This window comes from Kribbella sp. NPDC006257 (genome assembly GCF_040613535.1).
Taxonomy (GTDB): Bacteria; Actinomycetota; Actinomycetes; order Propionibacteriales; family Kribbellaceae; genus Kribbella.
The window spans coordinates 1-115,343 of record NZ_JBEXSJ010000024.1 but is presented as its reverse complement, the minus strand read 5'-3'; the positions used below and the strand labels follow the sequence as shown (position 1 = coordinate 115,343).

96 protein-coding genes (1 of these 96 running past the window's edge) are annotated in these 115,343 nt (G+C 67.7%); 61 read left to right on the top strand and 35 right to left on the bottom strand.

The features are described 5' to 3' along the window. Positions 1-971 carry the 3' portion of an APC family permease gene (locus ABZ004_RS26715; RefSeq protein WP_355683796.1) on the top strand. The gene continues 295 nt to the left of window position 1, outside the view, so only the last 971 of its 1,266 coding nucleotides appear in the window; its start codon lies beyond the left edge, outside the window; its stop codon occupies positions 969-971. Here the strand turns inward: ABZ004_RS26715 and ABZ004_RS26710 are convergent. Genes ABZ004_RS26710 through ABZ004_RS26700 form a run of 3 tightly spaced genes read right to left on the bottom strand, consistent with a single transcriptional unit; the run spans position 937 to position 3,268 of the window. Continuing rightward, positions 937-1,989, bottom strand: coding sequence for an ABC transporter permease subunit (locus ABZ004_RS26710; RefSeq protein ID WP_355683795.1), 1,053 nt, complete (start codon positions 1,987-1,989; stop codon positions 937-939). The two genes, ABZ004_RS26715 and ABZ004_RS26710, sit on opposite strands and share 35 nt — an antisense overlap. Then, positions 1,986-2,879: an ABC transporter ATP-binding protein gene (locus ABZ004_RS26705; RefSeq protein ID WP_355683794.1), complete on the bottom strand. Its 894-nt coding sequence runs from the start codon at positions 2,877-2,879 to the stop codon at positions 1,986-1,988. Before ABZ004_RS26705 ends, ABZ004_RS26710 begins: the two co-directional genes overlap by 4 nt. Next, positions 2,876-3,268 carry a GntR family transcriptional regulator gene (locus ABZ004_RS26700; RefSeq protein ID WP_355683793.1) on the bottom strand — a complete coding sequence of 131 codons (393 nt, stop codon included), beginning with the start codon at positions 3,266-3,268 and terminating at the stop codon, positions 2,876-2,878. The genes ABZ004_RS26705 and ABZ004_RS26700 overlap by 4 nt, the downstream gene beginning before the upstream one ends. A gap of 93 nt (positions 3,269-3,361) precedes the next feature. Between ABZ004_RS26700 and ABZ004_RS26695 the strand changes: the two genes are divergently transcribed. Further along, on the top strand, positions 3,362-3,856 hold the full coding sequence (locus tag ABZ004_RS26695) for a GNAT family N-acetyltransferase (RefSeq protein WP_355683792.1): 495 nt from the start codon (positions 3,362-3,364) through the stop codon (positions 3,854-3,856). Here ABZ004_RS26695 and ABZ004_RS26690 read toward each other — a convergent pair. After that, on the bottom strand, positions 3,822-5,153 hold the full coding sequence (locus tag ABZ004_RS26690; protein WP_355683791.1) for a deoxyribodipyrimidine photo-lyase: 1,332 nt from the start codon (positions 5,151-5,153) through the stop codon (positions 3,822-3,824). The genes ABZ004_RS26695 and ABZ004_RS26690 overlap by 35 nt on opposite strands. A 105-nt stretch (positions 5,154-5,258) precedes the next feature. Between ABZ004_RS26690 and ABZ004_RS26685 the strand changes: the two genes are divergently transcribed. From ABZ004_RS26685 to ABZ004_RS26635, 11 genes are all read left to right on the top strand, one after another. After that, entirely contained in the window at positions 5,259-5,963 is a 705-nt protein-coding gene (locus ABZ004_RS26685) for a metal-dependent transcriptional regulator (protein ID WP_355683790.1), read from the top strand. Between the two features lie 118 nt (positions 5,964-6,081). Continuing rightward, the gene (locus tag ABZ004_RS26680; protein WP_355683789.1) at positions 6,082-6,858 is read left to right on the top strand and encodes a methyltransferase domain-containing protein; all 777 of its coding nucleotides are present in this window, start codon (positions 6,082-6,084) and stop codon (positions 6,856-6,858) included. 68 nt (positions 6,859-6,926) lie between these two features. Then, the gene (gene pabB / locus ABZ004_RS26675) at positions 6,927-8,279 is read left to right on the top strand and encodes an aminodeoxychorismate synthase component I (RefSeq protein WP_355683788.1); all 1,353 of its coding nucleotides are present in this window, start codon (positions 6,927-6,929) and stop codon (positions 8,277-8,279) included. An 11-nt stretch (positions 8,280-8,290) separates the two neighbouring features. Further along, entirely contained in the window at positions 8,291-8,974 is a 684-nt protein-coding gene (locus tag ABZ004_RS26670; protein WP_355683787.1) for an aminotransferase class IV, read from the top strand. 94 nt (positions 8,975-9,068) lie between these two features. After that, positions 9,069-9,983, top strand: a complete 915-nt coding sequence (locus tag ABZ004_RS26665) for an SPFH domain-containing protein (protein WP_355683786.1) — start codon at positions 9,069-9,071, stop codon at positions 9,981-9,983. An 8-nt stretch (positions 9,984-9,991) separates the two neighbouring features. Continuing rightward, entirely contained in the window at positions 9,992-10,195 is a 204-nt protein-coding gene (locus tag ABZ004_RS26660; RefSeq protein ID WP_355683785.1) for a hypothetical protein, read from the top strand. 102 nt (positions 10,196-10,297) lie between these two features. Continuing rightward, positions 10,298-10,666, top strand: coding sequence for a GntR family transcriptional regulator (locus ABZ004_RS26655; protein ID WP_355683784.1), 369 nt, complete (start codon positions 10,298-10,300; stop codon positions 10,664-10,666). Next, the gene (locus ABZ004_RS26650) at positions 10,663-11,574 is read left to right on the top strand and encodes an ABC transporter ATP-binding protein (RefSeq protein WP_355683783.1); all 912 of its coding nucleotides are present in this window, start codon (positions 10,663-10,665) and stop codon (positions 11,572-11,574) included. The genes ABZ004_RS26655 and ABZ004_RS26650 overlap by 4 nt, the downstream gene beginning before the upstream one ends. Beyond that, a complete protein-coding gene (locus ABZ004_RS26645; protein ID WP_355683782.1) occupies positions 11,571-12,344 on the top strand; it encodes a hypothetical protein in 774 nt (257 codons plus the stop codon). The genes ABZ004_RS26650 and ABZ004_RS26645 overlap by 4 nt, the downstream gene beginning before the upstream one ends. Positions 12,345-12,383: 39 nt before the next feature. Next, positions 12,384-13,313 carry an ABC transporter ATP-binding protein gene (locus tag ABZ004_RS26640; protein WP_355683781.1) on the top strand — a complete coding sequence of 310 codons (930 nt, stop codon included), beginning with the start codon at positions 12,384-12,386 and terminating at the stop codon, positions 13,311-13,313. Next, positions 13,310-14,038 carry an ABC transporter permease gene (locus ABZ004_RS26635; protein WP_355683780.1) on the top strand — a complete coding sequence of 243 codons (729 nt, stop codon included), beginning with the start codon at positions 13,310-13,312 and terminating at the stop codon, positions 14,036-14,038. Before ABZ004_RS26640 ends, ABZ004_RS26635 begins: the two co-directional genes overlap by 4 nt. A 472-nt stretch (positions 14,039-14,510) precedes the next feature. On the opposite strand, the gene ABZ004_RS26630 is transcribed toward ABZ004_RS26635, so the two are convergent. The 4 genes from ABZ004_RS26630 to ABZ004_RS26615 all read right to left on the bottom strand — a co-directional run bounded on the left by ABZ004_RS26630 (position 14,511) and on the right by ABZ004_RS26615 (position 21,184). Continuing rightward, positions 14,511-17,276: a glycogen debranching protein gene (locus ABZ004_RS26630; protein ID WP_355683779.1), complete on the bottom strand. Its 2,766-nt coding sequence runs from the start codon at positions 17,274-17,276 to the stop codon at positions 14,511-14,513. 38 nt (positions 17,277-17,314) lie between these two features. Next, the gene (locus ABZ004_RS26625) at positions 17,315-18,352 is read right to left on the bottom strand and encodes a LacI family DNA-binding transcriptional regulator (protein ID WP_355683778.1); all 1,038 of its coding nucleotides are present in this window, start codon (positions 18,350-18,352) and stop codon (positions 17,315-17,317) included. Positions 18,353-18,702: 350 nt separating this feature from the next. Further along, on the bottom strand, positions 18,703-19,482 hold the full coding sequence (locus tag ABZ004_RS26620; RefSeq protein WP_355683777.1) for an LLM class flavin-dependent oxidoreductase: 780 nt from the start codon (positions 19,480-19,482) through the stop codon (positions 18,703-18,705). Positions 19,483-20,437: 955 nt separating this feature from the next. Next, on the bottom strand, positions 20,438-21,184 hold the full coding sequence (locus ABZ004_RS26615; protein WP_355683776.1) for an SDR family oxidoreductase: 747 nt from the start codon (positions 21,182-21,184) through the stop codon (positions 20,438-20,440). A gap of 147 nt (positions 21,185-21,331) precedes the next feature. On the opposite strand from ABZ004_RS26615, the gene ABZ004_RS26610 reads away from it, so the two are divergent. The 5 genes from ABZ004_RS26610 (at position 21,332) to ABZ004_RS26590 (ending at position 25,614) form a co-directional block, all read left to right on the top strand. Then, positions 21,332-22,801: an AlkA N-terminal domain-containing protein gene (locus ABZ004_RS26610; protein WP_355683775.1), complete on the top strand. Its 1,470-nt coding sequence runs from the start codon at positions 21,332-21,334 to the stop codon at positions 22,799-22,801. Position 22,802: 1 nt separating this feature from the next. Further along, positions 22,803-23,357, top strand: coding sequence for a GNAT family N-acetyltransferase (locus tag ABZ004_RS26605; protein WP_355683774.1), 555 nt, complete (start codon positions 22,803-22,805; stop codon positions 23,355-23,357). 58 nt (positions 23,358-23,415) lie between these two features. Continuing rightward, entirely contained in the window at positions 23,416-23,898 is a 483-nt protein-coding gene (locus ABZ004_RS26600) for a methylated-DNA--[protein]-cysteine S-methyltransferase (RefSeq protein ID WP_355683773.1), read from the top strand. Between the two features lie 41 nt (positions 23,899-23,939). Further along, a complete protein-coding gene (locus tag ABZ004_RS26595) occupies positions 23,940-24,545 on the top strand; it encodes a YdeI/OmpD-associated family protein (protein ID WP_355683772.1) in 606 nt (201 codons plus the stop codon). A 91-nt stretch (positions 24,546-24,636) separates the two neighbouring features. After that, positions 24,637-25,614: a serine hydrolase domain-containing protein gene (locus tag ABZ004_RS26590; protein WP_355683771.1), complete on the top strand. Its 978-nt coding sequence runs from the start codon at positions 24,637-24,639 to the stop codon at positions 25,612-25,614. 188 nt (positions 25,615-25,802) lie between these two features. Here ABZ004_RS26590 and ABZ004_RS26585 read toward each other — a convergent pair whose 3' ends face one another. Together ABZ004_RS26585 and ABZ004_RS26580 are read right to left on the bottom strand one after the other, a co-directional pair. Next, entirely contained in the window at positions 25,803-27,092 is a 1,290-nt protein-coding gene (locus ABZ004_RS26585; protein WP_355683770.1) for a cation:proton antiporter, read from the bottom strand. Positions 27,093-27,333: 241 nt separating this feature from the next. Further along, positions 27,334-27,819, bottom strand: a complete 486-nt coding sequence (locus ABZ004_RS26580) for a TrkA C-terminal domain-containing protein (protein WP_355683769.1) — start codon at positions 27,817-27,819, stop codon at positions 27,334-27,336. A gap of 128 nt (positions 27,820-27,947) precedes the next feature. Between ABZ004_RS26580 and ABZ004_RS26575 the strand changes: the two genes are divergently transcribed. Both ABZ004_RS26575 and ABZ004_RS26570 read left to right on the top strand, forming a co-directional pair. Further along, the gene (locus tag ABZ004_RS26575; RefSeq protein ID WP_355683768.1) at positions 27,948-28,490 is read left to right on the top strand and encodes a PadR family transcriptional regulator; all 543 of its coding nucleotides are present in this window, start codon (positions 27,948-27,950) and stop codon (positions 28,488-28,490) included. Further along, positions 28,487-30,499: an NADPH-dependent 2,4-dienoyl-CoA reductase gene (locus ABZ004_RS26570; RefSeq protein ID WP_355683767.1), complete on the top strand. Its 2,013-nt coding sequence runs from the start codon at positions 28,487-28,489 to the stop codon at positions 30,497-30,499. Before ABZ004_RS26575 ends, ABZ004_RS26570 begins: the two co-directional genes overlap by 4 nt. Before the next feature lie 109 nt (positions 30,500-30,608). Here ABZ004_RS26570 and ABZ004_RS26565 read toward each other — a convergent pair whose 3' ends face one another. After that, positions 30,609-31,175, bottom strand: coding sequence for an HhH-GPD-type base excision DNA repair protein (locus tag ABZ004_RS26565; protein WP_355683766.1), 567 nt, complete (start codon positions 31,173-31,175; stop codon positions 30,609-30,611). Positions 31,176-31,323: 148 nt separating this feature from the next. Here ABZ004_RS26565 and ABZ004_RS26560 point away from each other — a divergent pair, with 148 nt between their 5' ends. After that, positions 31,324-32,718: a TIGR03086 family metal-binding protein gene (locus ABZ004_RS26560; RefSeq protein WP_355683765.1), complete on the top strand. Its 1,395-nt coding sequence runs from the start codon at positions 31,324-31,326 to the stop codon at positions 32,716-32,718. Here the strand turns inward: ABZ004_RS26560 and ABZ004_RS26555 are convergent. Beyond that, positions 32,696-33,940 carry an FAD-dependent monooxygenase gene (locus ABZ004_RS26555; protein WP_355683764.1) on the bottom strand — a complete coding sequence of 415 codons (1,245 nt, stop codon included), beginning with the start codon at positions 33,938-33,940 and terminating at the stop codon, positions 32,696-32,698. The two genes, ABZ004_RS26560 and ABZ004_RS26555, sit on opposite strands and share 23 nt — an antisense overlap. A gap of 169 nt (positions 33,941-34,109) precedes the next feature. Between ABZ004_RS26555 and ABZ004_RS26550 the strand changes: the two genes are divergently transcribed. The 3 genes from ABZ004_RS26550 to ABZ004_RS26540 all read left to right on the top strand — a co-directional run bounded on the left by ABZ004_RS26550 (position 34,110) and on the right by ABZ004_RS26540 (position 36,735). Then, entirely contained in the window at positions 34,110-35,024 is a 915-nt protein-coding gene (locus ABZ004_RS26550) for a TetR/AcrR family transcriptional regulator C-terminal domain-containing protein (RefSeq protein ID WP_355683763.1), read from the top strand. 49 nt (positions 35,025-35,073) lie between these two features. After that, the gene (locus ABZ004_RS26545; RefSeq protein ID WP_355683762.1) at positions 35,074-35,955 is read left to right on the top strand and encodes a hypothetical protein; all 882 of its coding nucleotides are present in this window, start codon (positions 35,074-35,076) and stop codon (positions 35,953-35,955) included. Positions 35,956-36,063: 108 nt separating this feature from the next. Then, positions 36,064-36,735, top strand: a complete 672-nt coding sequence (locus ABZ004_RS26540; protein WP_355683761.1) for an SDR family NAD(P)-dependent oxidoreductase — start codon at positions 36,064-36,066, stop codon at positions 36,733-36,735. Between the two features lie 92 nt (positions 36,736-36,827). On the opposite strand, the gene ABZ004_RS26535 is transcribed toward ABZ004_RS26540, so the two are convergent. Further along, on the bottom strand, positions 36,828-37,598 hold the full coding sequence (locus ABZ004_RS26535) for a TetR/AcrR family transcriptional regulator (protein ID WP_355683760.1): 771 nt from the start codon (positions 37,596-37,598) through the stop codon (positions 36,828-36,830). A gap of 98 nt (positions 37,599-37,696) precedes the next feature. Between ABZ004_RS26535 and ABZ004_RS26530 the strand changes: the two genes are divergently transcribed. From ABZ004_RS26530 to ABZ004_RS26515, 4 genes are all read left to right on the top strand, one after another. Then, positions 37,697-38,647 (top strand): ATP-binding cassette domain-containing protein, encoded by a 951-nt coding sequence (locus ABZ004_RS26530; RefSeq protein ID WP_355683759.1) that lies wholly within the window; start codon positions 37,697-37,699, stop codon positions 38,645-38,647. Next, a complete protein-coding gene (locus ABZ004_RS26525; RefSeq protein ID WP_355683758.1) occupies positions 38,644-39,438 on the top strand; it encodes an ABC transporter permease in 795 nt (264 codons plus the stop codon). Before ABZ004_RS26530 ends, ABZ004_RS26525 begins: the two co-directional genes overlap by 4 nt. A gap of 71 nt (positions 39,439-39,509) precedes the next feature. Then, entirely contained in the window at positions 39,510-39,785 is a 276-nt protein-coding gene (locus ABZ004_RS26520; protein WP_355683757.1) for a hypothetical protein, read from the top strand. A 113-nt stretch (positions 39,786-39,898) separates the two neighbouring features. Next, the gene (locus ABZ004_RS26515) at positions 39,899-41,431 is read left to right on the top strand and encodes an LCP family protein (protein WP_355683756.1); all 1,533 of its coding nucleotides are present in this window, start codon (positions 39,899-39,901) and stop codon (positions 41,429-41,431) included. A 101-nt stretch (positions 41,432-41,532) separates the two neighbouring features. Here the strand turns inward: ABZ004_RS26515 and ABZ004_RS26510 are convergent, their stop codons facing one another. Continuing rightward, on the bottom strand, positions 41,533-42,132 hold the full coding sequence (locus ABZ004_RS26510; RefSeq protein ID WP_355683755.1) for a nuclear transport factor 2 family protein: 600 nt from the start codon (positions 42,130-42,132) through the stop codon (positions 41,533-41,535). A gap of 270 nt (positions 42,133-42,402) precedes the next feature. Here ABZ004_RS26510 and ABZ004_RS26505 point away from each other — a divergent pair, with 270 nt between their 5' ends. The 5 genes from ABZ004_RS26505 (at position 42,403) to ABZ004_RS26485 (ending at position 46,042) form a co-directional block, all read left to right on the top strand. Continuing rightward, positions 42,403-42,780: a YciI family protein gene (locus ABZ004_RS26505; protein ID WP_355683754.1), complete on the top strand. Its 378-nt coding sequence runs from the start codon at positions 42,403-42,405 to the stop codon at positions 42,778-42,780. Between the two features lie 159 nt (positions 42,781-42,939). Then, positions 42,940-44,196, top strand: coding sequence for an RNA polymerase sigma factor (locus ABZ004_RS26500; RefSeq protein WP_355683753.1), 1,257 nt, complete (start codon positions 42,940-42,942; stop codon positions 44,194-44,196). 132 nt (positions 44,197-44,328) lie between these two features. Next, positions 44,329-44,796 (top strand): alpha/beta fold hydrolase, encoded by a 468-nt coding sequence (locus tag ABZ004_RS26495; RefSeq protein ID WP_355683752.1) that lies wholly within the window; start codon positions 44,329-44,331, stop codon positions 44,794-44,796. Next, positions 44,793-45,599, top strand: a complete 807-nt coding sequence (locus ABZ004_RS26490) for an alpha/beta hydrolase (protein WP_355683751.1) — start codon at positions 44,793-44,795, stop codon at positions 45,597-45,599. The genes ABZ004_RS26495 and ABZ004_RS26490 overlap by 4 nt, the downstream gene beginning before the upstream one ends. Beyond that, positions 45,596-46,042, top strand: coding sequence for a YdeI/OmpD-associated family protein (locus tag ABZ004_RS26485; RefSeq protein WP_355683750.1), 447 nt, complete (start codon positions 45,596-45,598; stop codon positions 46,040-46,042). Before ABZ004_RS26490 ends, ABZ004_RS26485 begins: the two co-directional genes overlap by 4 nt. A gap of 178 nt (positions 46,043-46,220) precedes the next feature. On the opposite strand, the gene ABZ004_RS26480 is transcribed toward ABZ004_RS26485, so the two are convergent. Together ABZ004_RS26480 and ABZ004_RS26475 are read right to left on the bottom strand one after the other, a co-directional pair. Continuing rightward, entirely contained in the window at positions 46,221-46,850 is a 630-nt protein-coding gene (locus tag ABZ004_RS26480) for a superoxide dismutase (RefSeq protein ID WP_355683749.1), read from the bottom strand. A 225-nt stretch (positions 46,851-47,075) separates the two neighbouring features. After that, positions 47,076-48,023: an NADP-dependent oxidoreductase gene (locus ABZ004_RS26475; RefSeq protein WP_355683748.1), complete on the bottom strand. Its 948-nt coding sequence runs from the start codon at positions 48,021-48,023 to the stop codon at positions 47,076-47,078. A 115-nt stretch (positions 48,024-48,138) separates the two neighbouring features. Between ABZ004_RS26475 and ABZ004_RS26470 the strand changes: the two genes are divergently transcribed. Beyond that, positions 48,139-48,495: a helix-turn-helix domain-containing protein gene (locus ABZ004_RS26470; protein ID WP_355683747.1), complete on the top strand. Its 357-nt coding sequence runs from the start codon at positions 48,139-48,141 to the stop codon at positions 48,493-48,495. Positions 48,496-48,498: 3 nt separating this feature from the next. Here the strand turns inward: ABZ004_RS26470 and ABZ004_RS26465 are convergent, their stop codons facing one another. After that, a complete protein-coding gene (locus tag ABZ004_RS26465) occupies positions 48,499-50,475 on the bottom strand; it encodes a prolyl oligopeptidase family serine peptidase (RefSeq protein ID WP_355683746.1) in 1,977 nt (658 codons plus the stop codon). A 132-nt stretch (positions 50,476-50,607) separates the two neighbouring features. Here ABZ004_RS26465 and ABZ004_RS26460 point away from each other — a divergent pair, with 132 nt between their 5' ends. Beyond that, positions 50,608-53,598 carry a glycine--tRNA ligase gene (locus ABZ004_RS26460; RefSeq protein WP_355683819.1) on the top strand — a complete coding sequence of 997 codons (2,991 nt, stop codon included), beginning with the start codon at positions 50,608-50,610 and terminating at the stop codon, positions 53,596-53,598. A 567-nt stretch (positions 53,599-54,165) separates the two neighbouring features. On the opposite strand, the gene ABZ004_RS26455 is transcribed toward ABZ004_RS26460, so the two are convergent. Further along, on the bottom strand, positions 54,166-55,167 hold the full coding sequence (locus ABZ004_RS26455; protein WP_355683745.1) for a GDSL-type esterase/lipase family protein: 1,002 nt from the start codon (positions 55,165-55,167) through the stop codon (positions 54,166-54,168). Between the two features lie 45 nt (positions 55,168-55,212). Between ABZ004_RS26455 and ABZ004_RS26450 the strand changes: the two genes are divergently transcribed. The 3 genes from ABZ004_RS26450 to ABZ004_RS26440 all read left to right on the top strand — a co-directional run bounded on the left by ABZ004_RS26450 (position 55,213) and on the right by ABZ004_RS26440 (position 57,612). Continuing rightward, the gene (locus ABZ004_RS26450; RefSeq protein WP_355683744.1) at positions 55,213-56,181 is read left to right on the top strand and encodes a threonine/serine dehydratase; all 969 of its coding nucleotides are present in this window, start codon (positions 55,213-55,215) and stop codon (positions 56,179-56,181) included. Positions 56,182-56,198: 17 nt separating this feature from the next. Beyond that, positions 56,199-57,107: a ribonuclease Z gene (locus tag ABZ004_RS26445; RefSeq protein WP_355683743.1), complete on the top strand. Its 909-nt coding sequence runs from the start codon at positions 56,199-56,201 to the stop codon at positions 57,105-57,107. 133 nt (positions 57,108-57,240) lie between these two features. Further along, complete coding sequence (locus ABZ004_RS26440) at positions 57,241-57,612, top strand: hypothetical protein (protein WP_355683742.1); 372 nt, start codon at positions 57,241-57,243, stop codon at positions 57,610-57,612. Positions 57,613-57,616: 4 nt separating this feature from the next. On the opposite strand, the gene ABZ004_RS26435 is transcribed toward ABZ004_RS26440, so the two are convergent. Next, on the bottom strand, positions 57,617-58,768 hold the full coding sequence (locus tag ABZ004_RS26435) for an epoxide hydrolase family protein (protein ID WP_355683741.1): 1,152 nt from the start codon (positions 58,766-58,768) through the stop codon (positions 57,617-57,619). A 63-nt stretch (positions 58,769-58,831) separates the two neighbouring features. On the opposite strand from ABZ004_RS26435, the gene ABZ004_RS26430 reads away from it, so the two are divergent. Beyond that, positions 58,832-59,773, top strand: a complete 942-nt coding sequence (locus ABZ004_RS26430; protein WP_355683740.1) for a YafY family protein — start codon at positions 58,832-58,834, stop codon at positions 59,771-59,773. On the opposite strand, the gene ABZ004_RS26425 is transcribed toward ABZ004_RS26430, so the two are convergent. Then, a complete protein-coding gene (locus ABZ004_RS26425; protein WP_355683739.1) occupies positions 59,770-61,059 on the bottom strand; it encodes an FAD-binding oxidoreductase in 1,290 nt (429 codons plus the stop codon). The two genes, ABZ004_RS26430 and ABZ004_RS26425, sit on opposite strands and share 4 nt — an antisense overlap. A 75-nt stretch (positions 61,060-61,134) precedes the next feature. Between ABZ004_RS26425 and ABZ004_RS26420 the strand changes: the two genes are divergently transcribed. Continuing rightward, positions 61,135-62,541, top strand: a complete 1,407-nt coding sequence (locus tag ABZ004_RS26420) for a PLP-dependent aminotransferase family protein (protein ID WP_355683738.1) — start codon at positions 61,135-61,137, stop codon at positions 62,539-62,541. Here ABZ004_RS26420 and ABZ004_RS26415 read toward each other — a convergent pair. Next, positions 62,522-63,376, bottom strand: coding sequence for an oxidoreductase (locus ABZ004_RS26415; protein ID WP_355683737.1), 855 nt, complete (start codon positions 63,374-63,376; stop codon positions 62,522-62,524). The two genes, ABZ004_RS26420 and ABZ004_RS26415, sit on opposite strands and share 20 nt — an antisense overlap. Before the next feature lie 121 nt (positions 63,377-63,497). On the opposite strand from ABZ004_RS26415, the gene ABZ004_RS26410 reads away from it, so the two are divergent. From ABZ004_RS26410 to ABZ004_RS26370, 9 genes are all read left to right on the top strand, one after another. After that, entirely contained in the window at positions 63,498-64,055 is a 558-nt protein-coding gene (locus ABZ004_RS26410) for a TetR family transcriptional regulator (RefSeq protein ID WP_355683736.1), read from the top strand. Positions 64,056-64,166: 111 nt separating this feature from the next. Continuing rightward, on the top strand, positions 64,167-65,714 hold the full coding sequence (locus ABZ004_RS26405; RefSeq protein ID WP_355683735.1) for a trypsin-like peptidase domain-containing protein: 1,548 nt from the start codon (positions 64,167-64,169) through the stop codon (positions 65,712-65,714). A 268-nt stretch (positions 65,715-65,982) separates the two neighbouring features. Further along, positions 65,983-67,413 carry an MFS transporter gene (locus tag ABZ004_RS26400; RefSeq protein WP_355683818.1) on the top strand — a complete coding sequence of 477 codons (1,431 nt, stop codon included), beginning with the start codon at positions 65,983-65,985 and terminating at the stop codon, positions 67,411-67,413. Next, complete coding sequence (locus ABZ004_RS26395; protein WP_355683734.1) at positions 67,410-67,943, top strand: TetR family transcriptional regulator; 534 nt, start codon at positions 67,410-67,412, stop codon at positions 67,941-67,943. Before ABZ004_RS26400 ends, ABZ004_RS26395 begins: the two co-directional genes overlap by 4 nt. Positions 67,944-68,149: 206 nt before the next feature. Then, a complete protein-coding gene (gene metH / locus ABZ004_RS26390) occupies positions 68,150-71,758 on the top strand; it encodes a methionine synthase (RefSeq protein ID WP_355683733.1) in 3,609 nt (1,202 codons plus the stop codon). A gap of 17 nt (positions 71,759-71,775) precedes the next feature. Next, the gene (locus tag ABZ004_RS26385) at positions 71,776-72,288 is read left to right on the top strand and encodes a GNAT family N-acetyltransferase (protein ID WP_355683732.1); all 513 of its coding nucleotides are present in this window, start codon (positions 71,776-71,778) and stop codon (positions 72,286-72,288) included. Next, positions 72,288-74,789 carry a LuxR C-terminal-related transcriptional regulator gene (locus tag ABZ004_RS26380; RefSeq protein ID WP_355683731.1) on the top strand — a complete coding sequence of 834 codons (2,502 nt, stop codon included), beginning with the start codon at positions 72,288-72,290 and terminating at the stop codon, positions 74,787-74,789. Before ABZ004_RS26385 ends, ABZ004_RS26380 begins: the two co-directional genes overlap by 1 nt. 95 nt (positions 74,790-74,884) lie before the next feature. Beyond that, positions 74,885-75,157, top strand: coding sequence for a DUF4242 domain-containing protein (locus ABZ004_RS26375; protein WP_355683730.1), 273 nt, complete (start codon positions 74,885-74,887; stop codon positions 75,155-75,157). Positions 75,158-75,372: 215 nt separating this feature from the next. Next, a complete protein-coding gene (locus tag ABZ004_RS26370; RefSeq protein WP_355683729.1) occupies positions 75,373-76,212 on the top strand; it encodes an HAD family acid phosphatase in 840 nt (279 codons plus the stop codon). A gap of 1 nt (position 76,213) precedes the next feature. Here ABZ004_RS26370 and ABZ004_RS26365 read toward each other — a convergent pair whose 3' ends face one another. Then, positions 76,214-77,272 carry a helix-turn-helix transcriptional regulator gene (locus tag ABZ004_RS26365; RefSeq protein WP_355683728.1) on the bottom strand — a complete coding sequence of 353 codons (1,059 nt, stop codon included), beginning with the start codon at positions 77,270-77,272 and terminating at the stop codon, positions 76,214-76,216. 114 nt (positions 77,273-77,386) lie between these two features. On the opposite strand from ABZ004_RS26365, the gene ABZ004_RS26360 reads away from it, so the two are divergent. Beyond that, positions 77,387-77,743, top strand: coding sequence for a nuclear transport factor 2 family protein (locus ABZ004_RS26360; RefSeq protein WP_355683727.1), 357 nt, complete (start codon positions 77,387-77,389; stop codon positions 77,741-77,743). Positions 77,744-77,746: 3 nt separating this feature from the next. Here ABZ004_RS26360 and ABZ004_RS26355 read toward each other — a convergent pair whose 3' ends face one another. Next, on the bottom strand, positions 77,747-78,409 hold the full coding sequence (locus ABZ004_RS26355) for a TetR family transcriptional regulator (RefSeq protein ID WP_355683726.1): 663 nt from the start codon (positions 78,407-78,409) through the stop codon (positions 77,747-77,749). A gap of 98 nt (positions 78,410-78,507) precedes the next feature. Here ABZ004_RS26355 and ABZ004_RS26350 point away from each other — a divergent pair, with 98 nt between their 5' ends. Next, a complete protein-coding gene (locus ABZ004_RS26350) occupies positions 78,508-79,467 on the top strand; it encodes an SDR family oxidoreductase (protein ID WP_355683725.1) in 960 nt (319 codons plus the stop codon). A 55-nt stretch (positions 79,468-79,522) separates the two neighbouring features. After that, entirely contained in the window at positions 79,523-80,287 is a 765-nt protein-coding gene (locus ABZ004_RS26345; protein ID WP_355683724.1) for a methyltransferase domain-containing protein, read from the top strand. Here the strand turns inward: ABZ004_RS26345 and ABZ004_RS26340 are convergent. After that, complete coding sequence (locus ABZ004_RS26340; protein WP_355683723.1) at positions 80,284-80,808, bottom strand: GNAT family protein; 525 nt, start codon at positions 80,806-80,808, stop codon at positions 80,284-80,286. The two genes, ABZ004_RS26345 and ABZ004_RS26340, sit on opposite strands and share 4 nt — an antisense overlap. A gap of 85 nt (positions 80,809-80,893) precedes the next feature. Between ABZ004_RS26340 and ABZ004_RS26335 the strand changes: the two genes are divergently transcribed. Next, positions 80,894-81,244, top strand: coding sequence for a YciI family protein (locus ABZ004_RS26335; protein ID WP_355683722.1), 351 nt, complete (start codon positions 80,894-80,896; stop codon positions 81,242-81,244). On the opposite strand, the gene ABZ004_RS26330 is transcribed toward ABZ004_RS26335, so the two are convergent. Next, complete coding sequence (locus ABZ004_RS26330) at positions 81,241-83,571, bottom strand: polysaccharide lyase 8 family protein (protein WP_355683721.1); 2,331 nt, start codon at positions 83,569-83,571, stop codon at positions 81,241-81,243. The genes ABZ004_RS26335 and ABZ004_RS26330 overlap by 4 nt on opposite strands. Before the next feature lie 116 nt (positions 83,572-83,687). On the opposite strand from ABZ004_RS26330, the gene ABZ004_RS26325 reads away from it, so the two are divergent. Next, a complete protein-coding gene (locus ABZ004_RS26325) occupies positions 83,688-84,710 on the top strand; it encodes a GntR family transcriptional regulator (protein ID WP_355683720.1) in 1,023 nt (340 codons plus the stop codon). 7 nt (positions 84,711-84,717) lie between these two features. On the opposite strand, the gene ABZ004_RS26320 is transcribed toward ABZ004_RS26325, so the two are convergent. After that, positions 84,718-86,649, bottom strand: coding sequence for an alpha/beta fold hydrolase (locus ABZ004_RS26320; RefSeq protein WP_355683719.1), 1,932 nt, complete (start codon positions 86,647-86,649; stop codon positions 84,718-84,720). A gap of 130 nt (positions 86,650-86,779) precedes the next feature. On the opposite strand from ABZ004_RS26320, the gene ABZ004_RS26315 reads away from it, so the two are divergent. The 3 genes from ABZ004_RS26315 to ABZ004_RS26305 are packed head-to-tail and all read left to right on the top strand — an operon-like array spanning position 86,780 to position 89,513. Further along, a complete protein-coding gene (locus tag ABZ004_RS26315; protein WP_355683718.1) occupies positions 86,780-87,142 on the top strand; it encodes a response regulator transcription factor in 363 nt (120 codons plus the stop codon). Further along, positions 87,139-88,863 (top strand): histidine kinase, encoded by a 1,725-nt coding sequence (locus ABZ004_RS26310; RefSeq protein WP_355683717.1) that lies wholly within the window; start codon positions 87,139-87,141, stop codon positions 88,861-88,863. Before ABZ004_RS26315 ends, ABZ004_RS26310 begins: the two co-directional genes overlap by 4 nt. Then, a complete protein-coding gene (locus ABZ004_RS26305; protein ID WP_355683716.1) occupies positions 88,851-89,513 on the top strand; it encodes a response regulator transcription factor in 663 nt (220 codons plus the stop codon). Before ABZ004_RS26310 ends, ABZ004_RS26305 begins: the two co-directional genes overlap by 13 nt. Here ABZ004_RS26305 and ABZ004_RS26300 read toward each other — a convergent pair. The 3 genes from ABZ004_RS26300 to ABZ004_RS26290 form a co-directional block, all read right to left on the bottom strand. Continuing rightward, positions 89,500-90,033 carry a dihydrofolate reductase family protein gene (locus ABZ004_RS26300; RefSeq protein ID WP_355683715.1) on the bottom strand — a complete coding sequence of 178 codons (534 nt, stop codon included), beginning with the start codon at positions 90,031-90,033 and terminating at the stop codon, positions 89,500-89,502. The two genes, ABZ004_RS26305 and ABZ004_RS26300, sit on opposite strands and share 14 nt — an antisense overlap. Positions 90,034-90,095: 62 nt before the next feature. Continuing rightward, positions 90,096-91,019: a hypothetical protein gene (locus ABZ004_RS26295; RefSeq protein ID WP_355683714.1), complete on the bottom strand. Its 924-nt coding sequence runs from the start codon at positions 91,017-91,019 to the stop codon at positions 90,096-90,098. Next, positions 91,016-91,597: an RNA polymerase sigma factor gene (locus tag ABZ004_RS26290; protein ID WP_355683713.1), complete on the bottom strand. Its 582-nt coding sequence runs from the start codon at positions 91,595-91,597 to the stop codon at positions 91,016-91,018. The genes ABZ004_RS26295 and ABZ004_RS26290 overlap by 4 nt, the downstream gene beginning before the upstream one ends. Before the next feature lie 432 nt (positions 91,598-92,029). Between ABZ004_RS26290 and ABZ004_RS26285 the strand changes: the two genes are divergently transcribed. Both ABZ004_RS26285 and ABZ004_RS26280 read left to right on the top strand, forming a co-directional pair. Next, positions 92,030-92,998, top strand: a complete 969-nt coding sequence (locus ABZ004_RS26285; RefSeq protein WP_355683712.1) for a DUF3800 domain-containing protein — start codon at positions 92,030-92,032, stop codon at positions 92,996-92,998. 143 nt (positions 92,999-93,141) lie between these two features. Then, positions 93,142-96,795, top strand: coding sequence for a CARDB domain-containing protein (locus ABZ004_RS26280; protein WP_355683711.1), 3,654 nt, complete (start codon positions 93,142-93,144; stop codon positions 96,793-96,795). Between the two features lie 44 nt (positions 96,796-96,839). Here ABZ004_RS26280 and ABZ004_RS26275 read toward each other — a convergent pair whose 3' ends face one another. From ABZ004_RS26275 to ABZ004_RS26260, 4 genes are read right to left on the bottom strand one after another with little or no spacing between them, the layout of a single operon-like run. Further along, on the bottom strand, positions 96,840-97,430 hold the full coding sequence (locus ABZ004_RS26275) for a DUF6875 domain-containing protein (protein WP_355683710.1): 591 nt from the start codon (positions 97,428-97,430) through the stop codon (positions 96,840-96,842). Positions 97,431-97,433: 3 nt separating this feature from the next. After that, complete coding sequence (locus ABZ004_RS26270; RefSeq protein ID WP_355683709.1) at positions 97,434-104,120, bottom strand: amino acid adenylation domain-containing protein; 6,687 nt, start codon at positions 104,118-104,120, stop codon at positions 97,434-97,436. Next, on the bottom strand, positions 104,117-105,508 hold the full coding sequence (locus tag ABZ004_RS26265) for a condensation domain-containing protein (protein ID WP_355683708.1): 1,392 nt from the start codon (positions 105,506-105,508) through the stop codon (positions 104,117-104,119). Before ABZ004_RS26265 ends, ABZ004_RS26270 begins: the two co-directional genes overlap by 4 nt. After that, positions 105,505-110,091, bottom strand: a complete 4,587-nt coding sequence (locus tag ABZ004_RS26260) for an amino acid adenylation domain-containing protein (protein WP_355683707.1) — start codon at positions 110,089-110,091, stop codon at positions 105,505-105,507. The genes ABZ004_RS26265 and ABZ004_RS26260 overlap by 4 nt, the downstream gene beginning before the upstream one ends. 300 nt (positions 110,092-110,391) lie before the next feature. Between ABZ004_RS26260 and ABZ004_RS26255 the strand changes: the two genes are divergently transcribed. Then, complete coding sequence (locus ABZ004_RS26255) at positions 110,392-110,973, top strand: adenylate kinase (RefSeq protein ID WP_355683706.1); 582 nt, start codon at positions 110,392-110,394, stop codon at positions 110,971-110,973. A 78-nt stretch (positions 110,974-111,051) separates the two neighbouring features. Here the strand turns inward: ABZ004_RS26255 and ABZ004_RS26250 are convergent, their stop codons facing one another. Further along, on the bottom strand, positions 111,052-111,342 hold the full coding sequence (locus tag ABZ004_RS26250) for a hypothetical protein (protein ID WP_355683705.1): 291 nt from the start codon (positions 111,340-111,342) through the stop codon (positions 111,052-111,054). Between the two features lie 101 nt (positions 111,343-111,443). Beyond that, complete coding sequence (locus ABZ004_RS26245) at positions 111,444-114,197, bottom strand: AAA family ATPase (protein WP_355683704.1); 2,754 nt, start codon at positions 114,195-114,197, stop codon at positions 111,444-111,446. Between the two features lie 261 nt (positions 114,198-114,458). Between ABZ004_RS26245 and ABZ004_RS26240 the strand changes: the two genes are divergently transcribed. Further along, a partial coding sequence (locus ABZ004_RS26240) for an alpha/beta hydrolase (protein ID WP_355683703.1) occupies positions 114,459-115,343 on the top strand: 885 nt, incomplete at its 3' end.

The window sequence follows — 115,343 nt, the reverse complement described above, 5'->3', positions numbered from 1 at the left end:
TGATCGGCAAGACCGCCTCATGCGCCGCGATGGCGCTCACCTTCGCGACGTACGTAGTACCGGACCCCGGTTGGCTCCGCCGAGGAGTCGCGTTGGCAGCGGTGCTCCTGCTGGCCGCCGTCAACTACCGAGGAGTGACCCGGACGGCTCGCCTCACCCGGATCATCGTCGCCTGTTCGCTGGCCGTCCTCGCACTCGTCCTGATCCTCGTCCAAACCTCGACCGGTCCGCATCGGTTCCCATCGGTCTGGCCAGGTGGGACAAGCGTCTACGGAGTTCTCCAAGCGGCCGGCCTACTCTTCTTCGCCTTCGCCGGCTACGCAAGAATCGCGACGATGGGCGAGGAGGTCCGCGACCCGGCACGGATCATCCCCCGAGCCGTCTTCATCGCACTACTCGTTGCCGTAGGCATCTATGCACTCATCGGCCTGACCCTGCTCAGCACAGTCGGCGCCGACGGCCTCGCATCCTCCGCCGCACCGCTCGCAACAGCAGTCAGTACTGCGGACGCCGCCTGGGCGGTTTCCATCGTCCGGATCGGCGCCGCACTAGCCAGCCTAGGAGCGTTGCTCGCCCTGATCGCCGGCATCGGCCGCACCACCTTGGCGATGGCCCGCAACGGCGACCTCCCCAGCTGGCTCGCCGCCGTTCATCCGCGCTACCGGGTCCCACATCATGCCGAGGTAGCGCTCGCCGTGGTCGTCGGAGTCCTGGTGCTGACCACCGACCTGCGCGGCGTGATCGGCTTCTCGTCGTTCGGTGTCCTGTTGTACTACGCGGTCGCCAACGCGGCCGCTTTCACGCAGCCCCGGGACCAGCGTCGCTGGTCCCGGGTGGTCAACATCGTCGGCTTGCTCGGTTGTGTCGTCCTGGCTTTCACCCTGCCGATCGCCTCGGCGGCGACCGCGGCCGGCGTACTGGTTGTCGCGTTGCTGGTCAGGTCAGGTCGCGGCGGATCCGCCAGAAGCTGAAGCCGGCCAGGGCAAACGCCAAGACCAGGAAGACGCCGGTCTCGCGCCACTGCAGATCCCAGAACCGGCTGGCAGGAATGTAGGTGATCTTCTGCCGGTAACCCTCGTCCGCCAACCGGGTGAAACAGGACGCCAGCGACTCGTTCGTTGACTCCCGCTCCGTTCCGCCCGGGCCCGGAGGTCGCGGAACACAGGCTCCGAACCAAGCGGGCAGCAGCTTCTGGACCTTCCCGGCGGAGTTCACCGTCTGGTCGGCCAGTTTCCAGTCGCCTGGTCCGTCCATCTTGACCTCGAGGCCTTTCACCTGAGGATTTGCCGCCGACCCATCGATCTGGAGCCCCCGCATGTTGTCGTCGGTCACGATCGTGGTGGCCGTCGACGGGCTGACCAGATGCGGCCTCAGCAGGATCGGCGAGAAGATCTGCACTGCGATGACCACGGCCAGGGTCAGCGCGACCGCGACCAGGCTCCGGCGGACGATCAGGCCGATCGCGATGCCGAGGGTGAACGCGAAGGCCGTGTAGCCGATCGGAACGATGCCGCGGCCGGCGAACACCGACGGCCAGAGTCGCGGCACGAACGAGTTGGTGTCGGCGCCACTGCCGACCGCGTCGTCGATCGGGTCGGACCACCGGGTCACTGCCAGGCTGAGCAGACCGGTGAGGGCCACCGCGGACACGCCACTGACCACCAGCTTGGTGAGCAGCCAGCGGGCCCGGCTGATGCTCTGGGTCCAGACCAGGCGGTGCGTCCCGGCCTCCAGTTCGCGGGCGATCAACGGCGCGCCCCAGAAGGCGCCGATCACCGGCGGAGCGGCGTACACCGCGATCATGCCGATGGCATACAGGCGGAGGTTCCAGTGCTGGAACGAGAGTTGCTCGAGGAAGGCGGACTTGTTCAACTGATAGTCGTGCAACATGCCGGGCCCGGTCAGCAGCAACACGAAGCCGATCACGATGACCGCGGCGGCGATCACCGATGCCTGCAGGCGGAACTGACGCCAGGTCAGCCAGATCATCTTTGGACCTCCAGGACCGGACGGTGGTTGTTCTCTTCAGGTGCGACGTTGCGGCCCATGTAGGCCAGCACGAGGTCTTCGAGGGAGAGCCTGCTGACGGCCCAGGCGGGATCGAGGATCGGCTCGTCGGTCCGGATCAGCAGCGTGGACTGGCGATCCGTGTGGCTGGCCGTGATCACGTGCTGGGCCGCGGGCAGCGTCTTCTCGTCGCGCCGCGGGCCGGTGAGCCGGTAGTGGGTCGCCAGCAGCGTCTCGATGTCGCCGCTGACCTGGACCCTGGAATCGACCAGTACGACGAGGTAGTCGCAGGACCGCTCGACGTCGGAGACCAGGTGGGACGACAGCACGACGCTTATCTCCTGCTCGGCGACGGCCTCCATCAGGTCCTGCAGGAACTCCCGCCGGGCCAGTGGATCGAGCGACGCGACCGGCTCATCGAGGATCAGCAGCTCGGGGCGTTTCGCGATGCCCAGGGTGAGCGCGAGTTGCGCGCGCTGGCCGCCGGACAGCCGGCCGGCCCGCTGTTTCAGGTCATAGCCGAGCCGCTTGATCCGGGCCTGCGCGAGCGAGTCGTCCCAGCCCGGGTTGAGCCGGGCGCCGAGGCGCAGGTGGTCGGCCACACTCAGCCGGTTGTACGTCGGGGTGTCCTGGGCGACGAAGCCGACCTGTGCGCGTTGCGACGTACCGGCCGGGGCGCCCAGTACTTCGACGCTGCCGCTGGTCGGCGTGAGCAGGCCGACCGCGAGGTTGAGCAGCGTGCTCTTACCGGCGCCGTTGGGGCCGACCAGGCCGACGACGCGGCCGGCCGGGACGTCGAGGGTGCAATCGGACAACGCCCAGCGCCGCCCGTACTTCTTGCCCAGCCCGTGGGCCTGCAGAACCGTGTTCACGCTATCTCCTCCTGGGCGGCGGTGCGAAAGGTGGCCGAGAAAAGTGCCTCGATGCTCTCGTCGTCGAGGCCGGCCCGGCGGGCCTTGGTGAGCCAGCGCTGCAGGTCCTGCCGCAGCGGTCCGTGGGCGGCCAACGACGTGTCCGCCAGGGTCTGGGTGACGAACGTCCCGACCCCCTGCTTGGCCTGGACCAGCCCTTCGTGTTCGAGCTCGCGATAGGCCTTCAGCACGGTGTTGGGGTTGATCGCGAGCTGACCGACCACCTCTTTGACCGTCGGCAGCCGGTCGCCGACGCGCAACAGCCCCAGCCGGAGCGCGTTGCGGACCTGCTGGACGATCTGCTGGTACGGCGAGACGCCCGACCGCTCGTCGAGATGGAACTCGATCATCGCGTTACTCCATTCATCTAGTTAACTAGCACAATACGCTGCGCTCCGGGCCAGTCGTCAAGTGGTGATCCCCAACTGAGGGAGGATTCCGCTGTGACTGAGTCAGAGGTGACCGTCCGGAAGGCTGTCGAGGCAGACAGCGACACGTTGATCGCGCTGGAGCGGACCGCGTTCGACTCGCGGTCGGGCTTCCCCTCGTTCCGGGTCGCCGAGAAGGAATCGTTCTTCACCGAGCGGTGCCGGCCGGAGAACGTGCTCGTTGCCACGGACAGCGAGGAGATCGTCGGTTTCGCCCGGTTGACGAACAAATACCCGTTCCCCGAAGGAGCCGGCGTACTGACCGTCGGCGGCCTCGCCGTCGCGCAGACCGCGCGCCGCCGTGGCGTCGGCTCAGCCCTGCTGAACGCGATCAAGGCCGAGGGCGAGCGCCAAGGCGCTCGCAAGATCAGCCTCAACGTCTTCGCCGTCAACGACGAGGCGCAACGGCTCTACGCCAAGCACGGCTACGTCGTGGAGTCCCGCCGGACAGCCGAGTTCACCATCGACGGCGAACTCATGAACGATCTCGGTCTGGCGCTGTTCCTTTGATCGCTGCATAACGGCGCAGCGATTCCTCCCGCGCCGCACCGTGGTCGACGATCCGCGCCGGGTACCCCGGTACGTCGTACTTCCACGGCTCGTGTGCCGCCTTGCCGGCCAGGTCGCGCAACTCGGGAACCCACCTGCGGACGTAGGCAGCCTCGGGATCGAACTTGAGCCCCTGCGTGGTCGGATTGAAGATTCGGAAGTACGGCGACGCGTCGGCACCACACCCCGCAACCCACTGCCAGTTCAGCGAATTCGATGCGAGATCCCCGTCCCGCAACTGCTTCATGAACCAACGCGCGCCGTACTTCCAGTGCACCTGCAGGTCCTTGACCAGGAACGACGCGACCACCATCCGGACCCGGTTGTGCATGAACCCGGTGGCGGCCAGCTCCCGCATCCCCGCGTCGACGATCGGGTACCCGGTCAACCCGTTGCACCAGGCATCGAAACCGTCGCCCGGTTCGTCGTACGCCATCCGCTCGAACTCCGGCCGCAACGGCTTCCACGCAGCCTCCGGATACCGGGCGAGCAGATCGGCGCAGAACTCCCGCCAGGCGAGTTCCCGCTGGTACGCCGTGGCGCCGGCACTCCGCTTCGCTGCGAGATCGGCCAGCATCGTGCGCGGATGGATCTCCCCGTACTTCAACGGGATCGACATCCGCGAGGTGGAATCCAGATCCGGCCGATCCCGCTCGTCGTCGTACGCCGCGATGTCGCCGAGATACTCCTGCCAACGCTTCCGCGCGACCTCTTCTCCTGCTTCCGCGGTGCTCTCCGGCAGAGCCTCGCTTTTCAACCCGATCCACTCGACGCCGGTCGGTGCAGCGACCGGTTGCCGCCAGCCGTGGTCGCGCCACGCCCCGTAGTACGGGGTGAAGACCTGGTACGACGTGCCCTGCCTCGTCAGCACCCGGCCGGGCGCAACGGCGTACGGGGATCCGGTGCTGACGAGCGGGCAATCGAGCGCCTCGGCGACGGCGGAGTCGCGGCGTCCGCCGTACGGGCCGTAGTCGGCCGCGATGTGGACGCTTGCGGCGCCGATCTCGCGGGCGAGCGCCGGCAGCACCGTCGCCGGATCACCATGCCGTACGACGAGGTTGCCACCGATCGAGTCGGAGAGGCTGCGCAAGGAAGCGGCCAACTGCTCCTGCCGCGGCGATCCGGCTTTGTCCCACAGGGCGGAATCGAGGACGAACAAGGCCAGCACCCGGCCGTCGCCGGCCGCCACCGCGTCGAGCAGCGCCGGATTGTCGGCCAGCCGCAGATCACGCCGGAACCACATCACCGCAGACCCCATCGGCTCATCCTGGCCGATGCACAACTTTCGAGGGCACTTGAACGGCGGTGGCCGCTGGCGTGGGCGATTGGGTAAGGCTTGCCTACGTGAGTGAGAATGGTTGTCGTGAGCGAGCTGATCGATACCACCGAGATGTACCTGCGGACCGTCTACGAGCTGGAAGAAGAAGGCATCCTGCCGCTGCGCGCGCGGATCGCCGAACGGCTCCACCAATCCGGCCCGACGGTCAGCCAGACGGTGGCCCGGATGGAGCGCGACGGCCTGGTCACGGTCGAGGGCGACCGGCACCTGGAGCTCACCGCGGTCGGCCGGATGCAGGCGACCCGGGTGATGCGCAAGCACCGGCTGGCCGAGCGGCTGCTGGTCGACGTCATCGGGCTGGAGTGGGAGGACGTGCACGCGGAGGCCTGCCGCTGGGAACACGTGATGAGCGACGCGGTCGAGCTGCGGCTGCTGAAGATCCTGGACAACCCGACCGAGTCGCCGTACGGCAACCCGATCCCGGGTCTGGAGGAGCTGATCAAGGACACCGCGGCGACCGAGATCGGCGAGTTCCGGTTCGGCGTGGAGCCGTTGGACAAGGTGCTCGACCAGGCGACCGGCGAGAGCGTCCGGGTGCTGGTCCGGCGGATCGCCGAGCCGGTGCAGACCGACGACGGTGCGATGGCCGTACTGCGGCGCGCGGGCGCGCTGCCCGGCCGCGAGGTCGACTCGATGCTCGACGCCGAAGGTGTCCTGGTCGGCAGCCGCGAAGCCGGCGGCGTGATCAGCGACGAGACCGCGGGACACATCTTCGTAAGCGTCGTATAACGCCCCCCACCCTTTCCTTCGTTCCCTTGTCTTTGCACTTCGTTTTAGTTCAGAGCTGCATTAAGGGGTTGCGCTCGATGGTGTACTGCGTGTGATCAGGCAGTAACGTCTGACGGCGATGCCTGAGAACGAGATCGACTGGCCCGGATACCTGCGGCAGTTCCACACCGCGACCCCGGGCAGTACCGAAGCCCTGCTGTCCCGCGCTGTGTCGGGCGACCACACGCCGTACCGATGGCTGGTTCGCGCTGTCTCCGCGGAGTCCCGCCGGATCCTCGATCTGGCCTGTGGCAACGGTCCGGTCGCCCGCGAGCTGTACGGCCGCTGGGTGGTCGGCGTCGACAACAACTCGGTGCAGCTCAGCGGTTCGCCCGGTCCGAAGGTGCAGGCGGACGCCCTGCACCTGCCGTTCGCGAACGAAGCCTTCGACGTCGTCACCTGCTCGATGGGCCTGATGGTCCTCCAGCCGCTCCCCGACGTCCTGGCCGAAGCGGCGCGCGTACTGCGGCGGGGAGGCGTGCTGGCGGCAACCGTCCCGGCCGTCCGGCCGTTGCGCCGGGGCGACATCCGCACGCTCAGCGGGCTGACCACGCGACTGCGATCGACACCGCAGTTCCCGGCCGGTGGCGAGATCACCGGCCTGCGCGCTCTGCTCAACGGCGCCGGTTTCGACGTGCTGGAGAGTCAGCGCGAGCGTTACGCGTACACCGTCCGCTCGATCGACGACGCCCGTCGCTTGGTCGGCGCCCTCTACCTGCCCGGCGGCTCCGATGCGCGGCGTGAGACCGCAGCCGCCTGGCTTACCGAGCGGGCTGAAACCAAGCCGGACGGGCTCGAGGTCGCCATCCCGGTCCGCCGGATCACTGCGATGCGCACCAAGCTCGCCCTGTCCTGAGTCTCGTCGCGCCTTCCGGAGATTGGGCGGCCGGGGTAGCTGACGCCGCGGGTAGGTACGGTTCTCGTGTGGCTGCTCTGGTCTGGTCGGTTCGGTCGGTGGATCACGCCCTCGACGGGGAGACGGTCTACCGCGAACTGCTGGCGGACGAACCGGTCGCCTTCTGGCTCGACGGGAGTCTGACCGACCGGGCCCCCCGGCGGGTCTCGGTCCTCGGGACGTCGGCCGGCGCCGAGGTCGTCGTACGGGACGTGGCTGACGGTGACGTGTTCGCCGAGTTACAGGAGTTGCTCGCCGCCAAACGGGCACGGCTGGGCGCAGTACCGGCGGAGTTGGCGGACGTCTTCCCGGGTGGGTACGTCGGGTACTTCGGCTACGAGCTCAAAGCGCTGACCGGGGGAGCGGCGGTCCATGAAGCCCCGACCCCGGATGCGTTGTGGATCTGGGCGGATCGCTTCGTCGTCATCGATCACGACCGCGAGCTCAGCTATCTGGTGGCGGTCGACGAACCGGGCTCGCCGTCGGCGGCCGCCTGGCTCGAGTCGTCGACCTCGTCCTGGTGGATGAGCGGGCGGCAGGCCCCGTCGATCGCGTCGATGGATCTCGAGGCCCATCTCGAACAGGATCGCGCGACCTATCTGGCCGGGATCGGCGCGTGCATGGCTGCCTTGGAAGCTGGTCGGACGTACGAGGTGTGCCTGACCAACAGGGTGCGGCTGCCCGCGGTGGAGGACCCGCTCGAGTTCTATCTCTGGCAACGCGAGCAGAACCCGGCGCCGTACTCGGCCTTCCTCCGGTACGGCGAACTCGCGGTGGCCAGCTCGTCGCCCGAGCGTTTCCTGACCGTGGATGCGGACGGCTGGGCCGAGTGCCGCCCGATCAAGGGGACCGCCTCGCGCCTGGACGACGCCGCGCAGGACGAGCTTGCCGCCAAGGCGCTGGCTGAGGACGAGAAGACCCGCGCCGAGAACCTGATGATCGTGGACCTGATCCGCAACGACCTCGGTCGGGTGAGTGTGCCGGGCACTGTCCAGGTGCCGCAGTTGATGGTGGTCGAGAGCTACCGGACGGTGCACCAACTGGTGACGACAGTGCGCGGCCGGCTTCGGCCCGACGTCGACGCGCTGGACGCAGTACGGGCTTGTTTTCCGCCGGGTTCGATGACCGGGGCGCCGAAGATCGCGACGATGGAACTGCTCGACTCGCTGGAATGGAGCGCTCGGGGCGTCTATTCCGGAGTGCTCGGTTATCTCACGCTGGACGGCCGCGCGGATCTGAGCGTGGTGATCCGCACGGCGGTGCTCACGCCCGACGGCACCGTGGTCGGGGCGGGTGGGGCGATCGTGCTCGACTCGGATCCGGCCGCGGAGTACGACGAAATGGTGCTCAAGGCAACGGCTACGATCGGTAGGGTCTCGTGAACGCTTTACTGGTGGCGGATTCTTTCCTGGTTGCCGGCGGCAAGGTTCGTGGTCTCGACCTGCACCGGGAGCGGTTCGCCGGTTCCTGTGCTGCTGCGGGGTTCGCGGGAGCGGGGGAGTTCTGGGACGGGTCGTTGTCCCGCATCCCGACCTTCGGGCGATGGTTCCCGCGCTTCGAGCTGACCTCCGACGGGCCTGCTCTCCAGGTGCGCCCGGCGCCGTCGACCGGCGGGCGGATCCGGGTCGCGATCCACACCGGACCCGATCCGCGGACCTCACCTTTTGTCAAGGGGCCCGACCTCGAGGCGTTGGGTGAGGTGAAGGCGAAGGCGTTCGCGGACTTCGCGGCCGACGAGGTGCTGATCGTCGACACCGACGGCGTCGCGCTCGAGGCGGCGTACTCGGCGTTGGCCTGGTGGGAGGACGACACCCTCTGCTTGCCGCCTGCCGACCGCCGGTTCCTCCCGTCGGTGACCGCTCGGCTGCTCCGTGAGGTGGCGTCGTCCCAAGGCGTCGCGGTCGAGGAACGGGCCCGGACGGCCGACGAGCTCACGGCGTACGAGACCTGGCTGGTGAACGCACTCCACGGCATCCGCCCCGTCCATGCCTGGAACCACGGGCCCATCGATCCGCTCCCTGGCTCTCTTGCCACTGCTTGGCAGTCCCAGCTGGAAGGCCTTGCCCGCCCGATCTGAACTAGTGGCCTGAGTCCGAAGTTCACTAGGTCTTGCCAAAAACTGATATCACTATGCTACCTTCGTGCTAGATACCCCACGAAGGAGACGAACGATGAGCGCGGATGCAGATGTGATGGTGGAGATGCCGAAGCCGAAGGTGACCGAGCGGTCGGCCGGCGATCTGAACGGGTGGCCGCTGCTCGGGGTGACGCTGGTGTTGCTGGCGGCCGGGATCGCGCTGTTCGCCGTCGGGCTGAATGGTGAGCACATCGCCCTGGTCATCGTCGCAGTGGTGCTGTTCGTCGCCGGGTTGATCGTCTCCGCCGGCCTGACCCCGGTCTCGCCCGGACGGGCCCGGGTGCTGCAGGTCCTCGGTCGGTACTCCGGCACGATCCGCACCGACGGTCTGCGCTGGGTGAACCCGATCTCGATCCGGACCGAGATCTCCACCCGGATCCGCAACCACGAGACGGCCGTTGCCAAGGTCAACGATGCCGACGGCAACCCGATCGAGATCGCCGCGGTCGTGGTCTGGCAGGTCGAGGATACTGCGCAGGCCCGGTTCGAGGTGGACGACTTCGTCGAGTTCGTGGCGATCCAGACCGAGACCGCGGTCCGGCACATCGCCAACAGCTACCCGTACGACGTGCACAACCCGGACGGTGGATTGTCCTTGCGGGACAGCACGGACGTGATCACCGAGACGCTCTCCACCGAGATCGGCGCCCGGGTGCACGCGGCCGGCGTACACGTGATCGAGTCGCGGATCACGCATCTGGCCTACGCGCCCGAGATCGCCCAGGCGATGCTCCGTCGCCAGCAGGCCGGTGCCGTCGTCGCCGCGCGCAGCCAGATCGTCGAAGGTGCCGTCGGCATGGTCGAGATGGCGCTGGAGAAGCTGTCCGAGCGGAACGTCGTGGAGCTGGACGAGGAGCGCAAGGCGACCATGGTCAGCAATCTGATGGTGGTGCTCTGTGGCGACCGTGACGCCCAGCCGGTGGTCAACGCCGGTTGCCTCTACCAGTGAGCTAGCCGGTGCCTTCCGAACGTAAGCAGCTCCTGCTCCGGCTCGACCCAGCGGTCCACGATGCCCTGGCCCGCTGGGCCGCCGACGACCTCCGGAGTACGAACGCCCAGATCGAGTTCCTGCTCCGCCGCGCGCTCGCCGAGGCCGGCCGGCTCCCGTCGACGGCCGGCAAGATGCGCCCCCAGGGCCGGCCCCGTAAGGACGAGGCCTGACCCGCACTGCTTGACCTGACCCACTCTCGGGGTGCTACGGTTCGTTGGTCAAGTAATGAACCTACGAACCGAAGAACCAAGAGCCGAGCAGGAGGGACCGCGGTGTTCGACGATCGCAGCCCGATCTATCTCCAGATCGCGGACCAGATCAAGAACGACATCGTCACGGGTGCCCTCGCCGAGGACGAACAGGTCATGTCGACGAACCAGTACGCGGCGTTCTACCGGATCAACCCCGCCACCGCGGCCAAGGGCTTCGCCCAGCTGGTCGACGAGGGCGTGCTCTACAAGAAGCGCGGGATCGGGATGTTCGTCAGCCCGAATGCCCGCGATCTTCTCCGGACCGGACGACAGGGCTCGTTCTTCACCGAGGTGGTCGATCCGATGATCCGTGAGGCCCAGGCGATCGGTGTTCCGTTGAAGGACGTCGTCGCGCACATCGAGAAGGCCGGCAGGGGCGGTGCCGAGTGAGCGGCCTCGGCGTACGGACCGAGAATCTGACCGTCACCTTCAGCGGCGTACCGGCGGTCGACGGTCTCGACCTGCGCCTCGCGCCCGGCAAGATCCACGGCCTGCTGGGCCGGAACGGGTCCGGCAAGAGCACGCTCGCCGCGACGCTGGCCGGCTTCCGGGAGCCGTCGGCCGGGCGGGTGCTGATCGAATGCGACGAGTTCGGTGCAGCCCGCGAGCCGTACGAGGACGCGGTCGTCACGTCGCGGGTGTGCCTGATCCGCGAGTCCGGTGATCTGATGGGCAACCCACCGGTGAAGAACGTCCTCGGGCTGGCGAGCGCGCTGCGGCCGTACTGGGACGCCGAGGTCGCCGGTGAGCTGATGGACAAGTTCGAGCTCTCGCCGCGGCAGAAGGTGCAGAAGCTGTCCCGCGGCAAGAAGTCCGCACTCGGCGTCGTCCTCGGGATCGCGAGCCGCGCGCCACTGACGATCTTCGACGAGTCGTACCTCGGCATGGATGTCCCGTCCCGCAATCTCTTCTACGACGCCTTGCTGGCCGACTACACCGAGGTCCCGCGGACGATCGTGCTGTCGACCCACCTGGTCAGCGAGGTCAGCTCGCTGCTCGAGGAGGTCGTCATCCTCGACCGGGGCCGGCTCGTCACCCAGTCACCGGTCGACTCACTGCGCGGCCGCGGGGCCGCGATCGTCGGGCCCGCCGCGATGGTCGACGAGTTGACCGCCGACCTGATGGTGCTCGCCGAGCAGCGCCTGGGCGGGACGAAATCCGTCACCGTGCTGGGCGATCTGGACGACCTTCTGCTGGCGAAGGCGCGCTCGGCCGGCCTCGAGATCGGCCCGGTCGGGCTGCAGGATCTCTTCGTCCACCTGACCGGATCCACGCACGCGAAGGAGGGCGACCGATGAGCGCCGCCGCGACCGAAGCCCGTACCGCGGCGTTGCCGGGCACCGCCACCGCAGGCGGCCGGCTGCGCTCCGTGCTCCGGGCGATGATGATCGGACTGCGCCCGATGGTCCTCGGGTACTGCCTGGTGATGGTGGTCAGCTTCACCATCGGCGGCCTGATCACCCAGTACTTCGGCGGTGGCCTCCACCACAGCATGTGGGACTACGGCACCCAGTCGCCGAAGTACTTCTCGTCCGCGATCGGCATCACGCTGACCCCCGCGTTGTTCACGCTGCTGATCGCGCACGGCGTTACCCGACGGATGTATGCCGTGGCCAGCAGCATCCTGCTGGTCGGCGCCGCCGCATCAATCGCCCTGCTGTGGGTGGTTGTCTACCAGGTGGAACGCGGGATCTACTCCTGGGCCGGACTCACCCAGGCGCTGGAGAATCCGCACCTGTTCACCAAGACCTCGCAGGTCGGGCTGATCTTCACCGAGTTCTTCCTGCTGATCATTTCGCACGAAGTCGCCGGCTGGTTGCTCGGCATCGGGTTCTACCGGTTCGGCTTCTGGAAGGGTCTCGCGTTGCTGCCCCTCGGCATCCTGCCGGCGGCCGCCGCGGAACTCCTGCTGGTCGCGCAGTGGCTCGCTCAGGCACTGGCGAACACCGGCTACCACCGTCCACCGCTGGCCGTCGGCGTCCCGGGAGTGGTGGCCGTCAGCGCCATCGGCCTGTACTACGGCTACCTGCTGATCCGTCCGATGGGGCTCAAGCCGGCCAAGGGCTGACCCTCACCAATCTTTTGCAGTCACTTGGGAGGCTTCGCCATGCCCGAAAACAACGATCTGGTTGCCGTTAGCAACCTTCGCCAGACGTACGGCGCGACCGTCGCGGTCGCCGATGTCTCGCTGACCGTCCGGGCCGGGGAGATCTTCGGCATCCTCGGTCCGAACGGCGCCGGCAAGACCACCACCGTCGAGTCGATCGCCGGCCTCCGGACGCCGGACGGCGGCGCGATCCGGGTGCTCGGCCTGGATCCGCGCAAGCACCGCACCGAGATCACCTCGCTGGTCGGCGTCCAGTTGCAGGCGAGCGAGCTGCCTGACCGGATCAAGGCTCGGGAGGCGCTCGAGCTGTACGCGTCCTTCTATCCGTCGCCCGCGGATCCGGCCGACCTGCTGGAGCGGCTCGGCCTGACGAAGGTGCGCGACACCGCGTTCGCCAAGTTGTCGGGTGGGCAGAAGCAGCGGTTGTCGATCGCGCTCGCACTGATCGGGAACCCGAAGATCGCGATCCTCGACGAGCTCACCACCGGCCTCGATCCGCAGGCCCGCCGGGACACCTGGGAGCTGGTCAAGCAGATCCGGGACAGTGGCGTGACGATCATCCTGGTCACCCATTTCATGGAAGAGGCCGAGTACCTCTGCGACCGGATCGCCATCATCGACGGCGGCCGCGTGGTCGCCCTCGACACCCCGGCCGGGCTGGTCGCGGGCGCCCGCTCGGAACAGCGGATCAGCTTCCGCTTCGCCGGCGTACTGGACGACACGATCCTGACCTCTTTGGACGCCGTGCACGAGGTCCGCCGCGAGGCCGACCGAATCGTCGTCACCGGCAACGACGACCTGTTGGTGAGTGTGGTGACCGAACTGGCCGGCCGCGGCCTCGCCCCTCTTGACCTGCACACCGAACAGGCCACCCTCGACGACGCCTTCCTCGCGTTGGCGGGCCGGAACTTCGAAGGAGCGGACCGATGAGCCAGACCCTCACCCTGACCCGGATCGAGAGCAAGCTGTTCCTGCGCGAGTGGGCGGGCCTCTTCTTCGTCTTCGTGTTGCCGGTCGGGTTGCTGACGATCTTCTCTCTGCTCGACACCGGCGGTGACAACTCGGACGGCGTACCGGCCAGTTTCCTGCCGACGATGGCGATCGGTATCGGAATCGGCATTCTCGGAATGGCCACCCTGCCGATGATCCTGGCCGGCTACCGGGAGAAGGGCGTGCTGCGCCGGATGGCGACGACACCGGTCCGTCCGGTGAAGCTGCTGGTCGCGCAACTCCTGCTGCATCTGGCGGCGGCGGTCGTGGTGATCGCGCTGATCCTCGGCCTCGGAACGCTCGTCTTCGACGCCGAACTGCCTGCGTCACCTCTGCCCTTCGCTGTCAGCGCAGTCCTGTACGCCGTTGCTGAACTCTCCATCGGTCTGCTGATCGCGGGACTCGTGTCGACCGCGAAGGGGGCGAGCATCATCGGGAATATCCTGTTCTTCCCGAGCATGTTCTTCGCAGGCGTCTGGACGCCGGGCGATCTGATGCCGCACGCCATCCGCTGGGTCCGCGACATGACGCCGATGGGCGCGGGGATGACGAGCATGCAGGATGCGTGGGCCGGTCACTGGCCGGGTGCCGTCCACCTCGTGGCACTCGTCGCGGTGACCGGCGCGTGCATCGCGCTGGCCGCGAAGTTCTTCCGCTGGGAGTAGTTGCTCACCGTCACCTGTTGTTGAGCGTACGACCGGTTATGCACAGGGGGTGTGTATAAGTGGGACGGTTTCTGTGGACGGTCGGGCACGTACTGTGGACGACACGCTCAAGCTCGCGAATTGCCGGAAACTCTTGATCAGAAGGGCTTGTGCCGCCCGGTACCCGAAAGGTAGAAATGTCGACACGCTGTTCTCTAGGGAACAGTGGGTCGGACGGAAACCGAGGACCCTAGCGGTGGGGATCCCCACCGAGGTAGACCGGTGACGGGGTCTGCCGGACCCGACGGACCAGTCCGGGAAGCTGGAGACGTCACCTTCCTTCAGCTATTCGCAAGGCCCCTCCGACTCATACTCGGAGGGGCCTTGCTTCGTCTCCGAGTCTTGCTTCCCGGTCGGGACTTGCCTCTTTGTTCGTCGCGGGACGCGAACGGCCGGCGGACAGGAGCCCTGTCCGCCGGCCGCCGGGATGGAATCAGCGAAGCGCGATCCGCAGAGTGGAACGCGCGCCGTGCGCGAGCACGTGGACCTCGGTTCCCCGCGTCGTCGTGACCAGCCTGTACGGCCTACTGCGTCCGTCCACCGAGACTCCCGCGACCTTGGCACCGGCCGGTAGGACGGCGCCGATCGTGACGGCCGCGTCGATCCCGTGGACCGTCACATCGGTCCGGATCTCCTTGCCTGCAAGGCGCGCGCTCACATCGACGGCTCCGCGCCCTAGCCGGATGTTGCTGCCGGCCACCTTCTGCTGACCGCCCGGAATCTGCGGCACGATCGACAGCTTTCCATGCCCGAGATCCGGGTCGACCCCGAGTTGCTGGTGCACGACGGGCCACAGTACGCCGTACGTGCCCCACGCCTGCATCGTCATCGAGCGGTCCGTGAAGGCGCGGTCGATGTTCGCCGGCGAATCGGGGGACGGCGCGATCTCCGGCATCCCGCCCGGGGTCTCCCAGACGTTCGGGTCGAGCTGGATCCTGGCGTTGCCGGTCGTGTAGACCTGCTGCTGCCCGGTGCCCAGGCGACCGTAGTTGCCCTCAGCAACCGCCATGATGGAGGTGTTGAGCGAGAAGATGCTGCGTTCGCTCTTCACCGCCGACACGATGTCGTCGCAGGACGCGCCGGGGTTGCCAGCTGGGTCGGAGGTCGGTCCGGTGCCGGTGTGGAACAGCCCGAATTCGCCTGTGTAGCAAGGCTTCTCACGCTGGTCCAAGGCAATCTTGGCATGCTCGGGGGACGCCAGGGGAGCGTCGCCGACCTCGGCCTCCATCGGTGTGGCGCCGGTCCAGTGGCGCTGGAAGATCGGGGTGTTGTCGTTCGCAGGGTTGGCCGGGTCGTCGATCGAGTCGGCGTACCCGAACGCCTTTGCAACCCACCACTGCGTCTCGAACCGCTTCTGGATGTCGTCCGCCTTCGCGGTCGCCCATTGCTGGGTTGCCTTGTCGTGCTTGGAGGCAGCCAGGTCGGCGAGGTCACGTAGTCCGCGGGTGAGGTAGACGGTGCTGTCGAGTTTCTCCGAACCCATTCCGCTGCGTTCGACGTTCGCGAGACCTTCCGGCCAGCCGTCGTGATCGGCGTCCAGTTCGCGGTACACGTACTTCAGGTTGCGCACGCTGAAGTCGTACATCTCGTCGCGGAACCGGTTGTCGCCGGTCCACCGCCAGAGCAGCGCGACGATGCTCGGGAACTTGACTGTCTCATCGGTGTTGCCTGCGCTGGTGTTGGAACCGAAGTAGACGTCGCCGGTCGGGGTGACCTCGTGTGCGACCTTGCCGCTGCGGTTGTTGAGGATGTCGCTGACGTTGCGGAGGGCCCGCAGGTGCGCCTTCACGGTGTCGAACTGGCCGGCCGCGACCGCGGCGTACGAGGTGTACTCGCCGTCCGTCGCGAACAGCCAGGGATAGTCGGGGAAGCCGGCGCCGAACCAGCGCGCGACGTCGACCGTGCCGGACGGAGCCGGGTACGACTTGCCTTCGTTGACGTCGCGGATCTGCAGGTGGTGTGCCTCCTGGACCGAATCCGCCAGGTTCTGCTTGCTCCACTCGACACTCTGCTGCAGTAGCCGGTCACCAGGCAGGTCCACTGCGGACATAGCGTTGATCTTCTGGCGACTGTTGATCTTTGCCTTGAGCAACTTACCGGGGTTGCTGATCGCCTTGTTGTACTCGCGGTGCGCGGCGCCCTGGCCGTCATCCGATCCGGCCACTGCGAACCAGACCGTGGTCGGCTTTCCGGCCTTGAGGGCGACGCTGTAGGTGAGTCGGCCGCCGGTGCCGTTGCCGAAAGCTGTGTCGTCGCAGTGCTTCGGCGCATCGCCGTCGGCCGGGCAGATCACCGCGGGATCCTGCGGGCCGCGGTCGTCCGGGCCGAGCTGGTGGCTCGTCGGACGCAGGGACGATCCGACGAACGCGGCGTAGTCGTGGGCTGCGGCGTTCGCGATCGGCGGGGTGCCCTGGTCGCGGAACCTCAGCGTGCCATCGGCGTACGAGCCGGTGTCGGGGAGGTTCGTTTGAGCTGCGTTCGGGGTGGTGCCGCCCCATGGGTACGCCGGCATCAGCTCGGAGTGCGCGTCGACATCGAGGGTGACGGTCTTCGCCTGGTTCGCCTTCAGGGTGAGCCCGACGACGGTCGCCCGGATCCCGTCGGGCACGAAGTCGGTGCGCTGCACCTTCACATCACCGGAGTAGTCGATGCGCTGATACCCCTGCCCGCTCGTGTACTTCGCGGCCGGCACCTCCTTCCCGAGCCACCCGCCATCAACCCCGAACCACAACCCATCCAGCAACTTCAACGGCGGCGTCCAGATCCCACCCATCTCCCCCCGTGTATGCCACCCGGTCGCCGGGTACAGCCCGGTCTCGTCCCCCATCGCATACCCCCGATCCCCCACCACCAACGACCGCCGCTCACCAAGCCGCCGACTCTCCGACAACTCGGAGCCGTTCGTCGCGGCATCGGCGGTGTCTGCTGCGGACGCCTCCGGCGTACCAGCCGCTGGGGCGCCGCCCGCGCTCGCCGCGGCAGCGCCTTGGCCCACGGCCGACGGGGCGCCCGCAGTACGGGAGACCCCTGATGGACCGGCGGAGGCGGGGGAGGGGAGGGCGGCGGCGCCCAAGGCGAGCAGGACGGCGAGGAGGCCGGCTGGACCGGCGATGGGCCGGGTAGCTCTTCCGGCGAGGCGGATGGGCCGGGTATTTCGTCCGCTTGGGCGGGTGGTTCGTCCGACAGAGCGGGGTGTCATGACGGGTTCCTCCTTCTCGCGGTGCTTCCCGCACCGCATCAGCCGGGGGCTGAACTGCCCCTGACGACTAGTTCCGGTTGCAGCAGCCGCTCGGTCGTCGACCTCAGCTGCCCGGCCGATTCGTCCGATGTGCGGCGATGATCAGTAGTGAGAATGTCGATCAGCTCAGCGGCGATCTGATCCATCGGCTGGCGAATGCTGGTGAGTGCAGGCGACACCACCGACGCCAGCGGGGAATCATCGAAGCCAGTGACACCGACGTCGACGCCGGCAATCAGCCCGCGCGTACCGAGCTCCCGAAGAGCACCGAGAGCGAGAATGTCGCTGATGGCAACGATCCCGTCGACCGCCTGCCCCGAGTCGAGCAATTCAGCCGTCGCCCGAGCACCTTCGTCGATCGTGTCCTCGGCGCACCTGACTGCGAGCCCCTTGGTCGGCAACCCCAGCTCCTGACACGCCGCACGCCATCCACTCAACCGATCCTCCGCAAGACCCGATGTCTTCGGCCAGCTGAGGAATCCGATCCGCCGTCGCCCGGTCTCGTGCAGATGCCGTACGGCGTTCGCGCAGCCGACCGCTCCGTCGACATCGACGAACGGACCCGGCTGAGTGGTCTCCTTCCAGACCCGCCCGAACGAAACGAACGGGATCTGTTCCTCACGCAACCAACCGTGCCGTGGATCGTGGGTCTCCGTCTGCGAGAGCACGAACCCGTCGACCAGCCTCCGTGCATGCAGGTCCTCGTACACCGGCATCCCGTCGACTCCGGTCGGCGCGGTGAACAGCAAGATGTGCCGCCCGGTCGCCTCGGCCGCACCGCAGAGCGAGTGCAGGAACTGGTCCATCACCAGGTGCGCCTGACCGTTCGGCCAGCTCGGTACGCAGTACCCGATGAGTTCGACCGCGCTGGTGCGCAGACTGCGGGCGTTACGATTGGGCCGGTAGTTGAGCAGCTCGATGGACTTGGTCACCCGCTGCAGGGTGTCGGGCCGGAGCCGATGCGGGGCGTTCAGAGCGTTGGAGACGGTCTGGACCGACACCTCCGCATGAGCGGCAACCTGCTTCAACGTAGCCATCGACGACCCCCTCCACTCCGGTGAAGACGCCCTTTTGAACGTTAAAACTCTCTGCGCAGTCTCACCCCCAACCCCCTTCCCTGTCAACGGCCTGCCGCTTCCGCACCCGTCGCGTACCGACGGACATGAGGTCTTCGCCTGTCAACCCCAACCCCACGCTCACCCTCAGCTCGGCAGGCCCTTTCCCGCCGCACACCTCATGTCCATCGGTACGCCCGAACCGCAAGAAGCCGGTGGGAGCGGTGATCAGCCGAGTGGGGAAGGGCCGGCTCGGAGGATGGCGTTTGCTTCGGCGAGCGGGTGGCGAGTGGGTCGGACAGGTGACCTGGAGGCAGGTGGATTGGGGTTGGTCAGGGGAGTTGCGGGGGGCCGGCCTGGAGGATGGCGTGCGCCTCTGACAGCGGTCCTGGGGGGATCCAACGGCCGTGCCAGGTGGCGCCTGCGGTGGCGAAGGCTGCGGGGTCGCCGCCACTGACCTTGAAGTCGAAGGGCTTGCTGGGGATCTCGGCGAGGAGGGCGCGGACGTCATCGGGGGTGATCTGCTGTGGTGCATCGGTGGTTCCCTTGTACGCCGTACTGCCGTCCCAGCGCGCAATGCGACGCCGTACGGACGGAACAAGCAGATTCCCCCCGACCCAGATCGGGATCCGCGGTTGTTGCACCGGCCGTGCCGTCAGCTGGGCACCATCGAGCGTGTAGTGCTTGCCGCGGAAGTTCACCGGCTCACCGGTCCACAATGCAGCGATGATCTCGAGCGCCTCGTCCAGCTTCTCCGCCAGCACGCGCGGTTCGCCTTCGCCCGACATGAACGGGTCACCCGGATCGCCGATCCCGACGCCGAGGACAAGTCGCCCGCCGGACAGGTGATCCAGCGCGACCGCCTCCGCCGCCAGTTGCCACGGGCGACGGCGCGGCACCGGCGTCACCGTCGTACCGAGCATCACCCTCGACGTCGCGCACGCCATCGCTGCCAAACAGATCCACGGATCGTACGTCGGCTCCGAAGCATCCCCTTGATAGACGAGATAGTCCTCCAGGAACACCCCGTCCCACCCACAGTCCTCCGCCATCCGCGCCAACTCCGCCATCCCCCGCGGATCCCGCCCCACCCCCACAGCCCCAAACGTCACCGAAAACCTCATCCCCCAACCTAACCACCCCCACCGACACCCCCCTCGTACCACGAACGCCCGACACCCCCTCGCGCGCCGCGGACGCCCGACAGGCTCTCCGTACTACGAAGGCCCGACACCCCCGAGTACTGCGGATGCCCGAGAAGCCCTTCGTCCACGGACGCCCGACAAGCTCTCCGTACTACGGGCGCCCGACGAGCCCTGGCGCTACGGGAGCCCGACGAGCCCTGGCGCTACGGGCGCCCGACGAGCCCCTCGCGCTGCGGACGGTCGATGACCCCGCGTACTACGACGCTCGACGAGCCCTCGTGCTGTGGGCGGTCGACGAGGCCGCGTGCGACGGACGGCCGACGAGGCCCTCGTGCTGCGGGCGGCCGATGACCCCTCGCACTACGGACGCCCGACAAGCCCCTGTACTACGGGCGGCGGGTGAGTGCTGCTGTCCACAGCACAGCTCCAACCGGCGCTGCCGGACGATCCCCGACTCTGTGCCCGAGGTCGTCAGGTTCCGGTCGGCGAAGTGGTTGAACCGGGCACAAGGTCAGGCGGCACGGCCGGCATCGCCCCCGACGCCTCCGGCTCCGCTTCGCCTCCGACCCTGCCTCCGGCTCGCTCGCGACCCCTGCGCAGTGCCCGCTGCCCCCACTTAGTGCACGACCTGAGTACGTCGACCGCTGCCGGATGCTCAGGGCGTGCACTAGGTGACGGTTTGGGGGACGCGGTTGGGCGGCGCGACCGTCGCCCCGCCGCCTCCGGCCCCGCGCCCGCCGACGCGGCCGCTTCTGCCTCGTGCCCGCTTTCGCCTCCGGCTCCGCTTCCGACCTACGCCTCCGGCTCTGCTTGCGAGCCCTGCGTCGCTCCCGCCGACGCGGCCGCTGCCCCACCTAGTGCACAACCTGAGCATCTCGACGGCGGCCGGGGGCTCAGGGGGTGCACTAGGTGGCGGTGGGGGTTAGGCGGCGTGGCCGCCGTCGAGGGTTAGTTCGGTGCCGGTGATGTAGGAGGTGGCGGGGCCGGCTAGGTAGACGACGGCGGCTGCTACCTCTTCGGGGGTGCCGAAGCGGTCGAGGGCGAGGTGGGAGCGTTGGGCGGCGGCGTACGGGCCGTCGGCGGGGTTCATCGAGGTGTCGATCGGACCGGGTTGGATGATGTTGGAGGTGATGCCCCGGGAGCCGAGGTCGCGGGCCAGGCCCTTGTTCAGGCCGATCAGGGCGGACTTGCTCATCGCGTAGAGCGCGAGGCCGGGGCTGGTGACCCGGGCCGCCGCGCAGCTGCCGATGTGGATCATCCGGCCGCCGTCCGGCAATACCGCTGCCGCCGCGCGCGCCGCGACGTACATGCCGCGCACGTTGACCGCCAGCACCCGGTCGAGATCGTCGAGCGTGAGGTCGGTGATCAGCCCGACAGCGCCGACGCCGGCGTTGTTGACGAGGATGTCGAGACCGCCCAGTACGTCGACCGCCCGGGCAACCGCTGCTTCCACAGCGGACGCATCCGCCGCGTCCGCCGAGATCGCGAAGCCGCGCCGGCCAGTTGCCTCGATCTGCTTGACGACCTGCGCCGCCTCTTCCGCCGAACTGCTATAGGTGATGGCGACGTCCGCGCCACTTTCGGCCAGGGCAATCGCCGTGGCGGCGCCGATTCCGCGGCTTCCGCCGGTTACCAGGGCCAGCTTGCCGGTCAGTTCAGTCAGGTTCATCATGGCTCCAGTCCACTCGACGTGAGGCGCCGAGGCTCGCGGGAATGCGACACCGGATCCTCACGTCGCATTCCCGCGATCGACCCCCGCCAGCTCCATGTCGTAAAACCGCTAGAGACTGTCGGTGGCAGCAGGGATGCTGGACCGGTGTACGAATGTCGCGAGCGGTGCGTGCGGGCGGTCCAGTCCAAGGACGCCCGCTTCGACGGATGGTTCTTCACTGCGGTTCTGACGACCAAGATCTATTGCCGGCCGAGCTGTCCGGTGGTGCCGCCGAAGGTCGAGAACATGCGGTTCTACCCGAGCGCTGCGGCTGCGCAGCAGGCTGGGTTCCGCGCTTGCAAGCGGTGCCGTCCGGACGCGAGCCCTGGTTCGCCGGAGTGGAACGATCGCGCCGACCTGGTCGCGCGCGCGATGCGGTTGATCAGCGACGGCGTGGTCGACCGCGACGGCGTACCAGGTCTCGCTACTCAACTCGGATACAGCGTCCGCCAGGTCCAGCGGCAGCTCCTGGCTGAGCTTGGCGCTGGTCCGCTCGCGCTCGCGAGAGCTCAGCGAGCCCAGACCGCGCGGCTGCTGATCGAGACGAGCCCACTGCAGATGGCCGATGTCGCTTTCGCTGCAGGGTTTTCGAGCGTCCGGACGTTCAACGAGACCGTGCAGGAAGTCTTCGCGCTGTCGCCGACCGAGCTCCGCCATCGCGCCAAGAAGGGGACGAATCCCACCGCGCCCGGCACGATCTCGCTGCGGTTGCCGTTCCGCGCACCGCTGACGCCGGACAACCTCTTCGGCCACCTCGTCGCGACCGGCGTCCCTGGCGTCGAGGAGTGGCGCGATGGTGCCTACCGCCGGACGCTGCGGTTGCCGCATGGACACGGCGTCGCCGCGATGAAGCCGATGCCCGACCACATCGCCTGCCAGCTTTCGCTCACCGACCAACGCGATCTCGCCATCGCCATCAGCCGTTGCCGCCGGATGCTCGACCTCGACGCGGATCCGATCGCGGTCGACGATCAACTCCGGACCGATCCGGTGCTCGCGCCGCTGATCGAGAAGGCGCCCGGCCGACGGGTGCCGAGGACGGTGGACGGCCCGGAGTTCGCCGTACGGGCTGTGCTGGGGCAGCAAGTGTCAACGGCGGCCGCGCGGACTCATGCGAGCCGGTTGGTGCAGGCGTACGGCGAACTGGTCGACGATCCGGCCGGCGGGTTGACCCACTTGTTCCCGACGATGGAGGCGCTGGCCGAGCTCGATCCCGAGACGCTGGCCTTTCCGAAGTCCCGGCGTACGACGCTGACGACGTTGATCGCTACGCTTGCGGCAGGCGAGATCGATCTGGGGGCGGGCGCCGACTGGGACAAGGCGCGCACGCAGCTCGCGGCGTTGCCGGGGATCGGCCCGTGGACCGTCGAGTCGATCGCGATGCGGGCGCTGGGTGATCCGGACGCCTTTGTGGCCAGCGATCTGGGCATCCGGTACGCCGCTCGCGAACTAGGGTTGCCGGAGGCACCGAAACCCTTGATCGAGCACGCGCGGGCCTGGCGACCTTGGCGCGCGTACGCCGTGCAGTACCTCTGGGCGACCGGAGACCATGCCATCAACAAGATTCCGGAGTGAGATGAGCGAGCTGACCACCGACCGCCTGCTGCTGCGGCAGTGGACCGATGCCGACTACGAACCGTTCGCCGCGCTGAACGCCGACCCGGTGGTGATGGAACACTTCCCGGCGCCGGTGACACGGGAGGCGAGCGATGCGCTGATCGAGCGGGTCAAGCCGCTGATCGCGGCCGGCGGCTTCGGGTTGTGGGCGGTGGAGGTGCGGGAGACCGGTCGGTTCATCGGGTTCACCGGGCTGTCGGTGCCGAGCTTCGAGGCGCATTTCATGCCGGCCGTCGAGATCGGCTGGCGGCTGGCGAAGGATGCCTGGGGCAAGGGTTATGCGACCGAGGCGGCGCTGGCGTCGCTCGCGTTCGGCTTCGGGCCGGCCGGGCTGGACGAGATCGTCTCGTTCACGGCGACCACGAACGTTCCTTCGCAGCGAGTGATGCAGCGGATCGGGATGACGCACGACGAGGCCGGCGATTTCAATCACCCCAGACTCGAACCGGGCCACCGGCTCGAGCGCCACGTGCTCTACCGCATCACCCGCGTGCAATGGGAGGCGCGGGGATGAGCCACGCAGTGGGAGGCGCGTGGATGAGTCACGCGGTATCGCGGTGGGAGGCGGGTCGATGAGCTACGCGGTGATCGACAGTCCGGTCGGGTTGCTCACCCTCGTCTCCGTTGACGGCGAGTTGGCCGGCCTCTATATGGAGCAGCATCGGCATCGGCCGGCTTTGGAGACGTTCGGGGCTCGCGACGACTCGGTGCTGCCTGCTGTGGCGGAGCAGTTGGGCGAGTACTTCGAAGGCGGGCGGACCAGCTTCGACATACCGCTGCGGATGAACGGGACGCCTTTCCAGCAACGGGTCTGGGAGGCGCTGCAAGAGATTCCGTACGGCGAGATCACGACGTACGGGGAACTCGCTGCCTCCCTCGGCCTCGTGCCGGGCGCCTCGCGAGCGGTCGGGCTGGCGAACGGGAAGAACCCGATCAGCATCATCGTTCCGTGCCATCGCGTGGTCGGATCGAACGGCAGCTTGACCGGGTACGGCGGTGGGCTCGACCGGAAGCAGCAGTTGCTCGACCACGAACGAGCGGATGTACTTTTCTAAGTGCTCATTTGGTGAGCACTTATCTGCCGCATGCTTTTGGTATGAGCACAGAGACGAAGGCCCCGCAGGTAGTTACCGATGAGCTGGCGATCGACCTGCTGACCGTTGGTGAGTGGCGTGATTGGCTGACGGCCCATGCGGGAGAGGAGCGCTCGGTCTGGGTGGTCATTCACAACAAGACCAGCGGGCGGGCGAACTTCGAGATGCCGGAACTGGTCGAGCAGGCGCTGTGCTTCGGCTGGATCGATGCGAAGGCGATCCGGCGGGACGAGCAGAGCCGGTACCAGCAGTTCACCCGGCGCAACCCGCGCAGTACCTGGAGCCGGATCAACCGCGACCGGATCGAGAAGCTGACCGCGGCCGGGCTGATGACGACCGCCGGGCAGCACCTCGTCGATCAGGCGAAGGCGTCCGGCGCCTGGGACTGCCTCGCCGAGGCTCAGGCCGGTATCGTGCCCGCCGACCTCCAGGCCGAACTAGCCGGCAACCCGGTCGCGGCCGAGCACTTCGCGGCCTTCCCGCCGTCGTCCAGGGTCCGCATCCTCAGCTGGATCGCCGGGGCCAAGCGGCCGGAGACTCGTCGGTCGCGGATCACCGAAACCGTTCGCCAGGCCATCATCAACCAGCGAGCAAACCACCCGGCCTGATGGCGCCCCCGCCTCCCGCCCCGCCTCCTCGCTCCACTGCGGCTCCGCAAAACCCCTGCGGCATCGGCTCTGCCTCGGCTAACCTGCGGCAATGGGGGACTTCGACAAGATCGCTGCAGAGACTGGCTTCTCGGGTGTGGTTCAGATCGACCGTGCGGGCGAGGTCGAGTTCGCGAAGGCCTATGGGTTGGCCAATCGCGCTTACCGCGTTCCGAACACTGTGGACACCAGGTTCGGTATTGCGAGTGGTAGCAAGGGGTTCACGGCGTTGGCCGTGCTTTCGCTGGTGCACGATGGTGCGCTGGAGCTGAGTACGACCGCCAGATCCCTGCTGGGCAAGGATCTTCCGCTGATCGCGGACGATGTGACTGTCGAGCATCTGCTCACCCATACCTCCGGAATCGGCGACTATCTCGACGAGGACGCCGATACCGAGATCACCGACTACTTCGTTGGTGCAGCGTACGAGCTGACCACGACTGAGGCTTTCCTGCCGCTGCTTGATGGGCATCCCACCAAGTTCCGCGCTGGTGAGCGATTCGCCTACTGCAACGGTGGTTTCGTGGTCCTCGCTCTGCTGGCCGAGCGGGCTAGCGGCGGCGTTGGGTATCACGACCTGGTTCGCGAACGCGTGCTTCGTCGCGCCGGCATGACGAGGACCGATTTCCTCCGCTCCGACGAGCTGCCCGCCGATGCGGCGGTTGGTTACCTGCCGATCGACGGGGTGGACCGCTCGAACGTCTTCCACTTGCCGGTACTGGCGAACGGCGACGGTGGGATCCACACCACCGCCGCGGACATCTCCACCTTCTGGCGCGCGCTCTTCGCCGGCGACATCGTGGATCCCGTCGAGGAGATCGTCCGCCCGCGCATCGACGTACCCGACGAATCCAGGCGCTACGGCCTCGGCTTCTGGCTGGCCAAAAACACCGACACGGTCATGCTCGTCGGCTACGACGCAGGCGCCTCCTTCAAGTCCACCCACGACCCCCACACGAACACCACCCACACCGTCCTCTCCAACACCTCCCCAGGCGCCTGGCCCCTAGCCCGAACCTTCCCCGCCTGACGCCGCACTCCCCAACGCGCCGCCCCTTCACCCGTTTCAGGGCGCACCTTCAACACGTCTCGCTGGCGCTCAGCCGATCGCCCGTACCTTCGCGGCTTGAGGGCGTACTTCCAACACTCACCGACGCAGGTCCCTCGGCTGATTCCACGCTCAGCGAGGGCTCGCAGGATGGGGTTTGGCGGGGTTGGTCAGTGTTGGCGGTCCGGGGTGGCGCTTGCTGGGTCCAGGTGTTCGGTGGGCGGGGGCTCGGCGATCGCAGGTTCGGCGGCCTGCAGTTCGGCGGACCGGGGGTCGGTGGCTGCACGCACGGCGGACGGGGGCGGGGTGCGGAGGGACTTGAGTTTGTGGATGGCTGGTTCGGTGTAGCGGGCGGTGATGGGGCCGAGGATGACAAGGATCAGCACGTACGCCGTGGCTAGTGGGCCGAGGCGGGGTTCGACGCCGACTGCTAGTCCGGCGATCACGATCGAGAACTCGCCGCGCGCCACCAACGTCCCACCGGCGCGCCAGCGACCCGCGGGTTTCACGCCGGCCTTGCGAGCGGCGTACCAGCCGGTGGCGATCTTTGTCAGCGCGGTCAGTACGGCGAGCGCCAATGCGATCCCCAGCACCGGTGGGATCTCCGCCGGATCCGTGCTCAACCCGAAGAACACGAAGAACACCGCCGCGAACAGATCCCGCAACGGGCTGAGCAGATTCCGTGCGCCCTTCGCGACCTCGCCGGACAACGCGATCCCGACGAGGAACGCCCCGACCGCCGCGGACACCTGCAGCCGCGCGGCGATCCCTGCCACGAGCAGCGTCAGACCCAGTACGACGAGCAGCAGCATCTCCGGATTGTCCGAAGACACCGCGCGGCTGATCACCCGGCCGTAGCGCAGCGCCACGAACAACACGACGCTCACCGTGCCGAGCGAGATCAACAATGTGATGCTGCCACCCGCGAACCCGACGCCGGCGAGTAATGCCGTCAGGATCGGCAGATAGACCGCCATCGACAAGTCTTCGAGTACCAGGATGCCAAGCACCACCGGTGTCTCTCGGTTGCCCAATCGGCCGAGATCGCCGACGACCTTCGCGATCACGCCCGACGACGAGATCCAGGTGACGCCGGCGAGAGCGACCGCTGCTACTGGACCCATTCCGAGGAGCAGGGCGACGGCGGCGCCCGGGAGTGCGTTGAGGAGGAAGTCCACGATGCCTGACAGGTACTGCGTCTTCAGTGTGCCGACCAGTTCGGATGCCGTGTACTCGAGTCCCAGCAACAACAGCAGCAGAATCACGCCGATCTCGGCGCCGGTGGCAACGAACTCCTCACTCGCATCCAACGGCAACAACCCACCATGCCCGAAAGCCAGGCCGGCTAGCAGATAGAGCGGAATCGGTGAGAACCCGACCCTCCCGGCGATCCGCCCAAGGATGCCAAGAGCAAGCAACACCGCCCCCAACTCAATCAACAACGACGTGGTCTCGTGCATCACCTCACCCCCTCGGCCGGGTCCGCCGTCGGCGAAGAGCCGAGCTGAGTGGGAACGGGGAGAGAGGGGGAGGGGAGGCGCAGCTCATCGCCCGGGTTGAGCCTGGCGTTGCGGGGGTCGAGGTGGGTGGGAAGGGGAGAGGGGGAGGGGAGGCGCAGCTCGCCGCCCGGGTTGAGCCTGGCGTTGCGGGGGTCGAGGTGGGTGGGGACAGGGAAAGCGGGGGAGACGGGGCGCATCGTCGTCAGCCGGTGGTGATGAGGTTGGTGACGGCGTCTACGCCTTCGCGGGTGCCTACTGCTACGAGGGTGTCGCCGGTGGCGAAGCGGAAGTCCGGGGTGGGGGAGGGGATCGCGCCGGTGCGGCGGAGTACGGCGACGATCGAGGCTCCGGTTCGGCTGCGCGCCTGGGTGTCGCCGAGCGTGCGTCCGGCGTACGGGGATTTGGCGGTGACCGGGATCTGTTCGGTGACGAGGTCGATCTCGATCGCGGTCGGCAGCGCGTCGGTCGGGCTGGGCAGCAGTAGTTGGCTCAGCGCGGCGGCTTCGCCCGGATCGAGTGGCACCGAGGCGCTGCAGCTGTCGTCGTCCTCGGGATCGTGGAAGCCGAGGAACCGTCGCCCGTCGGTGTGCACCACGACCGAGACGTGTTTGCCGCCCTCGGTGGTCAGGTCGTACCGGGTACCGATGCCGGGCAGAGTCGTCCGGGTCGGGTGGGCCTGCGACTTCATGATGCTCCTCGATCGTCGGCAAAATAGCTGGCGTCTGCAACCATTGTCCCTGATCCACCCAACGCGCCGGTGTGATTCGTCTTGCAATCAGGTGCACTGCAACTAGTTGCATAGCTAGAGTCAGAACCATGGCGTTGGAGCACGCGATCCTGGTGTCCCTGACCGAGCGGGCCGGGTCCGGGTACGAACTCGCGCGCCGGTTCGACCGGTCGATCGGGTTCTTCTGGCCTGCCACCCATCAGCAGATCTACCGGGTGCTGCGCCGGATGGACGATGCCGGATGGGTCACCCACACGGACGTCGCCCAGGAGGGCCGCCCGGACAAGAAGGTGTACGAGGTCTCCGCCGCCGGTCGCGAAGAGCTGACCCGGTGGCTCGCGGAGCCGGTCGACATCGCCGTACTGCGGGACGGCTTGAGCGTGAAGATCCGCGGCGCCTCCCTAGGCGATACCGCCGCCGTACTACGGGAAGTCGAGCGCCACCGTGGTGAGCATGCCGCGCTGCTCGAAGTCTTCCGCGGGATCCAGCGTCGCGACTTCCCCAAGCCGGCCAAGCTCAACGGCCGGGAGCTCCACCAATATCTGGTACTGCGTGGCGGGGTCCGGGCCGAGGAATCGTTCCTCGCCTGGTGTGACGAGGTCATCGAAGCGATGCGATCGGAGCGGTCATGAGTGAGTACCCGAACCTGCTGGCACCCCTGAACCTCGGCCACGTCACCCTGAAGAACCGGGTGATTATGGGCTCGATGCACACCGGTCTCGAGGACCGCTCGAGGGATCTGCCAAGACTTGCCGCGTACTTCGCGGAGCGGGCGCGGGGTGGGGTCGCCTTGATGGTCACCGGTGGCTACGCACCGAACTGGCAAGGCTGGCTCTTTCCGTTCGGGTCCAAGCTGACCACTCGCCGGCAGGCTCGCAAGCACCGGATCGTCACCGATGCGGTGCATGCCGAAGGTGGGCTGATCGCGCTGCAGATCCTGCATGGCGGGCGGTATTCCTATCACCCGTTCAGCGTCTCGGCCTCTGCCGTGAAGGCGCCGATCAATCCCTTCAAGCCGCGCGCGTTGTCGGATCGCGGGGTCCGGCGCCAGATCGATGCCTATGTCAGGTGTGCGGCGCTGGCGCAGGAAGCCGGGTACGACGGGGTCGAGGTGATGGGCTCCGAGGGGTACTTCATCAACCAGTTCCTTGCTGAACGGACCAACAAGCGGAAGGACCGCTGGGGCGGCAGTGCGGAGAACCGACGTCGGCTGGCGGTCGAGATCGTACGGCGTACTCGCGAACGGGTCGGATCGGACTTCCTGATCATCTACCGGCTGTCGATGGCCGATCTGGTCGAGGGCGGCCAGAGCTGGGACGAGGTCGTTGCGCTGGGCAAGGAGATCGAGGCTGCCGGTGCGTCGATCATCAACACCGGGATCGGCTGGCACGAGGCGCGGGTGCCGACCATCGTCACCTCGGTGCCGCGGGCCGCGTTCACCTCGGTGACGGCGTCGTTCCGGCCGCAGGTGAACATCCCGGTGGTTACCTCGAACCGGATCAACCTGCCGCAGGTCGGCGAAGAGGTGCTGGCACGCGGGGACGCCGATCTGATCAGTATGGCGCGACCGTTCCTGGCCGATCCGGAATGGGTGCTCAAGGCAACCACTGATCGTGCTGACGAGATCAACGTGTGTATCGCCTGCAACCAGGCATGCCTGGACCACGTGTTCTCGAAGAAGACGGCCACCTGCATGGTGAATCCGCGGGCGGCACACGAGACCGAATTGGTGCTGCTGCCAACTCGGCGTACGAAGAAAATCGCTGTGGTCGGAGCGGGGCCTGCGGGGTTGGCGGCTGCGGTCACGGCGGCTGAGCGAGGGCATCAGGTCGAGTTGTTCGAGGCGGACGAGGAGATCGGTGGGCAGTTCGGGATCGCGCAGAAGATCCCGGGCAAGGAGGAGTTCGCCGAGACGATTCGGTACTACCGGCGGCGGCTCGACCTGACCGGCGTGAAGCTTCACCTCGGGCATCGGGCGACCGCTGCGGACCTTGCTGGGTTCGACGAGGTCGTGCTGGCGACCGGGGTGGTGCCGCGGGTGCCGGCGATTCCTGGGATCGAGCACGAGAAGGTGCTCTCGTACGTCGACGTCGTACGGCATGGTCGCCCGGTCGGCGCATCGGTCGCCGTGATCGGTGCAGGCGGCATCGGCGTCGATGTGAGCGAATTCCTCACCACGATCGATTCGCCGACCCTCGATCTCGAAGCCTGGAAGGCCGAATGGGGTGTCGCGGACCCGACGATCGCCCCGGGTGCTTTGGCGAAGCCGCGCCCAGAACCCTCGCCCCGCCAGGTCTACCTGTTGCAGCGCAAACCCGGAAAGATCGGCGCCGGCCTAGGTAAAACCACCGGCTGGGTGCACCGCGCGGCCCTGAAGAACAAGCAGGTCGAGCTACTCCGCGGCGTCAACTACGAGCGCATCGACGACGACGGCCTGCACATCAGCTTCGGTCCCAACCGCGAAAACCCCCGCACCCTCGCCGTCGACACCATCGTCATCTGTGCCGGCCAAGAACCCGTCCGCGACCTAGCCGCCACTCTCACTACCCCCGTGCATCTGATCGGCGGCGCCGACGTAGCCGCCGAACTGGACGCCAAACGAGCCATCGACCAGGCGACCCGCCTGGCAGCGACCCTCTAAACAGCGAACCGCCAGGCCATCAGTACTGCAGTTCGCGGCAGGTGAGGGTCCGCCGCGGGAGCGTGGCGGACCCTTGTTGCGGGCAGTACTGGTGGCGTGGCGGTTCGGGCTACTTGGCGGCCTTGGCTTCGGCCTTCTTGAGCTGCTTGTACTCGCGGACCTTGCCGAGGGAGTCGGCGTCGACGACGTCGGCGACCGAGCGGTAGCCATCCAGGGCGTAGTCGCCGGCGACCGCTTCCCAGCCCTCGGGGCGGATGCCGAGCTGCTTGGCGAGCAGAGCGACGAAGATCTGGGCCTTCTGCTTGCCGAAGCCGGGGAGCTCCTGAACGCGCTTGAAGAGCTCCTTGCCGGTGGTCGGCTCCGTCCACAACCGGGTCACGTCGCCGTCGTACTTCGACTCGATCAGCGTCGCCAGCTCCTGCAACCGGGCCGCCATCGAGCCCGGGAACCGGTGGATCGCCGGCGTCTGGCTGCACAGCTCCTTGAACGTCTCGGGCTCGGCCGCCGCGATCGCCGCCGGATCCAGGGTCCCGAACCGGCCGAGCACCTTCCAGCCGCCCCGGAACGCGTGCTCCATCCCGTACTGCTGGTCGAGCATCATGCCCATCAGGACGGCGAACGGGTACTCGTCGAGAACCTTGTCGGCGTCCGGCTCATTGGCGATGTGAAAGCCCATGCACGCATAGTAGGTCAGTTCACCCGGCCGGCCCTTCGCTCCGGAGTACGGGTGCGGGTTATCCCGTGTGACGGGCCGGAACAGCGGCGCGCGGCGTCCGGCGGGCCTATGCTCGGCGAGGGCGGGTCGACGACGTGGAGGGGCACGGATGGACATCCGGGATCTGGATCGACGGGCCGGCGCGGTGCTCGGCGAAGTGGTCATGCAGGTGCGGACGGAACAACTCTGGTTCCCGACGCCGTGCCCCGACTGGACGGTCCGCGGGCTGTTGCGGCACATCGTCAGCGAGAACGAAGGCTTCGCGGCCGCCGCGACGAACGGGTCGGCTCCGGTGCAGAAATGGACCGGTGGGCGGCTCGGGGACAACCCGGCCGGCGCCTACCGGCGGTCGAACGTGCGGGTCGCGGAGGCGTTCGCCGACGGCGGAGCGCTGGACCGGCCGATGGAGGTCCGCGAGTTCGGCACCTTCCCGCGCCGGGTGGCGCTGACGTTCCGGCAGCTGGACTGCGTGGTGCACGCGTGGGACCTGGCCCGGGCGATCGACATCCCGTACGACCCGCCCGCGGACATGGTCGAGATGGCGCTCACGCTGGCCCGCCGGATCCCCGACAACGAGGCGTCCCGCGGTCCCGGCGCCGCCTTCGAACGCAGCGTCAAGGTCCCCGGCGACGCCTCTGACCTCGCCACCCTGCTAGCCCTCCTCGGCCGCAACCCCGACTGGATCTCCCCCCCTCGATTAACCCGTACGCCGTACGCCGTGCGCCCCGCATCCCTCGCCTTGCACCGCGCACCCCAACCCCTCGCCTTCCCTCACCTGAGCTTTTGTCCGGATCTGTGGGGATCACGTCCACCTCGGGCGCCCTCTCGAGGTGCTTTGTCGACGACGCTGGAGGTCAATCGACGAGGAGGACCTGTGACCCGCATTGCCGACATCGAGATCCCGGACAGCAAGCTCGCCACCGAGGCGACCGAACTGGTGCGCGATCTCACCGACGACCTGATCTACCACCACTCCCGCCGGGTGTTCCTGTTCGGCTCGGTGCAGGGCCGGGAGCTGAAGTACGACCCGGAGCTCCTCTACGTCGGTGCGATGTTCCACGACCTCGGCCTGACCGGCACCTACCGTGACTCGACCCAGCGGTTCGAGATCGACGGTGCCGACGCAGCCGCGAACTTCCTCCGCGAACGCGGGATCAGCGAGACCGATGCCGAACTCGTCTGGACAGCGATCGCGCTGCACACCACGCCCGAGATCCCACACCACCTGCGTCCCGAGATCGCGCTCGTCACAGCCGGTGTCGAGGCCGACGTCCTCGGGATCGCCCTCGACCGCATCTCCGCCGAAGCCCGCGCCGAGATCGTCGCCGCGCATCCGCGCCCGGACTTCAAGAACCAGATCCTGGCCACCTTCACCAAGGGCATCGCGCACCGCCCGTCGACCACCTTCGGCAACGTCAAGGCCGACGTCCTGGCTCGCTACGTCCCCGGCTTCCAGCCGATCAACTTCGTCGACACCATCCTCAACTCCGCCTGGCCGGAATAGAATCTGCGCCTTTTGCCGGAGCAGACAATCCGTCGTACGGCGCCAAGCTGATCTGGTCCGGGCCGCCCGCGGCAGCCTTGGCCAGCAGCGGGCGGAACGGGCGGGACGTCATCAGCCTGGTCGACAGATTGCGGAGCATGATGCCCGCAGCCGTCATCGGCATCGCCATCTTGATCCCACCCGGCGGCAGTTCCATCCGCTGCTCGACATACGCCTGCATCCGAAGCTGGTACTCCGGGAACGCGCGCACGTGGTTGCCTTCGGCAAGCGCCAGTTCGCTCGCCAGACAGTAGGCGCCCACCAGCGACAGCGCAGTACCGTGTCCGGCCAGCGGCGACCCGCAGTACCCGGCGTCGCCGACGAGCACGACGCGCCCTCGCGACCACTCCGGGACGACGACCTGGCTGGTCGTGTCGAAGTAGAAATCGTCCGCTTCGGGCAATTGCTCGAGGATGCTCGGCGCGTGCCAGCCGACTCCCGCGAACGTCTTTGCCAGCAAGGACTTCTGCTCCTCGATGTCACGCCGGTCGTAGCTGATCGGACCCGACCGGAAGCTGAGCAACGCCTTCGCCCGACCAGCCTGGTGATCCGGCCGCAGCCCGACCCACCGGCCGCCCGGCGCCGAGTAGATCTTCATCCACCCATCCAGCGGCTCCGGCGTCTCCACGGTGAAGAACGCTCCGTATCCACCGAGATGCTTGACGTACTCCGCCTCCGGCCCGAAAGCGAGCGACCGCACCCGCGAGTGCACCCCGTCAGCACCGACCACCAGGTCGAACCGACGATCGCCGGCCTCCCGGAACGTCGCCACCACACCGCGCTCGTCCTCGGCGAGCGCGGTGACCGAGTCGCCGTACAGGTACTCCACGTTCCCGGCCGTCGCGTCGAGCAGGATCTGCGCGAGATCGCCGCGGAGGATCTCGAGTTCGGCGACCGGGCCGTCGCCGCCGAGCAGGTCGACCGGCATCGCGGCCGCCCGGCGTCCCGAGGCGGTCACGTACTCGAGTCCGCGTTCGTGCATCAGCCGCGCCTTGATGGCCGGCATCAGTCCCATCCGGTCGACCACCTCACGGGCGACGCCGCGGATGTCGACGGTCTGGCCGCCGGGGCGCGGGGTGGTGGCGACCTCGACGACGGTCGGGCTGAACCCGTAGCGGTGCAGCCAGTAGGCGAGCGAGGGGCCGGCGATTCCGGCACCGGAGATCAGAACGGTCTTCGACATGAGTCGGCTTCCTTTCGATGGGGTAGTGCACGTACGGTGTACACACAGCACGTTAGCCGCGCCGGGCGTGCCGTTCCCGTACGGCGGAAGCTGCCCTAGTGCACCAATTTCCGGGTGGCGCGGCGGTGGGTGAAGAGGGTCTCGAGTGCACTAGTGCGAAGGGGTGATGATGAGCGACGCGCCGTACCAGCAGATCGCCAGGGAGATCCGGCAGCGGATCCGGACCGGGAAGCTGAAACCTGGAGATCGGGTGCCGTCGACCCGGGCGCTGATCCGCGATCACGGGATCGCGATGGCGACTGCGACGAAAGCCCTCACCCTGCTCCAGCAGGAACGCCTGATCCATCCGCTGCCGGGCGTCGGCAACGTGGTCGGCCCGCCACCACGCCGTACGCCGACTGTCTCCGCGCCGGTCGAGGAGTTGAGTCAGGAGAGCGTGGTCCGGGTCGCCATCGAGCTCGCCGACGCCGACGGGCTGCCTGCTTTGTCGATGCGCCGGATCGCTGCCGAGCTGGGCGTCTCGACGATGGCGCTCTATCGCTATGTGGGCGGCAAGGACGCCCTGATCTTGCAGATGGTTGAGACGGCGATCGGCGATTTCCCCTTTCCTGCAAAGCGTCCCAGCGATTGGCGGGCGGCGATCGAGCAGGCGGCGCGACTGCAGTGGGCGGCGTACCGGCGGCATCTCTGGCTGGCGAGCGCGGTCACGCTCAACCGCCCGCAGTACCTGCCGAAGCTGGCGATGCATACCGACGCCGTACTGCGGGCCGTCGCCGGGCTCGACGTCGACGCGAGCACCGCCATGTACGCCGCGATCACCGTCTTCGGGTACGTCCGCGGCGTGGCGCTCAACCTGGAACCCGAGGCGCAGGCCGAGCAGGACACCGGAGTCACCGCTGACGAGTGGGCTGCGCTGCAGGCCGACCGGCTCGCCGATCTGATCCGGACCGGCGGCCTGGCCGGTTTCCAGGCGCTGGCCGACTTCGACTTCGACTACGACCTGGATCAACTCTTCGACTTCGGTCTGAAGGTCCTGCTCGACGGACTCGCGGTCACCCTCGGCGCGAGCGGGAGAATGGGCTGAGAGAGTCGGCGGACCGCTACGCTGAGTGCTCGACGAGGAGGAGGCGGCGATGGCCCTGGATCCGGTGTTCGCGCCCGGCGTACCGGTTGAGGTGCGGCGGCTGTACGAGCACAGGCCGGAGCTGTTCGTCAGGGCGGGCCAACCGCGGCCGAAGCGGCAGACCGCGTGGTCGGTCGAGCCGGGCGGGACGTTCGGCTCGCTCCTGGTCTGGCTCGCGGTCTGCGTCGGCGGCTGGATCCTCGGGCTGATCATCTTCGCGATCGTGCTGCCGACGGTCGTCGCCGCGTGGTCCGCGGTCGCTCTCGCTGTCCTCGCCGTGGCGCTGACCGGCGTGGTCGCGGTCAGGTCGGCGATCGAGGACCGCGGGCACAAGGCGGTCCGGATGCAGTACGGGCAGTACCTGCTGCCCGAGGACTTCGACGAGGAAGCCGGCCGGGTGCTCGCCCGGGCGCAGCGTGCGGTGAAAACGGTGCTCGGGGCAACGGTCACCCAGCGCGGGCTGCTCGACGAGATGAAGAACGACCTGGTGCTGCCGGAACAGCTCTGGGACATCGGCCAGGTCCTGCACGAACAGTCCGTACTCCGGGCGCGCCAGCGCGAGATCGCCAAGGGGATGGCGACCGCCGAGCTCGAAGCCGTTCTGGGTCCGCAGCGCCGGGCGCTCAACCGCTCGGCCGATGCGATCAAGCGGAAGGTCGAGCTGCTGGAGCTGTACGCCGACCGGGTGCGCTCGGCCGATGCGGCGCTGCGCGCGGAAGCGGCTCTGGAAGACGGCGACCGCTACATCGAGCTCCTCGCCCGCACCGAGCCGGCCGGCGACACCACCGTCGTCCAAGGCTTCGCCGACGAAGCAGCAGCGCTCCGCAACACCCTCGCACAAACCATCGAATCCGCCCGATCCGCCGGCCGAACCCTCGCCCTCCCGGAGTAGCCCCGCCGAGCCGCTCCCGGACTCGGCTCGTGCCCCCGACCCTCGGCCTCTGCCGCGTGCGTCGAATCCGAAGTCCTTTGGCGTGGAGCGGCGCACTAGGGTTCGCTCATGGATCGGACAGTGATTGTTGCTGGGGGAACTGGCGGGCTGGGGTCTGCGGTGACGGCGGAGTTTCTGGCGGCGGGATGGCGCGTCGTCGTACCGGGGCGCAGTGCGGCGACGCTGGCTGACCTGGGGGAGCACGAAGGGCTGGAGACGCTGGTCGCGGATCTTTCCGATCCGGCTGGCGCGCAGGAAGTCGCTTCGCTTGCCGCCGGTGATCCCGGTGCGCCCGTGAAAGCATTGCTCAACCTCGTCGGTGGTTTCGCGTCGGGAGCGCGGGTGCATGAGACGCCGATCGAGGACTTCGAGAACCAGCTTCGGCTGAATCTGCGGCCGATGTATCTGATGACCCAGGCAGCACTTCCGCACCTGATCGCATCCGGCGGCGGATCAATCGTCTGTACGTCGAGCGGCTCGGCACTCAAACCTTTCTCGGGAGCAGCCGGCTACATCACCGCCAAAGCAGGCGTCCTCGCCTTCGTCGACGCCATGGCAGTCGAGTACGCGAAGGACAACATCCGCGTCAACGCCATCGTCCCCGGCACCATCGACACCCCCGCCAACCGCCGCGCCCGCCCCACCGCCGACACCACCACCTGGACCCCACCCGCCAAGATCGCCAAACTCCTCCGAGACCTAGCCGAAACCACCACCACCGGCACCCACGTACCGGTCTAACCGCCACCCACCCGGCGCACCCTCACCCCACCGCTTTCCCTCAACCCGCGCCCGACCGCCTGCCTGCACCCAGGCATTCGTAGTACGAAGAACTACTTTCTTTCTTCGATGAGTTGGGAGATGCCTGCGAGGATGCGGTCGAGGCCGAACTCGAGGGCGTGTTCGGGGTTCATCGCCGCCTGATGCTGCTCGCCGGCCGCCGTCCCGACCCGCCCGGCGACCGGGAACCGCTCAGCCAGCGCGCCCATGTACTGCGCGAGCGCCGGCCCCGTCGTCAGCCACCACTCCGCGTCGCTCATCCCCGATTCGCGCTGCGTCCGGAGATGTTCCGCGGCCCCCCGCGCCGTCCCCTGCACATGCGTGACGATCAACGTCAGCGCAGAATCCATCTCGACATCCGTCAGCCCCAACCCGTCCAGCGGCCGAAGCTCCGCCTCGTACTTCACCAGGATGTTCGGCCCGAGCGCCGACCGCGCCGCCGGCACCTCATGGATCCACGGGTGCCGCATCAGCACCTCCCAGTTGCGCCGGGCAACGAACGCCATCGCTCCGCGCCACCCACCCGGCTGCCGCAACGGCTCCTCGACATCGGCGTACAGCTCGCCGTGGACCGCGTCGTACATCAGCACGGTCAGCTCGCCCTTGCCCGGCACGTGCGTGTAGAGCGACATCGTGCCGACCTTGAGCTGCTCGGCGACCATCCGCATCGAGACCGCCTCCAGCCCGTTCGCGTCGGCCAGTTCGATCGCGGTGTCGATGATCGCCCGCAGTGTCAGCCCGGACCGGCCCGGCTTCGTGTGGGTGCCCCAGAGCAGGGCCAGGCTGCGGGCCGGATCGGCCGCGGCGGTCTTTTTTCCAGGCACGGGAACAAACTCCAGCCGGTCGTCGTTGACCCGATCGTACCTGAGTCGTACAGTGTACGGTACACTCTACGGTTCCAAGGCTGCAGAGAGGCTGGAAGTTGTCAGAACGCGTGATCGTGGCAAGCGAAGTACGCAAGAACTACGCCGGCGGCACCGAAGGGGCGGGCCTGAACGGGTTCGACCTCGAGGTCGCCGCCGGCACCGTGGTGGGGTTGCTCGGTCCGAACGGAGCCGGCAAGACCACCGCAGTACGGATCCTGTCGACGCTGCTGGACCTCGATTCCGGCGAGGCAACCGTCGCCGGGTACGACGTACGCCGGCAAGGTGCTGAGGTCCGGCGGAGGATCGGTCTGGTCGGCCAGTACGCCGCGGTCGACGAGATCCTGACCGGACGGCAGAACCTGGTGCTGTTCGGCCGGCTGAACCATCTGTCGCGATCGGCGGCGATTCGCCGAGCGGACGAGTTGCTCGAGCGGTTCGCGTTGACCGAGGCCGCCAATCAGGTGGCGTCGAAGTACTCCGGCGGGATGCGCCGGCGGCTCGATCTCGCCGCGAGCCTGATCGTCGCGCCGGCGGTGTTGTTCGTCGACGAGCCGACGACCGGCCTCGATCCGGCGGGGCGGATCGAGGTCTGGTCCGCAGTACGGGACCTGGTCGACGGTGGAACGACGGTGCTGCTGACCACGCAGTACCTGGAGGAGGCGGATCGGTTGGCGGATCGGATCTCGATGCTCAAGGCAGGCAAAGTCGTTGCCGAGGGCACCCCGGACGAGCTGAAGGCCGAACTGGGTGCGGACTGGCTCGACCTGGTGTTGCTCGACCCGGCCGACGTACCGCGGGTGCTCGCACTGGTGGAGCGGCTGGCCGACGGCGAGGTGCGGGTCGACGACCTGCGGGTCAGTATCCCGGTGCGCGATCGCACCCGGGCGCTGGTGGATATCGCGACTCTGTTGCGAGAGGCAACGATCGAACCCGAGGACATCACGTTACGGCGACCGACCCTCGACGAGGTCTTCCTGCACCTGACCCGGACGGAGGTGGCCGCATGACGAACCGACTTGGCTGGGCCCTGGCCGATGGCTGGACGATCGCCCGTCGGGATCTGCTGCACTGGCGGATGCAACCCGGCGCGGTGATCTTCAAGTGGTTCTTCCCGGTGCTGATGCTGCTGATGTTCGGCGCCCTGCTCGGCGGTGCGATGGAACGCCCCGAGGGGCAGTCGTACTACGAGTTGCTGGTGCCCGGGATCTTCGCGCTCTCGATGTTGTTCGGGCTCGAAGCGACCATGCTCGCGATCACCGAGGACGCCGCGAAGGGTGTCACCGACCGGTTCCGCTCGTTGCCGATCAGTTCGGCTGCTGTGGTGCTCGGCCGGTGCATCGCGGATCTGCTCGACTCCGTTGTGACCCTTACCGTCTTGGCGGGGACCGGGCTGGTGCTCGGGTGGCGGTGGCACGGCAGTTTTGCGGCCGCACTGGGGGCCTTCGGGTTGTTGCTGCTGCTCCGGTTCGCCTTGCTGTGGGTCGGAATCTTCATCGGGCTGGTGGTGAAGAACGCGCAGAGCGTTTCGATGGTCCAGGTGCTGGTCTGGCCGATCGGGTTCCTTTCGAGCGCCTTCGTCGACACCTCCACGATGCCTTCGTGGCTGGGGGCGGTGGCGCAGTGGAACCCGCTCTCGCTCACCGCCACGGCGACTCGGTCCCTGTTCGAGAATCCGTCGACCGCACCCGTTTCCTGGATCGGTGAGCATTCTCTGGTGGCCGCCGTCGTCTGCCCGCTGGTGTTGACGGCCGCCTTCCTGCCGCTCGCCGCGACCCGCTTCCGCAACTTAGCCCGCTGACCCGGAGTACGGGCGTGTGAACGCTCTGCGAATTTGACCAACAATCGAACCCATGTGCGATCCTGGACCTCATGGGGAGCAACAGGAGATATCCGCGGGAGCCGCCGCCGGACAGCCGGCGTCGGCACTGCTGGGTGCTGGCCACGGCCCACGAACGTGGGCCGTGGCCGGGCCTGATCCTGGAGTGGCGGCGGAACAACTCCGACGACTGGATGGCCCGGGTCGTCTACGTGCCGAACCCGAAGGAGGCCAAGTCGGTCGAGGCCTGGTTCGCGGCCGGCCTGCTCCGCCCGATCGAGCCGCCGCGCACGCCCGTCAAGGTGCCTCCGGGGGTCGATTTTCGCTGAGGGCTGACAGTGTGTAGTCGGCGAGGTAAACCGATTGAGCTTCGGCGGCGTCTGAAGAGGTGTGCGGCTTGGGTACCTGCCGCACACTTGAGTCGGGCGCTGACAGGGGAGCTATGGGGAGTCGATCACGCGCGACCCGTGCGAAGGGTCGTACCGCTGGGCCGGGTCATGCCCGCTCCCGGAGCGTCTCCGGGTCGCTGGGACTGACCCTGCTCAGCGCGCTGCTGCCCGGGGTCGGCCTGATCATCGGCGGCCGGCGTCGGCTCGGTGCGTTCGTGCTGACCCTCGCCATCGGTTTGCTGGGCCTCGGCGTGTACGTCGGGCTCACGCGGCGTGACGAGGTGCTCGCGGCAGCCGTGGTGCCGAGCCGGCTGCTGCTCACCAGCGTCGGCATCTGCGTGCTCGCGTTGCTCTGGATCATGGTGATCGTCGGCTCGCACCGGTTGTTGCGTCCGGCAACGGGTGGTCCAGGTGGGCGCGCGGTCGGCGCCGTACTGGTCGGACTGCTCTGCTTCGCGATCGCGGCGCCGGCCGCTGTCGGCGTGGAGAACGTCATGGCGCAGCGGTCGCTGGTCCAGAACGTGTTCCAGTCCCAGGCCGACAGCAAGAGTGCGACCCGGCCGAAGACGGTCAACGTCAAGGACCCGTGGGAGGACAAGCCCCGGCTGAACCTGCTGCTGCTCGGCGGCGACGACGGCAAGGGCCGGATCGGGGTCCGGACCGACACCGTGATCGTGGCGAGCATCGACACCAAGACCGGCGACACCTCGCTGATCTCGATGCCGCGCCAGCTCACCTTCATGCCGTTCCCGGAGGACTCGCCGCTGCACAAGTTCTACCCGGACGGTTTCGGCAAGGAGGGGCTCAGCCTCGAAGGCCGGCTGGAGTGGATGCTGACCGCGATGTACCAGAACATCCCGGAGGCGCACCCCGGCGTACTGGGGCCGTCGGACAACGAAGGTGCCGACGTGGTGAAGCAGTCCGTCGGCGAGGCGACCGGGCTGAAGATCGACTACTACCTGCAGGTCAACCTGCAGGGCTTCGACGAGATGGTCGACGCGCTCGGCGGGATCACCGTCAACATCAACGAGAAGGTCGCGATGGGTGGCGAGAGCAGCACCCACACGCCCCCCGGCCAGTGGTTGCACCCCGGTCCCAACCAGCACCTCAACGGGTTCCAGGCGCTCTGGTTCGCGCGCGGCCGGTACGGCGCGGACGACGACCAGCGCCAGATCCGGCAGCGCTGCGCGATCAAGGGCATCGTCGATGCGGCCGACCCGTCGACCCTCATCACGAAGTACCAGGCGATCGCCAAGGCCGGCAAGCACCTGCTCCGGACCGACATCCCGCAGGAACTCCTCCCTGCGCTGGTCCAACTCGCCCTGAAGGTCAAGTCGGGCACCGTCTCGAACGTCAACCTCGACGTCTCGAAGCTGAAGCTCAAATACCTCCACCCCGACTACGAAGGCCTCCGCGAAGCCGTCCAAAAAGCCCTGGACTCCAAGCCCTCCGACACCCCCGCACCGCCCAAAACCCCCACCACCCCCGGCAAATCCACCGCCACCCCCGGCAAGTCCACCACCCCACCCCCCACCTCAGACCTCAACGACGCCTGCGCCTACCACCCCTCCGGCGACGACAGCTGAGGCTGTCATCCCACGCCGGACACCGACGGGGAGCAGATACCCGCTGGTGTCCAGGCCTCGGCCCAGCACGAACTGGCGAACCTGGCTGGTCGCCAGAGTGGTCAGCCCTGCTTCGCCTTTGCCAGAATCTTCTTCAGGTCAGGGATGCTCGTGGCAGGCGTGATGACTTCCTGGCGGAGCCGGGTCAGCTTCGAGCTCTTGATCCGCCACTGGCCGTCGATCTTCACGTAGGTCTCGTGGTAGTGCCCGGCTCCGTGCATGCCGATCGCGGGGGTGAGGTCGACGGTGTCTTCGAGTGCCCAGATCCCTTTAGCGGTGGTGGCCGAGGTCAAGGTGATTTCGGGCGCTTGCACCTGGTGCACGGTGGTCTGCGACGGCTGACCGATCTGCTGCCGTACGTACGCGACGAACTCGTCGCCGCCGTGGACGACCTTGCCGCCCGCTTCGGAGGTGTCGCTGACGAAGTCGTCGGTGAACACCTGGCGCCAGGCGCTCCACTGCTTGGTGTCCAGTAGACGGCAGTAGCGAGCTTTGAGCTGCTTGATCGCCTCGAGATCGTTGAGTGCGGCAACGTCATACGCGCCGGGATTCACCGCCTGGGCCTGGGCATCCGCGTGCCGCGAGGCGGCGAGCTGAACGACACCTGCAGCAAGTACCAGGGTGCCGATCAGGAGAGCGGCCGGGAGGGTACGGATCCTCATCGTTGTGTCCTTGTCCGCTGTCGATTTCAGGCGATGGCATCTCCCTCCCCGGCGATGCCATCGTGGCTGAGCCGAACCCTAGCGGAACTCCCGACGAGACGACCAGCGACTCAGAGTCTCTGCAGGCCGTCCAGGCTCCTTTGCTGTCGGTCGGGACGCAGGCCCCGGCATTTGTGGGGTCGGTGAAAGGATTGGTGGGATGTGTCGATCTGTTGGTGACCTGGTCGACGTGAGAGTAAGTGGTTTACAGATTCGACGAGGGAGTCAGCGATGCGTTACATGATCATCAACAAGGCTGATGCGGACACCGAGGCCGGGAAGATGGTGAGCCAGGAGGTTGCCGAGGGGGTCGGCAAGGTGGTCGAGGATCTTTCCAAGGCCGGGGTGTTGTTGTTCGCCGAGGGGGTGCACCGGAGTGCGCTGGGGGCTCGGGTGAAGGTTTCCCGGGGGAAGCGGACGGTGACGGACGGGCCGTTCGCGGAGACCAAGGAGCTGATCGGCGGGATCATCGTCGTCGATGTCCGGAGCAAGGACGAGGCGATCGAGTGGGCGGCCCGGCTGTCCGAGGCGCTCGACGGAGAGATCGAGGTACGCCGGGTGGTCGAGGAAGCCGACTTCAGCCCCGACTCGGACCTCTTCCAGAGCTGACCGCCGGGCAGTCGCCCGAACCTTGGACAGCAACTTGTGGGTTCGGACATGTCACTTCGTGTCCAGACCCGCGGGTTGGTGTCCAAGCCTCCGGTTCAGAACAGCCCGCGGGTGGGGTGATGGTTGCCTTGACCCTGGAGGTGCTGTTCTATCGGGTGGGTGACGGTTACGGACGCGCATGGGGCCATCGATGCGGTGTGGCGGATCGAGGCGCCGCGGATCATTGCCGGGGTGGCCCGGATCGTGCGAGATGTCGGGCTGGCCGAGGAGCTGGCTCAGGATGCGCTGGTGGCTGCGTTGGAGCAGTGGCCGGAGTCCGGCGTACCGAGTAATCCGGGCGCCTGGCTGACCGCGATCGCCAAGCGGCGCGCGATCGACCTGATCCGGCGCAAGGACACGTACCAGCGCAAGCTCGTCGAGATGGGGCATCAGCTCGAGATCGACGGGGACAGCGTCGAGGACGACGTCGAGGCGATTCTCGAAGACACCATCGAGGACGATCTGCTGCGACTCGTCTTCACCGCCTGTCACCCGGTGCTGACGACCGACGCCCGTGTCTCGCTGACGCTGAGGCTCCTGGGTGGGTTGAAGACCGACGAGATCGCCCGGGCGTTCCTGGCCCCGGAGGCGACGATCGCGCAGCGGATCGTGCGCGCGAAGCGGAATCTCGCCAAGGCGGAGGCCGAGTTCGAAGTACCGACCGGTGAGGAGCTGGTCAATCGGCTCGCTTCGGTGCTCGAGGTCATCTACTTGATCTACAACGAGGGGTACTCCGCGACCGCCGGCGACGACTGGATGCGCCCGACGCTCTGCAACGAGGCGATGCGGCTCGGCCGGCTGCTGGCGGAGCTGATGCCGGACGAGTCCGAGGTGCACGGCCTGGTGGCCCTGATGGAGTTGCAAGCATCGCGGGCCAACGCCCGCACCGGTCCGAACGGCGAGCCGATCCTGCTGCTCGACCAGGATCGCCGTCGCTGGGACCGGCTGCTGATCCGTCGCGGTCTGGAGAGCATCGACCGCGCGTTCTCGACCGACGAGCCACCCGGGCCGTATCTCCTCCAAGCGGCGATCGCGGCCTGTCATGCGCGCGCCGCCGAGGCCGAGGACACCGACTGGGCGCGGATCGCCGGCCTGTACGCCGTACTCGCGCAAGTCACCCCGTCGCCGGTCGTCGAGCTGAACCGGGCGGTCGCGATCTCGATGGCGTTCGGGCCGGAGCGGGGTCTCGCGGCGGTCGACGAGTTGCTCGACGAGCCGACGCTGAAGGACTACCACCTGCTGCCGAGTGTGCGGGGCGATCTGCTGTACAAACTCGGTCGCCTCGACGAGGCCCGCGCGGAGTTCGAACGGGCCGCGACGCTGACCCGCAACGAGCGCGAACGCGCTTTCCTCCTCGACCGAGCCGCCGCCTGCTGAGGCATGAACCGCAGCCGGCTGAGAAAGGCTGAAAGAACGTTTCGTGAGTTTTGTCGATCCACCAGTCGGGCGTTCGACGCACTGGTGAGACCGGGTGAGGAGCACCGGGTCTGATCGGCTGAGGAGCTCACGATGAACAAGGTCATTTCGGCGGACGGCACGGTGATCGCCTACGACCGGCTCGGGGACGGGCCTGCGGTAGTGCTCGTCTCCGGCGACACGGTGGACCGGGTGGCGAACACCGGGCTGGCAGCGCTGCTGGCGGAGAACTTCACCGTCTACAACTACGACCGCCGGGGCCGCGGTGACAGCGGCGGCACCTCCACCACCGAGATCGAGCGCGAGTTCGAGGACCTGGACGCGATCTTCGCGGTCGCGGGGGGCTCGGCTCATCTCTATGCGACCTCGTCCGGCACCGCCCTGGCGCTGCTCGCGACGGCAGCAGGCCGACCGGTGAACCAGCTGGCTTTCTGCGAACCGCCGCACGTTTACAGCGTTCCAGCTGCCGCGATGGTCAAACTGATGAACCACCGCATCCTCAGAACTCAGTACAACGCCGACGCCGTCCTGGCGCTCGCACTGAAGGAGTGCTTCGTATGAACACCACCACCTCCAAGGACGGCACCACGATCGGGTACGACCGCAACGGCGACGGGCCCGCACTGGTCCTCGTCGACGGCGCCCTGTGCAGCCGCGCGCAAGGTCCGATGCCGGATCTCGCGAAGGAACTCGCCAACCACTACACGGTCTACAACTACGACCGACGCGGTCGCGGCGACAGCGGTGACGCGGACGTCTACGAGGTCGAGCGCGAGATCGAGGACCTGGCTGCCGTGATCGAGGCGGCCGGTGGTTCGGCGTACGTGTATGGCACGTCGTCAGGTGCTGCGCTCGTACTGCGTGCTGCCGCGGCCGGCCTGCCGATCAGAAAGCTGGTCGTGTTCGAGGCGCCGTTCGTGGTCGACGACAGCCGCAAGCCGATCCCGCGGACCTGGGCTGCCGACATGCGGGCGCTGTCCGACGCGGGGCGTCCCGGCGACGCGATCAAGTACTTCATGACGAAGGGCATCGGGCTGCCCGCGATCATGGTCACGATGATGAAGCTGATGCCGGGCTGGAAGGGCATGAAGGCGGTCGCTCACACTCTTCCGTACGACGCGGAGGTGGTCGGCGAGAACGCGTTCGGTCAACCGTTGGACGCTTCGCAATGGACCGGAATCACGGCGCCGGCGTTGGTCGTTGCCGGTGGGAAGAGCCCGCAGTCGATGCGGACCGCGGTGAAGGCGACGGCTGACGCGGTGCCCGGGGCGGAGCATCTGGTGATTCCCGGTCAGATGCACATCATCAAGGCCACGGCGATCGCGCCGGTGATCAGCGAATTCTTCGGTGGAGGTGCACGATGAAGTTCACGACCGTGGTGGAGGGGACGAAAGTCACCGGGATCGAGGTGCCGGAGGACGTCATCGTCGCGCTCGGCAAGGGCAAGAAGCCGCCCGTGGTGGTGACGATCGGGGACTACAGCTACCGGAACACGGTCGCGGTGATGGGCGGGCGGTACATGATCGCGCTGAGCATGAAGAACCGTGAGGCCGCGGGCGTCGAGGGCGGGCAGGAGATCGAGGTGGAGCTCGAGCTCGACACGGAGCCGCGGGAACTCGCCGTACCGGAGGATTTCGCTGCGGCGCTCGATGCCGAGCCGAAGGCGCGGGCGTTCTTCGACGGGCTGTCGTACAGCCAGCGCAGCTGGTTCGTGCTCGGCATCGAGGAAGCGAAGAAGCCGGAAACCCGCCAGAACCGCATCACCAAAGCCGTCGAGCGCCTGGCGAGCGGCCGAGGCCAGCGCTGAACCGGGCGGCGGGGGCGCTCAGCACGCGGATCGCCGGGAGGCGCGCGGCAGGAAGTGGCCCCGAGGCGCGGAGCGCGAGGTCGCCGGGAGATGCGTAGTACGGGACCGCCGGAGGTGCGTAGTACGGGACCGCTTTGCGTCCGAAGAACCAGGGGCTCTTCGGACGCAACGAGGTTGGTCAGCCGAGGGTGATGAGACCGCCGGCGTTGGTGCGGGCGGCGTCGAACCGCGCCTGGGCGTCTGCCCAGTTCACGACGTTCCACCACGCCTTGACGTAGTCCGGCTTCACGTTCTTGTACTGCAGGTAGAAGGCGTGCTCCCACATGTCCAGCATCACGATCGGGATCTGCCCGGCCGGCAGGTTGCCCTGCTGGTCGTACAGCTGGTGGATCAGCAGCCCACCCTGCAGCGCGTCCCAGCCCAGGATCGCCCAGCCGGAGCCCTGGATCGTGGTCGCCGCGGCGGTGAAGTGCGCCTGGAACGCGTCGAACGAGCCGAACGACTCGTCGATCGCGGCCGCCAGCTCACCGTCCGGCTTGTCGCCACCGTCCGGCGACAGGTTCTTCCAGAAGATCGAGTGGTTGACGTGGCCGCCCAGGTTGAAGGCGAGCGTCTTCTCCAGCCCGACGATGGCGCCGAAGTCGCCGCCCTCGCGCGCCGCTGCCAGCTTCTCGAGCGTGTCGTTCAGACCCTTTACGTAGGTCGCGTGGTGCTTGGAGTGGTGCAGCTCCATGATCTCGGCGGCGATGTGCGGCGCAAGCGCGCTGTAGTCGTAGGAGAGATCAGGAAGCGTGTACGACGTGGTCAACTCTGCTCCTTCGTCAGGGCCACGGGGGCCGGTATCTGCGGGTGTCCTGGGTCAGCGGCACCAGCCTGAAACTTCAACCACGGTTGAGGTCAAGTCACCACGCGGTTGCGAGTCCACCTGATGTGCCCGACCAGTGCCCGGCGGCGTGTAGTTCACACGGCCGCGCAGGTCACCGGTCCAGCTTCACATACTCGCCCCACAGACCCACACGAGAGGTCACCGGTCTCAATTGATGGTGTCGAGCACCAGCTTCCCCCGCGTCCGCCCGGTCGCGAGCTGCCGGTGCGCCGCGGCGGCCCCGGCGAGCGGGAAGACCTGCTCGACCTCGATCCGTATCTCGCCGGCCTCGACCAGCGCCGCGATCTCGCCGAGCGCAGGTCCGTCCGGCTCGACCAGGAAAGACTTGGCCCGTACGCCGGCAGCGTCGGCCGCCGCGAGCAGTTCAGGCGACGTCCCACCCGGTACGGCGACCAGCAGGCCACCCGGCTTGAGCACCTTCACCGACTGCGCCAGTGTCGTCTCGCTGCCGATCAGATCCACCACGAGATCGAGGTCGCCGGTCGCGTCCTCGACGGAGGTCGCGTGGTAGTCGATCACCTCGTCCGCTCCGAGGGAGAGCAACCAGTCGTGCTTCTCCTTGCTCGCCGTGCCGATCACGTGCGCGCCGAGGTGCTTCGCGAACTGCACCGCCAGGTGTCCGACCCCACCCGCGGCTGCGTGGATGAGGACGCGCTGACCCTTCTCCAACGAAGCCGCAGCGGTCAGGATCTGCCACGCGGTGAGCCCGGCCAGCGGGATCGCGGCTGCCTCCGCGTGGCTGAGCTTCGCGGGCTTCTTCGCGAACTGCCGGGCCGGTGCAGTCACATACTCGGCGTACGCCGAAGCCGCCCGGGGGAACCACGGCATCCCGTACACCTCGTCGCCGACCGCCAGCGTGTGCACGCCGAAGCCGATCTCCTCGACGACGCCGGAGACGTCCCAGCCGAGCACGAACGGCGGCTCGCCGAGCGCGCCGGCCATCCCGCCGCCCTCGCGGCTCTTGTAGTCGACCGGGTTGATGCCGGCCGCGTGGACGCGCACCAGTACTTCGGTCGGCAGCGGCTGCGGTCGCTCCAGCTCGACCACCTTCAATACCTCCGGGCCGCCGAACCTGTCCTGGCTGATCGCCTTCATCGCTTTTCCTCCTCAGGGGCTTCATCTGGGCTCCGGACGCTATCCACAGGGCGGTAGTTTCCCGCAAGGACTGCTACTATCTATTGGGAAGTACTACCGCGGAGGAGCCCTCGGAATGACCGCCACCTGTTCGACCGGTGTGCACGACAAGCACGACGTGTACGCCGCCCAGTGCCCGTGCCGCGAGGTCCTCGACCTGCTCGCGAACAAGTGGGCCGCCCTCGCGATCGGCGCGCTCGAGGACGGACCGCTCCGCTTCGGCGAACTCCAGCGCCGGCTCCAGGGCATCAGCCCGAAAGTCCTCACCGGCACCCTCCGCCGGCTCGAAGACAGCGGCTTCCTGCACCGCGAGATCTACCCGGCCGTCCCACTCCACGTCGAGTACTCCCTCACCCCCCTCGGCCGCAGCGTCTCCGTGCCGCTCGCCTCCCTCCGCACCTGGGTAGAAGCCCACCTCCACGAAATCAGCTGACCTTCAGCCGAGCCTCAGCGATCGCTGGAGGAAGTCGAGTTCGAGGCGGAGGCGGCCTTCTACTGCTGCGGGGTCGGAGAAGCCGTGGCCCTGGCCGGCGAAGGTGACCAGTTCGTGCGGCTTGCCGGCGGCGGCGAGAGCGGCGGCCAGACGCAGCGAATGCACCGGCCACACGTTGGTGTCGGCCAGGCCGTGGATGATCTGGAGCGGCCGGGTGAGCTGGTCGGCGTACGGGACGATCGAGGAGCGCCGATAGGCCTCGGCATTGGAGGCCGGGTGCCCCATGTAGCGCTCCTTCCAGTACGAGTCGTAGAGCCGCAGATCGGTAACCGGCGCCCCGGCGATCCCGGCATGGAAGACATCCGGCCGATGGATCACCGCGGCCGCCGCCAGGTAGCCACTGAAGCTCCAGCCGCGGATCGCCACCCGCTCGAGATCGAGGTCGTCGTCGGTCGCCGCGATCGCGTGCAGCGCCTCGATCTGGTCGTCGAGCACCGGGAAGAGCTGGTCGCCCGCGACCGCCCGCTCCCAGGCCGGCCCGCGTCCCGGCGTACCGCGGCCGTCGATGCTGAGCACGATGAACCCCTGCTCGGCGAACCACTGCGAGACGAAGTATCCCGGCATCGAGCGCGCCATGACGAGCTGGAATCCCGGCCCGGCGTACGGACTGAGGAGCACCGGGAGCTTCGTGCCGGGCTCGTGCCAGGACGGGCGGAACACGGCCGTCCTCAGCTCGGAAGGCCCGGCCTTCACCAGCTCCATCCGAAGATCGACCACCGGCTGCTCGGTCGGGTCCTGCAATGGCTTGCCGTTGACGGTGATCCGGCGGCTGTCGAGGGTCCGGCTGTCGACCACGGTGATGCCGTCAGCCACACGACCGGTGTGCACCCCGGCACCTCCGGAGAGCTGACGGACCTCTCCGTCATAGCTGTAGTGGTGTATTTCGGTCGCCTCGGTCTGAGCCAGGAACATGACGGTGTCAACGGAGACGCCAGGGACCTCCAGCACCTGCAAGCCTGGGGGAGTGACGAACTTGTCGCCGATCAGCAGCCGGTAGGTGTCGGTCTCGGCGTCGCGCTCGATCCAGACCAGCTCGTCCGAGGCGGTCCGCGTCGGCGTACCGGCCCACATGGCCACCCAGTTCGGGTCGGTCACCTCCCGCACCAAGGACGTGCCGCCGGTGGCCGGGTCGACGTCGAGAAGCCGAAGCGTCTGCTGGTCGCGGGTCTGGACGGCGATCAGCGGACGCTCGCCCCGCCAGTCGGCCTGGACCAGATACTCGAAGCGCTCGCGATCCCACTCCACCTCGACCCGCTGCCCGTCGAGGTCCACCAAGTGAAGGCTGACGTCCGCGTTGTGAGTGCCCGCGGCCGGATAGCGGATCGGTTTCGGCGGTACGTCGGACCGCAGCGGATCCGGCTGGTACCAGATCTCGACCGGACTCTCGTCCAACCGCGCGACGAGCAACCGCTGCCCGTCCGGTGCCCACCAGAACCCTTCGGTCCGATCCATCGACATCCAGGCGGTGAACTCGGGCAGCCCCCAACTCACCTCCGCGTTCTCCGGCTCCGCCAGCACCCGATCGTTCGTGCCGGACGCATCGACCACCCACAGCGCCCGCTCGCGAACGAAGGCGACCGCATGCCCGGTCGGATCGATCGCAGCCGTCTCCACCTTGCCCTCGGACAGTTTCCGGACCTCATCGGCCGGCAGATCCACCACGAACAGCTCCGAGTCCTGCAGCACCGTCACGATGCCGTCGGCACCGGCCCGGTACTGCGCGGCCGCCGCGACCCGCCGCTCCTGGTTGTCCGCGGTGTCGAAGGCCCAGAGCGCGCCGTCGCGCAGAAAGGTGACGAACCGGCCGGAGATCGCGAGCCCGCTCACCGCCCCGGTCTGGAAATACCTCGTCCTGGCCAACTGCGCAGGAAGATCCTCACCCATCGGAAACCTCTCGCCGGCGAAACGGATGCTGTCCATGGTCAGCCTCTCACCCGCCCCGGACAGTCCGCCGGGGGTCATGCGGGCGCGAGCACCTGCGCGGGACGAATAGACTTCAGCTCTCTCGATCCCCGAAATTCGACCGAACCTGAGGTTGTTGTCGTGCTCACCATGCAGGACGCGCTGCTCGCGCTCACGAAGTACTGGACCGACCGGGGCTGCATGGTGGTGCAGCCGTTCAACACCGAGGTCGGAGCCGGCACGCTGAACCCGGCGACCATCCTGCGGGTGCTCGGTCCCGAGCCGTGGCGGGTCGCGTACGTCGAGCCGAGTGTGCGCCCCGACGACGCCCGGTACGGCGAGAACCCGAACCGGCTGCAGACGCACACCCAGTTCCAGGTGGTGCTCAAGCCGGACCCGGGCAACCCGCAGGAGTTGTTCCTGGCCAGCCTGGAAGCGCTCGGGATCGACATCGAGGCGCACGACATCCGGTTCGTCGAGGACAACTGGGCGAACCCGGCGACCGGGTCCTGGGGTCTGGGCTGGGAGGTCTGGCTGGACGGCCTGGAGATCACCCAGTTCACCTACTTCCAGCAGGCCGGCGGGATGACGCTGGACCCGGTGTCGGTGGAGATCACCTACGGCATCGAGCGGATCATGATGGCGCTGCAGGGCGTCTCGCACTTCAAGGACATCGCCTACGCACCGGGCATCTCGTACGGCGAGGCGTTCGGCCAAGCGGAGTACGAGATGTCCCGGTTCTACCTGGACGACGCCGATGTCGAGTCGCAGAAGCGGCTCTTCGAGGAGTACGCCGCCGAGGCGCGCCGGATGCTCGACGCGCGCCTCCCGGTCCCGGCACACATCCACGTACTGCGGTGCTCGCACACCTTCAACGTGCTGGACGCCCGCGGTGCGGTCAGTACGACGGAACGCGCGAAGGCCTTCGGCCGGATGCGCACCCTGGCCCGCGAGGTCGCCCAGTTGTGGGCGGAACGGCGTACCGAGCTCGAACACCCGCTGGGGATCGCCGAGCTGCCCGCGGCCGCGCCGGAGCCGACCGAGTTCCCGGTGATCAGCGGCACCCGGCAGCTGCTGTTCGAGATCGGCACCGAGGAGATGCCGCCGTCGGAGGTCACCAAGACGGCCGAGGCGGTGAAGGCGGCGCTGACCGAGAAGCTGGCCGCGACCCGGCTCGGCCACGGCGAGGTCACCACCTACGCCACCCCGCGCCGGGTGGTCGCGTTCGTCGCGGCCGTCCAGTCCGGTGAGCCGGATGCCGAGAAGGTCAACCGCGGTCCGAAGAAGGCCGCCGCGTTCGATGCCGAGGGCAACGTCACGAAGGCGGCCGCCGGGTTCGCGCGCGGTCAGGGCGTCGACGTGAGCGAGCTGCACGACCTGGTCGTCGACGGTGTCGAGTATGTCGCGGTGACCAAGCCCGACCCGGGTCGCGGCGCCGCCGAAGTACTGAGTGGCGTGCTGGCCGAGATCGTCAGCGGACTGCGCTCGGACAAGAACATGCGCTGGAACGATGCCAAGCTGTCGTTCACCCGCCCGGTTCGCTGGCTGGTGGCGTTGCTCGGCGACCAGGTCATCCCGGTCTCGGTGTCGACGCTGGCCGCCGGCCGGACCACGCGCGTGCACCGCACCGCCGCGCAACCGGTGGTCGAGATCGCCGCGGCCGAGGGCTACCTCGACCTGCTCCGGATCCACGGCATCGAGGCCGACCCGGCCAAGCGCCGTCAGCAGATCGTCGAGGCGTCCGAGCGGCTCGCCGCCGAGGTCACCGGGTTCGTCGACTTCGCGGCCGAGACCGCGCTGCTCGACCAGATCGTCAACCTGGTCGAGGAGCCGACCGCGATTCTCGGCAACTTCTCGCCCGACTACCTGGATCTGCCGGCCGAGATCCTCACGACGGTGATGCGCAAGCACCAGCGGTACCTGCCGGTGCGGGACGCCGACGGCAAGCTGCTGCCACACTTCGTTGCCGTGGCCAACGGTTCGGTCAACGAAGCAACGGTCCGCAACGGCAACGAGGGCGTACTGCGGGCCCGCTACGAGGACGCCGCCTTCTTCTGGCGCGCCGACCTGCAGACCACGCCGGAGGCGATGAAGGAAGGTCTCGGCAAGCTCGCGTTCGAGGAGCGGCTCGGCTCGATGGCGCAGCGTGCCGACCGGATCGCTGCCGTCGCGTTGAAGCTGGGCTCGGTGGTCGGGCTCGAAGGCGATGATCTGAAGGCTTTGCAGCGCGCGGCCGAGCTGGCGAAGTTCGACCTCGGGTCGCAGATGGTTGTCGAACTGACCAGCTTGGCCGGCACAATGGCTCGTGAGTACGCACGGCGCAGTGGCGAGAGCGAGGCTGTCGCGCAGGCGTTGTTCGACATGGAGCTGCCGCGGTCCGCGGGCGATCCGGTGCCGGCGACGACACCGGGTGCGTTGCTCGCGCTGGCGGACCGGTTCGACCTGCTCGCGGGGCTGTTCGCGATCGGTGCGAAGCCGACCGGTAGCTCGGACCCGTTCGCGTTGCGTCGTGCCGCCGCCGGTGTGGTCGCGATCCTGCGCGAGCACCCGGAGCTGCGGGCGATCACCCTGCCGGTCGGGCTCGCCGCGGCCGCCGAGCAGATCGTTGCCCAGGGCATCGAGGTGAAGGCCGAGTCGCTCGCCGATGTGGCCGACTTCACCGTCAAGCGCTACGAGCAGCAGGTCCTCGACCGCGGTGACGACCACCTCCAGGTCGCCGCCGTCCTACCCCTCGCCGAGGCGCCCGCCGTCGCCGACGAGACCCTCGCCGAACTCAAGCGCCAGGTGAGCACCCCCGGCTTCGCAGACCTCGTCGCGGTGCTCCAGCGCGCCCGCCGCATCGTCCCCGCCGAAACCACTGCGGTCTACGACGCCGCCAAGCTCACCGAACCGGCCGAGGTCGCCCTGCACGAGGCTGTCCAGAAGGTCGGCACCGCCCCCACCGGGCTGGCCGACTTCGTCGCCGCCACCCAAGGCCTGGTCGAGCCGATCACCAACTTCTTCGAAGAAATCCTGGTGATGGCCGAAGACCCCGAGGTCCGAGCCGCCCGCCTAGGCCTCCTGGCCACCATCCGGGACCTGGCCGTCCCAGTCCTCGACTGGCAAGCCCTAGGCACCAGCCTCAACACGCAGTCGGAGTAGCAAGACGCTCTGAGCGCGCAGGGTATGTAGGCCGTGCGGATGCGCGCTCAGAGCGGCAGTGTTAGTAGAGGAGCCAGGCGCTCGGCGAACAGCGCGACGTTAGGAGGGGAGCCAGGCGGTCGGCGAACAGCGTGACTACGCGTCTCCGATGCGACCGAGACCCGCAGCACTTCCACCGAACCCGTTCGACCGGCCGCCCGTAACTGGACCGCCGGGTCGACTGGCCCGCTTCGCCATGCACTTACCGGCTCGACTGGCCGTTGTTCTTCGACATACCGGCTCGACTGGCCGTGCTTTTCGACATACCGGCTCGACTGGCCGCATTTCGGTCGGCAAACCGGCCAGTCGGGAAGGGGAGTTGAAGGAACACGGCCAGTCGAGCCGGTAAGTCGATCGGCGCACGGCGAGTCGCGCTGGTAAGTCGTCCCCACGACGGCAACGAGCGCTGCGAGTTGGTGATGGCGGCGACAGCGACCCGGTGGACAGGTAACCGGTACCCAACTGTCGAGGAGGGCGTATCGCCTCGAGCCGGAGCGGCGGGGAGGTGCAGGTGATCTGCCGTCAGAGTCAGAGCGGCAGGGTGAGTAGGGGGGCCAGGCGGTCGGCGATGAGGCGGTAGCCGTCGGGGTCTGGGTGGACGTCGTCGGCGTACAGGGCGCGGGCCTCTTCTGGGGTGAGGATGGTGCGGCCGTCGATGAGTTGGAGGTCTGGGTCGGGGCGGGTGCGGGCGCCTAGTTCGACCAGGGCGCGGATGTCGTCGAGGGTGAGGCCTAGGGCGTTGGGTTTGCCCTCGAGGTTCGGGGCGGTCAACGGGCTGATGACGACGATGGGCGTGTGTGGGTGGCCGTCGCGGACGGTGGCGAGGAACGCCTCGACCTGGCCGGGGAGGGTTCGGCCGCTGTAGGTTTCGCCGCCGTAGATGTTGATGCCTAGGCACAGTGAGATCAGCCGGGCCGGGGTGTCCCGGATCGTCCGCGCCGCGATCGGGTCGAGGTGACACTCGCCGGCGAGCCCGAGCATCACCAGGTCCCATGCGTGCTTGCGTGCCACCAGCGCCGGCCACGTCTCGGACGGTCCGTAAGCGCCGGTACATTGAGTGACCGAACTGCCGTAGGTGATCCACCGCGGCCCGCTAGGTGGCTGCGGCACCGCTTCACCCTCAAACGACACTTCTCGTACTTCGATCGCCCCCGCCTGCGGCAACCAGATCTCCAACTCGCTGGGCCCGGCCGGTAGCTCGACCCGGATCCGCTGCTCACCAGCCTGTACTTCGGTACGCCGGTGCAGTGACCCATCGACCAGGAAGTCGACCGGTGCGATCTCGCCGGACACATCCGGAGCAGCCCGGATCTCCAGCGTCACAGCAACAGCCGACGTCTGCCAGCCGGCCCGTACGCCGGCCGGAGTCGCCGCCCGGGACCACAACCGATGCCCGGGCCGCTCCGGATTCCCGGTCCAGTCGGTCAGCTCGAACGGCTGCTCGCGCGGGTCGAGCCGCCAGAACGTCGTCCAGCCGTCGGCGTCGACCGCACGAAACCGGTAGCCGGTCCACAGTGGCTCAGTGCTCATCCGCCGCCTCCGAAACAGATGCCGTTGATGGGACAAGCTATACCTATGAATCTCACGCCGGATGCAGTGGCCGATCGTTCGGAAGCGGTGGCGAAGCAGCTGAGGGAGCACCTGCCGATCACTCCGCTCGAGACCTTCGATGCACTCAGCGACGAGCTCCAGGCCGAAGTGCTGGTCAAGTGCGAGCACCGCCAGCGCACCGGCTCGTTCAAGGCCCGCGGCGCGATGGCCAAGGTGCTCTCGCTGACCGACGAGCAGCGGAACGCCGGCGTGGTGACCGCCTCGACCGGCAACCACGGACTCGGCGTGAGCAACGCCCTCGCGACCCTCGGCGGGCATGGGATCGTCTACGTCCCGGAGAACGCGTCGCCCAGCAAGGTCGCCGCGATCAAACGGTTCGGCATCGAGGTCCGCAGCGTCGGCACCGACTCCGGCGCCAACGAAACCCGAGCCCGGGCGGAAGCCGAGGTGGAAGGCTGGACCTACATCTCGCCGTACAACGATCCCGAGATCGTCGCCGGACAGGGCACCGCCGCGGTCGAGATGCTGGAGCAGCTCGACGGGCAGCGGCTCGATGCCGTCTTCATCGCGGTCGGCGGTGGCGGCCTGGTCAGCGGGATGGCGGCCGTCCTCAAACGGCATCTCCCAGACCTCAAGGTGTACGGCGCACAGCCGGCCGCGGACGCCGCGATGGCCGAGTCGATGAAGGCCGGCCGGATCATCGAGCTGGACGGCAAGCCAACGCTGTCGGACGGTACGGCGGGCAACGTCGAGCCCGGCGCCATCACCTTCGACCTGTGCCGTTCCTTGGTCGACGAATGGGTCCTGGTCGAGGAGGCCGAGATCCGGGACGCGTTGAGACTCGTGATCGACACTGAGCATCAGCTGATCGAGGGTTCGGCGGCGATGGCGTTCGCGGCCGCACGGCGTACGGATGTCGAAGGTCAGCGGGTGGCAGTGGTGTCGTGTGGCGGGAACATCTCGGCGAAAACCCTGGTGGCCGCGCTGGCCTGACGAAGTACTGTGTGGCCGTGCGCGAATTGGTTGTGCTGGGCACCGGCAGTCAGGTGCCGTCGCGAGAGCGCAGCCAGAACGGCTACTTCCTGCGCTGGGATTCCGAGGGCTTCCTCTTCGATCCGGGCGAGGGCACGCAACGGCAGATGCTGTACGCCGGAGTGCCTGCCACCGCGATCACCCGGTTGTGTGTCACCCATTTCCACGGCGACCACTGCCTCGGCGTACCGGGCATCGTGCAGCGGTTGTCACTCGACGACGTGCAGCATCCCGTGCACGCGCATTACCCGGCGTCCGGGCAGGACTACTTCACCCGGCTCCGGTACGCCGCGTCGTTCTACGAGCGGGCTGATCTCCGCGAGGAGCCGATCGACGAGGACGGCTTGTTGTCGGTCGGTTCGTTCGGCCAGCTCTGGGTGCGCCGATTGGAGCACTCGGTCGAGTCCTTCGGGTACCAACTCGTCGAACCGGACGGCCGCCGGATGCTACCGGAGGAGTTGGCCCGGTACGGCGTCGCCGGACCCGCGGTCGGTCGGCTGCAGCAGTCCGGGTCGATCGTTGTCGACGGGCGGACGGTGACGATCCAGCAGGTGAGTGAGCCGCGCCTCGGGCAACGGTTCGCCTTCGTGATGGACACCCGGCTCTGCGAGGGCGTCTTCAAGCTCGCCGATGGAGCGGACATGCTCGTGATCGAGTCGACGTACCTGTCCTCCGAACGCGAGCTGGCCACGGCCTTCGGTCACCTGACGGCGCGCCAGGCCGCTCGAGTCGCCCAGGAGTGCGGTGTCCGCAAGCTCGTGCTGACCCATTTCTCCCAGCGCTACACCGAGCCCGAGCGCTTCCACGAGGAGGCGGCAGCGGAGTTCTCCGGCGAGATCGTCGTCGCCGCTGACCTGACCAGAACAGCGGTGCCTACCCGCCGCTGACCGCAACAGCAGATCGTGAGCGGCACCGGGAAGCTGAGGTATTTTCTCGGATCGCGGCCGGCAGGTGCGGGATTTAGCTGCCTGGTCATGGAACTGTGATCCGGTTGACGCATAGCGATCGTAGGATTGTGCTGTGTCACTGACGTTTCCGGCATCGTTTGCCGATGGCAATGAATTCTCGGACCTGCTCGACGAGCCGACCCGCGTCGCCCTGGAGGTGGCGTCGGTGCGGTGCGCCTTCGAGGACGGGATGTTCATGGATGCGTGGCAGCTGGCCTGGTCGCTGGAGCAGCGGCTGGCCGGCTCCGGCCGCTGGCAAGAGATCGTGGTGACGCAAGAGCTCGCGCTGGCAGCAGCCGTCCGGCTGGGCGACTGGCTCCTGGAGGGACAAGCTCGGGTGACACTCGGCCGGGCCTGCCTGGCGCTCGGTGACGTCCGGCGGGGCGGCCCGCAGCTGGCCGAGGGCACGGTCATCCTCCGTGCCCTCGGCGTGCCCAGCAGCTGATCAGTCAGCGCAGCGGGCGGAAGAACTCGCGGACGTCGGCGGTGAGCAGTTCCGGCTCTTCCAGTGCGGCGAAGTGGCCGCCGCGGTCGACGTCGGTCCAGCGCGTGATGGTGTTCTCGCGTTCGGCGTACCGGCGGATGCCGACGTCGTGCGCGAAGACGATCACCCCGGTCGGGACACCCGAGTTCTCCTTGGTCGCGCCCCAGGCCTGCTGCTGCGCATACCCGACGTACGCCGCCGAGCCGGCCGTACCGGTCAGCCAGTAGATCATCACGTTGGTGAGCAGCCGGTCCCGGTCGATGATTGCGTCCGGCAACGTTGTGCGCGGATGCGTCCACTCGCGGAACTTGTCCATGATCCAGGCCAGCTGCCCGACCGGTGAATCGACCAGTCCATAGGCGAGCACCTGCGGCCGCGTGGACTGGATCGCGATGTAGCCGAACTCCTCCCGCATGAACGCGTCGATCCGCGCCAGCCGGTCCTGCTCGAGTTCGGTCAGCGTCGCGCGTTCCTCGCCCGGCACCATTGGCGGCAGCCCGGGCGAACCGTTCACGTGCACGCCGACGACGTGCTCGCGATCGGCCCGCGCGACCTCGGGTGAAACGGCAGCCCCGATGTCCCCACCCTGTACGCCGTACCGCTCGTACCCGAGTCGCGCCATCAACTCCGCCCAGATCCGGCCGATCCGGTCCGTCGTCCACCCCTCGTCGTGCACCGGTCCGGAGAAGCCGAAGCCGGGCAGCGACGGAATCACCAGGTGGAATGCGTCGGCCGCGTCACCGCCGTACGACCGCGGATCGGTCAACGGGCCGATCACGTCCAGGAACTCGACGAACGAGCCGGGCCAGCCGTGCGTCAGGATCAGCGGCAGCGCGTCCGGTTCGGCCGACCGCACGTGCAGGAAGTGGATCTGCTGACCGTCGATCACCGTCGTGTACTGCGGGATCTCGTTCAACTGCTTCTCGATCGCGCGCCAGTCGTACTCGTCGCGCCAGTACTCCAGCAGGCCGCTCAGCCAGGAGACCGGTACGCCGGTGTCCCAGTCGTCCCCGGGCAAGGGCGCGGGCAACCTGCTCTGGGTCAGCCGAGTCTTGAGGTCATCAAGGGTGTGCTGCGGAATCTCGATCCGGAAGGACTTGATCTCGTTCGTCGTCATGTCTCTGACTCTCTCACCCAGTTAGGTCATATGCTGTCCTAGCTGATCAACAGAATTGAAGACATGCTGGAAACCTCCGCACGACTCCTCAAATTGCTCTCGCTGCTGCAGTCTCCTCGCGACTGGAGTGGCGCCGACCTGGCCGGGGAACTCGGTGTCGGCGTCCGCACGGTTCGCCGCGACGTCGACAAGCTGCGCAACCTGGGCTACCCGGTCGACGCCGTACCGGGTGTGGCCGGCTACCGCCTGGGGGCCGGTGCTTCCCTGCCGCCCCTCCTGCTCGACGACGAAGAAGCGGTCGCCGTCGCGATCGGCTTGCGGGCAGCCGCGACGGGGAGTGTGGCCGGGATCGAGGAGTCGTCGGTGCGAGCGCTGACCAAGCTGGAGCAGGTGCTTCCGTCGCGGCTGCGCCATCGGGTCCGCCTCCTGCAATCGGTCGCGGTCACCCCGAACGACGGGGCCGTCGTCGACCCCGCAGTACTGATGGCCGTCGCCGCGGCCTGCCGCGACCACGAACGCCTCCGCTTCGACTACCGAAGCCACGACGGCACAGCAACAGTCCGTACTACGGAGCCGCATCGCCTGGTGCACACCGGCCGCCGCTGGTACCTCGTCGCCTGGGACGTCGAGCGCGCGGACTGGCGAACCTTCCGCCTGGACCGGATGGAGCCCAGAATCCCGACCGGCCCACGATTCCAGCCGCGCGAGGTCCCCGAACTCGACCGCACCACGCGCGGCGTAGCCGGCGGCGGCTATCGCTACCAGGCCACCTTCCTGCTGCAGGCACCGGCCGAGCAGATCACCGACCGCATCCCCAACACCGTCGGCGTAGTCGAAATGGTCGACCCAGGAAGCTGCCTTTTGTCAGCTGGCTCGAACTCCCTCGACGAACTACTCCTGTACGTCGGCCTGCTAGGCGTCGACTTCGTAGTCCAGTCGCCCCCCGAGCTGATCGCCCACCTCCAAACCCTCACCACCCGGCTTGCTGCCGCCACACCTGCCTAGGAAACGGTCGGGCGGATGTTCTGGTTGAGGTGAAAGGTGTTGGTGGGGTCGTAGGTGTTCTTCAGGGCGGTCAGGCGGGCCAGCTTGGCGGGTGGGAAGGCGCGGCTGACGCTCTCGCCGTTGAGGGTGTTGATGTAGGCGCCACCGGCGTACGGGTCGAGGGTCGCGGCGTAGGCGCGGATGGTGGCGATGCGGTCGGCGTCGTCGGCGGCGTCCTCCCAGCGGGTGGCGGTGACGAACTCGAACATCACGTCGCGGTGGCTGAAGGCTGCGTCCTCGTCCGGTACGTCGGAGATCGCGCCGCCGTACGCCTGCAGGCTGGCGCCGATGCCGGGGTTGCGCAGCAGTGCGCGGATCGCGTCGTCGGGCAGGGACTTGAAGTAGTGGCCCTTCCAGTAGCGACGGAACCGGTGACCTTGAACGCTGTCGTCGCGGCTCTGCAGGGTCAGGTAGGGCATCTCTTCGATGCTCTCGGCAACTATCGTGCCGAGGGAACGGAAGGCCGGGATCAACGCGGCGCCCTCGGCGGGGTCGCCGACCCAGACGAAGCCGACGACGAGTTCCTCGCCGCGGATGTTCGCGGTGAAGGTCGCCTGCCGGGGTGCCGTGGCGTTCAGGTCGCGCCAACCCCGCAGTACGGCGAAGGCCTCGTCCCAGGCGTAGGTGAACTCGGTGACCAGGGTGCGGGTGCCGATCTGGTGCAGCCGGAATTCGAACGCGGTGACGATGCCGAAGTTGCCGCCGCCACCGCGCAGTCCCCAGAACAACTCGGCGTTCTCGGTCGCGCTCGCGGTCACGACGTCGCCGGCCGCGGTCACCAGTTCGTACGAGATCACGTTGTCGCAGGCGAGCCCGAACTGCCGGGCCAGCCAGCCCATCCCACCGCCCAGGGTGAGCCCGCCGACGCCGGTGTGCGAGACGTTGCCGGCCGTGGTGGCGAGTCCGTACGCCTGCGCGGCCCGGTCCAGTTCGCCGAGCAGCCCGCCGCCCTGGACCCAGGCGACCTGCCGTTCGGGGTCGACGCGGACCTCGTTCATCGGGGTCAGGTCGATCATCAGGCCGCCCTCGGGAACGGCGAGCCCGGCGATGTTGTGGCCGCCGCAGCGCACCCCGATCTCCAGATCGTGCTCCCGGGCGTACCGGACGGCGGCGACGACGTCGGCGGTGTCGTGACAGCGGGCGATAGCGGCCGGCCGGCGGTCGACCATCGCGTTCCAGACGGTGCGGGCCTCGTCGTAGCCGGCGTCGCCGTCGATCAGGAGGGTGAGTTGCTGGGTGGCGGTCATCGTCGTGCTCCTTGCCGGAAGTGGTGGTGCTCACCACCCTGACAGCGAAGCGGTACAGGGATAAGGTCCAGTTCTATGAGCCGATCCAGGACCAATTCCGGCGAGCTGCTCGTCGAACTGCGCCGCGACTCCGCCGTGCCCCTGCATCAGCAACTGGAGAGCGGGATCCGGGACCGGATCCGGCAGGGGCTGCTCCGCGCGGACGCGGTGATGCCGGCCACCCGCGCTCTCGCGACCGATCTCGGGCTGTCCCGCGGTGTCGTCGTCGAGGCCTATCAGCAGCTGGTCGCCGAGGGATACCTGGTCAGCCGCACCGGCGGCTACACCCAGGTCGCCCCGTCGGCAGCCGGTCCCCAGGCTTCGAAGGTGACCGCTCGTGAGCCGGGTGGGCCGCCGCGGATCGACTTCAAGTACAGCAAGCCGGACGTCTCCCAGTTCCCGCGCGCCGCCTGGCTCCGGTCGATCCGCAAGGTCCTCAACGAGACACCGAACCGGAGCTTGGCCTACCTGGACGGCCGCGGTACGCCGGAACTTCGCGAGGCGCTGGCCGACTACCTCAACCGGGTTCGTGGTACCTCGGCCCGGCCCGAGAACATGCTGATCTGCAACGGTTTCGCGCAAGGATCGCGGCTGCTCCTGCAGGTGCTGGCGGCTGCCGGGTATCGCCGGCTGGCGGTGGAGGACCCGTCGGACGACGAATTGCGTGGGGTCGCGGTCAATGCCGGGTTGGAGGCGGTCGGCGTACCGGTGCTGGAGACCGGGCTCGATGTCGAGGCGCTCGAGCGGTCGGGAGCGGACGTCGTACTGGTGACCGCTGCTCATCAGTTCCCGACGGGGGCGGTGGCTTCGGCCGCTATGCGGTCGGCCTTGATCGCCTGGGCCACGAAGCACGATGCCTTGATCATCGAGGACGACTACGACGCGGAGTACCGGTACGACCGCGAACCGATCGGCGCGATCCAGGGGCTGGCGCCGGAGCGCGTGGTCTATGCGGGGACGGCGAGCAAGACGCTGGCCCCCGGGCTCCGGCTCGGCTGGCTGATCCTGCCCGGCCGGTTGGTCGAACCGATGTCGGCGGCCAAGGTCGTCGACGATCGTGGATCGCCGGTGTTCGACCAGCTGACCTTCGCCGACTTCGTCGCGCGCGGAGAGTTCGACCGGCACCTGCGCCGGATGCGACCGCGGTACCGGCGGCTGCGGGATGCGCTGGTCGGCAGGCTGGCGGAACGGCTACCGGATCTCGTGCCGACCGGGGTGTCCGCCGGTCTCCATGTGCTGATCTGGTTGCCGCCCGATCTCACCGAGGCCGCTGTGTCGAACGCAGCGCTGGATCGCGGCCTCGGTGTCTATGGCCTGACGCCCTACTGGGTGGACCATCCGGGTCCGGAAGGTCTGGTCTTCGGCTACGGCAGCCTGACCGAACCGGCCGTCCTCGAAGGCGTCGATCTCCTCGCCGACGCGATCAACTCGTTTCGTTCGTAGGGAGTTCGTCGTAGTCGGTCGAGGTGGTGAGGTGGGCCCACTGGGCGGCTTCGGCGGCACGGGATCGTGAGGCGCGGTCGGCGTGCTCCAGGGCGTCCTTGCCGAGGAGGAGCCGCAGTGGAGGTTCGTCGAGACCGACGATCTGCAGGATCGCCTGCGCGGCCTTGGCCGGGTCGCCGGGTTGCTTGCCATCGGCCCCTACCCGGTAGCGGTTGAGCTCGCCGACGGTGGAGTCGTACTCCGCGCGGACGTCGGCGATCGTCATCGACGAGCCGCCCCAGTCGGTCCGGAACGCGCCCGGCTCGACGATCGTCACCTTCACCCCGAACGGCCGGACCTCGTTCGCGAGCACCTCGGAGAACCCTTCGACCGCGAACTTGGCGGTCTGGTAGGCGCCCATCCCCGGCGTCCCGCCGACCCGGCCGCCGATCGACGAGAACTGCAGGAAGTGCCCGCCGCGCTGGGTCCGGAAGACGGGCAGCGCCGCCTTGGTCACGTTCACCACACCGAACAGATTGGTCTCCACCTGCGCCCGGAAGTCGGTCTCGTCGGTGTCCTCGATCGGCGCGCTGTTCGCGTAGCCGGCGTTGTTGGCGACCACATCGAGGCCGCCGAACTCCTCCAGCGCCACCTGTACTGCGGCGCGCGCGGCCGCGGCGTCGGTGACGTCGAGCGCCACCGCGCGGATGGCGTCGCCGTACTTGTGCACCAGGTCGTCGAGCTGCTCGGGCTTGCGGGCGGTGGCAACCACCCGGTCCCCGGCGGCCAGCACGGCCTCGGTGAGTGCGCGGCCGAGGCCGCGGGAGCTTCCGGTGACGATCCAGGTCCTGGTCATGATCTCCTCGCTAAGTAACCGACTGGTTGGTTAATTCAAGGAAACACCTTCCGTCGGCAGAAATCAACCGACCGGTTGGTTGGTAGATTGAGACGCAGGTAGGTTGGATAAGGTGCGTGGCATGCAACGGAACGCCGATCGGACCAGGGCCCGGATCCTCGACGCAGCGCTGACGGAGTTCGCCGCGCTCGGCATCGCCGGCGCCCGGGTGAACCGGATCGCCGAGGTGGCGGGCTGTAACAAGGCGATGCTGTACGCCTACTACGGGAACAAGGACCAGCTCTTCGACGCGGTCTTCACGGCGTACGTCGAGGCCTATCTGGAAGAGGTCGGGTTCGACGCGCACGACCTTCCGCAGTACGCCGGGCGGGTGTTCGACTACTTCGAGGAACATCCGGATCATCTGCGGCTGGCGGTCTGGTATCGGTTGGAGCGGCCCGAGAGTGCCCGGCTGGAGGCGGTGCTCGCGGTGAATGCGAGCCGGCTGTCGGAGTTGGAGAAGGCGCGGCGGGCGGGGGTGTACCGATCGGAGTTCAAGCCGGTGGAGTTGTTGTCGTTGATCCAGTCGATCGCGACGAGCTGGTCGTCGATGAATCCCGAGTTCGCGGCGGCTTCCATTCCCAAGGCCCGTCGGCGCAAAGCGGTGGTGACTGCCGTGGCGCGCCTCTTGGATCAATGAGATCTGAAGCACACAGGATTCTCAGCTGATTCATCGGTTGGCCCGATGGAGTTCTCAGATTGCCGAGGTCTACTTCTTGGCAGACGGGTTGTGGGCTGAGGAGGCAACGGGATGAACGGCAACGAAGGCCAGCAGGGGCCGGCTGACGGACAGCAGGGTCCGACCCCAGGGCAGGGGGCGCCTGCAGGGCAAGGGTCGGCAGCGCAGGGACCGGCTGGAAGCCAGGGGCCGACGGGATGGCCGCCGGCTGCGGGGCAGCAGCAGGGTGCTTGGCAGGCGCCGTACGGGCAACAGCAGTACGGCCAACCGCAGTACGGGCAGGCGCCCTACGGGCAGCCGCAGTACGGGCCGGGGGTGTTCGGGGGTCCGAATCCGCAGTATCAGCAGGGGTTCGGGCAGCCTTGGGGGTACCACCCGATGCCGCCGGCGCCGAAGCGGCGCAAGCGGTTGCCGATGCTGATCGGCGCGCTGAGCCTGGCGACCGCCGCCGTCATCGGATCCGTTGCCTGGGGCATCGACCAGCACGTGGACGGCAACACCTCGAGCCTGTCGTCCTCGATGGACGCCTCCGCCGTGGCCGCGAAGGTCTCGCCCGGTCTGGTGGATGTGAACACCGTGCTCGGCTTCGAAGGCGCTCGCGCCGCCGGCACCGGGATCGTGCTCACCTCGGACGGTGAGATCCTCACCAACCACCACGTGATCGAAGGCGCCACCAAGATCACCGTGACCGACATCGGCAACGGGAAGACGTACGACGCGAGTGTCGTCGGGTACGACGACGCGCACGACATCGCCGTCCTCAAGCTGAAGGACGCCTCCGGGCTCGAGGTCGCCAAGACCGGCGACTCCGACAAGGTCGCGCTCGGCGACCAGGTGGTCGGGATCGGTAACGCGGGCGGCGTCGGCGGGACGCCGAGCTACGCGGCCGGCAAGGTGACCGGGCTGAACCAGGCGATCACCGCGACCGACGAGTCCGGCTCCGACCCGGAGAACCTGACCGGGCTGATCCAGACCGATGCGAACATCCAGGCCGGCGATTCGGGCGGACCGCTGGCCAACGCCAAGGGTGAGGTGATCGGCGTCGACACTGCGGGCGGCAGTGGCAACGGCGGCACCGGTGGCCCGGGCCAGACGGCGTACGGCGACGGCTCGGGAACCGGCGACGGTACCGGCTTCGGCAACGGCCCGGGCAGCGGCTTCGGCAACGGCGAAGGTCAGGGTCAGGGCTTCGGCCAGGGCAACGGCAACGGCCAGGGACAGGGAAACGGTCAGGGCAACGGCCAGGGCACGACCACCCAGGGGTACGCGATCCCGATCAACCAGGCGCTGGACATCGCCGACCAGATCGAGTCCGGCAAGGCCTCCGCGGACGTGCACATCGGTGACTCGGCGATGCTCGGTATCTCGGTCCTCGCCGATCAGGGCATCTCCGGCGCGGTCGTGAACGATGTCGTCGCCGACGGTGCCGCCGACAAGGCCGGCCTCAGCGCCGGTGACGTGATCACCTCCTTCGACGGCAAGATGGTCGACTCCCCGGACACGCTGTCCACGCTGCTCAACCCGCACCACGCCGGCGACAAGGTCCCGGTGACCTGGCAGGACCAGAACGGTGAGTCGCACACCGCGACCATCAGCCTGATGGCCGGCCCGGTCCGCTGAATCTCCGGGCGGCGGGTACCCCACAAGGCCCGCCGCCCGGACCCTCTCCACAACTCCACAGACCCCGGCTCGCGGCGACACCCCCCTTCGCCCGAGCCGGCTGATCGGGTCCGACGCTCACCTACCCCCCTCGGGAGCGCCGGACCCGTTCTCTTGTCCGCAGTCCACGGGATGAACCCGGTGGAGACGGAAGTGAACAGTTGTTTACTATTGAGTGGTAAACAACTGTTCACCGCCGCCCGCGATCTGTGAGGAACTGACGTTGACTGTGAGGCCTGGGGTGCATCCGCGGCTGGTGCTGGCGACGCTCGCGTCGTGCGGCGTACTGGTGGCGGTGATGCAGACGATCGTGGTGCCGTTGCTGCCCCAGCTGCCCGCGCTCACTCATAGCCACCCGTCAGACGTCAGCTGGCTCGTCACCGTCACGCTGCTGACCGGCGCTGTCTTCACTCCGCTGCTCGGCCGGGCCGGTGACATGTACGGCAAACGCCGCGTCCTCCTGATCGCCTTGGCGTCGATGGTTTTCGGGTCGCTGCTCTGTGCGATCAGTTCGCTGCTTCCGCTGCTGATCCTCGGTCGTGCTTTCCAGGGAGCGGCCGTCGCCGTGATCCCGCTCGGCATCAGCATCCTGCGGGACGAGTTGCCGCCCGCGCGAGTGATCCCGTCCATCGCGATCATGAGTTCGACCCTCGGCGTCGGCGCTGCCTTCGGAATCCCTGCGGCGACCCTGGTGGTGCAGTACGCGAACTGGCACACGATGTTCTGGATCTGCCTGGGACTCGGTCTGCTCAACATCGCCGCGGTGCTGCTGATCGTGCCCGAGTCCAAGGTGCGCTCGAGCGGGCGGTTCGACGTACTGGGTGCGTTGGGGTTGAGCGCGTTCCTCGTCTGTCTGCTGCTCGCGGTGTCGAAGGGCAGCGCCTGGGGCTGGGCCTCGACGAGCATCCTCGGCCTGTTCGCCGGCGCTGTCCTGATCGCGATCATCTGGGTCTGGTACGAACGGCGCGTCGGTGCCCCACTCGTCGATCTCGGAGTCTCGGCACGACCGGCCGTACTCTTCACCAACCTCGCCGCTCTGCTGATCGGCTTCGCCTTCTACGCGAACTCCCTGTCCACCGCGCAGCTCGTGCAGGAACCGAAGTCGACCGGCTACGGCCTCGGCGCGTCGATCGTGGTCAGCGGACTCTGCCTGCTGCCGGGTGGTGTCGCGATGGTGATCCTGTCGCCGGTCTCCGCACGACTCTCGGCTGCCCGTGGTCCACGCTTCACGCTGGCCTTCGCGTCCGGGTTGATGGCGACCGGGTACGTCGTACGCCTGTTCACCAGTGAGAACCTGGTCGCGATCGTGGCCGGCGCGACCGTTGTCGCCGCCGGAACAGCGATTGCGTATTCGGCGCTTCCGGCCTTGATCATGCATGCTGTGCCGGTGACCGAAACCGCCGCGGCGAACGGCCTCAACACCTTGATGCGCACGATCGGCCAGGCAGTCTGCAGCGCGATCGTGGCGACAGTGCTGACCAGCATGGTCGCGACCAAGTCCGGGCACACTGCTCCGACACTCAACGCCTACCTGGTCATCTTCGTGATCGCGGGCTGCACGGCGCTGGTCGCGGTCGGCCTCACCTTGCTGATCCCGGCCCGCCGCCGTACTGCGGCCGGCAGTGAGCCCGTGCTGGTCGAAGCGAGCAGCACGTCATGACCGACGCCGGCCGGATGGCGATCTTGAAAGCAGCTCGCAGAGCCTTCGCCAGGCAGCCGTACGCCGCGGTCACGTTGCGCGGGATCGCCAAGGACGCCGGGGTCAGCGCGTCGCTGATCGTGAAGCACTTCAGCGGCAAGGAAGCTCTCTTCGACCGGGTCGCCGACTTCAGCGACGCCGCCACGTTGCTGCTCGACGCACCCGACGGCGAACTCGGCCGGCACGCCGTCGAGACGCTGATCCGCTGGCGGCAGGAGACCGGGACGGACCTGCTGCTGCGGGTGATCTTCGCGATCGGTGTCGGCGACGAACGCGCATTGCTCCGCCGCCGGTTCCACGACCAGGTGATCGAGGCCTTCGCATCCCGGCTCACCGGTGACGACATCGCCGTACGGGCCGAACTGATCGTCGCGCAGTTGCTCGGGCTGGGCGCGGCGATGGCGGTCGACAAAGAGGGCCCGACCGCCAGCGCGACTCCGGCCAAGATCGCCGACCTCTACGCCCCGGGAATCCAGGCGCTCGTCCACTGAGGGAATAACTGCCGGTTTCCCGGCGTCTCATTACCCATCGGGCCGGTCTCAGTCCGTGGGCGGGGATTCTGTTCTGACCCGTCTCGATCAGTAAGATGGGCGCCCAGGTCGAGAGGCGCTGCGACGGACCGGAGGGTTCCGCCACGCTCGGTCTGGGGCAGGACCGATGAAGGGCGCCTCCGGAGACTTTTCTGGAGGGAGCCACGGTGACGGAACGTCAGACCGAATTAAGGAACCTGCTGGACCAGCGGGTGGCGGTCCTGGACGGTGCCTGGGGCACGATGCTGCAAGGCGCGAAGCTGGCCCCCGAGGACTACAAGGGCGACCGGTTCCTCGACCACACCCACGACGTCACCGGTGACCCCGACCTGCTGAACCTGATGCGGCCGGACGTCATCCTCGACGTGCACCGGCAGTACCTGAACGCAGGCGCTGACATCACCACCACCAACACCTTCACCGCGACCAGCATCGGTCAGGCCGACTACGGCCTGCAGTCGCTGGTCCGCGACATGAACGTCGAAGGTGCCCGGCTCGCGCGCCAGGCCGCCGACGAGTTCGGCGGCAGGTTCGTGGCCGGCTCGATCGGCCCGCTGAACGTCACGCTGTCCTTGTCGCCGCGGGTCGAGGACCCGGCGTACCGGGCGGTGTCGTTCGAGCAGGTGAAGGACTCGTACGCCGAGCAGATCGCCGCGCTCAAGGAGGGCGGCGTCGACCTGCTGCTGGTCGAGACCATCTTCGACACCCTGAACTGCAAGGCCGCGATCGCGGCCGCCCGCGAGGTCGCTCCCGAGCTGCCGCTGTGGATCTCGGTCACCATCGTCGACCTGTCCGGGCGGACCCTGTCCGGGCAGACCGTCGAGGCGTTCTGGAGTTCGGTCGAGCACGCGAAGCCACTCGTCGTCGGCGTGAACTGCTCGCTCGGTGCGGCCGAGATGCGCCCGCACGTCGCCGACCTCTCCCGCTTCGCCGACACCTATGTCGCCTCGCACCCGAACGCCGGGCTGCCGAACGCGTTCGGCGGGTACGACGAGACGCCGGACCAGACCGCCGGGATGCTCGGTGAGTTCGCCGAGTCCGGGCTGGTCAACATCGTCGGCGGTTGCTGCGGTACGACGCCGGCGCACATCGCCCAGATCGCCAAGGCGGTCGAGGGGGTCAAGCCGCGCGAGGTCGTCACGCCCGACCACACCACCCGGTTCAGCGGGCTGGAGCCGTTCTCGATCGGTCCGGACATGGGCTTCGTGATGATCGGCGAGCGGACCAACGTGACCGGCTCGGCCCGGTTCCGCCGGCTGATCGAGTCCGACAACTACCAGGCCGCGGTGGACGTCGCGCTGGAGCAGGTGCGCGGTGGTGCCAACCTGCTCGACGTGAACATGGACGCCGACCTGCTCGACAGTGAGCAGGCGATGACCACCTTCCTGAACCTGATCGCGACCGAGCCCGAGGTGGCCCGGATCCCGATCATGATCGACAGCTCGCGCTGGAGCGTGCTCGAGGCCGGCCTGAAATGCGTGCAGGGCAAGGGCGTGGTGAACTCGATCAGCCTGAAGGAGGGCGAGGAGGAGTTCCTCGAGCGGGCCCGCCGGATCATGGACTTCGGCGCGGGCGCGGTCGTGATGGCCTTCGACGAGCAGGGCCAGGCCGACACGGTCGAGCGCAAGGTGGAGATCTGCGGCCGCGCGTACGACCTGCTGACCGGGATCGGCTTCCCGGCCGAGGACATCATCTTCGACCCGAACGTGCTCGCCGTCGCGACCGGGATGTCCGAGCACAACAGCTATGCCAAGAACTTCATCGAGGCTCTGCCGTTGATCAAGGAGCGCTGTCCGGGCGTCCACATCAGCGGCGGGATCTCCAACCTGTCCTTCTCGTTCCGCGGCAACGACATCGTCCGCGAAGCGATGCATTCCTCGTTCCTGTACCACGCCGGCCAGGTCGGCCTGGACATGGGAATCGTCAACGCCGGCCAGCTCGCGGTCTACCAGGACATCCCGGCCGACCTGCTGGAACTGGTCGAGGACGTCATCTTCGACCGCCGCGACGACGCCACCGACCGGCTGGTCGCGTTCGCCGAGAACGTCAAGGGCAAGGGCACCCAGCGCGAGGTCGACCTGTCCTGGCGCGAGGCTCCGGTGGAGGAGCGGCTCTCGCACGCGCTCGTGCACGGCATCGTCGACTTCATCGAGGAGGACACCGAGGAGGCCCGGCAGACCAGGGCCCGGCCGCTCGAGGTGATCGAGGGCCCGCTGATGGACGGCATGAAGATCGTCGGCGACCTGTTCGGGGCCGGCAAGATGTTCCTGCCGCAGGTGGTGAAGAGCGCCCGGGTGATGAAGCGCTCGGTCGCCTACCTCGAGCCGTACATGGAGGCCGAGAAGGAGCTGGCTCGCCAGGAGGGCCGCGCGGAAGCCGTTCGCGGCCAGGGCAAGGTGGTGCTCGCGACCGTGAAGGGCGACGTGCACGACATCGGCAAGAACATCGTCGGGGTGGTGCTCGGCTGCAACAACTACGAGGTGATCGACCTCGGCGTGATGGTGCCGGCCGCGAAGATCCTCGATACGGCGATCGCCGAAGGTGCCGACGCGGTCGGCCTGTCCGGGCTGATCACGCCGTCGCTGGACGAGATGGTTGCGGTCGCCGAGGAGATGCAGCGGCGTGGGCTGAAGCTTCCGTTGCTGGTGGGCGGCGCGACGACCTCGAAGCAGCACACTGCCGTACGCATCGCACCGGCGTACGAGAACACCACCGTGCATGTGCTGGACGCGTCCCGGGTGGTCGGGGTGGTCTCCGACCTGCTCGACGACGACCGGGCGAAAGAGCTTGCCATCAGCAACCATGCGGCCCAGGAGGTCCTCCGCGAGCAGCACGCGAACAAGCAGCGCAAGCCGATCCTGACCGTCGAGGCGGCCCGGGCCAACCGCGAAGAGGTCGACTACGGCGAGCTGCCGGTGCCGGCCTTCACCGGGCTCAAGGTGGTCGAGCCGGATCTGGCGACGCTGCGGGAGATGATCGACTGGCAGTTCCTCTTCCTGGCTTGGGAATTGAAGGGGAAGTACCCGGCGATCCTGGACAACCCGGTTGCCCGGGAGCTGTTCGACGACGCGAACACGATGCTCGACCAGATCATCGCGGACGGCTCCTTCACCGCGAAGGGTGCCTACGGTTTCTGGCCCGCGCACAGCGAGGGCGACGACATCATTCTTGATGGCCAGGACATCTCGTTCCCGATGTTGCGGCAGCAGACCGAGAAGCCGGAAGGGCGCGACAACCGGTGTCTGGCCGACTACATCGCGCCGGCCGGTGATCACCTCGGTGGGTTCGGGGTGGCGATCCACGGGGCCGAGGAGCTGGCCGCGAAGTATGAGGAAGCCAACGACGACTACCGGGCGATCATGGTGAAGGCGCTGGCGGACCGGCTCGCGGAGGCGTTCGCCGAGTGGATCCACCTGGAGGCGCGGAAGGCGTGGTTCGAGCCGGACGCGGAGCCGGAGCTGGCGGACCTGCACGCCGAGCGGTTCCGCGGGATCCGGCCGGCCCTCGGCTACCCGGCGAGCCCGGATCACAGCGAGAAGAAGGAACTCTTCGAGCTGCTCGAGGCGGAGAAGCTGGGCCTCGGGCTGACCGAGTCGTTCGCAATGACTCCGGCGGCTGCCGTCAGTGGCCTGATCTTCGCCAGCCCGGCGGCGCGGTACTTCACCGTCGGCCGGCTCGGCAAGGACCAGATCGAGGACTACGCGAAGCGGCGCAACATGCCGCTGGCCGAGATCGAGCGCTGGCTCCGCCCGAACCTGGCCTACGACCCGGAGTAGGCGCTTACAGTGACGGGATGACGATCACGCTGCGCCCCGCCGAAGCCACCGACGTCGACGCCGTCGCCGCCATCTGGTACTCCGGGTGGTACGACGGCCACCTCGGCAACGTCCCCGACGAACTGGTGGCGCACCGGACCAAGGAGCACTTCTTGACCGGGGTTCCGGACCGGATCCCCACCATCACCGTCGCGGTCGCCGACCCGCCGCTCCCGGATCCCGCCGGTGCCGGCTCCGGTGGGGAGGTTGCCGGGTTCGTGATCGTTCTCGGCGATCAGGTCGATCAGGTCTATGTCGCCGCCGGCCATCGCGGCTCGGGCGTCGCAGGGGTCCTGATCGCCGAGGCCGAACGGCAGGTCAAGGCGAACGGGCACGACGAGGCCTGGCTCGCGGTGGCGACGGGTAATGCGCGTGCCCGCCGGTTCTACGAACGCAGCGGCTGGACCGATGCGGGCGCCTTCGACTATCCCGTAGGAACGGAGAGCGGCACGATCCCGGTGCCCTGCCACCGGTATACCAAGCAGGTCTGATGTTCCTGGAGCGCGGCCCGCTGGTGGCGTCCCTGCGGGAGATCCGGTCCGGGGCGATGGTCTTCGTCGCGGGCGAGGCAGGCATCGGCAAGACCTCGCTGATCCGGGAGTTCTGCGCGACGCTGCCGGCCGCAACGACCGTCCGCTACGGCTTCTGCGACGCCCTCGGTACGCCGCGCGCCCTCGGCCCACTGCACGACATCGCGCGCGGCACCCCGGAACTCGCCGGCTTGCTGGCGACCAGCACCGACCGGCACGCGATCTTCACCGCCTTCCTGGACTCGCTCGGCCGATCCGTCGTCGTGGTGGAAGACGCGCACTGGGCCGACGAGGCGACGCTCGATCTCCTGCTCTTCGTCGGCCGCCGGATCAGCGACCGCGAGGCGCTGGTCATCGTCACCTACCGTTCCGAGGAGGTCGGCCGGGACCACCCGCTCCGCCGCGTCCTCGGCGACCTGGCAACAGCCCCGTCCGTACGCCGGTTGCAGGTGCCCGCGCTCACCCGGGAAGCCGTTGCCACGCTGGCCGAACCGCTGGGCCGCAAGGGCGACGACTTGTTCGCGGTGACCGGCGGGAACCCCTTCTTCGTCACGGAAGTGCTCAGTGCGCCCAGCGACGAGTTGCCCGCGACCGTGCGCGACGCGGTACTGGCAAGGGCTGCGCGGTTGAGTCCGGCGGCTCGGGCTGCGCTCGATGTGGTCTCGCTGGTTCCGGACCGGGCTGAGATCGCGTTGGTGGATGCGGGCGGGCTCGAGGAGTGTGTCGAGGCTGGAATGCTTTTGCTGGAAGGGCGTTCGGTGCGGTTCCGGCACGAGCTTGCTCGGCGCGCCGTGGAGTCCGACGTACCGGCTGTGCGGGTGCCTGTCCTGCATGGGCAGATCCTCGACTACCTGGCCGGCGTTGATGAGGTCGATCCCGCGCGGCTCTCGTATCACGCGGAAGCCGCGGGGGACCGGGCCGCGGTTCTGGAGCATGCGCCGGTTGCGGCGAGGCGAGCGGCGAAGTTGGGTGCGCATCGGCAGGCTGCTGCTCACTACGCCAGAGCTGTCCGGCACGCCGACAGTGCTCCGATCGCTGTGCAGGCTGAGCTTTGGGAGCGGCACGGCGAGTCCTCGGACGACAGCGGTGATCTGGCCGTGAGCATTCAGTCCTCTCAACGGGCGGCGGAGTTGTGGGGTCGGATCGGCGAGGTCGATCGGCAGGGTGCGACGATGGCGCGCTGCGCACACGCACTCTGGAAGTCTGGGCGCAATGCGGAGGCGCATGCATTGGCCCGGGAAAGTGTTGCCCTGTTGGAGAAACGGCCACCCGGACCGGCGCTGGCTCAGGCACAGGCGGCGATGGCCCGGCTGCTGATGTTGGGTCGCGATATGCAAGGGGCCATCGCGCTGGGGACGACGGCGATCGAGTACGCCCGGCAGTTCGGAGATGACCGGACGCTCGGACGCGCGCTGAATTCGGTCGGCAGCGCGCATTGGCTGATGGATGCGGAGCGGGCGGTCTCGTTGCTGGAGGACAGCCTGGCGATCGCTACGAAGGCCGAGGACGATTCCGGCGCCGCCCAGGCGATGATGAATCTCGGCTCGGGAGCCGGAGAGGTCCGCCGGTATGCCTTGGCCGACCACTGGTTGACGCGAGCAGCCGAGTGGTGCGCTGCTCGCGACTTGGACTCGTCGTTGAGCTACTCGCTTGCCTGGCGGTCGCGGACCATGTTCGAGCAGGGCCACTGGAGCCAGGCCACCGCGCTGGCGGACCAGGTGATCACCGAACACCGCCAGCACGTGCCTTCGCAGATCGTGGTCAACACGGTGCTCGGACGCTTGCGCGCTCGTCGGGGTGATCCGGACCCAGAGACTCCACTCCTGCGGGCTTGGGAGCTCGCCGTCCAGACTGGTGACCTGCAACGGCTCTGGCCGGCCGCGGCTGCTCGGGCCGAACATGCTTGGCTACAAGGCCGGAACGACGCGATAGAAGGGCTTGTCGCCGACACCTACGAACTCTCGCTGGAGCTCCAACACCCCTGGGCAGTCGGCGAGCTCGGCTCATGGCTCCGTACTACGGGCGAGCTAGTCGAGCTGCCCGACTTTGTGGCTGAGCCCTACAAGAACAGCTCTCTTTGGCGAGAGCTCGGCTGCCCCTACGAAGCTGCGTTGGCTCTGACAGAACTCGCTGATCCCTCGCAACAGATCGCCGGGCTCCAGGAGCTCCAGCAGCTGGGTGCTTGGCCAGCCGCGGAGCTGGTGGCACGCCGGTTGCGGCAGAACGGCGTACAGGGTCTGCCTCGTCGGCCGCGTGGGGCCAGCCGGGAAAACCCTGCGAATCTGACGGCGCGCGAAACCGAAGTACTGGCTTTGCTGGCCGAAGATCTGACCAATGCGGAGATCGGCTCCCGGCTCCATATCTCACCCAAGACGGTCGACCATCATGTGTCGTCGATCCTGGGCAAGCTCGGCGTACCGACCCGGCAAGAGGCTGCTCGAAGATGGGGAGCCGGCGGCTGAAGATGGGGAGGTGCTCCCCATGGCTGCCCGGCTCAGACCCGGCAGAGTCGAGGTCAGAAGGCGATGGACGCCTTCGCTCGATGAAAGGACCTGTTATGACTCGCTATCTGGTGGAGCGGAGCTTTCCGGAAGGGCTGGAGATCCCGACCGACGACCGGGGCGTGAAGGCGTGCCTGAACGTCGTGGACGGGAACGCGCAGCACGGGGTCACCTGGGTGCACTCGTACGTCTCGCCGGACCACAAGGCGACGTACTGCATCTACGACGGCCCCAACCCGGAGGCGATCCGGCTGGCCGCCGAAACCAACGGCCTCCCGGTCACCAAGATCACCGAGGTCCGGGTCCTCGACCCGTACTTCTACCACTGACCGAGCCCTGGTTTACGTCCGAAGAAGTGGAGTACACGTCCCTCCACTTCTTCGGACGCAAGCGCCTGTCGCCGTGCAGCGGAGAGTTCTGGTGCGGCGGCGCCAGGTGACGACGTGCGGAGGATTCCCCCCGAGTTGGGGGTGGGTGCGGGATCTTCGGCTGGGTGCGGGGTTAGTTTGCTTCTGCAAGCACTCCCGTTCTTGGAGAGGTCATCATGTTCAACCGTTCCTGGCGCCGCCCGCTGCTCATCGGTACCGCCGCCGTGGCCGTCGCCGCCGTCGTCGGTGGGGTCGCGTATTCGGCCGGGGTCGCCACCCAGCAGCCGGCCATCCAGACCTCGACGCCGCGGTCGGAGCACCAGATCACCAACATCGACGTACTGCGGCAGCAGATCCGCAACTACTACGGTGACCCGCTCGGCTCCGGCACCTTCGGCGCGGACAGCAACTACGCCAAGGAGGCGACGTCGGTCGCCAAGCAGGGCAAGCACTGGCTGGCGAGCCGGCACCACACCCGCGGTACCAAGGCGATCCTCCTCGACGTCGACGACACCTCGCTGGCGACCTGGAACTACGAGATCGCCAGCAACTGGGCGTTCAACCCCACCACCAACGGCCAGTTCGTCACCGAGCAGCGGTTCCCGGCCGTCCCGGGCATGGTCGACCTGGTGAAGTCGGCCGAGCGCGAGGGCTACGCGATCTTCTTCCTGACCGGCCGTGGCGCGGCGCAGGAAGCGGCGACGCTCGGCAACCTGACCGAGGACGGGATCGGCGTCGACGCCGGCTATCCGAAGCCGACCACCCTGCGCAACGGTGAGGACGGCCTGTTCACCAAGCCGGCTCTGGCCAACTACCCGGACTATCTGAAGACCGCCTGTGCGGCCGACCCGAACGGCGCCTGCACGACGATCCACTACAAGTCGGCGACCCGCGCGCACATCGAGTCGCTCGGCTACGACATCGTCGCCAACTTCGGCGACCAGTTCAGCGACCTCAAGGGCGGCTTCGCGGACCGGACCTTCAAGCTCCCGAACCCGAACTACTACCTGCCGTAACTCAGTACGCCGGGAGTTCCGGCTTGGCGTTCACGCGTCCGACGAGCTCCCGGCGGCTGCGCACGCCCACCTTCGCGAAGATCGACTTCAGGTGGCTCTGCACGGTGTGCGGCGAGACGAACAGCTGCGCCGCGATCTCCGCCGTACCGCAGCCTTGGAGTACCAGCTCGGTCAGCTCCCGCTCGCGATTGGTCAGCCCGTACGCCGCGGAGATGAGCGGCGCGATCGCCGGCACCGAAGCGGCCTGTACGACGACCGCGACCCGCTGATCCCAGGAATCCCCGTGGGTCGCCGGCGCGGCATGGATCTCGATCCAGCGCCCCGAATCACCCATCACCCGGGCGTTCGCCTCCGAACCGGTCTTGCGCACCCGCTCGGCCAGCGCCAGTACTTCGAACGGCAGCGGATCCCGGTCCGGCTGCCCCTCGAAACCGAACTCCCGCAGCCAGTTCCGCACCGGCGGCGTATCGGACTCGACGCTCCGATCGCTGCCGATCACGATGACGCCAGGCCAGAGATCCGCACTCGGTCCGGCCGCTCGCGCATGGACTCCCGCGGCCCGGAACGCCCGCCCGAGCAACGGCGAGAGGTGATGGGCGAAGTCCCGCTCCTCGGCGGTGAAGTCGTTCGGCGCCTCGCGGAAGAAGGCGACGCAGCCCCAGCCGGCGCCGTCGACCACGAAGGAGGCCCGCAGCTCGCCCAGCATGTTCTCGGGCTCCATCAACTCGCGATAGCGCCGGCTGAGCCGCAGATCGCCGCCGGTCTCCTCACTCAGTACGCCGCTGTGCCGCCGCCGCTGGGTGAGCTCGACGAAGCTGTTGTAGTCGCCGGCCAGGTAGGCGACCTCGGCGGTGGTCGCATTCGGCTCGGGCATCGACTCGATCGCGAAACTGGTCTCGATCAATGAGGTGGGATCCATCGCGTGCCAGCAGGCGGCATCGCGGGGCAGGGCGCCGGCCAGGATGCGGCCGGCCTCGTCGAAGAGGTCCGGCAACGCCAGCTTCGCATCCGCGAGCAGCGCCACCCGGTCGTAAGCACGGACTCGCGTGGCATGGTTCACCTCTCGATGGTCACATGCGACCGGGTCCCGGCAGAACCCCATAAATGTGGCATAGCCGATGGGTTGCGCGATCCGTAGGGTCTTTGCCAACGACAACTACTGGGGGATTCAGTCATGCCTGATGCGAAAACCGTCTTCGGAGCCGTTGACAGCAAGGATCTGGACGCGATGCGGGCGATGCTTGCCGAGAATGCGCGCTTCGTGATGGGGAACAACGATCCGCTGATCGGCAAGGACGCGGTGATGGTCGGGAACGCCGGGTTCTTCACGATGATCCAGGGATCGCGGCACGAAGTACTGCACGAATGGGCAGTCGGTGCGGCGACGATCGCCGAGACCGAGGTGACCTACCAGCGGCTGGACGGCAAAGAGGTCACCGTCCCCGCGGTCACGATCTGGGAGGTCGATGAGGCCGGCCTGATCACCAACCTCCGCATCTACGCCGACCAGACTCCGTTGTTTGCCAGCTGAAAACTAGCGGGGGAGTAGGCCGTACAAGAGGGCATTCAGGCTTTGGGTCATGGCTGGTTCGAACTCGATGCGGAGGGCGGCGAGGGACGGGTCGGCCTCGTAGGCGGCGCGGATGGCTGGGCCGGCGCAGGCGTGGCTCCAGATCGCGCCGGCCAGCAGCGCCGCCGTGGAGATGAACTGCGCCGCGCCCTCCTCGCCGAGCTCCGGCAGGGCGCCGCGCACCACCTCGATCATCCGCCGGAAGTGCCCCACCGTCGCACGCTTGAACGTCAGCGCCATCTCGGCGGAGATGTTGTGCTCCAGCACCGCCGCCTGCGCGCTGACCAGATCGCACAAGACCGGCCGCGCCTTCAGCGTCTCGACGACGACGGCCGTCAACTGCTCGCCACGCTCCGCCACGGACGCGGCCGGAGCCACCGTGGCCAGCCCGTCGGCCAGCGACTGGACCCACGCCGCAGTCTGCGTGTCGACGAGTTCGAGCAGCACCGCCTCGCGGGACTCGAAGTAGTTCAGCACGTTCGACTTCGCCAGCCCGACCCGGCGGCTCAGCTCGTTCAGGCTGAGCTGGGCGACCGGCATCTCGGTCAGCATCGTCTCGGCGGTGGCCAGGATGGTCCGCCGCCGCTCCGCGCGCTGTTCCTCGCTCCGGGCCCGTTGAAACGTCATGCCGACATCTTACAGACCGACGGTCTATTGTCATCAGACCATCGGTCTGATAGCTTCCTTTGTAACAGACCAGCAGTCTTTTACTAAGGAGCAAGCTCATGTACGTCGTTCCCGACCAGACCGGCAAGTACGCCGTCGTCACCGGCGCGAACAGTGGCACCGGCAAGGAGACGGCCAAGCGACTCGCGGCCGCCGGAGCTCACGTAGTACTGGCTGTTCGGACCGTCTCGAAGGGTGAGGCGGCGCGCGACGAGATCCTTGCTGCTCATCCGGAGGCGAAGCTCGAGGTACGCCGGATCGATCTGGCCGACCTCGCGTCGGTGGAGGAGTTCGCGGCCGGGATGATCGCGGACGGCAAACCGCTGGACCTGCTCGTCAACAACGCGGGCGTGATGATCCCGCCGAGCCGGATGCTGACCAAGGACGGCTTCGAGCTGCAGTTCGGCAGCAACTTCCTCGGCCCGTTCGCGCTGACGGTGCGGCTGCTCCCGTTGCTGCTCGCCGCCCCCGCGCCGCGCGTTGCGACGATGAGCAGCGGTGTCGCGAACCGGGGGAAGATCCAGTTCGACGACCTCCAGTGGGAGAACCGCTACCGGTCGACGAGTGCCTACGCGCAGTCCAAGCTCGCCGACCTGATGTTCAGCCACCAGCTTGCCGCGATCGCGGCCGAGCGAGGCTGGAACCTGCTGAGTACTGCGGCCCACCCCGGCTACACCAAGACCAACCTGCAGTCCGCCGGTGCGAGTCTGGGGCGCGACAAGCTGCCCGGCTGGTATGCGTTCCTCACGCGCCACAACCCGATCCCGAAGCAGGGTGTCGAGGTCGGCGCCGAACCGCTCCTCTACGCCGCCACCGCTCCCGACGTACAGCCCGGCTCGTACTACGGCCCGAGTGGCTTCATGGAGATGACCGGGCCGAGCAAAAAGGTCAACTCCCCGGCCCGTGCTCTCGACCCTCGTGCCAACACCCGCCTCTGGCTCGAAGCCGAACGCCTCACCGGCGTCGCCCTCCCGGCATCGTCGCCGAACACCGTTATTTCGCCCGCTGCCGAGCTATAAACGTGGAAGCGGACGAATATCGCGGCAGCGGCTTCGGCGAATCTATGCTGCTGAGATGGACGTCTGGTCGAGCGGGGAGATCTACGAGTCGTACGTCGGGCGCTGGAGTCGCAAGGTCGCTGCTGAGTTCGTCAGCTGGCTGGACCAGCCGCCGGGACTGCGCTGGCTCGATGTCGGCTGCGGCACCGGCGCGCTGACCAGCACGATCCTCGGTACGGCGAACCCGGCCGCCGTGGTCGGCATCGATCCGTCGCCGGCCTTCCTCGACCATGCGCGGCAGACCGTGCAGGACGAGCGGGTGCGGTTCGAAGTCCGCGGTGCCGAGGATCTGCCGGATGAATCCTTCGACGTGATCGTCGCCGGGCTCGTCCTCAACTTCGTGCCGGACCGCAGCGGCGCGCTCCGCCGGATGCGGGAACTCGGCCAAACCGTCGCCGTCTACGTCTGGGACTACGCGGGCGAGATGCAGCTGATGCGGTACTTCTTCGACGGCATGATCGCCCTCCGGCCGCAGGACAGCGCCCATGACGAGGGTGCTCGCTTCCCCTTCTGTACGGCGGAGGGCCTTGAAAAGCTCTTCGCCGAGGCCGGCTTCAACGACGTGACCACCCGCGCCATCGTCGTACCGACTGTCTTCGAATCCTTCGACGACTACTGGAACCCGTTCCTCGGTGGGCAAGGGCCGGCGCCGGCCTATCTGCGTTCGCTCGACGAAGCGGCTCAGGTCGAGCTGCGGGACGAGGTGCGGTCCCGGCTGCCGATCGCTGCGGACGGTTCGATCTCCCTGACCGCACGAGCCTGGGCTGCTCGCGGAAACTAGGTCCAATCGGAACGTAGCAGGCCGAAGAAGAGGTCGTCGGTCCATTCGCCCTTGAACCAGGTGTTGGACAGGCGGAGGCCTTCGTCGCGGAAACCCAGTCGTCGGAGCAGGGCTGCCGAAGCGAGGTTGCGGGCATCGCACTCGGCCGAGACGCGGTGCAGGTTGCGCTCGACGAACAGATGGTTGAGCAACCCGCGCACCGCTTCGGTGGCATACCCTTTGCCCTGGTACGCCGGTGCGAGGGTGAACCCGATCTCGGCCTGCATCAGGTTCTCGTGCAGATTCAGCCCGATGTCCCCGATGAGTTCGCCGTCCAGGTCGATCGCGTACTGGAACCACCCGGCCGCCAGCGGATCGCCCTCGCCGAAGCGCCTCGCCGCGGCCGTCGCCTTCTCCAAGCTGAACGGTGCGTCCCAGGACTGGTAGCGGGCAACCTCCGGCACCGACCGGTACGCCGAGAAGGCCGCCGCGTCCTCGGGCCGGAACCGGCGCAAGGTCAGCCGCTCAGTGGTGACGAACATGCGGCCATCATGTCAAAGCGGCGCGATCGGCTACGTACTTCTACCGAGGGGTCGCGGTGGGCGACCGGAGCGAAGGAGTGGGCCGGTGAAGTACTTACTGATCCTGCAGGCCGATACACGAGCGCTGGACGATCTGACGGAGGCGGAGCGGGCGTCGGTCCGCCGCGGCCATGACGAGTTCCGCCGGACCACCGAAGAGGCCGGTGAACTGGTCAGCACGCAGGCCCTCGCCGATCCCACCACCAGCACGGTCATCGCGGCCGATGGGATCCGCCCCGGCCCGTTCCAGCCGACCTCGATCGGCGGCTACTACCTCGTCGATGTCGAGTCGAAGGCCCGCGCGCTCGAACTCGCGGACCTTCTCCCCGACACGAGGATCGACGGCCTGGCAGTCGAGATCCGTCCGGTGATGCTCGCCGCCGGTGCCGATTACTAGATTCGGACCGTCAGCGTTTTGCTCGCCCCCGCCGCGCCGGTGACGTCGGCGCTGATGGTGAGTCCGAGCAGGGTACGGACCGCGGCGACTCCTTCGTCGGCGCGGACAACCTTTGCCCCAGGCAAGAACATGCGCAGGCTGACGGAGGTTGCCAGTTGGGTGGGATCGGAGACGGCGATGTCGATCTCGCGACCACGCACGCGCCGGATCACCGAGCAAGGCGTCTCCGCGGTCAGCTCGGCGATCCGGTCCGCCTTCCAGAAGTTGGCCATCAGCAGCTCGCCCACCAGGAGCGCCTGGACGTCGGCCGTATTGCGGAGCACCAACAGGCCGGAGTACTGCGCAAGCTGCTTGGTGCGAGCCGCCGATGCGCCCGGCGCAATGAGATAGCCGTACGCCGCGGCGCTCGGGTCGACCCCGTGGTCGAGCCACATCGTCAGGTAGCGCCGGGTGATCGGGGGAGTCGGGCCGCCGGTGTTGATGTCGCGCCAGGCGCCCGTGCGTTCCTCGCGCTTGAGTTGCAGGGTCGGGCTGCCGTTGAGGAAGACGTAGCCGCCGACGCCGTCCAGGTGAGCCCAGCGTGCGTCGACCGAGGTCGAGTCGCCGAGGTTCGGAACCTGGGGAATCCCGTTCACAGTAAGAGCATTCGTGCCGGTGCTGTGCAGATTGCGGTTCTCGACGATCGTCTCGACGGGATACCCGCTGGTGCCGGTGATGCCGGCGCCGAGCGCCACGACGTACTCGTCGAGACAGAACCAGGACTTGCGGGCACGCATCGGTGAGACCGGACCTTGGAGGTCCTGGCCGATCGCCGCGTAGCCGTCCAGGGTGCTGCCGCCGACCCAGGTCGTGGTGGGTCGCGCCGCACCCCACTCGCCACCGGCCTTAGGTGCCAATGGCAACTTGTCGACAGTGGTGCCGGGGAGACGGTAGCGGTCGACGGTCGGCCAGAACGCGTCGGCGTACTGGCCGTTGTCGCTGTCGTAGAGATACGTCATGCCGGAGCCGCTGTGGTAGCCCTGGTCGTTCTCGCCGTTGCCGCACTCGTACCAGGCGATCCGTTGGCTGGCCATCGAGATCGAGTAGGCCCAGCCGGACCGGCGGTGGATGGACCGGTCGATGCTCGCGAACAGGGTGTGGCTCTCGCGCTCGGGTGCCGGGGTGACGCCTTTGAGGCTCTTGATGAGCGCAGTGCGCGGGATGCTGGCGACGGCGAGCACGTTGCCGAAGGTGTCACGCTGCACCCAGCCGGCGACCGCGGCCCGCCATTGGGCGGCTAGCGTCGAGTCCACACCGTTGGCCAGCCGGAGAATTGCTTCCATGGCGGTGTAGCCGTCGTCGTGGTCTGAGGCGTTGTAGCGGGAGACCGCACGGCCGCGGACGAAGTCCATCATCCGCGCGTTGTGAACGACCGGCAGATAGGACTTCGCGACCGAGTCGAATAGGATCTGCCGCTTGGGGTCGGTGACCGCCCAGGGCGAATTCGCCAGCAGGGCAAGGAGTTTTCCGATCCCGCTGAGCAGGACGTGCCCGTAGGTGCCGGTGTAGGCGACCCAGGTGTGCTGCACGAACGAACCGTCACGATAGAACCCGTCGCCGGTCGTCACGTACTGCCAGACGTCACTGAGTCCGTCGCGCGCGTGGACGAGTTTCGCTTCGTCCTCGGTGATCAGCGAGCGCACGATGATCGCCTGGCAGAGGTCGACCCGGTTCGCGCCGGTCGAGACGATCGGCCCGCGCTCGGGCGGGAACATCTGATAGGGATCCGGGACGAAGTGGTCGATCGCCGCGCAGTACAACTCCCGGGTCGCCGCCGGCAGTTCGTCGTACAGGATGACCATGATGTTCGCGAGCGGCCGGGTGGCGCCGATCTCCCACGACCACCAGTTGCCGAACTCGACCTTGGTGGTGTTGTAGACGAGCTGGTTCATCGACTCCAGCGCAGCCTGTACGTCGGCCAGCAGCGCGGCGTCGCCGTGGTACTGCGAACCGGGGGTGGCCCAGGCGGTGGCCCACTGCTCGAGCCGGACGTAGGTGTTCGGGATCGACGGATCCGCGGTCAACGGCTGATCGGTGAAGACGAGCTTTCTGGTCGTACTGCGGTCGAGCTTCGCCAGCGACGACTTCACGGCGGTGTCCAGACGGGTCAGCGCGGCGGCGTAGTCCGGATCGGCCGGGTCGATCGCTGCGCTGCCGGTGAGGTCGGCGGCCCATTTGGCGCGCAGGGCTGCGAAGTCGGCCGGGGCCGCGAAGGCGGCGGTCGGGAGGTCGAGGGTGAGGGCCGCGGCTGCGGCCGTCGTACCGGCCAGGAAGGTGCGTCGTTTCACGGGGGCTCCTGCGGCGGGGTCAGGGGGCTGTTCGGATGAGTGTGGGTCAAGTCATCTGCTGGGTCAACAGATTGATGCGAATGAATTTCCTGCTTGGGTGTGGGTAGAGTCGGCCCGTGAGCGCATCCGAGGTACCCGCGGCCGAGGCCGTGCGCGGGCATAAGGCGCGGTATCTCGCCGGTGAGCTGCGCCGCGGGATCGCCGAGCTGCGCTGGCCCGGCGGCAAGCTGCCGACCGAGGCGCAACTGGCGCGCGAGCAGGGGGTCAGTCTCAATACGGTCCGGCGGGCGGTGGATCTGCTCGTCCAGGACGGCCTCGTCTATCGCCGGCAGGGTTCGGGGATGTACATCGCGACCAGCGAGACCGGGCCGCTGGTCGGCGTGGCGGTGCCGTCGATGACGTACTACTTCCCGCGGATCATCGTCGGCATCGAGCGCGAACTCGCCCGGCACAGTGCACAGATGCTGTTGCGGAGTACGGAGTGGGATTCCGGCGAGGAGCGGGAGGCGGTCGACGCGCTCGTCGGAGCCGGTGCCGCGGGGCTGATCCTTGCGGGCGAGGGGGCGAGCATCGACCTCGACGTACCGGTTGTGCTTGTTGAGCGTGGGTTGGAGGACCCCTACACGCTGCATGAGTTCGTCGGCACGAATCATGCTGCTGGGGCGCGTGCTGCGCTTCAGCATTTGCGTGGGTTGGGGCATACGCGGATTGCTTATCTGGAGCGGAGCAGTCCGCATACGGCTCCGCAGGTCCGGGCCGGGCTCGGCGACGTGCCCGTGCTGATGAAATCGCGCGACCGCTGGACGACCGCGGACGTCGAGCGGTTCTTGAATGAGGTTCGGCGCAAGAAGGCAACCGCGGTCATCTGCTTCCCCGACCGCGAGGCGACGATGCTGCTCAACGCGGCCATCGCAAGCGGTCTCTCTGTACCGGGCGACCTGTCGGTGATCAGCTACGACGACGAGGTCGCCGACCTCTCCGACATCCCCCTGACCGCCATCTCCCCAGCCAAACTGGAACTCGGCCGCCTGGCAGTCGAAACCCTCCGAGCCCGCCTGGCCGAGCCCGCCTCACCGCGCCGCCAGATCTCACTGGTGCCCAACCTCGTGGTACGAGCCTCCACCGGCCCTATCGGCTGACCGTAGTTCAGTAGGAGGGGACGGCGAAGGATTGGTGCTGGTTGAGGGTGATGGTGAGCTCGGCGCCGTACTGGCGGTAGGGGCCGTGGAGGGTGGCGGCCGCGGTCGAGCCGTCCGGGAGCTTGATCGTGAAGGTGCCGTCGAGCTGCGGACCGGTCCAGCTGAGCGCGCCGGTGACCGTGACGTCGCGGGTGAAGCGCGCCCGGTCGAAGCGGAACGGTGGGTCGAGCGTGTCGTCGTACGTGACCGAGCCGCCTCGCAGGCCAGGTGCGGTCCGGCCGATGATGGCGGCGATGTGCTGCAGGCCGTCCATCACTGTCCAGCCCACGACGGTGGCCGCGCGGCGTAGATCGGTCGTCGCCGGCGGTCCGCTGAGCTGCTTCGCGGGTTGAGCACCAGCCGCGGTGAGCGGGAAGTTGCCTGGCAACCAAGCCGGCGTCGTCGGGGTGTCCGCGCAGGATGCGTCGCCGAGGGCGTGCTTGATGATGAAGCGGCGCAGCAGCTCTGCACCACAGTCGGACCACAGCCAAGGGATATGACCGGCACCCGCGATCGACAGGTACTTCGCATCGACCAGAGTGTCGGTCGCCTTCCGTACCAGGGCCGGTGGCTGGCCGAAATCGAGCTCGCCCGCCATCACCAGGGCCGGCAGGCCGCGGACCTTGGTACCCGGCTGGAAGTTCGGCCGGTCCTCCCAGCGCGAGGCGATACACGGCAGCGGTTGGTAGCCGGCGTAGCCCGGGTGCGCCCAGGCTGCCTTGGCGATCGGCCCGTACATCGCCGGCTCGGCGCGGAAAGCGGCCGCGTACTGCCGTTGCCGGACCTCCGCGCTGGCGGCCTTGTCCCACTGGGTCGGCGAATCCACGCAGGTTCTGGCCAGCCAGTGCCCCATCGACATCTCCCGCGGCGTACCGCTGGCGTCGCCGCCGTTGGCCGGGTCGACATCGGCGGCCAGCCGGAGCAGGGGCACCGTGTCACCCCGTTGCAGCGCGACGGCCGCCTGGGTGATCTCCGCCGGGCCGATGAAGTCGCCGTAGAACATGATGGCGGTGGCGAGCAGGTTCTCGGTCACGGTGACGCGATGCGCTACCCCGTGCGAGTCGATCCCGGTGCCGGTCAGCGGCCTCGTCCGGAGCCGAGCGGCCAGCCAGGCAAGGGATCCGGCCGGATCCGGGTTCGACCGATGGCATCCGGGGGATCTGCCGCACAGCGTGGTGAGCATCTCCGGCCAGGCTTTCGGCGCGTAGGCGTAGAACGGGTCCATCCCGACGGTCAACGCCGGGCTGCCCACCACGATCGACCGGACGTTGCCGGTAAACCGGGTCGCGTAGGTGATCATGTCGTTGCCGGCGTACGACTGGCCGACCAGATCGATCTTCCCGTACCCGAGCGCGCGGCGGATGTCCTCGTAGTCGTCGGCGACGTCGGTCGTGCTGTAGAAGTTGGCGCTGTCGCCTAGTTGGTCGTGACACTGGGCAGCCGAGGCGTAGAACGGACCGCCGTGCTGCCAGGCGGGGCAGTCGATCGCCGCGGAGAGGCCGAGTCCCCGTTGATCGATGAAGACCAGATCGCGGCTTCGGGCGACCTCGGCGAGCAGCGTGCGGGCTATGTAGTACTGCGGTCCGGTGGTGATCGAGCTGCCGGGGCCGCCTTCGGACAGGAACACGGCGCCGTCGGCCTTCGGCGCGAGCCCGGTGTGCGGGAACACCTCGAAGTGCAGCGGAATGGTCCGGCCGTCCGGATGCCGCCGGTTCAGCGGCACGGCGAGAGTCCCACAGCGGAACCCTGGGTCCGCCTCGCACGGCGCAAGCTGCACCGCAGCAGCCTGTACGACGGCAGCCGGCTTCAGCGGTGCGGCCGACGACGGTACTCCGGCCGCCGCCAGGAGCAGGCCGACGGTGAACGCGGCGACGGCCGCACGATGATCTCTGATGCCCATGGCAGGCCCCTTCCCGTGTGCCTGCCAGCTCACCAGCCGAACGGCCGCCCGGCATCCGGGCCGGCACCGGACCACGAATGAGGGCCTGCCCTGATTGACGGGCCACCCGGCGGACCCGGACGATGCAGGAGTGGGAGCGCGGATCCTGATCGTCGACGACTACGTGCTCTTCCGCAGCTCGGCACGCCAACTGCTGGAGTCACAAGGCTTCGAGGTGGTCGGCGAGGCGGGCGACGGACGCGCGGCGATCGCGGCTGCCCGGGAGCTGCGTCCGGACGTCGTCCTGCTCGACATCCAGCTGCCCGACCTGGACGGGTTCGAGGTCGCGCGGCAGCTGGCCGCGCTGCCGAGCCCGCCATCGGTCGTGCTCACCTCGATCCGGGCGGCCGCTGACTACGGTCCGCGGCTGCCGGCGGCGGCCGCACTCGGATTCATTCCGAAGGTCGAGCTGTCGCAGGCCCGGATCGCGGCCGTCCTCGGAACCGCCTCATGACGGTCGTTGCCGGGGTGGTGATCACAGCGCTCTACTACTGGCTCTGGCGTGAGACCGACGGCCGAATCGGCTGGCAGTTCATGCTGATGCCGTGGCTGTACGTCGTGGCCGGCCTGGTCGCCTGGTCCCGCCGCGCCGGGCCCAGGATTGGCCTGCTGCTCGTACTGACAGGCCTCGCCTACACGATGATGCCCTTCGGTGCGACCCGCATCCCGTTGCTGTGGACGCTCGGCATCGCTTTCGATCTGGCCCTGCTGCCGGCCCTCGCGTGGTTGTTGCTCTCGTTCCCCGACGGCCGGCTCGACCGTCGGTGGGAGCGATGGTTCGTCCTCGCCACGGCAGTCGGCCTGGTGTGCTGGACGGTCGTCCCCGCGCTCGGGTTCGATCCGATCGCGGCCGGCTGCACCGACTGCACCGCCGGCATCAACCTGCTGCACATCAACGAGGAACGCCTGGTCGGAATTCGCGAGTTCTACGCGGTAATGCCCGGCCGGGTGTACTTCATCGCACCGATGTTCCTCCTGCTGGCCGGAGTCTGCGTACTGCGTTGGTGGCGGGCGAGCCGGGCCCGCAAACGGATCACCGGCATGCTGCTGCTCGCCGCCGTCCCGTTGCTGCTGGCAATGAGTGTGCAGATGATCTTCAATTCTTTCGAGCTTTACGACACCTACCCGCGCGCGAGCCGGGTGACCTACCAGACCGGTGTGTATGCGGGTCTCGCCCATCCGGTCGCCTATCTCCTCAGCCTGGTCTGGCTGTGGACCCGCCGGGCCAAGGTCGGCGGACTCGTGCAGGAGCTTGCCGGGGGATCGGATTGGGAGGCTCTCGAAGGGGCCGTCGCGCGGGCGCTCGGCGATCCGACCCTGGTCGTGGCTCGCTGGGACGCGGTCGGCGGCGACTACGTCACCGCCGACGGCGCTCCGTTGAAGCCATCGGCGGACGCCTCCCGGCGTACGACGTATCTCGAAAGCGATGGTGAACCGCTGGCGGTCGTGGTGCATGACTCGGCCTTGCTCGACGACGGGGCGCTGCTCGACTCCGTCCGGGCCGTCACCTTGATGGCTGTGCACAACCTTCGCCTGCAGGCCGAGCTGAGTGCCCGGCTGGAGGAGGTCCGGGCGTCGCGATCGCGGATCGTGACGGCCACCGACAGCGAGCGTCGCCGGCTGGAGCGGGACCTCCATGACGGCGCGCAGCAACGACTTGTCACGCTCACCCTGGACGCCCGGATGGCTGCGGCGAAGTCGGCGGACCCGGTACTGCGGCAGTCGGTCGCGGCCATCGCGGACGGGCTGACCGTTGCCCTCGAGGAACTGCGGGAACTTGCCCGGGGCATCCATCCCTCGGTGCTCGTCGACAGCGGACTGGGAGCCTGTCTGCGAACCCTGGCCGAGCGATCCGCCGTACCGGTGCTGCTCGTCGGGGTGTCGGACCGGCGTTATCCGGCGCCGGTGGAGATCGCGGCGTACTTCGTCGTCTCGGAGGCGCTGACCAATGCGGCCAAGCACGCAAGGGCTTCCGAGGTGGTGGTCTCGGTCGACGACACTCACGGCCTGGTCGTGACGATCGCCGACGACGGTGTCGGCGGGGCCGATCTGGCCGCCGGCTCGGGCCTGGCTGGGCTGGCCGACCGGGTCGCGTCGGTCGACGGCTCGTTGCGGGTCGAGAGTCTGCCCAGCCAGGGCACCCGAGTGGTTGCGGAGTTCCCGTGCGGGTCGTGATCGCGGACGACTCGCTTCTCTTCCGGGAGGGAGTGGCCAGGGTGCTGACGGACTCCGGGTTCGTCGTCGCCGGGCAGGCTGCCGACGCCGAACAGTTGTACCGGGTGGTGGATCGCGAACTGCCGGACACGGTGATCGTCGACATCCGGATGCCACCGGACTACTCCACCGAAGGGCTCGTGGCCGCGCAACGGATCCGCGAACGGCACCCGCGCATCGGGGTGCTGGTGCTCTCGCAGTACGTCGAACCGCAGTACGCGATGGCGCTGCTGTCCACCGGAGCCACCGCCGCCGGGTATCTGCTGAAGGACCGGGTGGCCGAGCTGACCGAACTCGCCGAGGCGGTGCGCCGGGTCGGGAACGGCGAACTCCTGATCGATCCGGCGGTGGTCCGGCAACTGCTGGAACGGCGTCGCAAGCACGACCCGATCGACCTGCTGTCCGAACGTGAGCGCGACGTGCTGGCCCTGATGGCGCAGGGCCGTTCCAACCAGTCGATCACCGACACGCTCGTGCTCAGCCCGAAGACGGTGGAGGCCCACGTCCGGGCCATCTTCCGCAAACTCGGCCTGGATCAGACCCCGGACGACCACCGCCGGGTGCTGGCGGTGCTCGCCTTCCTCCGCTCGGAGTCCCCTAGAGAACTTTGAACCAGAGGTTGGTTCCTGGGGCGGCCTCGGTTTGGCTGAGTCGCTGGAGCTTGATGGGGCTTAGGTGGGGGTAGAAGGGGATGCCGTCGCCGAGGAGGACGGGGACGATGCAGACGAAGATCTCGTCGAGTTGGTTGGTCTCGAGGCATTGCCTGCCCATGGTCGCGCCGAGGACGTTGACGTACTTGTCGCCGGCCGCGTCCTTCGCCTGCAGGAGTGCGCTGCCGAAGTCGTCGACGAAGGTGATGCCCGGGAGATCGTGGTCGGGGAGGCGATGAGTCACGACGTACTGCGGTCCTTCCCAGCCGCCACCGAACGCCTTGCCCTCACCCTCGCCGCCCTTGTGCGGATCGTCGCCGTCGAAGGTCCGCCGGCCGACCAGCAGCGAGCCGATCCGCGGGATCAGCTCGCTGACTTGGGGGTTCGGGCCCAGATAGGGGGTCAGCCAGGACATGTCACCGCCGGGGCCGGCCAGGAAACCGTCCAGAGAGATGCTGGCCGAGTAGAGCACCTTCGCCATTGCTTCGACTCCTTACTCCTCGATCTACTGTCGATCGTTGAGACGAGTCAGGCGAGGAGAACTCATCGCCAGTCGAACATTTTCTGGCAGGTTGCCGGATTCGGGTGCTTGGCGGAGTTGACCACCAAGACTTCGGTGGCGGCCGGGTTGCTGTAGCACTTGCGGACATCCGGGCCGTTCTTCGCCGAGTCGTAGACCAGCTTGCCTTCGCCGTCGTACCCGCGGATCGTCCATCCTGGGGTCACGCCGATCAGATGGTTGCCCTCGAAGGCAGGCTTTCCGTTGCTGCCGCGCTTTGGCTGGTAGTCCTCCATCGGTGCGAACCAGAACCCGTCACGGAGTACGGCCTCCACTGGCTTCTCGCCGTCGTGCTGAACGGTGATCCGGGCGATCGACGGGATGTAGAGGCCTCCGCCGTTGCCGCGTCCGTCGACCGGCGCGAAGAGGTAGGGCACGTCCTTGTGCCGGGCGGAGAGGTTAGGGCCGAAGGTGAAGTCGCTGGCGATCTGGCCGTGCCCGTTGCGGGTGCAGATCCAGTAGTCCATCCCCTTCCGTGCGACCAGCCAGCTCTTCGCGAGCGTCGGCCGCGCGGTGCTGACGTATGCGAACCCCTGGATCACCTCGAAGCTCGCGAACGAATCCTGGTAGCCGTTGGTGAAATCGATGCATTGGTTGCGGAAGGCAGCTTTCTCGGCAGCGCTGAGCTCGCGGGTTTGTGCCTGTTGGGGTTTCGGTGTGGGCTTTCTCGTGACGCCGGCAGCTGGCGTCGTACCGGCTGTCTTGTCATTGCTGCGCAGAGCCGGTACTGCGAACGCGAGGCCGGCGGTGACTGCGAGCACTGCCGCGGCCGCGAGCAGCGGTACGGCGATGCGCCGGCTGCGTGGCGCACCGGCTTCGTGATCGACGATCGCGACCAGTTCGTCGCGCTGGCGTTGCCGGACCGAAACGGGTACGTCGTGGTCCGGCGGAGTGATCAGGTTGTTCATGGTTGCGTCTCCACGGAAGTCTTCGAAAGATCGGAAATGCCCAGCTCACGCAGGTGTTTTCTGGCGCGGGAGAGCCGCGACTTCACCGTGCCCAAGGGGATGTCGAGGGCGATCGCCGCCGCCTGCTGGTCCAGCCCGGACCAGATGCACAACTCGACGATCTCGCGCTGCTGGCGAGGCAGGTGTTTCAGTGCCGCCCGGGCTTGCTCGAGTTGCCGGTCGCCGTCCAGCCGGCCGATCACCTCATCGGCGTGATCCCGCTGGTGATCAGCCAGCAGATGCGCCGCCGCAAGCGCTCTTCTGTACCGGAGCTTGGCACGCCACTCGTTGCGAACCGTGTAATCGGCCGCCCGCAACAACCACGGCAGCGCCGACTCCCTGTCGAGCACCACCTCGTTCCGCCGTCGCCACGCATGCAGAAACACCGCCGACGTCAGATCCTCGGCATCACTCCACGACCCGGTCCGCCGATACAGAAAGTTGTAAATCACCCGAACATGCCGGTCATACAACTCCCCGAACGCCCCCGAGTCCCCTCCGGACGCCCGCTCCCAGAGGACCCGATCGCTCGCCGTCATAATCCCGCCATGCTGCCCTCCCACAAGCCCGATCACGAACCCCAGCCCCACAATCTCTCCCACATACCCCCTACGTGTCGCCCCAGCACCGAAGGTTCCCGGAGACCCGGTGCGTCGTTGTGGCGGACCGCCACGCCATCAGTACTGCGCTCGCCGCCAGCCGCTGACCGTGCCGCCCGCCTCGCGACCCCCGCGCAGCCCCGGTACTGATGGCCTGGCGGTCCGCAGCAAGGTGGCGGAGGGAAAACGGCTGGCTGGGGGTTGGGGGTGTTGGCATGATGGGGGAATGTCTGCTGAGAAGGCTGCTGCCGCTTACTGATCCACGAGGTTCGTGTGATCGTGCGTCTGGACCCGGCGGGGTCGGGCGCTTGGCCCTGGCGTTCGCGTTGGGGTGGTGGAGTGTGCAGCCTTGCGGTAGGAGCAGATGTCCCGATGTGGATTGCTTGTGACGAGTCCGGGTTTTCCGGTACCAATCTTCTAGATCCCAGTACGCCGATCATCACGCATGCCGCGGTCGATCTGGAGACCGTGGAGGCGGCCGAGATCGTGGGCCGGGTCCGGGCGAATGCGCGGCACCCGCGTTCGGAGTACAAGTCGACGCAGTTGCTCAGGCAGCGGCCGGCCGTCGAGTGCCTGCTCGCCGAACTCGCGGGGCGAGCCTCGGTTCACCTGACGGACAAGCGGTTCTTCGTGGTGCAGCGCATGGTCGACTTCCTGCTCGGCGAGCCGACGTACGCCGCCGGGACGAGCCTCGACACCGACCTCCGCAAGACCGCGCTGGCGTTGTATCTGCGTGAAGACCTCGGCCCCGTACTCGCCAGCTTCGTCGCGATGATGCGCACCAAACGCCATCGAGTCGTCAATCGCCCGGCAATAGACCGGTACTACGAAGCGCTCGGCCGCCTCGACGACGTCGAAGAGTTGGCAAGCACCCGCGACCGAGCCCACGCCGTCCTCACCAAACTGCTCGACGAGCGTGGCGAAGTCCCGCCCCCACTAGAGCCACTCCTCACCGCCCTCGTCGACACCACCCTCCACTGGACCACCAGCGACACCACCCTCCGCCACAGCACCAGCGTGGTCGACATCGTCCACGACGAACAAAGCGCCCTCACCCCCAACCGCATCAACCACATCCGAACCCTCCTCAGGAAAGCTGGAGAGGAGGCCGGCTCGGAGGTGGGGGGTTTGGGGGAGTTTGTGCAGGTTGATTCTCGGGAGGATCCGCGGGTTCAGGCGGCTGATCTGCTGGCCGGTGTGGCTCGGCATCTTGCTACCCAGGAGCTTCACAACCAGGCGGACTCGGAGCTCACGGCGCTGCTGAGGCCGTTTGTGGTGCGGTCTTCGCTGTGGGCGGATGAGGGCTCCGGGCGGCGGTTGTTTCTCGGCGCCGAAGTGTGACGAGGTGTTGACGAACTGACGGCTGCGCTGCAACCTTTGACTACCGTCTCGCAAGAAGTTGGCAAAACTACGCAATTTTACGTAGCGACTGAGGTGAGACGCAGTCCCTCCCCGCCCCCGCCCGAACGACGGAGGACCAATCCATGCGACGGAAGCAGCCTGCCTGGCGGCTGATGATCGGTGTGCTCTCGGCGGTGCTCCTCACCGCCGGGTTCCTCCCGCGAGCAGCCACCGCAGCCCCGACGGCCTCAGCAGCCACCACAGCGACCACAGCCACCACCCTGACCAAGACGCTCTCCGCCAGCAGCTCGCTCGGTGAGTACCCGGCGAGCAACGCCGGCGACGGCAACCAGAACTCCTACTGGGAGAGCAACAACAACGCCTTCGCCCAGTGGCTGCAGGCCGACCTCGGCGCGACGGTCGCCGTGAACCAGGTAGTCCTCAAGCTCCCCGCGAGCTGGGGCGCGCGCACCCAGACCCTCGCCGTACAAGGCAGCACGAACGGCACCACGTTCAGCACCATCGTCGCGAGCGCCGGCTACAACTTCACGCCGACCAACAACAACACGGTCACCATCACCTTCGCCTCGACGTCCACCCGCTACGTGCGCCTGAACATCACCGCGAACACCGGCTGGCCGGCCGGTCAGCTCTCAGAGTTCGAGCTCTACGGCCCCGGCACCGGCGGCGACACCCAGGCCCCCACCGCACCCGGCGCCCTCACCCTGATCGAACCCAGCTCCGGTCAGATCCGCCTCAACTGGTCCGCCTCGACCGACAACGTCGGCGTCACCGGCTACACGGTCTACCGCAACAACGCGGCCGTCACCACCGTCGCCGCCAACGTCCTCACCTTCACCGAGGCACAGCCCACGTCAACCACCGTCGAGTACTACGTACGCGCCCGTGATGCCGCCGGCAACGAGTCCGGCGACAGCAACCACGTCCGCCGCAACGGCCAGTCGGTCGGCTCCAACCTCGCCGCGGGCAAGCCGATCGAGGCGTCCTCCTCGGTCTTCAACTTCGTAGCAGCCAACGCGAACGACAACAGCATCAGCACCTACTGGGAGTCGAACGGTTACCCGGCAACCCTGACCGTCAAGCTCGGCTCCAACGCCGACCTCGACTCGATCGTCGTCAAACTCAACCCCGACCAAGCCTGGGGACCAAGAACGCAGAGCATCCAGGTCTTCGGCCGCGAGCAGTCCGCGACCACGTTCACCTCCATCAGCCCGAGAACCGACTACCAGTTCAGCCCGTCGACGAACCAGAACTCGATCACCATCCCGGTCACCGGCCGGGCCGCCGACGTCCGGCTGCAGATCTTCAGCAACACCGGTGCACCGGGCGGCCAGGTCGCCGATTTCCAGGTCATCGGTACGCCGGCGCCCAACCCGGACCTGGTGGTCACGTCGACCACCTGGACCCCCGCCTCGCCGAACGAGACCAGCCCGATCACCTTGTCGGCAACGGTCCAGAACACCGGTACGGCGGCCGCCGGAGCCACCAGCGTCAACTTCCTCCTCGGCGGAACCGTCGTCGGCAGCGCCGCAGTAGGAGCACTGAACGCAGGTGCTTCGGCAACAGTCACCGCCAACGTCGGTACCAGGGCCGAAGGCGGCTACTCGGTCTCCACGGTGGTCGACCCGACCAACACGATCGTCGAGCAGAACGACAGCAACAACACCTACCTGTCGCCCTCGCAACTGGTGATTGCGCAGGCGCCCGGTCCTGATCTGCAGGTCCTCGGCATCACCTCCAACCCGCCGAACCCGGCAGTCGGTGCCCAGGTCTCCTTCACCGTCTCGGTGAACAACCGCGGTACCGCCGCAACCGGGGCAACCACAGTCACCAGACTCACCGTCGGCAACACCACCCTCAACACCAACACCGCTTCGATAGCAGCCGGTACGACGGTCAGCGTCGCGGTAAGCGGAACCTGGACAGCAACCAGCGGCGGAGCAACGTTGACCGCAACGGCCGACGCCACCAATGTCGTTGCCGAGACCAACGAAACGAACAACGTGTTCTCGCGGGCGATCGTCGTCGGCCGAGGCGCGGCGGTTCCCTATACGTCGTACGAGGCAGAAGCCGCCAGCTATACGGGCACCCTGCTGAACACCGACCCGCTTCGGACCTTCGGTCACACCAACTTCGCCACGGAATCGTCCGGGCGGCAGTCGGTGCGACTGAACTCCACCGGCCAGTACGTCGAATTCACCTCGACCAACCAGACGAACTCGATCGTGGTCCGCAACTCGATCCCCGACTCGGCCGACGGCCAGGGCATCAACGCGACCATCAGCCTGTACGTCAACGGTACCTTCGCGCAGAAGCTCAACCTGTCGTCGCACAACAGCTGGCTGTACGGCAACAGCGACGGACCCGAGGCGCTGACGAACACTCCGGGTGGCGATGCGCGCCGGCTCTTCGACGAGTCGCACGCGTTGCTGAGCAGCTCCTACCCGCCCGGCACGAAGTTCAAGTTGCAGCGCGACTCGGGTGATACCGCGTCGTTCTACATCATCGACCTGATCGATCTCGAGCAGGTCGCACCGGCCCTCACCCAACCGGCCGGCTGCACCAGCATCACGCAGTACGGCGCGGTGCCGAACGACGGAATCGACGACGCGGACGCCATCCAGCGCGCCGTCACCGACGACCAGAACGGCGTGATCAGCTGCGTCTGGATTCCTTCAGGCCAATGGAGGCAGGAGAAGAAGATCCTCACCGACGACCCGCTGAACCGGGGTCAGTACAACCAGGTGGGCATCAGCAACACCGTGATCAAGGGCGCGGGCATGTGGTATTCGCAGCTCTACTCGACGATCGAGCCGCAGAACGCGGGCGGCATCAACCACCCGCACGAAGGCAACTTTGGCTTCGACATCGACAAGAATGTGCAGATCTCGGACCTCGCGATCTTCGGCTCCGGCCGGATCCGCGGCGGTGACGGCAACGCCGAGGGTGGCGTCGGGCTGAACGGCCGGTTCGGCACCGGGACCAAGATCACCAACATCTGGATCGAGCACGCCAACGTCGCGGTCTGGGTCGGTCGCGACTACGACAACATCCCCGAGCTGTGGGGTCCGGCCGACGGGCTGGAGTTCAGCGGGATGCGGATCCGGGACACCTACGCCGACGGCATCAACTTCGCCAACGGCACCCGGAACTCGAAGGTCTTCAACTCGTCCTTCCGGACCACCGGTGACGACTCGCTCGCAGTCTGGGCGAGCAAGTACGTGAAGGACCAGTCGGTCGACATCGGGCACGACAACGCGTTCACCAACAACACCGTCCAGCTGCCGTGGCGGGCCAACGGCATTGCGATCTACGGCGGCTACGGCAACAAGATCGAGAACAACCTGATCTATGACACGATGAACTACCCCGGCATCATGCTGGCGACCGATCACGATCCGCTGCCGTTCTCCGGGACGACGACGATCTCCAACAACGGCCTCTACCGCACCGGCGGAGCGTTCTGGAACGAGGACCAGGAGTTCGGCGCGATCACGCTGTTCCCGTCGAACCTGCCGATCCCGGGTGTCACCATCCGCGACACCGACATCTACGACTCGACGTACGACGGGATCCAGTTCAAGACCGGCGGCGGTGAGATGCCGAACGTGGCGATCAGCAACGTCAGGATCGACAAATCCAACAACGGCTCGGGAATCTTGGCGATGGGCGGCGCCCGCGGCAACGCCGTACTGAGCAACGTCACCATCACCAACTCCCGGGACGGCGACATCCTCAAGGAACCAGGCTCCACCTTCACCTTCAGCGGCCAATAGGTGAAAAGGTCCCCGCAACCCCGGTCCCGACGGGGTTGCGGGGGCTACTTCTTTCCGAAGATCTTCTCGTACTGCGTGACGAAGGCGGGCGAGTCGATCAGGAACGGCAGATCGCTGCGCACCATGTGCCGGATCGCCAGCAATGCCACCGGTGCGTGCAACGGCCGGAAGTCCGGATTCCACAGCCCACCTGCCTCGGGTGGCAACTGGTGGAACTGCCCGAGCATCAACCCGTCCGCCACGAAGTCCGGTTTGAGCCGCAGCTGAACCCCGTCGATCACCTCGCCGACCGCCTCGTCGTCGAGATCAGGAAAGGCGATCAACACCGTCTTGAACTGCGCTCCGGTACCCTCGGTCGGTTCGAGACTGCCGAACCAGTCCTTGTACCGCAGCACCATCTCGGCGACCTCGTCCGGATCGGGTGTTCCGGAATGAACCGCCACCCGGAAGAGGTCCTTGCGCAGCGAGGCAGAGACGAACGGGCAGACCGGTCCACTGCGACCGAGATCCTCGTGCGGGTTGGTCAGATAACCGCTGGCCCACTGCAGAATCGTGTCGACGGTCTCGCGGTCGGGACCGTCGTCAGCGGGTAGATCGCTACCGGAGTACAGATGTAGCGTCTCGTAGGTCAGCATGGTTCAGTCCTCCACTGCATCGGGTAGCTGTTGTTCGACGGTGCGAAGAGAGCGGGACGCGAGGCCGAGCAAGGACCACGCCAGCAGCAGTACGCCGGTGGTCGCGACCACCACGGCCATGCCGCGGCCGGTTCCGGTGCCGAAGACCGGTCCGAGGAGCCGGGCGAGTCCGCCGCCCGCGTGCATCGGCGGCTCGAAAACCTTGTCCACCAGGGGTCCGGCGGCCAGATAACCGAGTGGCATCACGACCCGGGCCAGCATCAGGATCGTGGCGAGCACCCGGCCGAGGAGCTCGTGCGGCACCTTCACCTGGACCAGCGCGAGCCAGTGCGCGTTGATCAGCGCCGCGCAGAACCCGACGCCGAACATGCCGGCGATCGGGAAGAAGGCGACCGGACGCAACCCGATCAGGACAGAACTCACCCCGATCAGTCCGACGCCTGCGATCATCCCGGTGATCCGCTGCGGAGTACCGCCCCAGATCGCCATCAGGACGCCACCGAGGAGCAGACCGGCGCCTTGGGCGGCGAGTACCAGCCCGAGCGTCGCCGTACTGCCGAAGGCAAGCACCATCGGCGTCGTGACGACGACCACGACACCGCCGAGCCCGTTCGCCACGGCGAAGAAGGCGGCGACGGCGAGCAGGCCGCGGCGTTCGTTCAGGTAGCGCCAGCCGCCGACGATCTCGGTCAGCAGCGGTTCGTCGCGGACGTGGAACCCGAGGTCCGGCACCTTGACCACGGCCAGGGTTGCCAACGCGACAACGGATGTCGCCAAGTCGATCCAGAGAACGCCACTGAGGCTGAGAGCGAGCAGCAACACGCCACCCAACAGCTGTGAGAACAGCAGAGCAGCCGCCGTCCCCAAACCGACCAAGCCGTTCGCCTGTCCCAGATACCGCTTTGGAACCAACTGCGCGACAGCAGCGAGGTAGGCAGGTTGCCGGAAGGACGAGGTGACGGCGACCACGGTGACGAAGACATAGAGATGCCAGAGCGCCAGCGAATCGACTGCCAGCAAGACGATCAGCACGGCCGCCATTGAAAGCGCGACCAGGTCGCAGGCCATCATCACGCGCCGGCGATTCCACCGGTCGGCGACGGCTCCCGCGAGCGGCGCGGTGAGGATCACCGGCACGATCGCGAAGGCAGCGATGGTCGCCAAGGCGGTTGCGCGACCGGTCTGCTGGTAAGCCCAGACCCCCAGCGCGAAGGTCGACAACCCCGCACCGATGAGCGAGACGAACTGTCCGGCGGTGACGGTGAGGAAGCCCGGCAGATTCGCCTGCCTGGTCTTCTTCGGTACGGCGCCCTCGGCCGGTCTGGTCAGCAACTCGGCCACCCGTGGATCCCGGTGGAAGAAGTGCCCGGCGCCGGGCAGCCCGGCCAACTCGACCACTTCGCCGAACCGATCCCAGTCGTGCACCCGCTCGGCCGAGAACCGGGTGGCCTCGTCCAGATCACCGACCACGACGCGCAGCGGGCAAGTGAGCCTTGGCGCGTCGTCGGTGAAGGAGTTGGTGAAGAACAGTTCGCCCTGGTCGGCTTGATGCCGGATCGCCTTTGCCACAAAGGCACGCTCGGCCGCCGGTGGATCCTCGCCGAGCCCACCGAGAACCCTCAGCGTGTCCGTGAGCATCCGATCGGACTGGCGTCTTCCGGGTGCGAGCCGGGCAAGCGATCCCAGTACGCCGGGAAGTCGCGTGTTCGGGAAGGACGCCCCGAGCACCACCGACTCGGGAACCCTGCCGGCCCGCTCGAGTCGTTGCGCGATGGCGACGGCGAGGGCGCTCCCGACGCAGTGGCCGTAGAGCATCACCGGGCCGGGGACTTCGGCGAGGATGCGTTCCGCGCAGCGATCCGCCAGCTCGGGCAGGGAGATCAACGCTTCGTCGGGCCGGGAATAGTCGGTGCCCGGCGGCTGGACGGCGTACAGGGCCCAGTTCGACGGCATGCGGCGCGCCAGGTCGGCGTACACGATCGCGCCACCGCCGCCGAAGGGTGCGCCGATGACGGTGAGTTCGGCATCGGCGGCGCTGAGTTTGGTCAGCTTCTGCAGGACACCCGCTGCGTCCGGTCGAGTCGACTGCAGGTACTCGGCGAGCGCACGGGCCGACGGATAGCGGAACAGGTCGAGAACCGACAGGCCCGGGTCGATCGCCCGAACAGTCCGTACTGCGCGCAGCGAGTCGCCGCCGACGTCGAAGAACCCGTCGTCGAGGCCGACCTCGCAGCCGAGCACCTCACCGAAAACCGTGAGAATCGCCGCTTCTTCGGGCGTCGCGTCCTGGGCTCCAGTATTTGCTGACGGCAACGGCTCAGGCAGGCAGAGCCGGTCGATCTTGCCGTTCGGTGTGGTCGGCAACTCGGTCAGCCGCACGAAGGTTGCCGGAAGCATGTAATCGGGGAGCATGCCGCGCAGGTAGTCGCGGATCTCCGCATCGGTGGCCGCCAACCCCACGACGTACGCGACCAGTCTGTCGTTCCAGACCTTGACGGCGGCCGAGACGATCTCCGGATGACCGAGCAGGACGGTCTCGATCTCACCGACCTCGATCCGGTATCCGCGGAGCTTGATCTGCCCGTCGGCCCGTCCGCGCACCTCGAGTCGGCCGTTCGCGCGCCAGCGGGCCAGGTCGCCGGTGCGATAGATCCGGCCGAAGTCGCTGGTCACGAATCGTTCAGCCGTGAGTTCCGGCCTGCCGTGGTAGCCGAGCGCGACGCCGGCACCGCCGATGCAGAGTTCGCCGACCGCGCCGAGGGGGACCGGCCGTAGCTTCTCGTCGAGCACATAGATCGACGTGTTGGAGATCGGCCGGCCGACGGTGACGTCCGCGGAGGTGATGAGTTCGCGGGCTGACCAGACTGTGGTTTCGGTCGGGCCGTAGAAGTTCCAGAGTTCACCGACGAGGGGGATGAGCCGGACGGCCAGCTCGGGTGGCAGTGCTTCGCCGCCGCAGCCGGCGATCAGGTCCGGGTCGCCCTGCCAACCGGTCTCGATGAGCACCTGCCAGGTGAGCGGTGTTGCCTGCAGATACGTCGTACCGGTGTCCAGCATTCGTCTGGCCAGTGCTTCGCCGTCTGCGGCGAGTCGTCGGCTGCCGATCACGAGCGTCGCGCCGACGGTGAACGGGAGCAGGAGTTCCTTGACCGAGAGGTCGAAGGACATGCTGGCGACCGACAGGATGGTGTCCTCATCGGACAGGCCAGGCTCTGTTGCGAAGGACGCCAGCAGATTGGCCAGGGCGCTGTGTGGGATCACCACGCTCTTGGGGCGGCCGGTCGAGCCGGACGTATAGATGATGTACGCCGGGTCGCTGCCCTCGAGCATGACTTCTGGGGCAGCGGCAGATGGGAGTTCCTGGCGCAGGTCGACGGTCGGCAGGCCGAAGGTCTCGGTGAATCCGTCCGTCAGCAGGAGGGTCGCGCCGGAGTCCTCGACCATGTAGGCCAGCCGGTCGAGCGGATACTCGGGGTCGAGCGGTAGATAGGTTCCGCCCAGCCGGAGTACGGCGAGCATCGCCACCGACATCCGGACCGATCGGCCGAGCGCGAGTCCGACGATCGTGCCCTTGCCGGCGCCCAAGCTGTGCAGACGGTGGGCGAGGGCTGCCGATTTGTCGACAAGGTGGGCGTAGGTGAGCTCCTCGTCGTCGTCCAGTACTGCGATGCTCTCCGGGCTTTGCTCTGCTTGGCGGATGATCCAGTCGGGCGTGAGACCGCTCGGCAGGGTCGTGGTGGTGGCGTTCCATTCCACGAGGAGCTGGTGTTGTTCGGCTTCGTCGCTGAGCGGTAGATCACCGAGCTTGGTGGATGGCTCGGCAGTGATCGCGGTCAACAGTGTGTGGAGGTAGCTGGTCAGTCGTTGCGCTGTGGACCGGTCGAGGATGTCGGTGTTGTACTCCAGTGCTCCGTGGAGTGCACCGCCCTCTTCGGTGAGGAAGAGCGACAGGTCGGTCCTTGCAACTCCGGTGGCGGCGTCGACTGGCGTCACTGTGATGCCCGGGAGTTCCAGGCTGGCCGGTGGAGTGTTCTGCAGCACGAACATCGTGGTGAAGACCGGCGTCCGGCTGGGATCTCTTGGTACGTCCAGGGCGGTTAGCAGACGGTCGAAGGGCATCGCGGAGTGCTCGAAGCCGTCGAGCACGGTACGCCGTACCTGGTGGAGATAGTCGAGGAACGGGAGATCGCGCTGCGGCTTTCCGCGCAGTGGCAGGCTGTTGACGAACATGCCGACGACGCGATCGAGGTCGGGGTGTTCGCGACCGGCGACGGCTGTGCCGACGACGAGGTCCTCGACACCGGCGTACCGGGCGAGGACTACCTGGTAGGCGGCCAGCAGGGTCATGAAGAGTGTGACGTCGTTGGCGCGGCTCAGTTCTGTCAGCTTGCGGGTGAGGTCGGCGTCGAGGTCGAGCCAGACGGCGTCGCCTTGGTGCGTTGGGAGTGCAGGCCTTGGGCGGTCCAGTGGGAGGTCGAGGGAGCTGGGTGCGCTCTTGAGTTCGGCTCGCCAGAAGTCCTCGGTCTCGGAGTAGGACTTTTCTGCTTCCCATTGGATGTAGTCGTCGTAGGTGACAGGCTGTTCGGCGAGTGTCTCGCCGCGGTACGCCTTGGAGAGGTCTTCGAGGAGGACGGCGTTCGACCAGCCGTCGCTGGCGATGTGGTGCACGGTCAGCAGCAGGATGTGCTCGGTCTCGCCGGTCCTCAACAGGGCCGCACGGAGTGGCGGGCCGGCGGCTAGGTCGAAGCCGTGCCGGAACTCTTCGTCGATCCTGCCTTTGACATCGCCATCCCTCAGATCGGTGACCTGCAAGGGGATCTCTGGTCTCTCCAGTACTACGGCTTCCGGCGTGCCGTCGATGCTCGGGTACGCCGTACGCAGGATCTCGTGGCGTTCGACGACCGTGTTGTTCGCTCTGTGGAGAGCCTCGATGTCGAGCGGGCCGGTGAGCCGGAAGGCGCTCGGGAGGTTGTTCACCGGGTTGCCGGGGTCCACCTGATCGAGGAACCAGTAGCGCTGCTGGCCGTGCGACAGGTCGGTCGACTGGTGCTCGCGATGGACCAGTTCGGGTCCGTCGCTCCGCCGCAACCCGTCGATGTGGTCGGCCAGGGCAATGATCGTCCGATGGACGAAGAGATCCCGGACGACCACCGCGACCCCACAGTCCCGCCGAAGCCTGGCCGCGGCCCGGATCGCCAGCAGAGAATGCCCACCCAACTCGAAGAAGTCCGCATCCCCCGCCGGAACTTGGACATCCAGCAACTCCGCGAACACCATCGCGACCCGGCGCTGTGTCTGCCCGCTCAAGGCCACCTGCTCGCCCGGCAAGCTCGCGGCCGGCGCGCTGAGCGCCGCGTGATCGACCTTGCCATTGGCATTGAGCGGCAACTCCGCCAGCACCGTGACGGTGGCCGGCACCAGGTGATCCGGCAGCCGCTCGCTCAACCATTGCCTCAGGTCAGCCTGGGTTTGCGCTTTGACATACGCATGAAGGTTGCCGTCGGCTACCAGTACGGCGGCTGTGTCGACCTGCGGGTGAGTGGTGAGGACGGCTTCGATCTCGCCGGGTTCGACGCGGTGCCCCCGGATCTTGACCTGCCGATCCAGTCGGCCACCGAACTCAACGGTCCCGTCCGGACGCCATCTCGCCCGGTCTCCGGTCGCATACTTGCCGTCGAAGCTTGCCCCGCCGAGATATCCCCGCGCGACAGCGGGTCCGCGAACACAGAGTTCTCCCCAGACTCCCACCGGCTGCGGTTGTTCTTGCTTGTCGAGAATATGCACGGCCGCGTGGGCCAACGGCGTACCGAGCGGAACGGTCGCCGGCCTCTCTCCAGCTGTTGGGATCTCGTACGCCAGCACCCCAACCGTCGTCTCGGTCGGTCCGTAGTGGTTGAGGATCCGCAGCCCCGGAGCCTCCCGCCTGATGGCGTCGACGAGACTCCACGGCAGCGCCGCCCCACCCAGCACCAGCGCCTTGGTCGGTAGACAGTCACCCGCCCCCATCAACGCCGCCAAATGCGACGGAACAATCTTCAGATAGTCGACCGGTTCAGCAAGCTCGTCATCGATCAACCGCAGCGTGCCCCCGCGCGACAACGCGGTGAACACCATCGAATGCCCAAGATCCGCAGCCAACGTCGACCGAACCCCATAGCTGGCCCCGTCCTCCACCCCCAACCGCTCAGCAAAGGCCTCCACATAAGCCGCCAACCCACCATGCTCAACCCCAACCCCCTTCGGCCGCCCCGTAGACCCAGACGTGAAGATGACATAGGCCAAAGCATCTGATTGCGGTTCTGGCAGTTCGCCTGTCTGCTGGTTGCCTACGGCATCGATGCACGTGATGTCTGGGAGGTTGAGACCGACTGCGAGGGTTGCTCCTGCTGAGGTGAGGAGGGCTGCCTGGCGGGCGGGTGGGTGAGTTGGCTCGATGGGGATGTAGGCGGCGCCGGATTTGAGGATGCCTAGGAGGCCGATGGTGAAGTGGCTGTTGCGGGTGGCGGCGAGGCCGATGAGGCTCTCTCGCCCTACACCCTCGGCAAGGAGGCGCAGGGCGAGAGAGCTGCTGAGGGCGTCCAACTCGGCGTACGTGAGGCTGCCGTCAACGGCTGTGACGGCAATCCGGGTCGGCACACGGCGTACGGTGTCGACGAAGCCGCTGAGGATCAGTGGTGGCTCACCGGTCAAGGCCGGGGAGCGAGGAGCTTGGTCTGCTCAGCCGGGGTGAGGAGCGGCAGCCTGCTGACTGGAGTGCTGGAGTCGAGGCCCTCGAGGAGCAGCAGGTATTGGTGGGCGAAGCGTTCGATCGTGCTCGCGTCGAAGAGTTCGGTGCTGTAGGTGATCGACGCCGAGATCGTGGGTCCGCCGAGGTCGGCGACCTCCATCGTCAGATCGACCTTCCTCGCCGGCGCCTCGATGGTCAACGGCTCGGTGCGCACGCCGGCCAACGAGAGATCCACCCGCGGCACGTGGGTCGCGCTGAACAGCACGGAGTACGGCGGCCTGCCTTCGGCCGGATAGGGGAGTAGGGCGGCGACCTCCTCGAAAGGAGCAGCGGCGTGCTCGGTTGCCTCCAGCACCGTGTTCCGGACCTGTTGCAACAGCTCATGCCCAGTCGAGGTCGAGAAGTTCCTGGCCCGAAGCAACACAGTCTCGACCAGGCAGCCGACGACAGTGCGGAGTTCCGGCACCGCATCTCGCCCGCTGACCGGCGCCGCGACAATGACGTCATCGAGGCCGGCCTGTCGCGCGCACAAGACCTGGAAAGCCGCGACCAAACACATGAACGTGCTGACCTGCTCGCTCGCCGCAAGAGCCCGCAGCTGCGTCGTCAACGTCTCATCGAGCTCAAAGGAATACTGAGCACCTGCATCACTCGGATGCGCCGGCCGTGACCGATCGCCAGGCAGCTCAACCGGCCGAGGCGAGTCAGCCAACTGCTCACGCCAGTACGCGAGATCGCCATCGGAAGACCGCTGCTGCTGCCAGTACGCAACATCGGCGTACTGCGTACCCGCGACCAACGCCGCGCCACCGTAGACAGCACCCAACCGATCAGCGATCAGTCCCATCGACCACCCATCGGCAGCGATGTGGTGAACGCAGAGCAGCAACACGTGCTCGTCCGCCCCGACCCGGAACAATGAAGCCCGGAACGGCGCCGCCTGCTCAAGATCGAACGGCCGGCGCACCTCGGAGCCGAACTCCTCCAGACCGTCGAACTCACGCCACTCGAGCGCGTCCGCCTCAGCCAGTACGGCGGTCGGCGTACCGTCCGTCGCTCGGTAGAACGTCCGAAGTGCGTCAGCCGACTCGACCACCGCCACCACCGCGGCTCGCAACCGCGAACCATCCAACGCTCCGCGCAGCCGCCAGGCAACCGGCAACGTATAGGCAGAGCTGTCCGGCGCGAGCTGATGGAGAAACCACAACCTCCGCTGCGCCGATGACAGCACCACCGCCGCATCCGCCGGCCGCTGCGGAATCCCAACCCGCTGCGGCTTCTTCGCCTTCGCCTTGGCCAACCGCGCCGCCAAGGCTGCTTCGATCGCGTCGGTGGTCAAGTTCGCACTCATGAAGATGCCCCCAGCAACTGTTCCAGAATCGTCTGTTCCACCACAACGGCCAGCCGGGCCACCGTCGGCGCATCGAACAGCGCCCGTACGCCGAGGCCGATCTCGAACTGCTCCCGCACATCCGCCATCACCTGTGCCGCGAGCAGCGACTGACCACCGGCCGCGAAGAAGTCGTCCTCCACCCCGAGCTCCGGTACGCCGAGCGCCTGCTGCCAGAGATCCAGCAGTACCTCTTCCGTCACCGACTCCGGCGGCCGCGAAGGCGATCGCGTGGCACTGGGCTCCGGCAGCGCCCGTCGATCGAGCTTGCCGCTGCTTGACCGAGGCAACGTCGGCAACTCCCCGACCGTGGCGGGAACAAGGTGCGCCGGCACCCGGGTCGCAAGCCAATCGCGAACACCAGCTGCCTGCCCCACGACGTACGCGTTCAACGTCGGCCCAGCCACCGGATCTTCATGAACGAAGGCGACCGCCTCGTCGACCGCCGGATGCGCACTGAGAGCGGCCTCGACCTCGCCGAGCTCGATCCGGATCCCCCGCAGCTGCACCTGATCGTCGATCCGGCCGAGCAGCATGATCGTGCCGTCTTCGCGCCAGTACGCGAGATCCCCTGTGTGGTAATGCTTTCCAGGTCCCTGTCGGTCACCCGTGAACCGCTCGGCCGTCAGCTCCGGCCGATCGAGATAGCCCCTCGTGACCCCGACACCGCCGATCAACAACTCACCCGGTACGCCGATCGGCACCAACCGTCCCTGCGGATCAACGATCGTCACCCGTACGCCGGGGATCGGCCTCCCGATCGCGGGTCGGTTGCCATCGGCAACGCACTCGTGCATCACCGCGGCAACCGTGGCCTCGGTCGGACCGTAGGAGTTCACGAAGCGCCGGTCCGGCGCCCAGCGTGCGACCAGCTCCGCCGAGCAGGCCTCGCCACCGACCGCGATCGACCGGACCGTCGGCAGCGTGGCGTCCTCGGGAAGCGCCGCGAGGACCGAGGCGGGGAGAACGAGGTTGGTGATCCGTTCGCGATCGATCAACCCGACCAGATCGGTGCCGGCGACCTCGTCGGTCGGGACGACGAGCGTCGCGCCGGCCGCCAGCGTCATGTAGACGTCCGAGACCGACACCTCGAAGCCGAACGGCACGAACTGGAGCACGCGGCTGTCCTCCGCGACAGCGAAGTTCTGGATCTTCGCCAGCACCAGGTTGGTCAACCCACCGTGCTCGGCCAGCACGCCCTTTGGCCTCCCGGTCGAACCAGAGGTGTAGAAGATGTGGACGAGATCTCCGGCGGTGACCACGTCGGTCAGTGGCTCGTCGGACTGCTGAGCGGCCTTGGCCATCAGGTCTTCGTCGACGATCACCTCGGCGCGGACATCCGCCAGCATCTCCTCGGCACGCGGCCCCGGAACGTCCGGCTCGATCGGCACATAGCAGCCGCCGGACTTCGCGACACCGAGCATGGCGACCACCGCGTCGACCGACCTGGGCAGCCGTACTGCGACCGGGCTGCCGACCAGGACGCCATTGCTCCTGAGGAAACGTGCGAGCTGGTTGACCCGCTGCTGGAGTTCGCGGTAGGTCAGTGCGTCCTGCCCGCAGATGACGGCGACCTTGTCGGGCTGCTGATCGGCGACGAACTGGTAGATCGGCCGCTTGTCCTCGAAAGCCTCCGGTCCTTTGCCTAGAGCAAGGAGATCCTCTTCGCTTCCCAACTGTAGGTCGGCGACAGCGAGGTCAGGATCGAAGACGGCAACCGTCAGCAGGCCGATGAGCTGCCGGTTGATCCGCTCGGCAGTCGATCTCTCGAACAGGTCTCCGCGGTACTGGACCGTCAGTGTCATTCGGCCGTCGACCGGTTCGACCAACACGGTGAGGTCGAACCTGGCGTTGTCGCCATGCCACTCGCCGACCGGCCGCAACGTCGCGTCACCCAAGCTGACCGGCTCACCCTCGGGCTGCCCGACCACGAGCAGAACGTCGAACGGCGCCTCGCCGCTGCTCCGGTCCGCGACGATCCGCTCGAGCGGAACGCCTTGGTGCGCATGCGTTTCCAGCACCGTACTGCGAGCATGCCGAACCAACTCGCGGAAGGATCCGCCGTCGATGGTGAGCCTCAAAGGGACCGTGTTGACGAAGCAGCCGACGACGTCGTCGAACTCGGACACGGTCCGGTTCGCCATCGGCGCGCCGACGACGATGTCCTCCTGCCTGGTGTGCTTCTGGAGCAATGCGGCGAGGGCTGCGAAGACCACTGTGAAGCGGCTGGCTCGCTCCGTGGACGCCAGCTGGTCGAGTCCGGTCAGTACGTCTTCGGGTAATGGGAGGTGGACCGAGCCGCCGTGATGGTCCGGGACCAGCGGGCGCTGGTGATCGGTGACCAGATCGAGGTGCGCTGGAGCACCGGCGAGCTTTTGCTGCCAGTAGGCGAGCCCTTCGGTCAGCGGTTGCCTTGCTTCCCAGGCTGCGACGTCACGCGGGGTGACCTGTGGCGGCGCGAGTGGGCGCCCGGAGTACAGGATTGGCAGTTCTGCCATGAGGACTTCGAGTGAGCGGGCGTCGATGGCGCTGTGGTGGATGGTGAGGAGGAGGCGCCAACTGGTGTTGCTGGTCTTCGACAGGACAGCGCGGATGAGTCGCCCGGTGGAGAGGCTGCTGGGCGGTTGTGGATACGCGGCTAGTTGGTCGTCGGTCTGCGCTTCCAGTACGTCGAAGGGCACCGGGTAGGCGGGGACGACGCGTTGGTACGGGCCGTCTTGGCGGGTCTCGATGGCGGTACGCAATGCTTCGTGTCGCTGGACGAGCTGGTTGAGTGCGGTTGCGAGGCGATCGGGGTCGAGTGGGCCGTCGATCGTGTAGCGCATGCGGACGTCGTAGATGGACGGATCGGCGAGGTATTGGTCGAGGAACCAGTAGCTGCGCTGCGCTGCTGTCAGTGGAGCTGCTTTGCCTGCTTTATGCAGCTCTGTCTGGGTTGCTGTTGGTAGTTCGGGCAGGGTGGTGGCGAGGTCGGCGATGGTGACTGGGCCGAGCATGAGTTCCAGGGACAGGGTGCGGCCCCAGCGTTCGGAGAGCCTGGTGAGTACGCGAGTTGCGGCGAGCGAGTGGCCGCCGACCGTGTCGAAAGGTTGGTCGATGCCGGTCGGGCGGCCGAGGACCTGCTCCCAGATCTTGGCGATCTCCTGCTCGGCTTCGGTCGTCGGCGCGCGGCCTGTGATTGTTGCCGGCCTGATGGCGCGCAGGGCGTTGCGATCGACTTTGCCGTTCTCGGTCTTCGGGAGTTCGGTGAGCGCGGTGAGGGTGGCCGGGATCATGTACGCCGGGAGGTGATCCGCGAGGTGCGGGCGCGGGTCGATGCCTGGCCTGGCCGGTACGTAGAAGCCGGCGAGGTTGTTGCCATCCGCAACTACGGCCGCGGCGGCGACGTCGGGGTGTTCGCTGAGGACGACCTCCACCTCGCCTGGTTCGACCCGGTGACCGCGGATCTGGATCTGGTCGTCGACACGGCCCAGGTAGTCGAGTTCGCCGTCCTCGCGTTGAGAGACCAGGTCGCCGGTGCGATAGCCGTGCTCGGTGAACCGTTCCGCGGTGAGTTCGGGGTCGCCGAGGTAGCCGAGCCCTACGCCTGCGCCGCCGATGAAGAGTTCGCCCGTCTGCGCTTGTGCCCCTTGTGGGTCTCGGATTTGCAGGGTGACGCCGTCGATCGGCTGGCCGATGGTCGGTACGCCGTCGCCTGGCGCGACGACTGCGGCCGTTGCCGCGACTGTTGCTTCGGTCGGGCCGTAGAGGTTGTAGAGGGTGAAGGGCAAGGAGACGGGCGGTCTTGCCGGTAGACGATCGCCGCCGGTGAGCAGCGCTCTCAGTGCTGACTTCGGCCAAGGGAGAGTCATCAGTTCGGTGGTGAGGACGGTTGGGGCGAAGGCGACCGTGATGCCTTCGGCTATCAGGAAGTCGCGGAGAGCGGTGGGACTGAGGCGCTGCTCCTCGATGGGAATCACGAGGGTTCCGCCGGAAGCCAGAGCCGGCCAGATCTCCAGCATCGCGGCGTCGAAACCTAGGCCGGAGACGAACGACATCCGGTCGTCCTCCTTCAGCTCCAAGGTGCGCCGCTGCCAGGAGACGAGATTCCACAACGCCGAGTGCTGAATCTGCACCCCTTTGGGCCGCCCGGTCGAACCAGACGTGTAGATCACATAGGCAAGCTCGTCGGGCTGGACGTCTGGTGCGCTCCAGTTGGTAGTCGGCGCCGCGAGCAGGCCTGGGCGGAGTACGGCTTGGGGGTTGGCTGAGGTGAGGAGGTACTCGCGTCGGGCGGCTGGTAGTGCCGGGTCGATCGGGAGGTAGGCGGCGCCTGCTCGTAGTACGGCGAGAGCGGTAACCACGAACTCGATCCCGCGCGGAAGTTCGAGCGCAACCAGCCCACCTCGGGGCAGCGTTGCCGCCACGGAATCGGCCTGCTGGAGCAGATTCCGGTAACTGAGAGTGTCACCGGCATGGACGACCGCTGGTGCGTCCGCTCTCGTCCGCGCGAACGTGACAATGCTCTCGGCAAGTGTTTTCGGACAGGCGTCGACAGACCTCAAAGTCCCCCCTCGGACCCCGTTCGGTGAACCCGAACCCCGCGATCGATGCTAGGCACGCAACGTGATCCGATGGGCCGAAAATCGAGAAACATCCCTTAAAGGCAAGGGTTTCTCTGCATCCGGGCAACGGCTTCCGGTGACTCACTCGTTTGAACCACGGGCCGGAAGCGCGGTGCTGAGGGGGCATCGTCGATGGGCGGGCCGGGGCTGGGGGAGTGAGCGAGGCAACAGCGGCTACCCATGGGAAACGGGGTGACCCAGCGTTAATCTGGTTCTTTCCTACCCCTCGGGAGGACCCCGATGACGATCCTCGTGCTGATGGGGCCGCCCGGTGCCGGGAAGGGCACCCAGGCCGAGATGCTGGCCGAGCGGCTCGGTGTCCCGGCGATCTCGACCGGCGACATCTTCCGCGAGCAGGTCGCCAGCGGAACCGCGCTGGGGCAGCAGGCGAAGGGATACATCGACGCCGGTGAATATGTCCCCGACTCGGTCACGAACGCGATGATCCGCGAGCGGCTCTGCGCCGACGACACCCGCTCCGGCTTCCTGCTCGACGGCTATCCGCGCACCTTGGACCAGGTCGCCGTCCTGGACGAGTTCCTGGCCGGCCAGCAACGCTTCGTCGACGGCGTAATAGTCCTGGACGTACACGTCGACGAGCTGGTCGCCCGCCTCCTCAACCGCGCCGCTCTCGCCAACCGCTCCGACGACACCGAACCCGTCATCCGCCACCGCCTCAAGGTCTACACCGACCAGACCCAACCCCTCATCGAGGTCTACGCCGCCCGAAACCTGGTCACCACCATCGACGGCACCGGCGACTCAGCCGAAGTCTCGCAACGAATCCTGAGCTCCTCGGTGGCTCTTCAACAGACGAACTGAGCTCGCACCGGCCAACCGGCGGAGCAAGTGGGTGGCTCGGGAAGACTCCCTGCTACTGCCCGAGCCACCTCGCTGCTGTCAGCCGACCGGCTGACGGGTGTAGGAACGGACGACCTCCATACCGCGCACGTCGGGCGTACCGGCAGGGTCGGGGCCGAGGATCTTGGCCAGGGCCGGGCCGAGCCGGTCGGCGAAGAAGCGGTCGGCGTCCTCCTGCGACTCCCACAGCGAGACGACGCAGAGCTGGTCACCGGCGGATCCGACGTACCGGGCCTGGAGGCCTTCCGGCTCACCGCCCAGCTCGCCCGTCAACCGGTCGAACTGCTCGATCGAACTGAACGCTGGGGTGGCGACTGCAATGTATTGCATGGCTGCTCTCCTCTGATCACTCTCGCGGCCGATCTGGCCACGACAACGACGTTAGGAGCGCAGAGCCGGCCGCGAATCCGCCGAATCACTCATCGCTCTACTCATTGCCTGGCCGGTCGGCCGCCGCGGGTGTGCCAGCTGGCGATCTGGCTCCGGTTGGCGAAGCCGAGCTTGGTCAGGATGTGCTGGACGTGGTTCTGCGCGGTCCGTTCCGAGATCACCAGCCGCTCGGCGATCTGCCGGTTGGTCAGCCCTTCGGCGACCAGGATCGCCACCTCCGCCTCGCGCACACTCAGCCCGGTCGGTGAACCGCCCGGATCGTCGAGTCTGCTGAAGAGACCGGGCAGCCGCTCGGCGTACGGGGTCATGCCGAGGGATCTGATCAACCGTGCAGCCTGGTCTTCCAGCGGCCTCGCGCGCTCCCGGTCGCCGGCTCCGTCGCGTTCGGCCAGCGCCGTCGCGAGCTGGAACTGCGCCTCGGCCATGAAGCCCGGTGCCCCGGCCGATCCGGCCTGCCGGACGGCGATCTCCAGATCGTTGATCGCGGCATCGAACCGGCCCAGGGCCAGCTCGGCCCGTCCGATCGCCAGTTCGGCCGGACCCATCGAGGCAACGCCGTTGCCCACGGCATGTTCTCCGCGGAACGGCTGGAGCCGCTCGACCAGTACTGCGAGGTCGTCCTGGCGCCCGATTCCCGCGCACGCCATCGTCGCGTACACGTAGCCGGGCAGCACGAAGAATGCGGGCAGCGACCAGCTCTCGATCGGACCGGCCCGCCGGTACGACGCGTCCGCCTCGTCGAGCCGCTCCAGGCAGGTCAGCAGGTAGGCCCTGGTGAGCAGCGACATCGTCGCGAACCGTGGCGGCGGATCGAAGCTCATCGAGACCAGCCCGGCCGTATCTGCAGGAACTCCGATGTGGCCCGCGAGCGCGAGTTGCAGGGCGAAGTACGCACCCGTCGCGGGGGCGCCCTCCACGACCCGCATCCGGTCGAACCCCCGACGGGCGATCCTGGCCGCCTCGTCGTACTGCGCGCGCGCCTGGGCGATGCAGGCTGCGACCCGATCGTGATGCCAGGCGCTCACCGGTCCGCCGACTCGATCGACCGCGACCTTGAGCGCGGGTAGCTCGGCCGCGGCGGCGATCAGCTGTCCGCTTTCGATCAGGGCGTCAAGCCGCCAGAGCTCACCCCACATCGCGGCCCGGGAGTTGTCCGTCCGGGATGCCAGCTCGAGCATTTCAGTTGCCAGCAGCAGCCGTTCTGCCCGGCCTGCCGGTCCGGGACAGGCTTCCTGCCTTGCTCGCAACGCTTCGGACAGGGCGTGATCGTCGTGTGAGGCGCGAGCCAAGGCCAGTGCCTCGCTGCTCAACTTGCCGAGCCGCTCTTGCTCGCCGTCGTAGAAGGCCAGCTGGCTGCGCCGCGCCATCAACCTCGCTCGGAGAGCATGGTCAGCGGTGCCGGCGAGGGCGGATTCGCAGAGGCGTTTGGCGTCGGCGTTGATCCCTGGATCAGGAACGGCCTCGAGGATCAGCGCGGCCTCGGCCTTCAGCTCACCCGTCGGCGCAGCCTCCGCGGCGGCGATCGCTGCCTTGACGCACTCCTGGAGATCACCTGCCAGGTAGGCGGCCCTTCCCAGGGCGATCAGCGTACGGCAATCCCTTGATGTGTTGAGTTTCAGTGCTGCCTGGTAGAGCCGGACACCTTCTTCGTAGGCCAGCCGCCGTACTGCGTCATCGGCCGCGCGGATCATCCACTCGGCCGCGATCGTGGGATCCCCGTACTGCGCGCGGTGGCGCGCGATGTCAGCGAGATGCTCGGACAGGTCGTGGCTGTACCGAGCCTCCAAGGCCTCCGCGACGCCGCGATGCCAGCGGGCCCGGTCGGCGGTCGCGCAGGACGCCTCGACGGCATCGCGGGTCAGCGCATGGGCGAACCGGTACTCGCCGCCGCCCACCTGGGCCACGAATCCGAACGCGACGGCTTCGTCGATCAGCGGCAGGCAGTCGGTGACCCGAACCTCCATCGCCGCGGCGAGCAACTCGATCGCGAAGTCCCGGCCGATGATCGCCGCGGCTTGGACCAGGCTGCGACAGCCCGGGGAGACTCTCTCCAGTCTGGCGCCGACCAGGTCGAGCACGCTTCGCGGTGGCTGATCCTCCCGCCACGTACCGTCCGCGAGCGCGCGGGCGACCTCCCGGACGAACAACGGGCTTCCGCCGGTGATCTCGTGCACCGTGGCGGCCTGTGAATCGGTGGCCGTCGGCAATTGTTCGCGGGTCTCGCCGGGTTCGAACCGGCTGAGGTCGAACCGTTCGGCCGACCTGGACCGGAGCAGGTCCGGCAGGAACCGCGGGAGAGCCGACGACGGTTCGGCCGCGCGACAGGTGGCGAGCACCAGGATCGGCAGCTCGGCGAGCTGGTCGGCCAGCTGCCGCAGTACCAGCAGGGACGACTCGTCGGCTCGATGAACGTCATCGACGATCACCACCAGGCCACGCGAGCCCGCGGCTTTCCGCAGTACGTCGACGACCCCCTCGCAGAGCCGGAACCGCTCCTCCGACCCAGCAATTTGAGGGTCCCTTCCTGCGGACAGGAGGCTGTCGGGGTCAAGGCCGAGGGACTTGAGGACCTGCCGCCACGGCCAGTAGGCAGGGGCGCCCTCGGTCTCCACGCAGCGGCCCCAGGCCACGGCTGCCCCCGCCGCCAGGGCCTTCCCCGCGAACTCCTGCGCCAGCCGCGTCTTGCCGATCCCCGCCTCGCCCGCGCAGAGGACCAGCCGGCCCTCCCCGCTCCGGACATCGTCCAGCCAGGCTTGTAGCCGGCTCAGCTCCCGCGTCCGCCCCACCATCCCCATCCAGCCAGCATCGCCCGCCCGCGGCGAATCCGGAAGTAGCTCGCATGGGGCAGTCGGCCGGTGCGGAGATCTGTCGTGCGGCCGATGCCGGCGTTCGTCAACCAGCTCTAGCGTTCCGGACATCGCCAAGAGGAATGAGGAACGATGTCTTTCGTCGCGCCCGCCTAACCTCCCCGGCGCGACAGATCCGCCCTACCCCTCGGGACAGACTCGCTCTACCTCAAGGCAGAGGCGCTTGGATCCATCGGACAGACTTGGGTCGTGAAACGGGTCGGGCGGGTGCTGCGCCGAGTGTTCCTGGGGTTCCTGGTGCTGGTGATCGTCCTCACCGGAGCGTCGCTGACGTACAACGCCTTCACCGGCGATCACGAGGCACCGCCGGATGGCCTGCGGTTCGTGGCGGCGGGTGACGTCAACACGCGGTACGAGAGTTGGGGTACTACGGGGAGCCCGATCGTCCTCGTCCACGGCGCGGCGGAGTCGGTCGACACCTGGTCCGAGCTGGTGCCGCTGCTGGCCCGCGATCACCGGGTCTACGCGTACGACATCACGGGATACGGGTACAGCGAGCGCAAGGCGCCGTACACGGTGGAACATCTCGCCGCACAGCTGCTCGGCTTCCTCGACGCCATGCACCTTGGTGGCCCAGGGCAACCACGTCCGCTGCTGGTCGGTCACTCGCTCGGCGCGGGTATCGCCGCCGAAGCCACTCTCGAGGCGCCGAACCGGATCGGCGCCCTGATGTTCCTGGACGGCGACGGCCTACCGCTTCCCGGCGGGCGCGGTGCTCCGCCGGTCTTCGTCAACCCCTACAAGACGAGCCTTCTGCGCCTGGTGCTCGGCTCGGACACCATCATCCGCAAGATCTACAGCAGCGCCTGCGCCAAGGCCTGCCCCACCCTGGATCACGCCGCCATCGACCAGTGGACCCGCCCATTCCGCCAGCCCGGCGCCGAACAAGCCCTCTGGCAGATGACCGCGCACGGCATCCCCGCCGTCTCTCCCGAGCGCCTGACCACCCTCCGCACCGTCGACGTCCCCACCGCGGTCGTCTTCGGCGCCCTCGACACCCAAGGCGGCAACGCAGCAGAAACCGCCACCCGCATCGGCGCGGGGGGGCGGGGGCGGGTGGCCGGCGGGGGGGGT

Excerpts from the sequence above, each read along its gene's own strand:
- ABZ004_RS26710 (WP_355683795.1), bottom strand. The coding sequence starts at position 1,989 with ATGATCTGGCTGACCTGGCGTCAGTTCCGCCTGCAGGCATCGGTGATC.
- ABZ004_RS26700 (WP_355683793.1), bottom strand. The coding sequence starts at position 3,268 with ATGATCGAGTTCCATCTCGACGAGCGGTCGGGCGTCTCGCCGTACCAG.
- ABZ004_RS26690 (WP_355683791.1), bottom strand. The coding sequence starts at position 5,153 with ATGGGGTCTGCGGTGATGTGGTTCCGGCGTGATCTGCGGCTGGCCGAC.
- ABZ004_RS26680 (WP_355683789.1), top strand. The coding sequence starts at position 6,082 with ATGCCTGAGAACGAGATCGACTGGCCCGGATACCTGCGGCAGTTCCAC.
- ABZ004_RS26665 (WP_355683786.1), top strand. The coding sequence starts at position 9,069 with ATGAGCGCGGATGCAGATGTGATGGTGGAGATGCCGAAGCCGAAGGTG.
- ABZ004_RS26645 (WP_355683782.1), top strand. The coding sequence starts at position 11,571 with ATGAGCGCCGCCGCGACCGAAGCCCGTACCGCGGCGTTGCCGGGCACC.
- ABZ004_RS26640 (WP_355683781.1), top strand. The coding sequence starts at position 12,384 with ATGCCCGAAAACAACGATCTGGTTGCCGTTAGCAACCTTCGCCAGACG.
- ABZ004_RS26635 (WP_355683780.1), top strand. The coding sequence starts at position 13,310 with ATGAGCCAGACCCTCACCCTGACCCGGATCGAGAGCAAGCTGTTCCTG.
- ABZ004_RS26630 (WP_355683779.1), bottom strand. The coding sequence starts at position 17,276 with ATGACACCCCGCTCTGTCGGACGAACCACCCGCCCAAGCGGACGAAAT.
- ABZ004_RS26625 (WP_355683778.1), bottom strand. The coding sequence starts at position 18,352 with ATGGCTACGTTGAAGCAGGTTGCCGCTCATGCGGAGGTGTCGGTCCAG.
- ABZ004_RS26615 (WP_355683776.1), bottom strand. The coding sequence starts at position 21,184 with ATGAACCTGACTGAACTGACCGGCAAGCTGGCCCTGGTAACCGGCGGA.
- ABZ004_RS26605 (WP_355683774.1), top strand. The coding sequence starts at position 22,803 with ATGAGCGAGCTGACCACCGACCGCCTGCTGCTGCGGCAGTGGACCGAT.
- ABZ004_RS26600 (WP_355683773.1), top strand. The coding sequence starts at position 23,416 with ATGAGCTACGCGGTGATCGACAGTCCGGTCGGGTTGCTCACCCTCGTC.
- ABZ004_RS26595 (WP_355683772.1), top strand. The coding sequence starts at position 23,940 with ATGAGCACAGAGACGAAGGCCCCGCAGGTAGTTACCGATGAGCTGGCG.
- ABZ004_RS26590 (WP_355683771.1), top strand. The coding sequence starts at position 24,637 with ATGGGGGACTTCGACAAGATCGCTGCAGAGACTGGCTTCTCGGGTGTG.
- ABZ004_RS26585 (WP_355683770.1), bottom strand. The coding sequence starts at position 27,092 with ATGCACGAGACCACGTCGTTGTTGATTGAGTTGGGGGCGGTGTTGCTT.
- ABZ004_RS26580 (WP_355683769.1), bottom strand. The coding sequence starts at position 27,819 with ATGAAGTCGCAGGCCCACCCGACCCGGACGACTCTGCCCGGCATCGGT.
- ABZ004_RS26575 (WP_355683768.1), top strand. The coding sequence starts at position 27,948 with ATGGCGTTGGAGCACGCGATCCTGGTGTCCCTGACCGAGCGGGCCGGG.
- ABZ004_RS26570 (WP_355683767.1), top strand. The coding sequence starts at position 28,487 with ATGAGTGAGTACCCGAACCTGCTGGCACCCCTGAACCTCGGCCACGTC.
- ABZ004_RS26565 (WP_355683766.1), bottom strand. The coding sequence starts at position 31,175 with ATGGGCTTTCACATCGCCAATGAGCCGGACGCCGACAAGGTTCTCGAC.
- ABZ004_RS26560 (WP_355683765.1), top strand. The coding sequence starts at position 31,324 with ATGGACATCCGGGATCTGGATCGACGGGCCGGCGCGGTGCTCGGCGAA.
- ABZ004_RS26555 (WP_355683764.1), bottom strand. The coding sequence starts at position 33,940 with ATGTCGAAGACCGTTCTGATCTCCGGTGCCGGAATCGCCGGCCCCTCG.
- ABZ004_RS26550 (WP_355683763.1), top strand. The coding sequence starts at position 34,110 with ATGAGCGACGCGCCGTACCAGCAGATCGCCAGGGAGATCCGGCAGCGG.
- ABZ004_RS26545 (WP_355683762.1), top strand. The coding sequence starts at position 35,074 with ATGGCCCTGGATCCGGTGTTCGCGCCCGGCGTACCGGTTGAGGTGCGG.
- ABZ004_RS26540 (WP_355683761.1), top strand. The coding sequence starts at position 36,064 with ATGGATCGGACAGTGATTGTTGCTGGGGGAACTGGCGGGCTGGGGTCT.
- ABZ004_RS26525 (WP_355683758.1), top strand. The coding sequence starts at position 38,644 with ATGACGAACCGACTTGGCTGGGCCCTGGCCGATGGCTGGACGATCGCC.
- ABZ004_RS26520 (WP_355683757.1), top strand. The coding sequence starts at position 39,510 with ATGGGGAGCAACAGGAGATATCCGCGGGAGCCGCCGCCGGACAGCCGG.
- ABZ004_RS26515 (WP_355683756.1), top strand. The coding sequence starts at position 39,899 with ATGGGGAGTCGATCACGCGCGACCCGTGCGAAGGGTCGTACCGCTGGG.
- ABZ004_RS26510 (WP_355683755.1), bottom strand. The coding sequence starts at position 42,132 with ATGAGGATCCGTACCCTCCCGGCCGCTCTCCTGATCGGCACCCTGGTA.
- ABZ004_RS26505 (WP_355683754.1), top strand. The coding sequence starts at position 42,403 with ATGCGTTACATGATCATCAACAAGGCTGATGCGGACACCGAGGCCGGG.
- ABZ004_RS26495 (WP_355683752.1), top strand. The coding sequence starts at position 44,329 with ATGAACAAGGTCATTTCGGCGGACGGCACGGTGATCGCCTACGACCGG.
- ABZ004_RS26490 (WP_355683751.1), top strand. The coding sequence starts at position 44,793 with ATGAACACCACCACCTCCAAGGACGGCACCACGATCGGGTACGACCGC.
- ABZ004_RS26485 (WP_355683750.1), top strand. The coding sequence starts at position 45,596 with ATGAAGTTCACGACCGTGGTGGAGGGGACGAAAGTCACCGGGATCGAG.
- ABZ004_RS26475 (WP_355683748.1), bottom strand. The coding sequence starts at position 48,023 with ATGAAGGCGATCAGCCAGGACAGGTTCGGCGGCCCGGAGGTATTGAAG.
- ABZ004_RS26470 (WP_355683747.1), top strand. The coding sequence starts at position 48,139 with ATGACCGCCACCTGTTCGACCGGTGTGCACGACAAGCACGACGTGTAC.
- ABZ004_RS26465 (WP_355683746.1), bottom strand. The coding sequence starts at position 50,475 with ATGGACAGCATCCGTTTCGCCGGCGAGAGGTTTCCGATGGGTGAGGAT.
- ABZ004_RS26460 (WP_355683819.1), top strand. The coding sequence starts at position 50,608 with ATGCAGGACGCGCTGCTCGCGCTCACGAAGTACTGGACCGACCGGGGC.
- ABZ004_RS26455 (WP_355683745.1), bottom strand. The coding sequence starts at position 55,167 with ATGAGCACTGAGCCACTGTGGACCGGCTACCGGTTTCGTGCGGTCGAC.
- ABZ004_RS26450 (WP_355683744.1), top strand. The coding sequence starts at position 55,213 with ATGAATCTCACGCCGGATGCAGTGGCCGATCGTTCGGAAGCGGTGGCG.
- ABZ004_RS26435 (WP_355683741.1), bottom strand. The coding sequence starts at position 58,768 with ATGACGACGAACGAGATCAAGTCCTTCCGGATCGAGATTCCGCAGCAC.
- ABZ004_RS26430 (WP_355683740.1), top strand. The coding sequence starts at position 58,832 with ATGCTGGAAACCTCCGCACGACTCCTCAAATTGCTCTCGCTGCTGCAG.
- ABZ004_RS26425 (WP_355683739.1), bottom strand. The coding sequence starts at position 61,059 with ATGACCGCCACCCAGCAACTCACCCTCCTGATCGACGGCGACGCCGGC.
- ABZ004_RS26420 (WP_355683738.1), top strand. The coding sequence starts at position 61,135 with ATGAGCCGATCCAGGACCAATTCCGGCGAGCTGCTCGTCGAACTGCGC.
- ABZ004_RS26415 (WP_355683737.1), bottom strand. The coding sequence starts at position 63,376 with ATGACCAGGACCTGGATCGTCACCGGAAGCTCCCGCGGCCTCGGCCGC.
- ABZ004_RS26410 (WP_355683736.1), top strand. The coding sequence starts at position 63,498 with ATGCAACGGAACGCCGATCGGACCAGGGCCCGGATCCTCGACGCAGCG.
- ABZ004_RS26405 (WP_355683735.1), top strand. The coding sequence starts at position 64,167 with ATGAACGGCAACGAAGGCCAGCAGGGGCCGGCTGACGGACAGCAGGGT.
- ABZ004_RS26395 (WP_355683734.1), top strand. The coding sequence starts at position 67,410 with ATGACCGACGCCGGCCGGATGGCGATCTTGAAAGCAGCTCGCAGAGCC.
- ABZ004_RS26385 (WP_355683732.1), top strand. The coding sequence starts at position 71,776 with ATGACGATCACGCTGCGCCCCGCCGAAGCCACCGACGTCGACGCCGTC.
- ABZ004_RS26380 (WP_355683731.1), top strand. The coding sequence starts at position 72,288 with ATGTTCCTGGAGCGCGGCCCGCTGGTGGCGTCCCTGCGGGAGATCCGG.
- ABZ004_RS26375 (WP_355683730.1), top strand. The coding sequence starts at position 74,885 with ATGACTCGCTATCTGGTGGAGCGGAGCTTTCCGGAAGGGCTGGAGATC.
- ABZ004_RS26370 (WP_355683729.1), top strand. The coding sequence starts at position 75,373 with ATGTTCAACCGTTCCTGGCGCCGCCCGCTGCTCATCGGTACCGCCGCC.
- ABZ004_RS26360 (WP_355683727.1), top strand. The coding sequence starts at position 77,387 with ATGCCTGATGCGAAAACCGTCTTCGGAGCCGTTGACAGCAAGGATCTG.
- ABZ004_RS26355 (WP_355683726.1), bottom strand. The coding sequence starts at position 78,409 with ATGACGTTTCAACGGGCCCGGAGCGAGGAACAGCGCGCGGAGCGGCGG.
- ABZ004_RS26350 (WP_355683725.1), top strand. The coding sequence starts at position 78,508 with ATGTACGTCGTTCCCGACCAGACCGGCAAGTACGCCGTCGTCACCGGC.
- ABZ004_RS26345 (WP_355683724.1), top strand. The coding sequence starts at position 79,523 with ATGGACGTCTGGTCGAGCGGGGAGATCTACGAGTCGTACGTCGGGCGC.
- ABZ004_RS26340 (WP_355683723.1), bottom strand. The coding sequence starts at position 80,808 with ATGTTCGTCACCACTGAGCGGCTGACCTTGCGCCGGTTCCGGCCCGAG.
- ABZ004_RS26320 (WP_355683719.1), bottom strand. The coding sequence starts at position 86,649 with ATGGGCATCAGAGATCATCGTGCGGCCGTCGCCGCGTTCACCGTCGGC.
- ABZ004_RS26310 (WP_355683717.1), top strand. The coding sequence starts at position 87,139 with ATGACGGTCGTTGCCGGGGTGGTGATCACAGCGCTCTACTACTGGCTC.
- ABZ004_RS26300 (WP_355683715.1), bottom strand. The coding sequence starts at position 90,033 with ATGGCGAAGGTGCTCTACTCGGCCAGCATCTCTCTGGACGGTTTCCTG.
- ABZ004_RS26295 (WP_355683714.1), bottom strand. The coding sequence starts at position 91,019 with ATGAACAACCTGATCACTCCGCCGGACCACGACGTACCCGTTTCGGTC.
- ABZ004_RS26290 (WP_355683713.1), bottom strand. The coding sequence starts at position 91,597 with ATGACGGCGAGCGATCGGGTCCTCTGGGAGCGGGCGTCCGGAGGGGAC.
- ABZ004_RS26285 (WP_355683712.1), top strand. The coding sequence starts at position 92,030 with ATGTGGATTGCTTGTGACGAGTCCGGGTTTTCCGGTACCAATCTTCTA.
- ABZ004_RS26280 (WP_355683711.1), top strand. The coding sequence starts at position 93,142 with ATGCGACGGAAGCAGCCTGCCTGGCGGCTGATGATCGGTGTGCTCTCG.
- ABZ004_RS26275 (WP_355683710.1), bottom strand. The coding sequence starts at position 97,430 with ATGCTGACCTACGAGACGCTACATCTGTACTCCGGTAGCGATCTACCC.
- ABZ004_RS26265 (WP_355683708.1), bottom strand. The coding sequence starts at position 105,508 with ATGAGTGCGAACTTGACCACCGACGCGATCGAAGCAGCCTTGGCGGCG.
- ABZ004_RS26255 (WP_355683706.1), top strand. The coding sequence starts at position 110,392 with ATGACGATCCTCGTGCTGATGGGGCCGCCCGGTGCCGGGAAGGGCACC.
- ABZ004_RS26250 (WP_355683705.1), bottom strand. The coding sequence starts at position 111,342 with ATGCAATACATTGCAGTCGCCACCCCAGCGTTCAGTTCGATCGAGCAG.
- ABZ004_RS26245 (WP_355683704.1), bottom strand. The coding sequence starts at position 114,197 with ATGGGGATGGTGGGGCGGACGCGGGAGCTGAGCCGGCTACAAGCCTGG.